Source organism: Bacillus sp. TH25, assembly GCF_016650935.1.
GTDB lineage: Bacteria > Bacillota > Bacilli > Bacillales > Bacillaceae_G > Bacillus_A > Bacillus_A mycoides.
This window is the reverse complement of the sequence record NZ_JAEKEU010000012.1, coordinates 1-86232: the sequence shown is the minus strand read 5'-3', so window position 1 is coordinate 86232 and position 86232 is coordinate 1. Positions and strand designations below refer to the sequence as shown.

Sequence of the window (86232 nt, the reverse complement as noted above, 5' to 3'; positions counted from 1 at the left end):
CTAAGCTTTTCTTTTTTATAATGATTTTATTCCATTATAGCCCTTTTTAAAGAACAACATTTTTTATCCACTCTGATTTACTCAATAGATAATGATTATATAGTTGATTTTCTATCGTCTGTTGGCTCATATAAGTAAATCCGCATTTTTCAATAATTTTATTTGATGGTACGTTGTTAATTAAAGCAATTGCATTTAAGACATCTAAAGTGGTGTTTTTAAACAAATAGTCAATCAATCCTCTAGTCGCTTTCGTAGCGTAGCCATTATTTTGATGCTCCCTTGAAATAGCATACATAATTTCTCTGTTCGGTGAAGGGAGTTCTTCTTTAATGCCCGTACAGCACCATCCAATAAATTCATTTGTATCTTTATTAAATATTCCTAGCTTTAATATATGATCATCTATGTTACATGTATTTTTCACTGCATTAAGAAATGCTTTATTTGCTGGTATTTCATCATTAATAACCCAGTCAATCCTTTGTTCTTTCGTTGATTTCCAGTCTGGTAAAAACTGTTCTATTTCCGGTTGATTCGATATTTTATAAATACTCTCCCCATCTTTGATAGTAAACTCTTGCAAGTATATATCTCCACAGTCTATTCTAAATAAATTAGTCGAACTCTCTTCTCCCATGTTAATCCCCCTTAATTACATTAAAGCGCCTTAATCTGCTTCGTAAGTTCTATAAATCGTTCATCAAGTTCTTTATATTCTTTATCGTTAGAAGTTAAAAAGCTTAATTTACCTAATACTTCTTGTCGCTCTGTTTCTAATGTTAAACGTAGCTCTTCAATATCATCTCTTGTTTTTGTAGGTTCTTTTAGCTGCTTTTGTATCGTATTATTTGAAAACACAAGTTTCGTGTTAGTTGTTTTCTCTAGAAAATATTGATCGTGAGAAACGATAACTAGTGTTCCATTATACTCCGCTAATGTATTTTCAAGCTGTTCACGTGAAGGAAGATCAAGGTGATTTGTCGGTTCATCTAAAATAAGTACATCTTTTTCATCTAAAATATAAGCCATTAACTTACATTTCACTCGTTCTCCCATGCTCATATATTCAATCGGCTCTTTCCATTGAGAAGCTTGGAACCCTAAATGTTTCATTAAATTTTGGACTTTCCCTCTTTCTTCAAATGAATCTTTTAAAAATAAATCTTCTGGCGTTTTATCAAGTGGTAAATCAAATACTTCTTGTGTTAAATAACCGATGTTTGCAGATGGTGAAATCCATATTTCTCCTTGCACAGTTTCCGTTCCCATAATCATCTTCAGTAATGTTGTTTTCCCGCTACCGTTTGGTCCAACAATCGCAATCTTCTCACCGTGCTGAATTGTAAAATTAACGTTTTCAAATAATATTTTTCCATGAAAGTCTTTTTTAAATTGCTTTACTTCTAAAAAGCGTTTTCCCACTTTTTTATTCGCTTGAATAGAGAACTCAACTGAGTACTCCTCTTTCACACGTTCTACTTTCGTTTTCTCTAGCTCTTTTTCAAGACGTTTTCGTTTTGACTTAACTTGTGCATCCGTTCGCTTCGCTTTTACACGATAAAACTCTTTAAAACCTTCTTGTTTTGTAGACTGTGCATGCGCTTTTTGTGACCATGAACTTAATTCTTTTATTTGTGATTCTACAAGTTCAATACGTTTTTGTTGTTTTTCATATTCACGCTGCTGCGTCAATCTTTTTTGCTCACGTGCTTTCATATAACTCGTATAATTACCGCTATGCTCAATTAATTTCTTATCCTCAATTGACCATATTTTTGTTGCGACAACATCTAAAAAATATCGATCATGCGATACGACGATAACTGTATCTTTCATATTTTTTATTTGTTTAATGAGAAATTCCGTACTCATCTCATCTAAATGATTTGTCGGTTCGTCTAATATTAGGACGTTAGGATTTTCGGCAAATCCTTTTGCAAGTCGAACTTTAAGCTTTTCACCACCACTTAACGTAAGAAAATCGTTCGTTGGCACGCCCCATTTCGCAAGAAGTTCTGCTTCTTTTGCAATTACATCATTACTAATAAACGTTTCTGTTTCTTGTTCAACATATGCCGTTGTCATATTCATTTGCTGCCATTCAACAGTACCTTTTGATGGCTCAATCTTCCCATTTATTAATTGAAGCAACGTTGATTTACCAGCACCATTTTTACCAATTAATCCGATAACATCTCCTTGTTTTACTGTAACATTCATTTTCTCTAACAAAGTATTTTCCATTATTTCAACATAAACATCATTTAATTTTAAAAGTTCTTTCATATTACCGATCCCTTTCATAAAGGGAGAAAAAAATCCTCCCAAAGTAATTTTGGCAGGATTAGTCATTACATTATTTATACCCAAATAAGCTATTACGCAAATCAAATAGCAATACCGTTGAATGGAATTGGGCAGACTAATCCTATTTTTTACAAATTGAAATTTATTTAATTTCAACATTTAAAAATAAGATTAGTTAATCATCGTCCACCCATCATTCCTTTCCGTCGTTAGTAACCATATTGTACCATAGTGGTATTGCATGCGTAAATATTATTATATGTACTGCAAAAAAGTTTATTTTCCCTCTTTGCACTTCATATCAATAAAACACAAACTACATTTTCATGTTCTTCTTGCTTTAGATTTCCCTATCTATAAACTTCTATATACTCCTCCTTATATAATTTTTATATAAATTTATCATGAATTATATATTATACATATTAAATTTCAGTTCTTATAATAAAGATATCATTTTTAAGGGGGATTCTACAATGGAATTTAGCAAACTAGGAAACAGTGGATTAACAGTAAGTAAGATTGCATATGGGAACTGGATAAACCATGGTGGAAAAGTAAACGAAGATACTGCAAATGATTGTGTGAAAGCCGCACTAGATGTCGGAATTACAACGTTCGATACTGCTGATGTTTATTCGGACACTATCGCTGAGGAAGTACTTGGCCGATCTTTAAAAGGTATACGCCGAGAAAGTATAGAACTATGTACAAAAGTATGTCATCCGACTGGACCTGGAAAAAATGATCGTGGATTATCGCGAAAACATATTATAGAAAATTGTAATGTATCATTAAAACGGTTGCAGACAGACTACATTGATGTCTATTATGCACATAGATTTGATACAACAACTCCCCTTGAAGAAACGATGTTAGCTTTTGCTGATCTTGTAAGACAAGGTAAAGTCCTTTACTTAGGCGTAAGTGAGTGGACATCAGAACAAATTACCCGCGGTGCAGCACTTGCACGAGAATTGAACATTCCACTCATCGCTAGCCAACCTCAATATTCGATGTTGTGGCGAGTTATTGAAACTGATGTAATACCAACATGTCAACGTGAGGGACTTGGTCAAGTTGTTTGGTCTCCCCTTGCACAAGGTATTCTCACAGGAAAATATCAACCTGGTAAACCCTTGCCGAATCAATCACGTGCTAACTCTGATGCTGGTAAACCATTTTTTCAAAAACTCGTGCAACGTTGGATGAGTGATGATGTACTCACTGCAATTCAGAAACTTAATCCCATCGCGCAAGAAACTAATCTTACCTTATCTCAACTCGCTGTTGCTTGGGTACTACAAAATCCAGCTGTTTCCTCTGCAATTATTGGCGCATCAAATCCGGAGCAAATAAGAGAAAACGTAATTGCTTCTAGTGTTAAATTACAACCTGAAATTATGGATCAAATTGATGGTGTACTAAAAGGTTTCATTGAGTACGATCCGAGTAAAACAGGTTGAATCATCAGTGACTTTAAAATAAAAATAGAAGTTTCCCTTTCCAAATTCCCACTGCCCATCCTATCAAGATGGGCTTTTACTTTTCAAATTCAAATTGTGAAGTCGCATAAACCTCTCTAACAACAGTTAAGAAGTTCTCTAACACGACAGACTTTTCATCTTGTCTCCATCCAACATATAAATTTATTTTCGGTGTATTTTCTTGAATGTCTTTATACATGACACCCGATTTTTTATAACTTTCCACCGATGATGGAACGACAGAAATCCCCATTCCTGCTGCAACTAAATTCACAATCGTTGGCATTTGGATTGCCTCTTGAACAATATTTAAACTTACTCCATGTTCCCAAAAGTAACTAATAATTAAATCATAAAAGTTAGTACCGAAATGACGAGGAAATAAAATAAATGGTTCATCAACTAATGATTTCATTGAAATGTTAGGTAACGAAACTAAAGGATGATCTTGATGCAAAACTAATTTTAAACATTCTTCAGAACAAACTTCGGAAGCTAATATTTCATTATTCTGCTTGGAACGAATAAATCCAATATGAATTTGTTTTTCATATAGCGCTTTTATTTGCTGGTCTGTTGTCATCTCACGTAATATGAGCTGAATTTTAGGATACCGTTCTCGAAATGTTTTTAATATGTCTATAACTGTTTCTGTAGAATCAACAAAACCAATGATTAAATGTCCAGTTTTCCCTTCATTCGCAAGCTGTGTTTCTTTAATGGTTCTATCTACCTGCAGTAACGTTTGCCGCGCACCTTCTAAAAATATTTTCCCCGCGTCAGTAAGTTCAACCATTCTTTTTGTTCGATGAAAAAGTTGAACTCCTAATTCTTCTTCTAATTTACGAATTTCTTGACTTAAAGGTGGTTGTGCCATCATTAGACGTTCTGCCGCACGACTAAAGTTTAATTCTTCTGCTACCGTTATGAAATATCTCATTTTTCGAATATCCATTTCAAGCCCCCTATCATTCGCAACTTATAAAGGATTCTATTTTATTATTAAAAAGCGTTTATGTATGTAGTATTTCATTTATTCTTATCGGATTCGTTTTGCTTCTCTTACGTATATAATATTTCATTCTCCAATTTTATCAATGGTACAAAACAAGGCTAAAAAACTTATCTCGAAAGTTCTTTAGCCTGAATCACTTTTTACACATTACAAAATATAATTCGTACAACGGTACCTTTACCAACTTCTGAGTGGATCTCTACACTATGTCCTAATTGTTTTGTAATTTCATAGACAAGATATAACCCCATTCCTGTTGATTCTTTAAAATCTCTACCGTTTTCTCCTGTAAAGAAAGGTTTAAATACTCTTGGTAAATCTTGCTTCGGTATCCCTACGCCACTATCAATAATTTCAAGTACGACTGTATTACCTTCCTTACATGCTTTCACTTTAATCTTTTCTCTACTACCTGATGAATATTTAATCGCATTTGATATAATTTGTCCAATTAAAAATTGTAACCATTTCGCATCACTTTCTACAGTAATACCCTTGTCAATTTCAAGCTCTGGATATACAAAATTCCGGATAAAGAAGCGTTTATGTTCATGCACGGAATCATTCACTATTTTATATAATTGTACTCTTTCTACATAAAAATCTTGTGTAAATGCTTCTAAACGCGCGACATATAATGCCATCTCTAATCCCTTTTTCAACCGATCTGTTTCCTCATTAATACTTTCAAAACGTGAATCCACTTCATCCTGTGTAATTAATTCTATTACAGATAAAGGTGTTTTCATTTGATGAATCCACTGATTCATAAAGGTTAAATGATCATTATTTTTTCTCTCTTGTAATTGCAGCTGATTTTGATAATGACGATATTGTGCATCAAGCAGATCTTGGAGAGCGGTAGATACAGCTGAAAAATCAGATTTTTGAACAGATTCATCCAAAGATTGCATCGGATTTGCTAAGCGTTCATAGAAAGAACGATGTGTAAAGTAACGAAAAACTAAATAACTTATCATAAAAAAAGCACCTAAAAACATTGCATATAATGCCGTTGTAATGTGGTTATGCCCATCAAACCAATATACGAGGAATATAGCTAGTAGTTGGATTGCTGTAAAACAAATGAGTGGTATATGATCACGTATAAACAGCTTTATCATTTTTCCATACCAGTATCCCAAGTAATATGCAACCTATATCCAACACTACGAATCGTTTCAATTGCTCCTTCAATTTGTAACGTTTTTAACTTTTTACGCACACGTGTGGTATTTACACTTAATGTATTGTCATCAACATAGGATTCACTATCCCATAATTTATTTAATAATACTTCTCTACTCACAACACGTGGATAATTTTTCATTAGCGTCTCTAATAAAATAGCTTCGTTTCTTGTTATATCAATCTCTTGATTCCTAAGTTTTAATACAAGTCTTTCGGGATATAAACTAAGACCTTGTTGCTCAACCATTCGTTCTTCTAGTTTCGGTGCATAGTCTCCATAAGCACGTCTTAAATGACTACGAATTTTCGCCATTACAACTTCATAATGAAAAGGCTTCGGAATAAAATCATCGCCACCATTTTCTAACGCCATAACTTGATCCATCGTACCTTCGCGAGCCGAAATAAATAAAATTGGACATGTGGAAACCGCACGAATTTGACGACACCAATAGTAACCGTCAAAGCTTGGTAAATTAATATCTAATAAAACTAGCTCTGGTTGTTCTTCTAAAAATATGTCTAACACATTTTGAAAATCCGATATAACAATTCCTTGGTAACCGTATTTCGCAACATAAGTTGATAATAGCTCCGCAATTTTCATATCATCTTCTACAATCATAATTTTGACCATTTCTGAACTCCTTTTTGATCCACAATATCAAATATACTTATATAAATACTACCTCTTTTCACAAAATCCGTAAAATAGAAAAAGGATACTCCTATACAAAAGTATCCTTTTTCTATTTTTTCTTATCTAATATGAAATTCACTTAGAGAAAATCCTAACTTCTCCACATATTCCCTTCCTAGTTCCATCCGCGCCGTTTTTAGTGGATCCACAACTTGGCAAATTTTCAAATTACCTGCTGCTGATAATAAAAGAGTTGCATCAGCTTTAGACATTTCTAATTCTTCATGTAAAAATGTCACCATATTACGTACAGCGCGACTAGCTGCATCATCTAACAATTTCTCTGAAGCAATTGTCATTATTTTTTCTTTTTGTATAGCCATTGGTAGTGGCCATTTCTTTTCTTTTATAATTTGAACAGTTACAGTTACCTCACCAGCAACCTCTACTCCACTAACACCAATTTCACCATCACCCATCGCAGCGTGTAAATCACCTAATGCTAAAAGAGCACCAGGAACATTTACAGGTAATAATAACGTTGTTCCTTCTTTTATCTCTTTACAATCCATATTCCCGCCATGATCATGCGGTGTGCCACATGAAATACTCTCTTCTTTCGGTGCAGTACCAATCACACCAATCATCGGATTAATTGGTATTTGTAGTTCATCCGAAAATATTACATGTTCATTTTGGATTGGAACAATTTTCACTGTATTTTCATTTAGCTCATTACCCATTACACCAAGGTTCGCACCTGTAGTTAAAACACCCTGCTCTGAAATTTCAATCTTTTCAATCATTACGACTAATATATCACCAGGTTCTGCTCCTTTAATATATACAGGGCCAGTCGCTGGATTAATTCGATTCCAATCTAGTTCTTGAAATAAGACATTTTCCGAATCAATTTGATTTTCAAAGCAGTCGTACGTCTCAAATACAATCCGACTCCCAGTGTCTACTTCTATACATGGCTCATTATTTGGTGACATTGCATATATGATATGTTCTTTATGAATACGATGCATAATACCTCTCCTTTTTCGTTTTGATCTTATATATAATAATTAGCTTTTATCCCAATTAGCTCCTTTATAAAATTAGTAGTTATTTTCAAGAAAAAAAGCACTTAGCTCATTTTGAAACATACACTCTTTACTATAACAGGTAAAGAAAGGTGGTATCACTATGCCCCTTATTCCATACAACGAAAGTGATGTTGAATTACTAGCACGTTTAATACGTGCTGAAGCTGAAGGCGAAGGTCGACAAGGCGAACAACTTGTTGGATGCGTTGTAGTAAACCGTGTATTTTGTGATTGCTTAGATTTTAAACAACTCCGTACCGTACGCGATGCTGTGTATCAAAGCCCTGGTGGATTTGAAGCGGTTCAATACGGATACTTTTATCAACGTGCTCGTGAATCGGAAAAAGAAATCGCAAGACGAGTTTTACAAGGTGAATGGCGCTGGCCAGCAAGATGGGCTCTTTGGTATTTCCGTCCAGTCGGGGCTTGTCCGCCCCAGTGGTATAATCAGCCATTTGCAGGGCAATTTAAAAGTCATTGTTTTTACGAACCAAGTGGCGATGAATGTCCAAAGATGTATTCGCGATAGTAAAGAAATATGTAACGCAAGCACTTATTTTATAAGTACTTGCGTAGTTTTTGTATCTAACTCTAGAAATCTAATAATGAGGCAAATTTTTCAACCCCGACAACATGTATAAGTAGAGGTATACGTGGACCACTTGATTGATTCATAATGAGCCTATATATAATGGTAAATAATTGTTTTTGATTTTCTTTCATTATTTTTTTATTTTCATGATGACAAATCGTATACAATTGCTCCATTAGTTTAGAATGATCGTTATTAGAACGAATTATTTTACAAACTTCTACTAGCCATTTTTTCTGCCTTTCATCTAATGTGTTATAAAATCCCGTATTTTTCTCTTGATTTACCGCAATTAATTTTCAGATTGAAAGTTTCTTATCCAATGCTCTGCACGATTACTTATCGCTACCATTTCAGGTAATCCATAGCTCCTATCTATTTTCTCTAATATATCTTGTAAAATAGATGAATCAAAATTTAATAACGGTAAAGTTCCTGCTACTTGATTAAATTTTGGATACTCTTTAAATCGGCTATCAAGTCTAGAAAGTTTAATTGCATCAAATAAATCTTCATTTTTGAGCGTTTTATTTTCATAACTGTCCTTCAGTCGTTCATACTCTGTATAATTTCGAATCACATCTTCATCAAGGCCGATATGAAAAGCTGCGCCCGGCTTATATTTTGCAAACATAAAAAGAATTACTTCTGGTAAATATACTTTTAATAAGTCGCTAGGTGTAATACTATTCCCTAAAGAACTGGACATTTTTTCATGATGCCCTTTAACTCCAATGAAATCATATGCAATGTAATGAGGAGCTTCATAATTGAATATTTTCCTTGCAATTTCTTTTGATACATTATAACTACCCGTTTCCGATGAATGATCTCTTCCGCCCGGTTCGAAAATAACATCTTCTATCATCCATCGCATCGGCCAATCGATTTTCCAATTCAGTTTCATTTTATTTGTATTTAATACCGATAATTCATTTTGATTTCCACAGTCATACCGAACTGTTTTTAATGTTTCATCAAAATGTGTAATAATTGTTGCATCTTTCCCGCACCTCTCACAATATAACGTAACTGGATAAAAGTTTTCTCTATCTTCTTCTCGGTGTACTCCTGTTTTAAAATCCATTAAAATATCATATATTTCTTTCCTTTTATACAAAGCCTCTAATATGTTTCCGTTATACCTTCCGTTTCTATATTCAGCATGTTGATAAATGAATTCTACTTCAATTCCAAATGCTTGGAGCGATTTTTCAAACTCTTTTTCAAAATGCTCTGCATACGAGTCATGACATCCATACGGATCTGGAATATCAGAGTATGGCATACCAAGATACCTTGCAAAAGATGGATCAATATTTTGGGGAACTTTTCTAAACCTGTCATAATCATCCCATGAAAAGATAAAACGAGTCTTCTTCCCTAAATTTTGAAGTGCCTTTACAACGAAATAAGTCGTTACTATTTCACGGAAGTTTCCAATATGAACAGAACCAGATGGACTAATTCCAGATGCACAGACAAAAGTTTCTTTATTTGGATGTTTTCTAATTAATTCATGTGCTACTTCATACGCCCAATGCATATGCCACTCACCTCAATTGTATTTTTTGTTTTCACATTTTCAGTTTTTATAAAACAAAAAAACTCCCCCCCCCAAGATTTTTCATCTTGAGGACGAGAGTTATTAGCTTCGCGGTACCACCTCAGTTTGTTAATACGTCACCATATTAACCTTTTCAGGTACGGCAAAATATGCTTATACCCTATCTCTATAACGGGAGAATCCGTCGCACCATCCCTAAATAAATTAGTTCCTTGCGCAGCTCCAAGTCTTTTTTCATTAAGATGTATACCGCTCTTTCTCAGCTACCAGAGCTCTCTGTACGTATTCTTTCTTAACTACTCTTCTCTTCAACGCCAAATTATATATTAGTTTTTTACATATAATAATTTATAACGTATATATTGTCAAATTTTTCTGAACCCATGTTAATCAAACATTTTTTTTACTATCTAAAAAAATATTTGATTGCTTCTAATTGTATCTTGTGACTGCACTCATCACAACAATATTTCCCCTCCGGATTTCTCTTGAATTCCCTATATTTCCCTCCCCATGGCTATACGCTATTTTCGAATTACTTGATAAGGCCCTCTTTTCTTACACTGGAAATTTTAATTTCATTTCAGTGAAAGGTTTACCTCTCTTCTTATCGAACTTTATATATAGCTTTAATGAATAGAGGTGAAACATATTGCTCAGAAATATAGAATTAGTCGTTGATGCTAAGGCGAATTTAGGGGAAGGTCCTTGCTGGGATGAGAAGAAACAATTATTATACTGGGTTGATATTATCGAGAAAAAATTATGGCTTTATAATCCTGTTAAAAAAACAAACCGAGCGATCACTCTCGACCAACAAATCGGTTGTGTTGTTCCATATACGAACGATGAAGTTTTAGTAGCAATGGAACAAGGCTTTTATTCTCTTAATCTTGACACAAAAATACTTTCACATATTTATGACCCTGAACCAGATTTATTAGAAAACCGCTTTAATGATGGAAAATGCGATCCAGCTGGCCGTTTTTGGGCTGGCACTACAGACTTATACGGCATTAATGCAGCTGGTTCCTTGTATTGCTTACATAATAATTTCACCGTAGAGAAAAAAGTTTCACATGTAAATACATCTAACGGCATCGCTTGGTCCCCTGATCATACATTTCTTTATTTCATTGATACACCTACTAAGAAAGTTGTTCGTTTTGATTATGACATACATACTGGAGAAATTCGTAATCCAAGTGATGTAATCATTTTTTCTGAAAATGACGGTCTACCTGATGGTATGACAATTGATGAAGAAGGTTGTTTATGGATTGCACATTGGGGAGGTTCAAAAGTAACTAGATGGAATCCCTCTACTGGAGAACAAGTATTAAGTATTCCAATTCCAGCGTTATATGTAACATCATGTACATTTGGAGGACCTAATTTAACAGATTTGTATGTTACAACAGCCAGAACAAGAATGACTGATGACGGATTAAAAGAGTATCCACATGCTGGTGGTATTTTTCGAATTCAAACAAATGTTAAAGGTTGTCCAGCCTACTCATTTCGCCATGAAACTATTGGAGCTGAAACACTATGAACAGAATCGATTACATAAGACAAGAAGAAAAGAAATATCACGATCTTTGCTATGAACAATATAAATTATTCAAAGCGGGATCTTGGCTATATAAACCTGTTAAAACAGTTATGGGCATGCTGAACTATTTTGAAGGACAGAAAGACCTACAAATACTTGACCTTGGCTCTGGTGTCGGTAGAAACAGTATTCCGATTGCACAAAAAATCATGAATAGTGGCGGCACTGTTACTTGTGTTGATCTACTTGATTCGGCTTTAATGAAGTTACAAGTTTATAGTAAAGAATATGGTGTATTTGAATACATAAAAACGGAACAATCAGCAATTGAAGACTACTATATTGCTCCTAATACTTATGACTACATCGTTGCAGTATCAAGTTTAGAACATGTTAGATCAATAGACGATTTTAAAAAAGTGCTTCAGACTATGAAAAATGGGACAAAGAGTGGCGGTATCAATTGTTTAATAGTTAACTCTAACATTCAAGAAATAGATTTAGAAACAGGAGAAGAATTAGATGCTTTAATTGAAATTAACCTTTCTACGGAAGAAATGATACGTACACTAAAAAGCGTTTATAACGAATGGCAAGAAGTAAAAGTTGAAATAAAAAATTTATCGTATGATATTGTACGTAACGGAAAACCCATTAAATTAAAAACGAATGTGATTACTTATGTCGTTCAAAAAATGTAGTATATGCGAGTGGGGGGCAATCTTTATTTTATCCAGTCACCACTCGCATATTTATGTAAAGTTTATTCCATTTTAATTACAATTTTCCCTCTAGTATGCTGACTTTCACTCAAAATATGAGCTTCTCTAACTCCTTTTTCATTAAACGGCACAACCTTACTAATGATTGGTTTGATTTTTTCAGCTTGGATCAAACTAGTTAATTCGTCTAATTGATTTCCACTTGGTTTTAACCATAAAAACCCTGATTTTATGCCCTTTACTTCATGAAGTGGTTCATGAACGATAGAAACTAGAACACCACCAGATTTAATAATTTGAAAACTTTTTTCTTGTACTTCTCCGCCGATTGTATCTAACACAATATCATAATCTGATAGTAACTCTTCAAATTTATCTTTTTTATAGTCAATAACGAGATCAGCCCCTAAGGACTTTAAAAACTCTTCATTTTTACTACTTGCAGTTGTTGCGACAAAAGCCCCAAATGATTTCGCGATTTGAATTGCAAAACTTCCTACTCCGCCCGCTCCAGCATGAATGAATACTCGGTCATTTTCTTTTATTTGCGCATAATCAACTAGACTTTGCCAAGCTGTAAGTCCTGCAAGAGGTATAGATGCTGCTTCTTCAAAACTAAGATTATTTGGCATGTGAGCTACTAAATCCGATTTCACTGTGATGTACTCAGCATAAGAGCCTTTTCCTATATTTTCAGGTTTCGTAAATACTTTATCCCCTATTTTGAAAGAATCCACATCTTCTCCAATTTCTTCAATTACGCCAGCGACATCTAAACCTAAAGTGATCGGAAATGAAAATCGTAACTTTTCTTGTAAGTCTCCTTTTCTAATTTTCCAATCAACAGGATTTACAGAAGTTGCATGAATATGTATTAATACCTCATTACACTTAACAACCGGTTTTGGAACTTGTCTTTCTTGTAATTCTTCAATACTGCCATATTGATCAATAACAATTGCTTTCATTTCCTCTCCTCCTTGTTGTTTATTTTAATAACAAACAATTATTTTTCAAAATCTTCCGCCTTGAATGACCATAAATATGTTTGGAGGTGATATTTATCTCTACTAATTAAGTATCATGAGTGCAAAAAGCATGTACTTAAATTTAATACAATCTAATTTAAGGCTACTAAACACCCAAAGTTATATTTTTTAAAATTATTAATGAACTTTAAATGAAACGGAGAGTGTACTATGAGTGAACAAGTTTTCAAAGTAAACGGCATTGATATATGCACAGAAAGCTTTGGCAATCCTAATAACCCAGCAATATTATTAATTATGGGAGCTACGTGTTCAATGGTTTATTGGGATGAAGAATTTTGTGAAATGTTGGCTAGTACAGGAAGATTTGTCATTCGCTATGATAACCGTGATGTTGGGCGCTCTGTTACATATGAGCCTGGGACTTCCAACTACACTGTAGCGGACATGGCTGAAGATGCAATCGGGGTACTCGATGCATATCATATTGACAAGGCACACCTTCTGGGCATGTCATTAGGAGGTATGATTGCTCAAATTGCTGCAGTCAAACACCCAGAAAAAATTTTGTCCTTAACATTACTAGCAACAAGCGTTATTGGATCTGATAACAATACTCGGGATTTGCCTCCAATGGATGAAAGAATTTTGACACATCATGCTATTGGTGCGAATTTAGATTGGACAAATAAAGGTGTTATAGCGAAATATTTAGTTACAGGATCACGTCTACTCTGTGGACCAAAGCGTATATTTGATGAAGCAAGAACTTTGAAACAAGTAAAACAAGAAATAGAACGTGCTAACAATTTATTAAGCATGTTTAATCACGCCCTCCTTACAGGTGATGATTCTTATGAAGGTATACTTAAATCATTACTAGTACCTACTTTAGTAATTCATGGTACGGACGATACAGCTCTTCCACTTGAACATGGACTCGCACTTATTGATGAAATTCCGAACTCAAAGCTATTCCCCCTTGAAGGTACAGGACACGAGAATCATCCCGATGACTGGGATGAAATTATTAAAGCAGTTTCAGAACATATATCCCATATAAGATAAGAACAACTATTAGAAGGGGCACAAATTATTTTGTCCCTTCTATTTATCCCGCTATTTGTGGGCAGTAAAACTTCCACCTCAAAATTCAGCTGAAGCAAAGAAATTAGGTGGGAGATAAACTACCCGTAAACGCCCGATTGGTTCAACTAATAATCAGTGGGGGATGAACAAAACCCCCACTGATTATAGTTTCACTTTATAAAGATTACGATACAATAACAAAAACCCATCACTGCATTCGTATGTATAGTGATGGGCTCTACCTATATTTTTCTATGCTTAAAAAAATGGACAATCTAACTGGTCAACAGATTCCCACGATTTTTTTTTTACATTTTCGGTGGATTTACTATTTTCTAGTGGTACGTGTTTAAATGGATTCATTTCAACTTTTAATAGAGATGATGGTTCTATATATAAAGAAAAAACATGGCTACTTGGCAAGGTTTTTGATACATCAATATCTCCTACTTGTTTAAATAATTGCTGGGCCGCAAAGAAAAAGAAATTAGTTGGATTAGATTGTTTATTAAGCCAAGCAATCATTTCAGGCGATACTGATTTATTAATATTAATTTTCACTCGATCACCACGTTTATATCGCCTAGATCGCATACTTCCACCAACTAACTTATCGTTAAGTTTGTAAACCCTAACTCTTTTTGCTTATGCTCTCTATATTTTGGCGAACATGTATATACTAATAACCCGCGAGCATTGGTGAATAACGGGTTATCTACAAAGATCACATTTTTCAAGCGTCCTTTTTGTTTCAAAATCATTTTTAAGCTATTTTTAATAATAACTGCGCCCCCACCATAAATAAATACATATGGATCGTCTTTCATATCATCAATTTTGTTAATAATATCCGTTGCGACACGTGCTGCTAAACCTAAAAATGCTGGCTGCGATTCCTCAACTAACAATGCATTTCTTGGGTGCTTTTCATTTAAATAAATTTGGTTAAATTCTGTAATGCTATCAATTGTTTTCGTAGGATATTTCCGATTCCATCTCGTAATAATTTGTAGTAACGTTTCTTTTACACCGTACGATAATCCTTTACTTAATTGCGGACGGAAATTTACCCCTAATGAAACAACTTCTTCCGTTGTCCCCGCGCCAATATCAAAAGACAATAAAGTTTTATCTACAAAATCAATTTCTGAAACTTGATTTTGTTCACATTCTATTTTATGTTTCACAACATTTCCTTCCTCATCATATACAATCCCCCACGTCCCAGAAGCGCCTTCAGGTAGACATTTACAAAACTCAATAGAAACATTAATCGTAACATCGCGTCCATTTGGATAATGGAATATGACCTTGTGATTACCCATATACCGTTTCGCATTTTCAGCAGCAATTTCCTGTGTAATAAGTTGCATTGGAAGAGCAACAGATAAATCATAACGAATATTAATATGACTTGAAGTTGGACTTTGACGCATAGCACTTATCGCTAAACCTGAAAGGATTGTAATAACCATCAACTCATCAGTAGATTTATTTGATTTTTTCTCCACTTCAGTACCTTTTAATTGATCTTGAATCACTTTTTCTCCAACGATGTATCGTACATTATTTAACATTAGCGATGGAGAACTAATGGTCACATCAATGTGATTCTCTAATTCTGACGATGAAACATCAACCTCATCTAACAACCCCGTAGGCTCACCTATATATAAAGAATAAATACTCGGAATAAAAATGGGTTCCTGCCCTTTCACCATTAACTTCAAACCATTATTTCCTGCATCTGCACCCGCTTTTAAAAGAATAGACATAACTACCCCCTAAATTAATCTGACATCCCTTCCAAATATATGCGAGCCCATTCTTTTACATTCAAATGTAATGTAATTTTTTCTTCATCCTTTAAACAAAATATCATAAACATTCACTTCATATGTAAAAAACATTTGACATAAAACTTTTCCAATTTTATACTATGGATGTAAAGAGTTTTTTACAAAAGTGGAGGTGCAATTATATATTGAATACTAAAAAAATTATTTTTGTAATCATAACTTTATCTTTAATCGCTATACTTGTACATGGCACATACAAATACATAACTGAAGGTTCAATTTTGGGCGGGACTATTTTCGCTGCCTCTTTAATACTTAGTAATTTAATAAATCATATTACATGGGGGGATCCAAACGGAGTATCGGAAGAAAGTCAAGATGAGATGGGACAACAAATTACCTATAAAAGCTTTAAAATTTCTTATTTTGTACTTATGTGTGTGATGTTTCTTATTTTAATATTTTCTGAAGGATTTTCATCCCTATTACTCGATGAAATAAAGAACCTACCTCTGTTTATCGCACTTTGTTCTTCATTCTTTATTTATCCTATCGTTGAACTCATTGTCGCCAAACAATATAAATAAAAAAAGTGGTTTTCTATTTACAGAAAACCACTTTTTTATGTTTAAATACCTTCTGCTATTGCTTTCAGCTTATTCACAGTCCGCCAGTTCCTTACTGTAGCTGGCGTATGTAATTTTTGAAACCGGTTCATTAGTTTAGAATTCCGAATGCTACTTTTGAATAACAAATATACAACTTTCTCATAAATATAGCATTCTTCAAGTTCACTATTGTACATAAGTAACCCCTTACTGGCTTCTTCAGAAAGTGGATTAGCTAAAAAGGCCACATGTACACTTTCTCCTTCTAATAACGAATGAGTCTCGTAAGGACACTTTTTAATAATATTAATAAATTCATCATTTGTTCTTAACATGACTGGAACATCGAAATCAAAAACATTCTTAATTTCACATTCAATTCGTTCCTTTAAAAAACTTATCTCTTCTTCTGACTCAAACACTACATTTCCACTTTGAATATATGTTTTCACTTTTTTTAAACCTATTGATTCAAAGACTTTTTTCAAATCCGCCATTTTGATTACTTTATGCCCACCTACATTAATTCCCCGTAGTAGTGCAATATAAATTGTCATATAATACTCCTCACGTATTTAAGTGCTCAACAATCGATTTGTTTTGCACCTTCATATTTCTCGGATACTGGCTTTAATTCTTCTAACATATCATGCATGGACAATATCTCAAATAAAAAAGCTTACTTCATGATTTTTCAAGAGTAAGCTTTTTAAATTATTTGGTTATCGATAAATGTAATATTAATTGTTGTCCAATCGGTCCCATTCTTCTATACCCTTTATCTTGAAACCCAACTTTTTCATATAACTTTTGTGCCGGAATATTTTTTTCATTTACAGCAAGAATTACTTCATTTTTTATTGGATAATAATATTTTACAAAGTCTTGTAATAACGCCAAGGATTTTTTAGCATATCCTTTCCCTTGTTTATTATAATTAACAGAAAAAGAAGTTAAAAGTATGGCATCCTTATTTTCTGTAAACTCCTGTACTCTATCACCTGTTTGTAATATAAATACACCGACAGGTACTCCGTTATAGTCTAAAATAACAACTACATTTTTCGTTCGATCATTTTTCGCTTTCTCCAGTAATTCACCTGGATTCGCCGTAAATTGAACTTGTTCACTTGGTAAAGTAAATGATTGTAGTATCTCTTTATACTGCTCCTTATACGGAACTAATTGTATTTCCCCTGTATGTATGTTCATGCTTAACTCTCCCATTCCTTCAAGTCATTAACTTAAACCTTGCTGTGTTTTAGAATGCACTTTTCCATCCAAAAATGTTATTTTAGCAAATGATTTTGGATCGTTTCCTTTCCAAGCAAAAATTTGCTTAATTCGTGTAGAATGTTCTTCCCCTTCTTCTATGAGTAAATCCCCTTCAAAACCGATTAAATCTTTCACTTCTAAATAAGTCATTCCTTCATTAATATTTGAGAAATGATTTATATTAATGGTCTCTTGCTTTTTATTTTCCGTTATAGTAGAAGACATAGCTGTTTTCTTCTTCACTTCTTTCTTCTGGTCACACCCTGTCATACTAAAACCTATGCATAAACTACCTAATATGAGTGCGCTTTTTTCATCATAACGGCTGTCCCTCCCCTCATTATTAAACCATATATTCCCTTGAAAATAAACTGAATATTTAATCTTGTAGAAAAACCCCGTACAATTTAGTACGGGGTTTTCACTATTTTTTCAAATGGTTATTTGACTGATCTTCTTGTTCTTTTCGTAGTTCTTGTTCTTCATCTTTTGGTAATTGTTTATCATTATCTTTAATCGGATTCGTTTCTCTATTTTCAATCATATCATTTGGAACTTGCGGCATTACTCGGCCAACAATTGCTGCTAATTCATCAAGTATGCCTTCACCAGTTTTACCTTTTTTAATTTGCTTGCCTATTTGTTTTAGTCTTTCATACGTATCAACATCTGCTACAACGACTGCATTTGCACCGTTCGGGTCATTCTTTAAACTTTCTGCAACAGAATACTTAATTGACTCAACGCGAGTTCGATCAAGTTTCGCTTTCACATCAATACCTACAACAGCATACTTCCCAACTACTACTGCTGTCGCATCGTTTACACCAGGTATACTTGCAGCTAAAGATGCCAGATGATCAGCTGCTTTTTCATTTGGCTTATTTGATTTATTTGTATACGTAACATTTTTCATCGAGACATTTTTTTGTTCTGGCTTTTCATTAGAATTGTCTTTTTTTCCAATGCTACATCCAGTAATAACGAAACAAAGCATTAACATATATATAATGATTTTCATTATTTTCACCACTTTATCATTGATGTTTAATCATAAATTTTTTCAACAGCTTGCATCTTCTTCACTTTTTCTTCTGCTCCGCTATTTGCGTTAATGAAAATTTGGTACGTATCTTTCCCTAAAGTACCAACAAACTCATAGCAAAGTACTTCATTATGCAAGTCATTTACTACTACAGCTTTACGTTCTTCCATAACTTTTACATCGGGGTTAATTTTCTTTCTCGCTTCAGCAGCGGTTAGCTTCGCACTCGGAATCGTTCGTTTTTGATGTGATGCTAAATATTCCTTTGCGGAAAAACCAACAATCGACCCATCATCTAAAGCAATTTTCATTTGGATTGCTTCTGGATAAATACGCACTCCATTTTCACTTACAACGTACGTAAACACACCGATATTATCATATTGAGAACTATCAAACAGCTCCATATTTGTAAACTTGTGATCCTTTAAAAATGTTAATCCTTTACTTCCTGCATCATTTAAACTGATTTTTTGCTCTTTAATTTCTCGGTTGTTCATTACCCAAATTGGATATCCACCTTTTCCGGTAATATCCATATAATACTCATTGTTCGTTGCTGGATCTTGAATTTTCACACTGTAGAATGATTCTTTTGCACCTTTTCCACTTTTCTCAACTTCTACTTTTTCATTCCCTTTTAAGTTTAAAAATGATTTCGCGATTTTTTCCGCTTCCTCTTTCGAAATCGCCTTTCCTTTTGCCTCAAATCCGCCTTTTTTATTCTTTTGTGCACTTGTAAAAGTCGGTCCAAAGTTTGTGGACGAGTATGATGTTACATTCTTTTCTACCGTCTTTAATCCATCGATAATTGTGTTATCTGCTGGGTCTTGGTTTGACGCAAGAGCCATTTCTACATCCATCCAGCGAAGATTATTTTTCAATACAAGATGCTGCACTTTTCTCAGTTCATCTTGTATATTTCCTGCATTTGAATATAAACCTTGTAACGTTTTATATTCTTGATCATTTAACGGATCTTTTTCTAAATCACGAACCGCTGCACGATAACTAAAATCACCGATATTCGCAAGGAACTCTTCCGTTTTATTAAATGGCATTAATGTTAAAGGTAATTGTCCTACATCAGAACGAGCCTCTGATGTTAAACGCCATACATCTACTAAAGCTGGCGATAATGAGGAACGTGAATTCATCGCCAGTGTTGTTCCAATTTTATCGTGTAATAAATCAACTTCATATGCTAAATCATGAAACGCACGCTGATAACTATTTTCCGCTCGAATTAATACTGCATTTTTCTCTTGATGCTCTTTATAGCCCCAATACCCTGTTCCGACTACACCTACTGTTAACAATACGATGATAATACCTCGTAACATGTTTCCACCTCCGCTCTATTTACAGAAAATATGCTTACCAATTTTTTTAATTTGTGGACGAGTCCAAATCCATTTACTTGTCGCAGTATCTGGGTTGAAATAATATAATGCATTCCCAGTTGGGTCCCATCCATTGATCGCATCTAATACGGCTTTTTTCGCATTTTCATTTGGCGTTAAATATATTTGTCCATCTGCTACTGCTGTAAATGCTCTCGGCTCAAAGATTACTCCTGAAACAGTATTTGGAAATGATGCACTTGTGACACGGTTTAAAATAACCGCAGCTACTGCAACTTGTCCTAAATACGGCTCACCACGGGATTCTCCGTATACAGCGTTTGCCATTAACTGAATGTCATTTTGAGAATAACCGTTTGGAACATTTGTCCCTGTACTTTTTGGCGGCTTATTTTCCTGTGTACCTCCACCACTGTTCCCTTTATTAGTTGTAGTATCTTTATTAGCGGTCGACTTATCATACTTCGTTGCCTTTACAAGCATTTGCTTCGTTTTAGCACCCGCTAAACCATCAACTGGCAATCCGAATTTTTGCTGAAAGTTTCGAAGCGCCCAATATGTACCCCATCCGAAAACACCATCAACTTTCCCCGTATAAAATCCGTTATATTTCAAACGAGTTTGCAGTTCAATGACATCTTCTCCAGATGCCCCTCTTTGAATCACTTGATTAGAAAAGGCTTCTACATTTTTGGTTTGTATACTACTTACCATTAACGATAGCCCGATAAAGACAAGCAAGATCGCTATCTTAAAAACAGCTTTTTGACGCATGTATTTCCCTCCTTAATTACGGAAATGATTTCATGGTTATGTTTTGTAAAACCCTCGCTTTTATGTAAAGAAGACAAAAAAATCCAAACTTATATGCTTGAAGAAATATGTAAACAATATACAAAAAGAATAAAAGGAGCTTATTATGAAGCGATTCTTCGTACGTACAGCATTTATATTTTTTTTAATAACAACATGTTCAAATATACATACCGACCCATCTATTGTTCACGCACAGCCACCATATGCAAAATGGGGTAAACTAGCCGTTGAAAAAACGAAAGAACAATATCCGAAAGCTGAGATTATCGATTACCTTCATATAGGTAGACAACCAAAAACTGTTCAAATAACAGTTGAAAAGTTTAAATTATGGCTACGTGAGGGTGGAAAAGAGTATGGTGTTTTTGTGGATGTAGAGTTTGATACGAAAACAGAGGAATTTTTAAAAATGTCCTTTCAGAAGACAAGTCGGTAAAACAAAAAAACCTCCGTCTTTACATACAGACAGAGGTTTCTTTATGTACTTCTTCCTTAATAAGGAGGATTATTTTTTATATGCAAAGATCGATTCCCTAACATTTTTACTAATCCGCAAATAGCTCCAATAACAACGGATATCCCTATACTATATAAAAATACTCTCCCATATCCACCTATTCTCGGATCTAAAAACGGATATGGGTACCAATTCACGAATGGCCCGCGTATTAAGCTATAGACAACATATAAAAGCGGGAAAACAAGCCAACTCGCAGCCTGTTTCCATGTAATGGTCTTCGTAGGTGGATTTATAACCCAGTCTAAAATCATCGCTAACGGCATGATGTAATGAAGCACAGTATTTACCCACGGTATCGGTGTTTGAAGTGACTCTTCTAATCCCCTTAATAACAAAAAATAAATAAGTCCTGTTGTCAGTATGTATACTGTAGCTGCGCCGCGAAGAACTCCAAACTGCTCGGAACGTCCAAATAGGGCTGTCCCCAAGCTACTAAATAGTAGAATTACCGCCACTAAAATATTACTTTCAATTGTGAAGAAACTAAAAAAGTTAACTGGATTGAACGGTTTCACTTGTGCCCTTGTAACAAATTGAGTAATAAGTGCACTAAACGCTAGAAGACTTAATAACAGTCTATAAATCGCTATCATCTTTGCACTCCTCATAAAACACCTCATTTCTCTTCTTACTTATGATCGGAATTCTCTTTTATATGCTCTATAAATAACTTTAATGGTACGAGGCCACGTTTTGGCATGTGGCTACTAATTACAGCTACGAGCTCTAACTGCGGAATGATAATAATGTATTGCCCTCCGTATCCCATAGCAAAATACATACAATACGGTATGTGAAATCTTTCGTTATTTAATACCCACCAGTGATATCCATATGCTCCGACATGTTCATACGTTTCGAATAGAGCTGTATTTGATTCTTCTAACCATTTCGATGATACAATATCATTTCCCTTCCAATATCCATTGTTCAAACATACTTTTCCTAACTTTAATAAATCTATAGATTTCATTTTCATACCGAATCCGCCAACATATATACCTTGCGGGTCTTGTTGCCACTCATACTCCGTAATGTTTAACGGCTCAAATAAATACTTTTTCGCGAACTGCTCCGTCGACATTCCAGTTGCTTCTTGAATGATGTAACTAAGTAAATGAGAAGAGCCTGAATTATAATTCATTTTCGTACCCATTTCTTCAATGAGCGGCTTTTCTAAAATGTATTGCACCCAATTGTCCGATTCCACAAAATCATTCGGGAAAACAACCCCATTTCCGAACTCTTTCCAATCTTCTCCTGTTGTCATCGTTAATAAATGATACAGCGTTAGTTCCCTCTTTTCCTCCGGCACATTGGGAATCCATGTTGTGATTTGTGCATGTATATTATTTATAAATCCTTTATCAATTGCGATACCAATTAATATTGATACGATACTTTTTGTAATCGAATTAATTTTAAATAAGTCATTTGCACAGTCTATCGTTTTATAGTACTCAGTCGTTAATTCCCCCTTTTGATAAACAAGAAATGTATTAACCTTTTTCTTTTCAAATTTATTTTGTAATTGCTCGAAATTCAAGAAATCTTCCTCCATCTAAATGGTTATGTAATATTTGTAGTTCATCTCGTTCTCTCTATTAAATCATATTTGTTATTAAAACAAAAAAATAAACTTGCCAGCATTTAATAGCTGACAAGTTTATTTTTATAATTTCGTTCGAACGTTCCAAAGCTCTGGGAAGAAGCATTGATCAAGCACTCGCTTTAAATAAGATACGCCAGAAGAGCCACCTGTTCCCATTTTATGACCAATAATTCGTTCTACCGTTTTCATATGACGGAAACGCCATTGTTGTAGCCAGTCTTCAATATCGATTAATTTCTCTGCAAGCTGATATAAATCCCAATATTTCTGCACGTCCGCATATACTTCTATCCAAGCCGCTTCTACAGTTGCATCCTCTTCGTAAGGCTGCGTAATATCACGATTTAACACATCTTTATGAATTGGGAATCCTTCTTTAACAAGCGCTTGTATCGCCACATCATACAAACTTGGTGCATGAAGTGCTTTATGAAGACGAGCATGTAATTCTGGGTCCTTTTCATAAATCTTTAATGCATGTGGTGTTTTATAACCAAGTGCATATTCAATCATTCGATATTGATACGATTGAAAACCTGAAGCCTGACCAAGTGAATCACGAAACTCAATATATTCTGATGGCGTTAATGTCGCAAGAATATCCCAAGATTGAATAATTTGCGACTGAATTTTTGATACACGTGCTAACATTTTAAAAGCTGGTGGTAATTTATCTTGTTTAATAGATTCAATTGCAGCATTCAATTCATGTAAAATTAGTTTCATCCAAAGCTCACTCGCTTGGTGGATAACGATAAATAACATTTCATCATGATGATTTGATAATCTTTGTTGACTAGATAATAAGCTATCTAGCTGTAAATACTCTCCGTACGTCATATTCTCCTTAAAATCCGTATGAATCCCTTTTTCCATAATTACCTTTTCATTTTCTTTCATATTAGCCAAACGCCCCTTTGTGTTCATTTCTACTTATATTGGTCTAATAACAGCTCGAACTGGACTCCCATCCGCATCTGTTAATGCAAGTGGTAATGCAATAAGTTCGTAATCGCCGTCTACTACGTGATCGAGTACGACATTTTCTAAAATATGAATTCCATGTTTAAATAATTGATGATGTGCTGCTAGTTCTTTATCATCTAAAGGATCAACAGATGGTACGTCCACCCCGATTAAACGAATTCCCTTTTCAGAAAGAAAGGCTGCAATATCTGCGCGTAAATGCGGGATTACATCTGGGAATTCATTTGCTTTACCATGTGAAGATGTACGTAATAACAATCGTTCTACACCTTCTAAATGAAAGTTTTCTAATTCCTTTTTCCCGATGCTTTCAAGATTAGAAACGTCAATGATTCGCGCTGGGCCAACATAAACTTGAATATCTAAATCCAACACCTTCTTACCGTCATTATCAAAATGAAAAGGTGCATCAATATGAGTACCTGTATGGATACTCATCGTTAACTTTCCGACATTTACTGAACCACTGTTTTCTTTTGACCATGAAACTTCATATGAAAAAGGTGTATCCCCTGGCCACGTCGCGATATCATTATTTAACGGTTGCGAAATATCAATCCACTGCGATGTTTTCATGCTTACGCCACAACCTCTCGCTTATTTTCAAACTTTTTATATTCTTCATTTTTCATAATTTTCTTTAAGATTTGTACAGAGTTCCATACTTCCTCATACGTATTGTATAAAGCAACAGGCGCAAGTCTAACTCCATTTGGAGCTCTAAAGTCTGGAATAACCCCATTTGCTTTTAACGCTTTACAAATACGCGCCGCCTCAGCATGTTCTAAATAAATATGCCCGCCTCGTTTTTCATCCTCTAATGGATTTCCAATTGTAAATTCAAAGCCTTTTAATTCATGTTCAATTAAATCAAGCATATATCTCGTAATATGTAATGATTTTTCACGTAACTTTTCAATACCAGCTTCTTTAAAAATTTCAAGAGAACCGATTAATGGTGCAGTACTTAATACGTGAGGTGTCCCTATTTGATAAGCTCCAGCATGGTCAGCCGCAGTTAATGAATGCTCCATATCAAATTGCTTATCTTTTCTAGAACTAAACCAACCAGATAATCCTGGGAGTCTATTAAAGTGTTTATTATTTACATAAAGGCCTGCAACACCACCAGGACCTGCATTTAAATATTTATAATTACACCATACAGCGAAATCTACATCCCACTCTTTAAAATGATGCGGAATGGAGCCGATTGAATGACATAAATCAAAACCTATATGAATACCACGTTTATGAGCTTCAGCTGTTAATCGCTTCATATCAAGAATTTGTCCACTTCTATATAGTACAGAAGGCAATAATATTAAAGCGATATCATCGGTCATCGCATGAATAATATCATCTTCAGAAAGTGTTCTTCCATCTCGGCTTTTCACTCGTACTAAATGTTCATCTGGATCTAAGCCTTTTAAACGAATTTGACTCTGAAGTGCATAAATATCTGACGGAAAAGTTAATTCATCCGCAAGAATTTTTGTTCGTATTCCTTTTGGCTCATAAAACGTCGCAATAACTTGATGTATATTCGCAGTCGTGGAACCGGTTACAATCGTTTCTTCCGGTAAAGATCCAATAAGAGGTGCTGTCAATTCACCCAATTTCTCCGAAAGGAAAAACCATGGGTGCTCACCTTCAGTCCATCCATCAATCCCAAACTCTTTCCATGAATCTAGCAAGGTAAGTAACGATTTCTCTGCTCTTTTTGAAAGCAACCCTAAAGAGTTACCATCTAAATATATTGTTCCTTCTTTTTTATAAAATTCAGATTGAAAATCTTTCAGTTCATCATGTTTATCACATTCAAGCGCATACTCATAAGTTGGTTGAAATGGTTCTTTATACATGGTGTCACCTTCTTTTAATTTTCTTTTTATTCTAACTAATTGAAATATATCACTTAAATTGATATAACGTCAATGATATTATGTCAGTTGACTTTATATACGAACTTCTTTTACAATACAATTATATTTTCAGACATTTCAGTATAAAGAGGTGATTCCTTGAAAAATTCTACTCTTTCAACAAGAAAACACCGCTCCTTAGAAACAAAAAAGAAACTATTACATTCCGGTTATACTATGTTTATAAAAAACGGATTTCAGAAAACTACAATCACGCAGATTATTAAACATGCAGAAACTGGTTATGGAACAGCATATGTATATTTTAAAAACAAAGATGCTCTCCTCGTCGTTTTGATGGAAGATGTTATGAATCGCTTTTATGATATTGCTGATCGCTCTTTCTCCCCTCAAACAAAGGCCGAAGCACGAGATATGATTCAGAATCAAGTGCGCGCTTTTTTACAGTTAGCACAAGAAGAAAGAGCTATATTACAAGTTGTTGAAGAAGCAATAAGAACCTCAAAAGAAATACGTCAAAAATGGGATGTGATTCGCGAACGCTTTGTAACACGGATTATACAAGACATTACTCATTCCCAGGAAAATGAATTAGTACGAACTGAGTTAAATAAAGAGATTGTCGCATGCGGCTGGTTCTCTATGAATGAAACGTTTCTTTGGACAATCGTGCAAAATGATAAAGAACTAGAATTAGAAGAAATTGTACACACTTTAACGGTAATGTATACGACGGGGTTATATAAATAGCACATTATAACCTCAAAAAACCGTTACTCAATATGCTTAGTAACGGTTTATTTAAAATATTTTATTAACGATACAATGATACAAAATAGCGATGTAAGTAAAAGCAACAACCCCATATTCTTATTCTCTTTTTCATCCTTCTTAACGTTTTGTATCCCCATACCGGCAAGCATAAAACCTAAAAGTAATTGTAAAAGGAGCATACTTTGCTTCGAATCATCATTCCAACTGTAAATAGAATAGCCCATTATAATAAAAGCGAGTATGAATGTGATAATTCTAATCATAAAAACACCCCCTGTTTGATTCTATTGTTTTAACCTACTCACCATTCCAACAATAAACTTATACTCAGCTCTACTTTTTCTTACTTTCTTAAAGCCCTCTTTCGTATCAAAAATAAAACATGTTTTCCGAAACCAAATCCGTACATATAAAGACTCAAAATAAATTGGTTAAATAATTCCTCGTTCCTCGAATTCAGTTCCATCTTTATTTTCGGTTTCCGTTCGAATGAACCACCTATTCCCAATTCCAATTTCAATATACTTCACATGCTAACCCCCTTCAGGAAATCTTCTTTCTAATTATTCTATTATTTCCCTGGCAAGCGCACATTCCGACAGAACGTGAGCCCATAAAGAAAAAGTAGATTACAAAAATCTACTTTTATAGCCTAAATTTTTGCATACGTTTATAAAATGTACTGCGTGGCACATCTAATAGTTTTGCAGCTAATGAAACATTTCCGTTCGTCTTTTGCAACGCTTCAATCATGCTATCACGCTGTATTTTTTCACGGAAATTTAATGTATGCTCCGTTTTATTTTCTGCTTGCAATTCAAGTTGATGTTGATTTCCCATCATTGTTTGTAATAAAAAAAAGATTTGTTTTTCGCATATTTCCCGTCCTTGCGACAAAATGTATATGCGTTCTAATACATTTAATAATTCTCGAATATTTCCGGGCCATGTATGCTGTGAAAATTGATTACAAATACTCTTTGGAAATACAACATTCCAATCCTTTCGTTCACAAAAATGTTGTATGAAGTACGGAATATCCTCTTTTCTTTCTATTAACGACGGAACATATAGCGGATAAACATGTAAACGATAATATAAATCTTGACGGAATTTCCCTTCTTCTACTAATCGTAGTAAATCTTTATGTGTCGCAGTAATAATACGAATATTTACTGGTACCTCTTTTGAACTACCAATTGGGGTTACTGTTCGTTCTTGCAAAACACGCAATAATGCCACTTGCATCTCTGGCGGTACTTCACCAATTTCATCTAAAAATATTGTTCCTCCATCTGCTTGTTCGAATTTCCCTTTATATCCTTGGCGCGCACCTGTAAACGCACCTTCAGCATAACCGAATAATTCACTTTCCATTAATTCTTTCGGTAATGAACCGCAGTTAACAGCTATAAAAGGACCATTTTTTCTTGGACTATTTTCATGAATCGCTCTCGCTACATTTTCTTTCCCTACACCTGTTTCACCACATACATATACACTAGCGTCAGTTGGTGAAACAAGCTTAATTTCTTCTAAAGTATGTTGAAATACGCTGCTTGTCCCAATAACTCCAGGGAAAGTAATTCCGTTTATAAACGGGTAAGTAGAAAATAAATTTTCTTGTTTATTTTCCTTTAAGTAAATACATTTCCCAAGCATTCTATCATTACTATATACCGGTACCTCTAATTTAGGTTTCAATCCATTGTGCATTAAATCTTCTAGTTTCATTCGTGACCAATTACATACTCGTTCACGAACCCTCTTGCTCGCAGAAACGATAACATCACGATGGTTACAAATAACAACTTGTTCATCACTGTCAATTACATCTAAAAAACGATGGATTAAATGCAGTTCATTTTGATGTACTCGAATACTACATTCACGTTCAATCGCATGCGCGATCGAAGTTACCATTCCAAGCATATATGGATGTGAAAACTCAATTGGACAGGAGAAATCTAGAACACCAATTAATTTCCCATCATCATTATGAATCGGAGAGGCCGCACAGCTCCAGCTATGAGATGCGACAGAATAATGATCTGTACCACTTATCATAATAGCTTCTTCAATCTGTAACGCTGTTCCTATCGCATTTGTACCAACAGCTGCTTCCGTCCATTTCACACCTTCAATAAAATTAATATGTTTCGCTCGTTTCAACGTTTGCTGATTCCCACTTAATGATAGAACATAACCATCTGGATCAATTAATAATGCCATCATTTGCAGTTCATCAATGGTTTTTCTCATATTTTGTATTTGAGGTATTGCTATATCAAGGTAGATTTCACTCTTTTTCTTTTGATCCTGAAAAATATCAGAAGACAAAATTTTCTGACCTTTATTCATATGAGGATTCACATTTGCTTGTTTACATCGATGCCATGACTCTGAAATTCTTTCGTTTATACGGTTCGAATCAAGGACTCCTTCATCAACAAACTTTTTCCATGTATGTAAGTAAAACGGTGAAGCTAACATTGTATCATCTCCCCTATTAATTGTTTTGGAGATTTATAAAACATACTTTTATTATAAAACTGAATAAAAGCGTTTTCAATACAACTAGAAAGATGACACAAATATGTTAATAATTTGAATATCTTAATGAACTTCTTTATTCTTTTTTAGTAGAACTATATTTTGTATAATGGACGCAAAGAAAATACATAACCAAAACCACTTTTGTGGATTGCCGTTTATAAAGAAAACTATCACCGCTATTGCAAATAAAATGGTGGATGCTAAACTAAAATATAATTTTGTTTTAATTCCCATTATTCCTCACCCCTCTATCACTTTACAGTACATACTAACTCTTCATTTTTTAACTCTAATATGTACTCCTGTAAAACATATTCTTTCCCGCCATGTTTTTCATACCAATCATGTATTCTTTTAACATGTATCTTGTCGCTTCTAATTTTTGATTCAATTTCTTTATACTGCTCATAACTATCATATTCCCATATTGCAAATACTTCAGTCGTACCATCATTATTATCTTTCATCCAGCGTCCTATTAAACGAGAACCATATTTTATTTGATTAGGTAAATTAGTATCATTGAAATGATCATTAAATATTTCTATGAATTCATTTTTTACTACATAGTATTTCCTTCTGTAAAACATACTTCTTCACCTCTTTTATGAAAAGTATCAGTAAACCTTCCCATTACTACCGTATTATAATACTTACCATCCGACAGTTTTTTATCATTTTTTAGAATACCTTCTACCTCCAAACCTAATTTTTTATAAAGTTGGATGGCTTTTTCATTTGTCTCTAACACTTGCAATGATATCTTTTTCACTTCATTTTCATCAGCCCACTGAATAGATTGTTGCAATAGACTCTTACCCATTCCATATCCCCAAAACTCTCTTAAAATACAAACACCAAACTCTACTTTATGGGATAATCTCTTCAAATTTGATCCTTCACATCTCGAAAATCCTACGATTCGGTTGTGCACTTCTACAACTAAAAAAAGATTCTTCATCTCTTCACTATCTGTTTTTATTATTTTTTGAAACCCTATCTTATCAATAAACCCCTCTCTAGCTTCTCTATCCATATTTTCAGTTTCGCCATCGATCTGAACTCTAATTTCTGATAACTGCTCAGCATCCGTTTGAACTGCAGAACGAACTGTATAAGTTAATCCATTTATATGAAACTCTTGTCCTTTTATAATCATTTCAAACTCCTTTTAAATGAGGTCTATTGACGCTATTACAATTTCTTTACCTTGTTTCTCAAATTGTTGAATCGTTTCTTTACTAGCCCCTTCATCTGTTATTATAAGGTCAATTTCTATCAGTGACTCTCCTTTTATAAAGCAGTCTATTCCAAGTTTAGTATGAGGAGCTAAACAAATATTTCTTCTAGCAATTTTACTTACTGTTTTTCCAAAATAAGCAACTTCCGGTGTCGCAGTACTTATACCATTCAATGAAATACCGCCACCTGTAGAGAAATAAAGATCAATAGAGAATCTACTTATCAATTCAGAGGCCAGTGTATCTGTCATATTTCCTGATGGTTTCACTTTTCCACCAATTAAGTACGTATCAATGTTCTTATATTCCCGTAACTTACTAGCAATTTCTAAAGCATTCGTAATAACTGTAAATGATGTTTCAGGTAAATACTTTAACATGGCATAATGAATGGAAGCCCCGCCAATAAAAACGGAATCTCCTTCTTGTATGTAGGATACAGCAACTTTCGCAATCGCATCTTCATCTATTGAACTATCACGATAACGTTTCGATGGTTCGGCAGCTAAGTTTCTCACTCGCGTAAGTTCAACTGCACCTCCGTGCGTTCTTTTTAATAAACCATCCTTCTCCATAATAGACAAATCTCTTCTTATAGAATCAATAGACATATCAAAACTTTCCGCAAGATCCTTTGCGATTACTCTTCCATCTCTCTTAAGTAACTCTAAAATTTTCTCTCTACGCTCTTCAGTGAACATGTTATCACCACCATTATTGAAGATTCAGAAATTTAATCTTTATTTTAATTATATGCATGCTTTTTCTGTATTACAATATTTTCAATTCTTATTTATTCAGCTTTATACAGTTTTTCTCCCTATTTCTATCCCATTAACTTGAAAACGAAATAAATGTATATTTGCATATTCCACAAACATACTTCCATTTACCTTCCTATTGATGTAAAATTATTCCTATGTTTTACTTTTTAATACAGAAAGGGATTACTATGAAATCTATAATTAAAGTAACTTGTACAGCATTATTATTTACAGGAATAATGGCAGGATGTAGTGGAAATACTGCACCAAAACAAGAAAAGAGTGCTTTTGAAAAGAATGCAATGCACTATGGGGAAATATTTAAAAACGAATACTATAGAGCAACTGTTGAAAATGCAAAATTCGATAAAATAGACAAAGAGTGGCGTCTCACAGCTCGCGTTACTATAAATAATGCTCGTGCTGACGGACAAACGATAGATCTTTCAGAAATAAAATATTTCATAAAAGATGAAAAAACGGGTAAAAAATACGAAGGTGAATTTATACAAAATGAAAATGCTAAAAAGGTTCCATCTGAGTTTTCTTTAACTACCGACATTGTATTTAATATGAAAACTTCTCCAAAAGATTTAAATAATATGTATTTATACATAGATAGCAAAGCTGCGCCGTTAACAGATACATATTGGAAACTTGATAATTTAGCATCTAAATAAAAAACAGTCATATAAGACTGTTTTTTGTTTGTAAAGTTATAAAGTTTACTAGTTACTTTTCTCAAGCAATACATCTTTTGCACAAATCGTCACTTCTTCAAATGGGCAATCAAATAAAACACCCAATTCGAAACCTTCATTAGTAAGATCTATTTCATGACATAACCACCAAGCACCTTCAAAATTTTCCGGAATAGAACATTTCGTTACGCCTGTAAAAGTTACTTCCAGTTTGTCAAATTCACTGAAAGTACCACTGCAATCTAAAGTAATAATTAGCGTGTCTTTTGATCTTCTCTCTACTGATTTGACTACACTGTCATGTAGTGAGTATTCATGTAGTTGAACGACATTCTGCGCGAGCTTTTCTTTTATAGCATTATAATTATCTATATAAGCTTGTTCTAAATCATTCATTCTTTTCTCATAATCTTCTGTCCAATCAAGCATAAGTTTCTTTAACTTTTCTGATGGGTATTCTGACTTAATTGTATTGTCATACATGTATGGATGTAGTGACTTAGGTAGAAACTTTAATAAATCTTCTTTCTTTTCTTCCACGTCTTCTCTCAAACTTTTCTTATAATCCATTCCTACCTTTTTGCTCTCTCGCAAAATCTCTTCCCATTCTTCTAATGTTTCTGAGAAAATTAAAAATCCAGATACTTGCATTTCTTTATACCAATCTTTATTGAAATACTTCAATGGCTTTCCTCCTAAAACATTTTAACATCCAACAAAAGCAATATATCTATTTATTATATCATTCCAATAGCTATTTTTTCTAAAGAATAAATGCAAAACTGTAAATATTCCGCCTATTATTTCTAAAACTTCAGAATATTTACAAAAATGCGAAATTGGAATACATTTTACATGTACAAGTTTTACCTGTACAAAAATCTAAACAAAAAGGGATGGTTATATGTTGAAGAAATTAGTAGCAGGGACATTAGTAGCAGGTTTTGCATTAACTGGAGGATTAGGAGTAGTAAGTGCTGCAGAAAAAGATAATACAATTAAATCATTTGACTATTTAAAAGTTGATGAAAAGAATGTTAATTCATTCACAAAATTAAGCGATCAATCAAAAAAAGACATCCAAATTACTATGGTACTACCTAAGCAAAATGAAAATGGAGATTGGTTAGCTTATGGCTTTACTAGCAGAGAAACATTGAATGCTTTTATTGAAAAGGATAAAAAGGTACTTAAAAATCAAATTAACCCTTTAGGTAGTGGTGCTGGTAGTACCGATTTTTATGAGCATCAAAATAAAGGTGGACAGTATATTTATTGGAGCAGTGGCTTTAAAAACCTACCTTCTAGCTGGAACGACAGAATTTCTTCTGTAAGTACAGCTTCACCTTCTGCAAGTTATTCAACAACGCTATGGGAACATTCTTCAACTCAAGGATATGGAAAAGGTGTCTCCTTTAGACACTCTGATTGGTATGGTCAAACTGCTAATTTAGCAGCGGATTGGAACGACATAACTTCAGCAATTGAAATCAAATAGTAACAGCGCATTTCAATTAAATAAGCGAAGAAATTTCAAAATCACTATACTCTCATCGATTAAAAAAACATGAGAGTATAGTGATTTTTCTAGTATCTTTTTATACATATTGCTATTTAAATATTATTTACTAAAAAGACCAGTCATATTAGACTGGTCTTTTTACCTTCAAGCATGCACAGCATGTCCTACTGCCTGCAATAACGCCTCATGAATCGCTTCAGATAAAGTTGGATGCGCTGCAATATAATCTCGCATTATATCAGCTGTAACTTCTGTATGAATCAGTACAGTTCCTTGTCCGATTAGTTCGGTTGCACGAGGACCGATAATAGAAATCCCTACAATTTCTTGATATTTAGGTTCCACAATAACTTTTACTTTCCCCGTTTGTTCTCCAATAATAAGCGCTTTTCCGTTCGCTGTAAATGCGAATTCTCCGATGAGGATGTCACCGTATTGCTCTCTTGCTCCTTTTTCTGTTAAACCGACACTAGCAATTTCTGGAGCTGTATAAATACAGCGAGGTACAGCATGATAGTTTACTTTCACATCTTCTCCGCTCGCGTGTAATGCCGCTGTCGTTCCTTCATGGAAGGCAACGTGAGCAAGCTGTATTCCACCAATCACATCACCCGCTGCGTAAATATGTGATCTGTTTGTTTGCATATGTTCATTCACAGAAATTCCTTTATTTGAAAATTGAATGCCTGCTTTTTCTAAAGCTAATTCTTGTACACGTGGTTTTCGACCTACAGAAACGAGAATGAATTCCGGGTTGGCTTCTTGGATACTTCCTTCATATTCAAATGAAGCCTGCTTCTTATAATTATTTAATCCTTTTAAAGCTGCTCCTGTAAATATTTTTACGCCATCATTTTCTAGTTTCTCCCTTAAAATTTGTGCGATATCTTCATCTTCACCGGGTAATAATTGCGATGCCATTTCAACAATCGTAACTTTTGTTCCAAGACGACTATAAATGCTTGCAAACTCGCAACCTATTACACCACCGCCAACGATTAATAATGATTTTGGTATATTTTCTAGGGACATTGCATGACTACTATTTAAAATCCACTTCCCATCAAATGGAGCAAAAGGTAATTCAGTTGGTTCTGATCCTGCCGCTATAATGAACTGTTCTCCATCTACTACCTCTTCTTTATCACCGTGTGTAACTCGCACACGGTGATCCGTTTCAAATTTCGCTTTACCTTGTATAACTTTTATTTTATTTTTCTTCATTAAATATTGGATTCCTTGGACGAGCTGCGTTACGATTTGTGATTTCCTCGCCTGTATTTGCTTCCAATCAATTGATATACTTCCCTCGTTAAGGGTAACTCCATAATTATTCGCTTTTCTCACAATGTCATGTACTTCCGCACTTTCTAACAATGATTTCGTAGGCATACAACCGACATTTAAACAAGTCCCGCCAAGATCAGCTTCATCAATAAGAGTGACATCTTTTCCATTTTGAGCCGCGGTAATTGCCGCTACATAACCAGCAGGTCCGCCCCCAATAACAACTAAATTACTCATTTTCTCACCTTCTCTTTATAAAAGAATTGTTACAGGCTCTTCTAAATACTCTTTAATTGTGCGTAAAAATGCAGCTGCTGGTGCACCGTCTAGTACACGATGATCGAATGTTAAACTTAAAGGTAACATACTTCCTTTTCTTAATTTTTTCCCTTTATATACAGGAACATGTTCAATTGCACCTACACCTAAAATACCAGTTTCAGGTGTATTTAATACTGGCGTAAAATATTCAATACCGAAACTACCTAAATTACTAATTGTAAATGTTGTCCCTTGCATATCATCACTACTTAAACTGCCTGCTCGTGCCTTTTGTGCCACATTTTTAATCTCTTTAGATAACTCTACTAAAGATAGATTATTAGCAAAGCCAATAGCTGGAACGACTAATCCATTTTCTAACGCTACTGCCATTCCTAAATGCACATGCTCAAATTGATGAATTGTATCATTTATATAAGCACTATTCATTTCTTTATGCTCCTGAAGTGCTAATACAACAGCACGAGAAACAAAATCTGTAATTGTTAATTTATTTTCATAGCGTTTTTGCACAACTTCAGCCATATTTTTATGTAAAGTAACTAAATCTGTAACATCTACTTTCATCGTTAATGTTAATTGCGCACTATTTTGTAAGCTTGCATGCATACGGTTCGCAATTGCTTTTCGCATACCAGTAATAGGAATGACTTTACTTTCTTCTTGTTCAAGTACTTCTGGAATTGCTACTCTTTCTTCAAGCGCCTTTAATACATCTACCTTTGTAATTCTTCCGCCAGGTCCTGTACCAATTAATGATCTAATATCGAGATTTTCAGTTTTTGCAATTTTCTTTGCTACTGGAGATATTTTAACTCTTTGCTTCGTCACATCTATCGCATATGGTTCTGGATGTTGTACCTTTTTAGGTTCTGGATTAGATGTTTTTTCTTCTACAACATGTATGTTTTCATGAACTTCTACTTTTTCGTCCGGTTTACCGATGTAGCAAATTACAGTACCCGGCGGCACTCCCTCATCTTCACTTACAGCTATATCAAGAACAGTTCCATCAGCTGGTGCTTCTATTTCAGTTTCGATTTTTTCCGAGTTAATACTAGCAATTAGTTCACCTTTTTCTACATTATCACCTGCTTTAATATTCCAGCTCGTAATAATACCTTCTTTCATCGCCATACCTAACTTCGGCATTACAACTTCTACAGCCATGTTTCTCTCTCCCTTCTCATCGTTTTATTACACATGTAATAAAGATTGGTCTCCGATCATTTCTGATACAGTTTCAATTACTTTCTCCGGCGTTGGTAAATATAACTTTTCAAGTGGTGGCGAAAACGGAACTGGTGTATGTGGTGCTGTAATTCGTTTAATAGGTGCATCTAACAAATCGAATCCTTTATCCGCTACAATTGCCGCAATATCTGTTGCGATACTACATCTTGGATTTGCTTCGTCAATAACAATCAGGCGATTCGTCTTTTCAATAGATGCTAAAATCGTATCTTCATCCAGCGGTGATAAAGAACGTGGATCGATTACTTCTACTTCGAGTCCTTTTTCCGATAATTGCTTTGCAGCTGCAAGTGCTGTATGAACTTGTTTTCCAATTGCAACGATTGTTACATCAGAACCTTCACGTTTAATATCTGCTTTTCCTAAAGGAATTGTATAGTACTCTTCTGGTACTTCGCCTTTCATATTGTAAAGTGTTTTATCTTCAAAGAAGATTACTGGGTCGTCATCTTCAATTGCCGCTAATAATAAGCCTTTTGCGTCATAAGGAGTGGAAGGAACGACAACTTTTATACCTGGAATGCTCGTAAATAACGCATATAAACTTTGTGAATGCTGTGCCGCTGCGCTAAATCCAGCACCGTGCATCGTACGTACTGTAACTGGCACTTTCGCTTTACCACCGAACATATAGCGGAACTTTGCACCTTGATTTAATACTTGATCAAGACAACTTCCGATAAAATCATTAAACATTAATTCAGCTATCGGACGTAAACCTGTTGCCGCAGCTGCCATCGCCGCTCCCATATAACCCGCTTCTGAAATTGGAGTATCTAAAATACGATTTCGGCCAAATTCTTGTACAAGTCCTTTCGTAACACCGAGTACACCGCCCCATGCTTCATCATCTTGCAAGTGATCCACTTGTGCACCGCCTGCAACATCTTCTCCGATTAAAATTACATTTTCATCACGACGCATTGATATTTTCATCGCTTCATTAATTGCCGTTGACATACTTACTGTTCTAGTCATTATTTTTCACCCTCCTCTTATTTGTAAGAAACGTATACATCTTTTAATAATTCTTCATCTTCCGGATATGGACTATTTTCACTAAATTCAATTGATTGTTGCACTGCTTCATCTACTGCCTTTTCCATATCCACAAGTTCAGATTCTGTTAATAAAGCTTCATGAATTAAATGCTTACGGAAATTCACAATCGCATCTTTTTCATTTAAATGTTCTTCTTTTTCTTCTGAAGTTTTATACGTTTGCGCTTCACCTTCGAAATGACCGTAATTACGATATGTCATACATTCAATTATTGTTGGACCACCGCCATTACGCGCACGTTCTACTGCTTCTTCCGCCGCTTTATACACTGCAAGTAAATCTTTTCCATCTACTTGAACACCTGGAATATTGTAAGCTTTCGCTCGATCTGCAATGGAATCACAACTTGACGCATATTCAAATGTTGTTGCTTCACCGTAACCGTTATTTTCTGCGATAAAAATAACTGGTAACTTCCAAATCGCTGCTAAATTAACCCCTTCATGGAATGTTCCTTCATTATTTGCTCCGTCACCGAAGAAGCAAACACTTACATCTTTCGTTCCTTTATATTTAGCTGTTAATGCTGAACCGCAAGCAAGTGGAAAACCTCCGCCTACAATCCCATTTGCACCAAGCATTCCTTTATCTAAATCGGCAATATGCATTGAACCGCCTTTTCCTTTGCATAACCCTGTCACTTTCCCAAAAAGTTCAGCCATCATACCGTTTAAATCACAGCCTTTTGCGATACAATGCCCATGTCCTCTATGCGTACTTGTAATACTGTCACTATCCGTTAAGTGGGCACATACACCAACTGCTACCGCTTCTTCACCAGCGTATAAATGAACGAAACCTGGCAGAACGCCTTGCGCGAACAATTCATGCACCTTGTCTTCAAACTTACGAATCTCTAACATTTTTTCATACATCCAACGAGCTTGTTCTTTCGTAATTTCATTCCCTTTACTTTCAGTTGTTTTTAACATGTCCAGCCCTCCTATTTTCTTGTTCATCTTTTATATTGCAAGTACTGTGCCAAATTCTAATCCCTGATTTAATAGGGTTTCTCTTTTCTTTCATAATAAAAAAGTGGACAAAATGAGACATCTGTCTCGTTTTGTCCACTTTTGTTCACCTAATTTGAGAATTATTATCTTATTCATTATCAAAACTCTTCTGTAATTTTCGAATGTAAATAATTTGACCAATGTGATATGCATTATGAGTCGTTACATTAGCTAATACTTCCCACCACTTCGCAGATACAGGAAATCCAATTACATCACTTTCAACCTTATCTTCATTTATGAGACTTTGCCATTGTAACAATTTCTCTAGTAGTTTTTCTCTTAACTCTTCAAATGTTTGATTATCTGAAAGCATAAAACTTTTGTTATTATCACCAATAGCGGGCACAGCATTAACATTTGATTCTTTGTACCTAGTTTGCCACGTCGTATTCCAATACAGTAAATGTTGTACAATTTCAGCTATACTATTACACTCTTCATTCGGTTTCCAGAAAGCTTCTCTCTCAGATAAATCCTTAACTGCATCTGAAAATGGAATATACCAACTGGGATCATTCGCATTTGCTAATAACTGATCTGCTAATACGTCTTTAACATGGAACACTTTGCTTCCCCCCATTAAAAAGATTCATTTCAAGACAATACTCACTTCTCTATATACGCTGAGTTTGCCAGATCCCCTCTTTTTAGCCTTAATCCCAAACATATGCACATAAAGAAACCGAAAGCACCTAATCCATAAGCTGTTGTATATCCACTTTCCCCGATAATCCATCCTGCAAGTCCTGGTCCAATCATTTGACCAACTGCATAGAAAACGGATATAAAACTAATTGCCATTGAGACATATTTCGGAGATACTTGCTTTGAAGCAGCAACTTGAATTAATAAAAGGATACCTCCGAGGCTGGAACCCCAAATAATTGCCGACATGATAAAGCCAATGATATGTCCAAATATAATTGGAATCATATCACCTATTACAGCTAATAAAAGTGCAATACATAACGTCTTCTTTATACCAATCCGATCCGAAATCAATCCCCAGACAGGAGCTCCTACGATTGAAAACATTCCTGCAATCGCATAAACAGTTCCCGAAATTGATGCCGAAATACCATTATTAATCATAAAACTAGTTTGATATAAATTTGGAATTAAATAAACAACACCCACAATAAAATACATCCATGCAATGATGTATAACTCTTTCGTTTTCCATAAAAACGACTTATTATTCCTTTCCCCCTCATCTTCAGTAACTTCTGGATTTTTCAAAACAATTGGGGCAACGAATACAACAATACATGTAATAACGCCAAACAAAAGCCATGAACCACGCCAACTATACTCTGGAAATGTACGTACTATAAAAGGAACAATTATTCCACTAAATAGCATGCCTATGCCGGCACCGCTTAATAACAGCCCCATTGCAGTTCCTCTTTTTTCTGGAAAACATCCTACTGTTATTGACATGAGTGGTGTATATACAAGAGCACTTCCAGCTCCAGAACATAGCATAAAAATAGCAGCTATCCAAACTGAAGGAACAAATGATAATCCTATTAAACTTATAACGACGAGCCAACTCCCTATTAATAAAACTGATTTTGCTCCAAAACGGATAGTAAGTATTCCAGATGTTCCGACTGTTAATAAATACCCTAAAAAGAGTATAGTTCCTAACATACCTGCTTGAGCTGTAGATAAATGGAGTCCTTCTTGCATAAACGGTAATATAATTCCATATGCCATACGTGCAAAACCCGTCGTTGTTATAATAAGAAACATTCCTGTTAATACAAATATCCAAAAATGACTTTCATTCCGTTCTTTCATTTAAATTCCTCCATAAAAAGTTATTTCCAATTGGATGTTGTTTGTAATTATAATGACCATTTTAATTAACAACTACCAAATGACGGAGGAGTTTACGGTATAGCGGATTATTCCTGTTTTACGTTAATAAATACGTAAAAGTTCTGATGGATTCATTCCATACTTTTTACGAAATAACTCCGAAAAATGACTGACATTATTGTATCCAACTGCAAATGCCGTTTCGGTCACATTACTATTTCCCGAACGCAGTAAATCTATCGCATGTTCCATACGTTTTTCTCGTAAATATGCAAATGTGGACATCCCAAATAATTCTTTAAACCCAATTTTTAATTTATAATCATTTAACTCTACTATTTTAGCTAATTCTAATAATGATGGGGGTGATTCCATTCGTTGAAGTAAAATTTCTTCAGCCTGTTTTATTTTATTCAAATCCTGTTTTGATAATTGACTCCTTTTATTTGCGTCACAATCATTAAGCAACACTCTCCCCAAATGTATAGAAAGCAATTCGAGCGCTTTACTTTCTAATTCTAGTTGACTAATACGATCCTTTTGGGGATGCTCTATCATTCTCTTAATAAGATTAGATGTTATAGAATCAATTGGATTTTGAAATTTTTTAAAAGATTGATTTCCTAATATAGAATGAAAATCAAGACTTTTTTCAATAGCATTATTCATCATGAAATGATTAAACAATTGTACAGGAATCCCAATCGCTAATGAATATAGAGGCGTTTCTTTTTCATATTCAAATACTACATCAAAATCATTCATAAAATATAAATAGCTATTTCCAGTCATTAATTCATACGAAGAATGACCAACTTGCACTCCTCCGAACCCTTGTAAACAAAAATTAAGCTCCACCATTGCTGCATCAGATGCAAACTGGATGCGATGGTTATTATGAAATTGATAATTTGATAACACAATTTCCATACCTGAAAATGAAGTCCATCTTCGTATTTCACCCATACCTATTGTTTTGGGCATATTCATATGTTTTTCCTCTACAACTTGTAAACCATGAAAGTATTTATGAAAAATATCATGAAAACCGTTAGTCTTCATGAAATCCACACTCCTTTTATATAAAACTAAAATTTAATTGATAATTATTTTCAATTATAACAAATATCTTTATACAATAAATAGATTTTATTCCCATAACTCGTTATGATAAAAGGAAAAGAAAGCGAGCGAACAATGAATAAAAAAATCGCGATTATTACAGGGGCATCAAGTGGATTCGGACTTTTAACGACACTTGAACTTGCGAAAAAAGACTATTTTGTCATTGCTACAATGCGAAATCTTGAAAAACAAGTAGACTTAATATCTCAAGCTACTAAACTCGACTTACAACAAAATATAAAAGTTCAACAATTAGATGTAACAGACCAAAGTTCTATACATAGCTTCCAATTATTTTTAAAAGAAATAAACAGAATAGACATTCTCATAAATAATGCAGGATATGCAAATGGGGGCTTTATCGAAGAAATCCCAGTGGAGGACTACCGTAAACAATTTGAAACAAATCTTTTTGGAGCTATATCCATCACGCAACTTGTCTTACCATATATGAGAAAGCAGAAAAGCGGAAAAATCATTAATATAAGCAGTATTAGCGGGAAAGTAGGATTCCCTGGTCTATCTCCTTACGTTTCTTCAAAATATGCATTAGAAGGCTGGAGTGAATCCCTTCGCTTAGAAGTAAAGCCTTTCGGAATAGACGTTGCCTTACTTGAACCTGGTTCTTATAACACGAACATATGGGAAGTTGGTAAACAATTAGCTGAAAACCAATCTGATACAACCTCTCCTTACAAAGAATATATGGATAAAATACAAAAGCACATAAACAATGGCAACGATACACTTGGTAATCCGATGGATGTTGCAAATAAAATCGTAGAAATTGCTGAAGCAAGGCGTACTACATTACGATACCCAATTGGGAAAGGTGTAAAATTTATGATCTTTGCGAAGAAGGTTCTTCCTTGGAGATTGTGGGAGTTTCTTGTATTGAGGAGTTTTAAGAAGATGTAAGTAACTTTATTGAAAAAATATGTAAGGGGGTGCTAATTAAATGCTAGGTTTACCCTATGGTAAAGTGTTTTTAGTTCCGTGGTCCGAAGAGTGGGAATTTGAGTTTTCAAAAGAAAAACAATTAATTGAGGAACACATTGGAAAATATATTTTAGCGATACACCATATTGGAAGTACTTCCATCCCGCATTTAAGCGCAAAACCTATTATTGATATTGCGATGGAATTAAGAGATTCCAAAAGTGGTCTAAAATGTATTACGAACCTAGAACAATTAAATTATAAATATAGAAAAGATGTATTACCCGAAAGGTATTATTTCAATAAAGGTGAGCCAAGAACTCATCAAATTCATATGTATGAACAAGGGAATCCATATTTAATAGAACAATTAAAATTCAGAGATTACTTAATAGACAATAAAACTTCTCGTATGCAGTATGAACAGTTAAAGCTTCAACTTTCAACAGCTAACCCTAATGATAAGCATAAATATGCAGAGGATAAAACAAATTTCATTAAATCCATATTGGCTAAAATAAATGATTAAATTGCGAAGACCGAACTTCGTACACATAATAAGAAACCATTCATGTATAGATGAATGGTTTCTTATTAATTAGTTATCTCATTATTTGTACCATCAATAATCATTTTATTATGCAGCAGGTGGAACGAAGTAAAATAGCATCGAAGTCATAAAAATAAATGCAAATAATCCAATTATCGAAAAAATATATTCTTTCGATTCTCTATCATACTTCCATTCCATCCATGTTCTTAGGATCCACGTAACCCCTAAATAAGTGAAAATGATAAACCAAATATTAGTGCTTTCGAATTTAAAGATGTAAATAAAACTAATTATTAAATAAACAAAAAGCAGTCCTATTTCCAATTTTTTATGTAAGCTATTTACATATTTATTATATCCCCAAAACCCGCTCTTTGGCATATTCAATTTTTTTCTTAAAAATCGATCCAAAAAGTAGCCCGCTATACAAAAAACAAAAATTATAATCCAAAATGTATAGGTTCTCAATATCATTCCTCCTATTACTTCATTGAATTGTTTAAAATAAAGTGGACTATATTAACGGTTATTGAACGAGTATTCTTGAATGATCTTCATTAAAAATGATCGATTCTGCACGTAAGAAAGGGTTTTTCATTTCTTCTCTCCCTCTTCCTTTAAATTTATACTATATTAAAGGAAGAAATATAGTATGAACCCTGTTATTATTAATGCTACAACTCCTAATAATGATATCAAAAACTCACGCGATTCCTTATCATATTTCCACTCCATATATGATTGAAATCCATATAACGTAATAAAAAATAAAAGAGGTACATAGCCCATATATATACGATTTGGAAGAAAAGTGCTTATAGCAATAACAACTATATAAGAGGAAATGATAATTCTATTTCCCCACTTATGTGTATCATTCACATATTGGTTATTCCATCCTTTTTGTTTCGGTATATTTAACTGTCTTCTCGCTATTCTTTCAAAAACCAATAAAGATAGCACCCATAAAATTAATAAGGATATTTTTGTAACGGACAGAAAACCCTCTCCTTTTTATTTTTTTACTTTAATTTTCTCCGGCTGATCACTCGGATACGTAGCATTTGTTTTGTTTTCTAGGTCCCAACTAATAATGGTCGCACTATCTCGTCCTAATTGATGATGAACGTGTTCTAAAACATTGTGAACATGTTCTTTAAGCTCTACATTATTTCCATTCATATCATTATAAAGATTTAATGGAGTTTCATAACGGCGTTCCCCACATTCCAATACCCCATCTGTCACCATTACAATTCGATTCTTTCCAGTACGTAGTTCACGAATCCCTGAAGAATAGCAAGGTACAGGTAATTCAAATGTATTTACATTACCAATCCATTCGTAAAAGTGGCGTTGATTCAATGCATATTGTCCTAATTTATGTAACTCTTCATGAAATACATAAACTAGGCAATCGCCAATAGATAGCCACCATATGTAATTTTCTTTTCTTACGCATATTAAGCAAGCAGTTTCACCTTTTACCCTTTCGCACTTTTCTTTAAATGAGAGGGATTGAAAAATCGTAAGTATATAATTTTCAACAGATCGAAATATGGTTTCAATTGATTCTTTCATAATCGCTTTTATATTTTCATATTCTTTTTGGATTGTATTTACTACTAAATCAACGCTTTCTGCACTATTATGCCCGTCTAATATAACGGCGAATTCCCAATCACCATTCGACCAAACTAATGCACCGTCTTCATTCTTTTTTGCTCCGGCACTTATATTTCCGCCGTATTTACCAAGTACAATATCACCATATTGCTTGACTGAAACTTCGTCTAAACACATTTCTCTACTTCCAACCCATGAATATTGTGTATTATTTGTTGTATGCATACTCATTCACCATATACTTTCGTATTCTTTCGCATAGTTTTTTTATTTTCTCTGAATCTCCATAGGGTGCACCAGTCCAATTTGCTATTTCAGTCGGTGACCAAAACTCTTTTGGTGTATTTGGATAACGCGGAATAATGTGCATATGCAAATGTGGTACACCATTGCCTGAAACGAAAGTGTAAATATGTTCTGCTCCTTCGCTTTCTTTAAGCGCTTTACTTACTCTACTAGTTATAAGTCCGAATGCTTTTGCCTCATTTTCAGTTAATTCAGCGAGACCAGGTACATGTCTTTTTATATCAATCATTACATAACCAAGATATGTTTCTTCTGCATCCCAATGGACATGTCCAACGTAAATGAGTTCATCTTCGTAAATAGCTCCACCTGGAACTGTAATGTTTCCTCTATGTTTTTCGCAAATAAAGCAATTTTGTTCTACTTGATTGTTAGTTGACATATCCATCACCATCCTTTTTATTTATAATATCATAAAAAAAGGAAAAACAGGATTTGTATTCCGAAAATTCTTTCTTTTAATACGGTAATTTTTTAAATAAATTTACACCTCATTCTTTCTTCAAAAATGCAATCCCAATTATGATCCCAATCACAATTCCGATTACTAAATTATTTGTAAAATACCCCTGAAATACACCGATTACAATCCCTATACCGACACCTATTGCCAAAGCATCATTTCTTTTTTTATTTTTAGCCAAAATTGCATCTCCTTTCATCATTTCTCCCTAAATTACATACATTCACTATCTCATTTGAATATTTCCAAAAAATGCCCTTTAACTTTACATATAACATTTTCCATTTTCTGTACATACTCCTTTTATAATGAAAAAATTTCAAGTAACCATTAATTATACATAGGCATTTACTATAAGAAAGATCAGTAATTTATTGAAGGAGGAACGATTCAAATGTATCCTCATTGGAATCCAAATATAAATCAACAATATGCTTACTCCCCCCATCCAGTAAGGAATACACTGCATTATGATTCGCAATACATGATGCAGCGCATCGCAAGCCTTGAAAGCCAATTAGCTAAATTAATCTCATTAATCGAAGAAAATAATCAATTAATAAAATCAATGGAACAACAGCAAAACCAAGTTTGTGCACCAGCTGGAGGTTCTGTTATTGTTCGGATGTAATTCGAATTCAAAAAACACACTTTGTAGTATAAAGTGTGTTTTTTGAATTATTTTCTTTTTGTATAAAACCCTTGCGTAATTCGGTCTAATATAATCGCAATCACGACGATAGCTAGTCCAGCTTCAAATCCCATTCCGATATTTACTTGTGTTACAGAGCGATATACATCGACGCCAAGTCCTGGCGCTCCTACAAGTGAAGCTGTTACAACCATTGATAACGAAAGCATAATACTTTGATTCACGCCAGCCATGATCGTTCCGGTTGCGAGCGGTAATTGTACTTTAAATAATTTTTGTGATGCGGTAGAGCCAAATGCATTCGCAGCTTCAATTAAATCTTCTGGAACTTGTCTAATTCCTAAGTCTGTAAATCTGATTGTCGGTGGCATAGCAAAAATAACGGAAGCAATAATGCCTGGTACGACGCCTACTCCAAAAAATGTTATCGTGGGAATGAGATAGACGAATGCCGGCATTGTTTGCATAAAATCTAATGTCGGCTTTAAAAATTTTGAGAAACGTTCATTTTGAGATGCTAAAATACCAATGGGAATTCCGATAATAATTGAAATAATAACGGACGTAAGTACGAGAGCTAATGTTTGCATCGTTTGTGCCCAGTAGTTAATATTTAAAATAAATAATAATCCGATGAGCGTAAAAATGACTAAAGATAATTTCCTCGTTGTGTACCAAATGAGGAAACATAAGATGATAATCATCACTATGGCTGGTATTATTGTTAAAAAATTAGTGAGTAAATCAACAAATCCACCGATAATATAGGAGAATCCTCGGAACAAGCCTTCAAAGTGCTCATATAAACTTGCAACAAATGAATCAACCCATTCGCCTAATGGAATGCGCGGAATATTATTCATCGTCTTTCACCTCTTCCTCAATGTTACCTGCAAGAGCTTGAATGACACTTTCACGTTTAATAATTCCTCTTAACCTTTTCTTCTCATCAATTACGGGTAACGGATATTTCATCTCCGCCATTTTTGCATACGTTTCTTCAAGTAAAGTATCTAAATACACGTGCGGAATATCGTTAAGTAATAAATCAGCAATCGGCCACTGTTTTTGTACTGCTTTACTTGCATCATCCGCAGTTAATATACCTAGAAATTCATACTTTTTGTTTACAACATATACCGTAGAAACACCTGCATTCCTCATAATTTGAAGTGCTACACGTGGTCCACGATCAATTAATAAAGTCTCCGGTCGTTTCAATATAGATTCCGCCGTAATTACTTTTCCTAAATTCACGTCCGCCACGAATTTCTCTACAAATTCATTGGCAGGACTCATCATAATTTCTTCCGGTGTTCCAATTTGGACAATTTCTCCATCTTTCATTAATGCGATACGATCACCAATTCGAAGAGCTTCATCTAAATCATGTGTAATAAATATAATTGTTTTTTCCATTTTATCTTGTAACTCTAACAATTCATCTTGCATTTCTTTTCGAATTAGTGGATCTAATGCACTAAATGACTCGTCCATTAGTAATACATCTGGATTATTCGTTAGTGCCCTTGCGATTCCAACACGCTGCTGCATACCACCACTAAGTTGGCTTGGGTAATTATCTTTATGATGATCTAGCCCTACTAACTGTAGCGATTCTAACGCCTTATTTTCTCTTTCCTCTACTGGAACTCCTTGAATTTCTAACCCGTACGCAACGTTTTGTATCACTGTACGGTGCGGAAATAAAGCGAACTTTTGAAACACCATGCTCATCTTCGTTCTTCTTACTCTTCGCAACTCTTCTTTTCCCATCGTCGCGATATCTTCACCATCTATGTATATATGCCCCGCTGTCGGTTTAATTAATTGATTTAGCATTCGAACCAATGTAGATTTCCCACTACCAGACAAACCCATAATAACGAAAATTTCTCCAGTGTATACTTCAAACGTTGCCTTTTTCACACCAACGTTCATTCCTGTCTCCTTTAAAATTTCGGATTTGCTTTTTCCTTCTTTTAATAAGGTAAGCGCTCGTTGCGGATGTTTCCCAAAAACTTTTGTTACATTTTCAACACGTACCTTTGTATTATCCATGTCACTACTCCTTTTCTACCCATCTATTTACATAGTGTTGCGATTTTACAGAGAAATATTACATAAAAATGACATATATAAGATTTCTTTAAAAATTCTTGTTTCCGTTCATAATAAGAAGGTTCACTTATAGATTAATTTATAAAAAGCAAAAGCTTCACAGGAGGTTTTGAATGCGAAAAAAATATGGATTATAAGTCTGTTACTATTTATTAGTATGATTTTCACTTCTTGTAATGCAACAAATGCAAATTCGAAAGGAAAAATTAAACTTGGTGTAACAAGTTGGAAAGAAAATATCGCAACCGCAAATATGTGGAAAGTTTTATTAGAAGAAAAAGGCTATAAAGTTGAACTCATGTATTTAGAAAAAGCTGCGATATGGACTGGCGTCGCACGTGGTGATGTTGATGCGAATCTAGAAGTATGGCTTCCTGTTACGGATAAACCATTAAATGCCCGTTACAAAGATGACTTCGTCTTAAAATCAAAATGGTATGAAGGTACCGGGCTTGGTTTAGTCGTCCCTTCTTATGTAAAAAACGTTAACAGTATTGAAGATTTAAATGCACATAAAGATGAGCTAGATAATAAAATTGTTGGGATTGAACCTGGTAGTAGCCTAATGAATTTAACGAATAAAGCAATGAAGGCATATGATATAAAATTAAAACTTGTCCAATCTTCAGAAGCTGCGATGATGAGCGAACTCAAGAAGGCATATACGAAAAAGAAACCAATCGCTGTTACGCTTTGGAATCCGCACTGGGGCTTTTCAGAATTTGACTTAAAATATTTAAAAGACCCTAAGAAAGTATATGGTGAAAAAGATGACATTTATTACTCCGTTCGCAAAGGTTTCGAAAAAGATCATCCGGATATTGTGAAATACTTTGATCAATGGAAAATGAACGATGAACAACTAGGTACTTTAATGGTCATGCTAAATAAAACGAAAGATCCGGAAGAAGCCGCACGAAAATGGATAAAAAAAAATCAAGCTTTAGTTGATGAATGGGTAAAAGAATGACAAAAACAGACTAGGGAATTCATCATATTCTCTAGCCTGTTTCATGTTATTTTTTCTCAATAACTGCATCAACAATTCCATATTCCTTCGCTTCTACTGCCGTCATAAAATAATCTCTTTCTGTATCATGAGCTACCTTTTCTACTGGTTGCCCTGTTCGATCAGATATGATTTTGTTAATATCATGTTTTAACTTTAATATTCTTTTTGCTGTAATTTCAATCTCTGTTGCTTGCCCTTTTACACCGCCGAGCGGCTGATGAATCATGATTTCACTGTTAGGGAGCGCAAATCTTTTTCCCTTTGCGCCAGCTAATAGTAAAAGCGCACCAAATGATGCCGCAAAGCCCATACAAAGTGTTTGCACATCTGGTTTAATAAGGTTCATCGTATCTAATATTGCAAATCCCGCTGTCGTTGAACCGCCCGGACTATTGATATACAGGAATATATCTTTTTCTGCATCTTCCGCTTCTAAAAATAATAATTGTGCTACTACACTGCTTGCAACTTGATCGTTAATTTCTGAACCAATCATAATAATTCGGTCTTTTAATAATCTTGAATATATATCATAGGAGCGTTCTCCTAATTTCGTTTGTTCTACTACGTAAGGAATTGCATTCATATTAAATCCCTCCATCTATTTTATGCCGCACTAAGCATACAACTGTAAGAAGAAGGTTTTTTCATACTGAATAATAACACCGGTTGTATTGATGGTAACTTAGTGAAGTCTATTGTTGGGAGAAGTTTCGTCAACAATTCAGGTTTTTCTTCACGAATAGAGGTTACAACGATTTCAACATCATCCGTGTACTCCACTATTTCAATGCCTTCTTCACTTACAGTTTTCAGCCTATTTCTACTCCTAAATAACGATGCTTTCACTGCACCTTCTGATACCGAACATACTTTAGCAATATCCGCGATACTATACTGAAAAACATCCTTCAATAATAAAATTACAGATTGTTGCACATTTAACGAAGACCATACTTTCCCTACCATTTCATGCAAATCTGCAATTTTTTCATGTGGTTCTTCAAATGTAATTTGCTGTTCTAACTTTTCTTGAACGGATTTTGATTTCATTTGATCTAACCATTGATTTCGAGCAATTTTATACAGAAGCGTTATACAAATTTTCTTCTCACTATACTTTTGAAGAACTTTGCAAATTGCTTCTTGGGCAAGGTCTTCCCCATCCCATTTATTCTTCGTCAAAAACGTACAGTATCTTTTTAACTCTGCATAATGTTCAATTAATAAATTTATATTTGAATTATTCATATCGATATGATTCTTTAAAACCTGAGTTACTTTTGTGCACAAAATAACCACTCCTTTTCAGCGCTTATTTATTAAACGATTGAACAAATAAAAAAGTTACGGGGCTTATAATAAATTTTATGTTTATGTTCATGAATACGGGTCATAAATATGTTATATAGAATTTTACATGAGGAGGAATCAATTTGCCAAAATTAACAGTTGAAGGTACCGGAACTTTCGATATTAAAGAAGGAACGAAATTAGTATTAGCACTTGAAGATAACGGTGTACACATTCTTCATCGTTGCGGTGGCAAAGCAAGATGTACAACTTGTAGAGTTGAAGTCATTGCAGGTGATTTTTGTGAGGCGACAAATGATGAAAAACAAGCTATTACGGAAAAAGGAATTGAAGACCACTTACGATTATCGTGCCAAATGCGTGTACATAAAGATATTACCGTTCGCCCTATACTTACAGTTGAAAATTCCGGTTTAGATGCTGGATCACGCCCGGCGGAGTAAAATGATGAATTTAAAACAGCTTGCAGGCGAATATGCTGCTGGCTTTGTAAGAGATGGTATGACGATTGGACTTGGTACGGGTTCAACCGTATATTGGACGATACAAAAGTTAGGTCACCGTGTACAAGAAGGGTTATCTATTCAAGCTGTACCGACATCAAAAGAAACTGAAGTATTAGCAAAACAATTATCTATTCCGCTAATCTCTTTAAATGAAATTGATATACTTGATCTCACAATTGATGGAGCAGATGAAATCAATAATGATTTACAATTAATAAAAGGTGGCGGTGGTGCATTACTTCGCGAAAAGATTGTTGCCACCTCCTCTAAAGAACTTATTATTATTGCAGATGAATCCAAACTCGTTTCACATTTAGGTACCTTTCCACTTCCTATTGAAATCATCCCCTTCTCTTGGAAGCAAACTGAAAAGAGAATTCAATCTTTAGGATGCGAAACACGTTTACGTATGAAAGATGGCGGACCATTTATAACTGATAACGGCAATTTAATTATTGATTGTATTTTTCCAAACAAAATATTGAATCCAAATGATACACATACAGAGTTAAAGATGATTACCGGTGTAGTTGAAACAGGATTATTTATCAATATGACGAGCAAAGCGATCATCGGAACAAAAAACGGTATAAAAGAATATTAAGCATTTTAAAGGCTGACTTTTGCAAGTCAGTTTTTTCTTTTATAGCATTACAGTATGATATACTATGAAAACACATTCATATCACACTAGAAAGGGCTGAACAATTTGCAATCCAAACTTATAACAGAACTTACTGATTTAGAAACTGCCTTTTACATTCGAAAAGAAGTATTCGTAAAAGAACAAGGTGTACCTCTTGAGGGTGAATTCGATACATATGACCAAATTGACGAGGCATGCAAACATATATTAGTTTATTATAATGAACTTCCTGTAGGAACTGGCCGTATACGATTCGTTGACGGAATGGGTAAACTAGAAAGAATTTGTATTTTAAAAGACTATCGCAAATACGGATTAGGCAAAGTAATCATTCAAAAGTTAGAAGAGATTGCTCGTAACAAAGAAGCAAACAAAGTTAAACTACACGGTCAAACACAAGCTGAAGGGTTTTATGAAAAATTAGGCTATCAAACTTCTTCCGACGTATTTATGGAAGATGGAATTCCACATATTCTTATGACGAAAGTGTTATCATAATAGAAAGGTTACTATATGATTCTACATTATGTATTCGTATAGTAACCTTTCTGTAGCTTATTCGTTTGAAAGTCTCTTTGATGAATATTCTAGATTAATACAAAAAGACGACGCTGAATACGTCGTCTTTTTTATAAGCAGAAAAGTTAACTCTCAAACTTCCTTTTTTTGCATCAAAGCCCATCAACTTTCATTTCATTTTGAGGTAAAGCTTACACTGTTTTCCATAAGGATAAAGCAAAAATCCAGTTTGGATCCCCATGTCCTTCATAATTCTGGACTGCTTCATACACTTTTCCCTCGTGTAAAACTCTATCTTCCTTTTTATATGCTTTCTTTGCATCCCACGCTTCATATGAAGCGCTTTCAGTTTTTGTAGTAATTGTGAACGTATCACTTTGTACGGATTCATTTCCAACTACATCCACTGCTTTCACTGCATATTTATAAGTAGTATTAGCGAGTAAATTTTTATCCATATAAGAAGTCGTATTGGATGTTGCAATTTTTTTCATTGTTCCTTCTATTTCTCTATAAATATCGTAATAGTCTACTCCAACGTTATCATCCGATGGGCTCCACATTAGATCCACACTTGACGCTGTTGTTCCCATGCTATGTAATCCTTTTGGTTGTGTTGGTGCTTCTGTATCAGGAGCTTCAACTGTTGTTTTCACTGTAAGCGCTGTACTTTCTTTCGATACATTGCCAGCTGCGTCAATTGCTTTTACAGTATAAGTGTATTCTGTGCTTGGTTGTAATTTCTTATCAATAAAATAAGTGCCTGGTACTGTGTCAATCATCTCTCCGTTACGGAAGATTTGGTACCCTTTTACTCCTACATTATCCGTAGAAACGTTCCATGTTAGTTCTATACTATTCGCTGTTACTTTTTGCGCCTGAATTCCATTTGGAATACTTGGCGCTTCTGTGTCTGGTTTCACATTATTGATGAGATTCACATCAATTACATTATAGAACGCATTTGCTGTATCAGCTACATCCCATACAGCTAAAATCACATGATATCCACTACGGTCAGTAGGTACATTGATTTTATGAGTTAAATTATTTGAAGCTGCAGAACCATCATGTTGTACAGTGCCAATTGGCTCAAAGTCTGCTCTTGTTAGTGCTTTATTTGGATTCCATCCTTTTTTTGTAATATAGTAGTGCCATTTGCTTGTTAAGTGAGGTGCTGTATACTTCCAAGTAAATGTATTTTCCCCACCAGTGATTGTATTTTTAAACCAACGATTTGCTGTTTGTTGATCTAAAATACCGCCAAATTTTCCACCTGCAGAAGCGATTTGCCCATCAACTGGGCCACCTTGTGGGAATCCTTTTGGAGCTTCTAAACTTTGTGGTTCATACATAACACTTCCGCAGTTTACATTTAGAGCACCATAAGTTGCACTACATAAAGCGGAACGGCTACCAGGCTTTTCAACAAAGCCGTGCGCGTATGCATTTTGAGGAATAAGTGTCGTGCTGATAATTCCAGCTGTTAATGCAACAGCTCCCATACTTTTTTTGTTCATTTTCAAGTTTTGTAGTTGTTTTAAAAATCGATTATTCATGTTCCTGTCCCCTTCTTGTTATACTTCGTAGTGTAATGTGGGCTTTGATGTAAAAGAATAACAAGAGTCAATCTTATTTCGTGTATGCGTAAATATGCATACACCGTCGTAAAGAAACATTTCATTTCTTGTGATATATTTCACTTACTGAATATATCATGACATAGAAATCACCTAAACGTGTGCAGAAGTTGTGCAGAAACAGTGAAATTACTACTAACACGTAAAACTACATCCTAAATTTATAAAGTAAAAGTGAGCAATAGAAATTGTAGTACTTGTAATGAAAAATTTTAGGTATATATATGGATGAATTGCACCAAGTCGTCTTGAAACCCTTCATCGTTAACTTAAAACGCATGGCAATGTGAGATCACATTATTTTAAAACAACGTGCCATCTCCATTTTCCATATATCTTTCTATCAATACTTTGAAATTACTTATCACTTGTAAACATTTCCGAATCCGTCAATATAGTTTCATAAAACTTATCATATTCTTCACAGTATTGGATTTTTAATTTTTCTATTAAACTTGTATCTGGTGAAATAATGTCAATAACGTCTGTACTTATATACAATAAATAAGTATCGTTATAAAAAGAAATATACGCTTGCTGACCACCATTAACGACATACTTGCAATACTTATATACTTCATCTTCATGTACACCTTTAATCGTAGTAAATATGATTGTACTTTCAAGATCATCAACGTCTACTTTCGTTTCTGCCCAATTCTTAATCTTCATGAACCTTCCAATTTTTGTTTTCTCATTTATTCTCTTACTTTTACCATATGTTATGTAACCGGAAATAAATGAAACATCAATTGTATCAGGACTTTTAAAAAGTTCAGTCAAAATCCCTCTTAATCCTCTCAAATTATCCTCAAATAATTCTATATCGAATCTAATTCTATTTTTCGCCTCCACTTGAAAAAATGGTGTAGCTGTCATGTCAGCAAAATTTACATCTAGTGTTTTCATTCTTTCCATTTCATCAATTCCTCGCTTCATATAACATAAAAGTGTCTATATCATTTAATATAGACACCCTTTCACATGTATAGTTTTAATAACAGCCTGTAAATTTAAAAATTTCATCAACTGCTTGCTTATACCCACCTGATTTTCGGAGAGACTCCTTCAAATTCAAAGTAGCTTCTTTACATGACGGATTATTTAATACTATTTCTACACTTTCACTTAGTTGATCCGCAGTTAATCCTTGCATTTGTAATGTAACCCCTGCTCCGAGATTCTCAACTTGCTTTGCGATTACTGGCTGATCTGCACTTTGCGGAATTACAATGAGCGGAACACCGTTATATAGTCCTTCATGTGTACTATTCATTCCACCGTGTGTAATAAATAATTTTGTATATTTGAGAAGTTCAGTTTGTGGTACATAGTTTTTCACAATGAAGTTTTTAGGGATATTACCTAAATCACTTATTTCCGTTTTGTTTCCAATAGACATAACAATTGTATGCTTACTATTCTCGAACGCCTTCATACAAAGTTTATAAAAATCAAGCGCTTCATTAAAAACAGTACCTAATGAAATGTAAATCAGGCTTTTTTCTTCAATTGAAGTGCAATCAAAACCTTCATTTTTCACTTGTGTAGAGATAGATGGACCCACAAATTTGAATGTTTCATTAAATGTATCCCCAAAAGGTTGGAACTCCTTAATTGTATACACAATAGTAAGTGAAGCTGGATTACAGAAAACTTCATACGGTGAGTTTATATCAACACCATATTTTTCTGTAATTCCATTAGTTAAGTTTTCAAAATCATTATGTATTCTATCTTGAACTTCCAGTGGGATATTTTTAGAAAGATGGTCTAACATTTGTTTAAATGATTTTTCATCTTGTGCAAAAGATGTGCATGAATTTATGGCTGGAAGATTAAGAATTTGGGCAATTAAGCGGCCACAGCCAAACATCGAATCATGAATAATATAATCAAAATGTTCACCTTCAATTTGTTCTAGAACACTAGGTATTACAATATCAGCTGTATGTAGAAGGCCGTTTATTCTTTCCTGTAAATAATTTCGACCACCGGAAAGAAATGCTTTTATAAATTTTTCATCATCAATCGTTCGTACAGTAGCACCTGTCTTCTCAATATGCTCCCTGAAAGCTTCTATTGAAAAATAAACGACCTCTTCACCGCGAGAAATCAGTTCTTCTACAACATGTAATGTTGGATTTATATGTCCTTCTGATCCAGCGTTAATGAATAAAACACGTGCCATTCAAAACACTCCTTAAATTTTTAAATTTCTATGTTGTAAAGAGTATGGATACTTTCCATACTCTTTACGGTGTTATATGTATCATTTTCCTGCTAAATTGACCTAGCAAGCCTAAAACCGAGATCATCTATATGAAATGTAGGATGACTACGACGGCGACAAGTGGCACCGCAACCTCTAGCTGCTTCAGCCCAACTACCACCACGAAAAATGCGGTATGACCCGTAGACTGTTTCATCATACAAATCATAGCACCATTCCCAAACGTTCCCTAACATATCATAAAGTCCCCATGCATTCGGCTCTTTTTTACCGACGTCATGAATTTGCCCACTTGAATTTTCATTATACCACGCTATTTTCTCAAGTGCTCCATATGTATATCCCGTCGTATTTGCTTTACATGCATATTGCCACTCTGCCTCAGACGGTAATCGATAGCCATTTGAATGTAAGTTACAACTAACCTTTTTCCCATCATCTTGTATAGAATAATACTCTGTAAACCCTGCTATTTTAGACAGTAAATTACAAAAAGCAATTGCATCATGCCATGAAATATTTACAACAGGTTTATTACCATTTTCATTACCATTTATTGCACGATTCGTAATTGCGTAATATAATTCCGCTGTTACAACATACTTTGCAAGAAGAAATGGTTTTATTTGAACTTGCCATTCTTTTTTTATTCGATCATCTCTTAATTCTACTTTTCCTGTTGGAATTTTCACCATATTAGAGTCAACCGGGCCAATGAATCTATTCAATCCTATCCCCCCATGTTACTTCTTTTTATAATCTAACTATTTATGGTATCGTGCTTCTCTAAAAATAGTCTTACTTCATTTGAAGATTTTAAAATAATAACATCTTTATCCTTACTCAATTGATTTAGCCTCTTTAAAATTGAAGGTCGTTTCGTTTTAGGATATTCCCATATCCATTTGAAAAATTGCAAGTCAAATCTTTCTTCACATCCAGCCCCCATATCCGGTCTTGTTTTATTCCGATATTGCACAATTCTTTTAAAAGCACGATAAACACAAATTGTTCTATGAATATCAAGAAAGATAATTGTATCAGCTGCGTTAATTCTTATGTCCATTGTCCCGCCATAATTCCCATCAATAATCCACTTTTCCCCTTTAACTAATTCATTTTGAACCGTTCTTTGCTCCTCTTTCGGTACACCCTCCCAATTTGGTTTCCAAAATAGTGCATCAAGGTGATGCACCTTAATATTTAATTTATTCCCTAACTGTTTTGCTAATGTAGATTTTCCTGAACCACCAGAACCTATTAATATTATTTTTTTCATAAATACCCCATGCCCATCAACTTAAGAATTTAGAACTCCCCCCAAAAATTATGAGTTTTTTGTTACAAGTTATCACAAAATTTCGTTTTTGGGGTAGTTTTATTTTCTTAGCTTGATTGCGATGAGCGGTACCCCATAAAGGCCCCTGATACATAATTGATGTTCTGCCATTTGTAGAAAACAATCCACTTATACCATTTTAACAAGAAGAAATATCTCGTCCATGTTGTAATATTGGCTTACGTTAAGCTTGTGAAAAAATCATATTCATGTATAATACAATTGATGTATGATACATTAGTTGTAGGAGGGTGACCTTTTTGAAAAGAGAAGATGCCTTAAAACTAAGAACAGATATTAAGAAAATGATTATAATAACTGGGGTTTTTGAATCTCAAAATTTGCCCAATGGACCATTTGAAAAACCTTTACCAACTTCTCAAATGATGGCGTTAGAGGAACTAGAGGTGGAAAAATTAACTGTTTGGCAACTATCCAATAAACTTAGATTAGAGACTTCAACTGTAAGTAGATTGGTAGATAAGTTAGTAAAAAAGGGGCTTATTTATCGTGAAGTAAATGAAAAAAATAGAAGAGAACTTTTTCTGCACCTCACAGAAAAAGGTCACATAACTGTTAATTGCTTAAGAGAGCAATCCATTACATTTTATCAAAGTATTCTCAATAATTTATCAGAATCAGAACAAAAAATAGTTGTGGATGGTTTTGAATTATTTATTGATTCTATTTCTAAGCCTTTTGATTAGAGTGAGGTAAATCATAACATTTGGAGGATAAAATGAGTTTGGATTTTGAACGTCCTATTATTGAATTAAAAGAGAAATTTGATGAATTAAAGAAAATTATGAAAGAAAATAATGTAGATTTATCGTCAGAAATTCATGTATTAGAAAAACGTTTAAATAAAATGCAAGATAAAATTTATTCTAATATTACACCTTTTCAACGAGTTCAAATTGCAAGGCTACGTAACCGGCCCACGACATTGGACTATATACCTTTATTGTTTACAAACTTTCTCGAACTTCATGGTGATCGATTATATGGTGATGATAAAGCAATGATAGGTGGTATTGCAAAATTTAAAGGGATGCCCGTTACGGTTATTGGTCATCAAAGAGGTAGAAATACAAAGGAAAGTATAGAAAGAAATTTTGGAATGGCACATCCAGAAGGTTATAGAAAAGCGCTAAGACTTATGAAACAAGCTGATAAATTTAATCGCCCTATTATTACATTTATTGATACAATAGGCGCCTATCCAGGGAAAGGGTCTGAAGAACGTGGAATTTCTGAAGCGATAGCTCGAAATCTATTTGAAATGGCTACACTTAAAGTGCCAATTGTTTGTATTGTAATTGGAGAGGCATCAAGTGGTGGAGCTCTTGGCATTAGTGTCGGTAACCATATCCATATGTTAGAGTATTCATGGTACTCGGTAATTTCGCCAGAAGGAGCAGCATCTATCCTATGGAAGGACGCTAAGTATGCTCCAGAAGCTGCTGAACATATGAAAATTTCAGCAAAAGATTTAAAACATTTAGGAATTATTGATGAAATCATTCCTGAAATTAAAGGTGGAGCACAAAATGATATAAAATCACAGGCAAAAATGATTGAATCTGTAATCGAATCATCTCTAAAAAAATTGATACTATTATCCTCGGAAGAGCTTATACAACAGCGATATGAAAAGTATAGACAAATAGAGAATTATAAATGAAAATATTTAAAGTCCGTATTACATTTCGGAGGATTCTCGCAAAAAAATTCTAAATATTTTGTAAGTAACCTCTTAAACTGGGATATGCTGATACTATTACTCTACAAAAGATGTGTGATCGGTATGGAAAAGGAAAATTTGTTCAAATGGAAGCATTATCAGCAAGATATTATTTTGTTAACTGTACGTTGGTACGGTACAACTTAATTTTTCGTGATTTAGTAGAAATGATGAGGAACCAGGATTATCCTACCATTATGCTAGAAATATATATGTTATATTTTCTTTTCCACTACCTTTGCACCAGAACCAAAAAATACGCTATTCTTTCTGTAGAATCATAGGAAAGGATGGCGTTTTTGTATGTATCTATCAATTTTTGACGAATTACAATTATTTGCTGAAGAATTATATGAACATCTTACCCCTTCATTTTTGGAAAATCTCGCTAGAGAGCTAGGTTTTGTAAAACGAAAACGTAAATTTTCAGGGTATGATTTAGCTACTATATGTGTCTGGATTAGTCAACGAGTAGCGAGTGATTCATTAGTCCGATTGTGTAGTCAGCTACATGCATCAACAGGAACTCTTATGAGTCCTGAAGGACTAAATAAGCGCTTTAATAAAAAGGCAGTGTTCTTTTTGAAACATATTTTCTCCACATTATTAAAAAATAAAGTTTGTGGAAAGTCAGCAATTCCAAGTGCTTCACTTACCTATTTTCAGCGAATTCGTATTTTAGATGCAACCATTTTTCACGTACCAAAACACTTGGCCAATGTATATCCTGGATCAGGTGGTTGTGCACAAACAGCGGGTATAAAAATCCAGTTAGAATATGATTTACATAGTGGTCAGTTTTTAAATTTCCAAGTGGAACCAGGGAAAAATAATGATAAAACCTTTGGAACAGAGTGTTTATCAACATTACGCCCTGGTGACCTATGTATTCGGGATTTAGGCTATTATTCACTGGATGATTTAGATCAAATGGATCAACGTGGTGTGTACTATATATCGCGACTCAAATTAAACAATAGGGTATATGTCAAAAATGAATTTCCTGAATACTTTCGAAACGGAACAATAAAAAGACAATCTCAGTACATCAAAGTTGATTTAGAGCACATCATGGATACCTTAAAACCAGGACAGTCCTATGAAATAAAAGAAGCTTATATTGGAAAGGATAAAAAACTATTTACTCGGGTGATTATGTATCGATTAAAAGAAAAACAACTTCGTGAGCGTATGAAAAAACAAGTGTACACAGAAAGTAAAAAAGGGATTACATATTCGGAAAAAAGCAAACGATTAGCTGGCATGAACCTATATGTTACCAATACACCTTGGGCGATTGCTCCGATGGAACAAATCCATAATTTTTACTCTCTCCGCTGGCAAATTGAAATCATTTTTAAAACTTGGAAATCCTTATTTCAAATTCATCATTGGCAACATATTAAACAAGAGCGATTAGAATGCCATGTTTATGGAAAACTCATTGCCATTTTTTTATGTTCTTCTACTATGTTTAAGATGCGACAATTAATTTTACAAAAGAAGAAACAAGAATTAAGTGAATATAAAGCAATTGGAATGATTCAAGATCACTTATCGAGTTTGTATCAAGCCATACAACAAAACATCCAAGAAATAACAAAGATCCTAATCAGCCTGTTCCACCTCCTACAGAAGAACGGAAGAAAATCTCATCGATATGAGAAGAAGACTGTTTTTGATATTATGGGTGTTGTTTATGAGTATAATGGGTTGAAAAAACAAAAGAAAGTTGCATAATTTAAAAAATGAAACCCGTTAGGGTTTATTTGGTATGCGTATGATTAAAAGTTTGCTTATATTTTAGGAATGCTTTGCCCCCACAAAATGAAAGTACATTTTGTTTCCATTCTTAAGTTGATGGGCATGGGGTACTATAAAATTTTAGCTTGATGGCAATGGGGTACAGTCGCATGCCCATCAACTTAAGAATTTTATAACACCCCAAATCAATAAGTCATGAGCTAACGAGCCCATGACTTTTTATATGCTATATCACAAATAATCTGGGAACACTTTACAGCCCTTTTCTTGCTCCATATCATGTCCAAAGAAAATAATCGGATTTTCTTTCCTAACAACATCTTTTAAACGTTTTATTGAAGATAAAGCTAAATCCGAATCAAATCCAGCAAACGGTACTTCATCTTCAAAGTTTTCTTTCGTATATGATGCATCAATAGTTAGCAACACTGGACCTGATTTTTCCGTCTCAATTAATAATGACTGATGCCCTGGCGTATGTCCCGGTGTATATATTAATTGCACACCTGGCACTACTTCATAATCCCCTTCAATGATTTTATAGTTTAAATTCGGCAATATACATTCTTTCAAATATTCCTCTCTGTGGAGTGCTACCTCATATTCAGCACGCTGTACAATAATTGGTGTATTTGTAAAAACGCCATTTCCTCCTGCATGATCAAAATGCAAGTGAGAACTAATGATATAAAGAAGATCTTCTGGCTCATATCCGGCACGCTTTAAAATATTTGCGATCCTATCGTTCTCATTCATTTTAGGTAAAACTTGTCCTTCAACAATTGTACCTTTAAAAAGATTCTCATTATTAAGAGCACTTTCTGGCATACCTGTATCTACTAAAATAAGTCCCTCTTCTGTCTCCAAAAGATAACACCAAACAGGTAAGTTTAGTAGTTTACCCGGTGTAAGTGTACTATTAACTGAAGAATGATCCAACATACAACGACCTGCTGGGAGGAAATAAAGCTTCTTTACTGTCATTATGTATCCACCTTTACAAATAATTTAGGGTAAAACAATACACTATAATATTTCGCTTATTAGAAATAAACTCCTTCTCACCTTTCATTATTTCAACCATTATTTTTTCAATTGTTCACAACTTTTCATTACAAATTCAGTGATATTGGAAAGCCTATGCAGGAATTCAGTCCGCCTTTAGGCATAGGATAAAAGTGTCAACTTTCCGTAGAAAAGTTAACGTCAAGTAACTCCAAAATATACAATAAAGGTTGATTTTAGAGTTACTTTTCCACATTGGAATATCTTGTCTTATTCCCCTTTTTCGGTGGATGGGCAAAAACACCCTAATTCTAGAAATTCATCAGTTTCCATAAAACCAAACTTCTTATACACTGGTCTACCCATTTTTGAAGCCCCAAGCCATATTTGTGAGATACCTAAAATCTTAACTTCATCAACTAATTTAGTTAACAGCTTTGTTGCGATTCCTTGCCCACGATAATTTTCATTAGTATACATATTTGTGATATAAGCCTTTTTTCCAGTCTTATTGGTGTAACAAGGTGGAAATTCATAAAAAATTACTGCACCACAAGCTATAGTTTCTTCATTATCTTCCACTAGCCATTGAATTAAAGTACCTTCACTTAGTTTATTTTTAAAGAAAGCATATAGTTCTCTACCAATATCTATATTAGGTTCTATCCCCTCATCAACTAATTGCTTTTTTCTTAACTCGACCAATTTATCAATATCATCGATATTTGCTTTGCGATATTTCAACTTTTCACAACTCCTTTATAAAATTACAACTGACCAGCCCCATAGCATAATTAATTCTCATCATTTTACCATTGATTCTTATTAAACTAAACTGCCATTAAGTTATTTGGGGTATTTGCTCTTCTTTGCTTGATAGCCATATGTGTACTACCACGAATAGAACGATACCTTTTATATATTTTGTTTCGTAATATTAACCCCATATTCTCTATAAAAATCTAAAATTACAGATGCATTCATACCCAAATCTAATAAATTTTCTGGAAAGTAAATTTTAGGATCCGGAACCACAATATCAGATGTTTGTAAAATGTTCTCTGCTTGGACAGCTGCTCCTAAAGCAGTAAGATGTGTCTGTCCTAACGGATCTGATATATTCACACATCGTCTATGCAATACACCAGTAGCATCATAACCTTTAAGGTGAATAACTATGTTATGTGCACTTCCCCTTCCGGGTTTATAGAGAATATTTTTCCGTAAATCGGTAAATTTTTCTCCGCTAATCATTTTCCAAATCCCTGTATTCACCAGAGAAACCAGTCCATATGTAGATATTTTACTATCAAAAGCAATACGAAAGTTAGCCGAAACAGCATGAATTGATTCTGGCAGGGTTACGTGATCAGGAGTATCCAAACGATAACATTTGGTTATATAACCGTTGGGAAAGCGGACTTTGATTGGATCAGTCATTGGATAAGCCTGTCGCATTCCCTCTCGAGCTTTGACTTCAAATGGAATCGTTAACCGGTCCATATATGCTGTTGAATTTGGTCCTGCTTTGTCTTGAAGAGAATATAGTGCGTTGATATCAACCGTAACCTCTTGAAGATCTTTTGAATACATTTTAGCAAAAAGGGCTGCTGTCCCTCCCATCCACCCTGAAGCTAATACAACAGGGGATTGGACCTCAACATTTTTTAATCGATCAATAGAACTCTTAAAACGTTCAGTCCAACGAGTAATGTCAACCAATGGAATTTTTTTTCGAACTGCAGATAGAAGTAGTCTATCTTGCGGGTCATTAACCGCATTAACAACTAATGTGAAATTATCATCCAAATTTCTTAAAGGATCATCTGTTGTGTTGTCTACAGTGACTATTTTTACTCTCTCTGATTCAAAAGGTAACGCTTTCCCTAAGGTTCTTCCTCCTAATCTAATTTCCAAATCAGGATGTCGATCATGTAAAATTTGAGCAATTTGACTACCAACAACACCATACCCACCAACAATTAATACTGTTTTCTTATTCATCTGAAACCTCCATTTTAATTAGTATGAGATTATAAGTTTAAATGATTAAAAACTTAAACCTTTTAACGTAATGCCGCTAAAAAAAGGGACAAAAGGTGTCCCTAAACTATAAATGAGTACCTAATTCTTACATTCATCTTCAACTAAAGAAACAAGTTCTTTTAAAAGATTTATTGTTTCATTAAATTCAAGACAATAATACATTTCAGTGCCTTTTTTCTGAACTCGAAGTAACCCTGATTGTTTCAATATTTTCAAATGATGAGATACAGTAGGTCTTGACATGGGAATATGCTCCGCAATTTGCGTCACATTCAAGCTATCTTTATCAATTAAAAGCGATACAATTTGCTGACGAGTTGGATCTCCCAACCCTTGAAAACATGGTCTTAAATTTTCTAAAATATGCATTACTTTATCATTACAGTTCATTTCGCTAACATTACCTTCCGTTTAAGAATTTAATCATTTAAACGTATTATAAATTACATTACTATCTAATGCAATAAAGAAGTAGCACCAATTTTAAGTATAAATATAGAAAGTTTCATAAACAGCCATTTTCGATTTTCCAGATTTGTAAGAATGGCGGGTCTTTTTTCTGTAACAATTTCCAAATCCATTCCAGCTACAACCAGGACAAACCCACGAAATTCACGAAGCCTCTATCGGATTGTATCAAAAGCTTCCAACTCAAGTGATCCTGCTTTTCTTGTTTATCCTCCTACAGAAAAACGGGCGAAAATCTCATCGATATGAGAAGAAAACAGTCTTTGATATATTAGGTGTCGTTTACAATTGTGCCATGTCTGATAATCAAGCTGCTTAATTCAAAAAAATGAAACCCGTTAGGGTTTATTTCGTATGCAAATCTTTAAATTCCCTACACGTAGCCTTTAGAAAAAAGAAACAACCTCTACTATAATTGACGTTGTATAATCTTAGCTTGATAGCGATGTGGCGGTACCCCATGGCCATCAAGCTAAGTTTGTTTGAGGAGATGTACGAGACAGGTGTGAATTTAGGGGAATCCAATATTTTCTATTCAAATATGATAGAATAGAAGTATATCCAAAACGGAGGAACAACACATGAACTCAAACACAAAACAGTTTATTTATGATATCCAGCAAAGAAAAAACAATTATATGGAAAATGTATTAAAGGCAATACAACACCCTAAAAAAGAGCAATCTGAACAGGTCATTCAAAATATAGTAGAGAAGATGGATATGATGATCAGTTTAGTTACTACTTACATGGCTATTGAATCAGAATCTATGAAAGAATTAAAAGAGCTTCAGGAAGAAATTATTCATGCACAAGCATATATTCAAAAACGAAAATTTGAAGAAACACAGAGATAAAACCCTGTGTTTTTATTTGGTCGTCTATGACGCCAATCTATTATAAATCAAATTAAGGGATTAGGTACACTTACCATATTTTGTTCACTAAAGTCATTTCCCTCCAAACAACTCATTCTATAAGACTCCTTTCTAACTTACATTCTTTCTCTCACTATATGATATAAATCCTATAAATATGCTAGAAGGATAATTCATTATATGAACGAAAATAACATTTTAAGCACTACTCTTTCTGCTTCTTCTTTTCTTTTACTATAGTGAACTACGACTAACGCACCAGCTTGAGCCAAATGTAAGGCAATGCTTCGCCCTATTCCCCTACTAGCCCCTGTTACTAATGCAACTTTCCCCTTCAATTTATTCATCTCATCATCCCCTTGTTTAAAATTCTACTTAGTTATATCACAAGATACCCTTTGAAATGTTGCTCTCTAATTTGATATCCATAAAACAAAAAGGCCGACTCATAAGTATAAGAGCCGGCCTTTTCACTTCACATATACAGTAGCTTTACATACAGGTTCCCTAACTGTTATGTACCTTGTATCAAGTATAATGGTGTATTACCCAAATAATTAGCAATTCTTTCTTCCAGCCACGTAAGTCGATTACTGTCAATATGAGAAAGCACGACATGTTTAAATTCAAAAATGCTTGAATTTAATTTAGAAGATCATTTTTCTGGTGATAAAATAAAATGAGATAAGAAAACTTAACCTACAGGTAAAGCCTAAATAAACTAAAGTTAATTCATATATTTTGCTTAGAATTCCATCATTACCTACCTTTGAACATTTCGTTGAGGCTTCTATGACTCCATTCAATGATATTCCAGCAGTACCTGTATTTTTCACCTTTAATTTTTGGTTTCTCAGCCATGATTGTACTTAGAAAAACTCTAAAAACTAGTTGAAAATCTTTTAGAATCTAACTTTCTTATAATTCTATTTGCTATTTCTTCAATATTTTCATTTAGAAAGAAATGATTACCTTTAAAAGAGTGAAAAGTACACGTTTTACTTGTGTATTGCTCCCATTTTATTACTTGATTATATGTAGTAAACTCATCATTTTCCCCATTAAATATAAGAAAATCAATATCACATGCTTGCATATTATTGTCATGAATATATGTCTCAACAATTTTAAAATCTGCTCTTAGAATTGGGAGGAAAATTCCCATTAATTCTTCTGATTGAAGTACCCCGGACGGTGTACCTCCCATTGCAATAACTTCTCTTTTAAATTGTTCGTTAGAAAGATTATGTCGGATATTTTTCATTTTACTATTTGGGTGGTTTCTACCGGACAAAACAAGAAATTCAGGCAATACGTTTTTAGAATCTTGTATTTTTCTGGCTACTTCATAGGCAATCAAACTTCCCATGCTATGCCCATATAGAATATAGGGCGAATGCTCTATCTGCTTAACTATACTAGTGTAGACATCATTTACGGCCTCTTCCATACTTTGGTACAAGCTTTCTTCAATTCTATATCCTCTACCAGCTAACTCTATTGGGACTACTTCAATATATGGATTAAAGTAATTTTTCCATTTTGCGTAACTAAACGCAGATCCCCCAGCATGTGGAAAGCAAAAAAGTTTAGTCTTCTGCATTGATTTTCTCCTTACTTTAAAATTTGTTTATATTTTGGCAAATTGTATAAATATCTTTAATTATTATATCCTGCGGAAATTCTTCCCTTGTTGCACAAGCAGATATCTTATAATTCGGCTCAATGCTATATTGTCTAAAGTAAAAGTCTTTAGGTATATTCTTATATGAGATTAAAATTCGTGACTCTTTTTTTATAGAAAATGAATTTAACGGGATATAAAGCCCTTTTCCAATCGTTTTTATATAGCTTTCTTTTAATGTCCATATATCATAAAAATAATTAATTTGTTCATCAGAATTCATACTAGATATATCATAAAATTCTTCATCTGAAAAAAACTCATTTGCTAATTTAAGAGCCTCTATTTCTGAAACTTTCTCTATATCAATCCCTACATTAGAATTAGCAGTGCCACAAACCACCCATTCTCCTGAATGTGAAATATTAAAATGAAAGTCAGAAAAGTTTTCAACAAAAGGTTTTCCATACTCATTATATATAAATCTAATTTCTTCATTACTAATTTTATACTTTTGGCAGACTAGAGATCGGATTAACAAATCTCCTATTAAAGTCCTATTAATATCACATAAATTTAATAACCGCTTCATTCGTTCTCTCTTCTCATTTGAAATCAAGTTACTAAATTGATTAAACAAATGATTTCCAATATTCTTTGGTATTTTCACAGCATGAATTTGTATGATAAATCACTTCCTTTTTAAAAGGATGGCTTCCTATGTATACGTTATAGAAATTCAATTTCATTTTCTAACTTGCATCTATTCAAGTGCAAATATAATAGAAAAGGTGCATATTAACATATCAATGAAAATATACACCTTTCCTCAGCAATATCATCAAAGCATTCGCTTCTGGTACAAAAGCTTCAGATAATTTACAGCATACTATGAACAAATCATATATGTTTCTATGTCCCTATCAAGCAATTTTTCATTAGCCCCTTAAAAAGTAATGCTCTTGATATATACATAATCTCCTACACTTGATGTGCAGTTATTGGACTGCTCTCTTTATTTACACTACTACTCACAAATAACGACTTTAATAATAACAATGTTCGTTTATAAAGTTGCCTATTTTGTGCTCTCTACTTTTCCGTTAGTGAAAGGGATGTCTCTTTTATTCCTTCTAATTCATTTAGTAGATACTTAGCTAACTTTTCAACTGCGGGGGAAGCTACTATTTCTTCGTGTGATCCAGGGACCGAATACATATTCACTCTTCCTTTTAATAAAGGCTTCCAATCCGTAAACAATTCTTTACCTTCCTCAGCACTAAAGTAAATAACTTCCCCAAAATATGGTGTTAAATCATGCTCTGCCATTAAATTCAGACATTTCCTGTGAGCATTGATAATTTGCTTCAAATTCGTAAGATTTGCATCAGGCGGGAGCACTCCTTCCACAATTAATTGCTCAACAAGCATGTCCTGTTGATGAACAAGCTCTTCTTCCTGATCCACTAACTCTATATTGATGAAATGCTCCAATATATAAGATAGCATTTCATCTTCTGTCTTGTAATCCCGTTCTGAAGGCACCTTGGTATCCAATAGTACCAACACCTCAACTTCTTCTCCCTGGTTCCGTAGCATAGTTGCGATTTCATAGGCGATGGCACCGCCCAGAGACCATCCTCCCAGACGATACGGCCCCTCTGGCTGAGCCCGCTTCATTTCCTCGATGTAGAGTTGAACTACTTCCGATAAAATTAACCCGCTCATTCCTTCTTTCTCTACGAGAGGATTCTGTAGACCATAAAATGAGCAGTGATCCTTGAGTAACCTTGCTAGCTGAATGTAACAGAGTACATTACCCATAAACGGGTGAACACAGAAAAAAGGTCTTTTCTCTGATTCTTGTAATGGAACCAGAACTGATAATGATTCTTCCATACGATGATTCTCACGGATGAGACAAGCGATTCCTTCCACTGTCGGATTCTTAATTAGTGCGGGCACCTTAATCTCTTTTCCAAATTTCTCTCTGACCTTTGAAATCAATTTGATTACAAGGAGAGAGTGACCTCCTATATTAAAGAAATCATCGTTTACATGGATATCTTCTAACTGTAGCAAATCCTGCCAGATTGTAATCAGCTGATACTCGATTTCATCCCGTGGGATGATTGGTGTAGAAAAGGTACTTTCTCTTTGAATCGTTAAGCTGTTCAGTGCCTTTCGATCAACCTTCCCATTTGTTGTAAGCGGAATCGCATCCACCTCAATAAAGTGTGCAGGAATCATATAATTCGGTACTTGCCTCTTGAGATGCTCACGCCATTCATGCATACTTCCTTCACCCACCACATAGGCAACCAATCTCTGATCTCCTGGTTGGTCCTCTCTTATCAAGACTACCGCCTCTTTCACCGATGGATGACTTTCTAAATTCGCTTCAATCTCTCCAAGCTCAATCCGGAACCCTCGAATTTTCACTTGATTATCGATTCTTCCCAGATAATCCAAATGGCCATCCGCTAAATAGCGGACTAGATCTCCCGTCCGGTATAACCGTTCCCCTTCATTAAATGGATGAGGAATAAAACGTTCTAACGTTAACTCTGGACGATTCAAGTATCCTCTCGCTAGGCCTGCTCCACCGATATAAAGTTCACCCGTAACACCAACTGGAACAGGTAACAACTTCTCATCCAATACATAGGCTTGAACATTTGGCAACGGACGCCCAATGGTTACTCTCTTACTATCTTTTTTGATACGATAGCATGTCGCATCAACCGTACATTCCGTAGGACCATATACATTATAAAAATGGATATGGTCATTCTCTACTAGTTGTTCCCACAGTGATGGCATAATCGCTTCTCCACCGACCAGTACCTTGCTTGGAACATGAACACTATCGTTTGTTTCTAACAACCCCTCATCTATGAGTAATTGGAGTAGTGAAGGTGTTATATCGAACATTTCCAACTTATTCTCCCGAATATAAGATACAAACTGTTGAGGATCACTGCGAACTTCTGTTGAAATAATATATAAACTAGAACCATACAAAAGCATTTGTAATTGTTTAACGGATGAATCAAAGGCGATTGAGGCATTTAGACCAACGCGCATGTTATCATGTGCCCGATGTGAAAAAACCTCTTTCTGTAAACCATAGGATAGATTTAATACCGAATGATGCTGCACCATAACCCCTTTTGGATTCCCGGTCGAACCTGAAGTGTAGATAACATACGCCAAGTTTTCTCCTGTTACTTTACATATTGGTGAAAGGGTGTTTTCTTTCGAAATCATTGCTTGATCTCGGTCCAAACAAACTGTTTCAACTTCTTCAGGTATCCAACCTTGTGATACTTCGTTCGTAACCAACATTTGGATTCCTGTGTCCTCCAGAATATATCGTAGGTGACTTTCTGGATACGCTGGATCCAGCGGAACATAGGCTGATCCAGCTTTCAAGATTCCCATGAGACCGACAATCATCTCAACTGAACGTTGGAAACAAAGCCCGACCAATGACTCCGTCCCAATCCCACATTTCTGAAGATAATGGGCCAATTGGTTTGCTTTCTCATTCAGCTCTCGATACGTCAACCGCTGATTTTCATCCACCACTGCCACCGCATCAGGTGTACGATCCACTTGATCTTCAAAAAGTTTGTGGATCACACTTTCACGTGGATACGCTGCTGCATTATCATTCCATTCTTCCAGTAGTTGTTTCTGTTCTATTTCCGTAACATACACCAGCTCCGACAGAGTTTGATCAACGTTCTCGATCATTTGCTTTAACACCTGGCTTAAATGACCCAGTATCCGTTCAATGGTGAGGCCATTAAACTTGCTACGATCATACTTCAACTTTAACAACAACTGGCTTTCTGGGACAACTGTCAATCCTAATGGATAATGAGTTTGCTCTACTCCTTCCAACCCACCAATTTCTAGATTTCCTGAGGACTCCTCTTTCACTGGATAGTTTTCAAACACATACAAGCTATGGAACAGCGGGGTTCCTCTAGGAACTTCACTCCATCCTTGAATCTCTGTCAAAGAAGCATATTCATATTGTCTTCTTTCTATCTCTTCCTCTTGTATCTTCTGCAACCAATCCATTATTTTTATATTATCTATCAACTGAATTCGCGTCGGTGATGTGGTAATAAAAGGACCTACAATGTTTTCAACATCAATAATCTCCGTAGGGCGTCCTGAGCTAGTTACACCATAGACAATTTCATCTTCTCCACTATACCGACTCATGAGATACGCCCACGCACCTTGAATTACTGTATTCAAAGTGAGCCTATTGCGCTTCGCCCAGTTTTGTAACGCTTGGGTTTGCTCTTCTGATAAATAAGTTACCTTCTCTGTGTAACCTTTTTCTTGCTCTTTACTTTCTAAGCCCAGCAGGGTTGGAGCTGTAAAACCTTTAAGTTTCTCTCTCCAGAATTGCTCCGCCTGCTCCTGATTCTGTTCTCTTAGCCATTGAATATATTTCTTGTATGGCGATGAATTAGGTAAATGCACGGCTTCTCCATTCATTCTCTTCTGGTACACTGTAAGCAATTCGTTAAAGACCAGTGGTAGGCTCCATCCATCCAACAGAATATGGTGATGTGTCCAAACAATTCGATATTCTTCCTCACCTTCTTGAATGACAGTCACCCGCATCAATGGCGCTTTATCAAAAAGAAAGGCTTGTTTTCGATCCAATGCCAAAAAGGCTTTTCTTTTCTCTTCTTTTTCTTCTGCAGTCAGCGTACGCCAATCTTCTACATTCACCTTAAATGGAACACTCTCATACACCACTTGTAAAGGCTCCTCAACTTCATTCCAAAGAAAAGCTGAGCGGAAAATTTCATGCCGCTGAATTATCGATTTCCACGCCTGTTCGAAAGTAGCAATATCCAATTCTCCTCTAATCATGAAACTTAATTGCACTATATACGGCGCTACATGTTCCTCCCCCTGGTCATGCAATGTATGGAAAATCATTCCTTCTTGCAAAGGCGATAGTGGATATAAATCGGTAATCGGATAATTATTTCCACGATTCATCTTGGTTAATACTTTTGTCAAACTGGCTTGGTCAAGATTAGCCATCACAAAATCTGAAACGGTCAGTGCAGATTCTCCATCCGCAGATTGAATCAATTTACTTAGTTGATGGAGCATATTCTCTGCAATACTTTGAATCGTTGATTTCGCATATTGTCCTACATTGTATACCCAAGTGAACTGAAGTTTCCCATCCGTTACCATTCCAATTACATCAATTAAATGCAATCGCTTGGAACCAGAAGCATGATCTAAGCGCTTAAATCCGTTCTCTGGAATAAGTATTGCATCGTCAGAAAACATTTGGTCAAATTGTCCAAGATAGTTAAAACTAATAGACGGTGTATGTTGAGACCCCCATTGCTCACACATTGTTGTGTTCAGATACCGCAAAATTCCATGGTCAACACCCTTATTAGGAATTTTACGCACTTGTTCTTTAACTGCTTTTAATGCTGCAATTGGCGTGTCGGCACCGGTAATATTTAGGTGAACAGGATAAATACTTGTAAACCACCCCACGGTTCTAGATAGGTCAACGTCTTCGATAATCTCTTCCCGACCATGCCCCTCCAAATCCACGGTCAGCGTCGGATGGCCTGTCCATGCTGCCATAGCCTGTACCAATGCTGTCAATAGTACTTCATTGATTTGGACACGATGAGTGCTTGAAATCTCTTTCAATAACGTACGGGTCTCTTTCTCATCCAGCACCACGGTAATCTCCTCGTTTCCTGTGTTTGCTGGAACTTCGAGGGTGGTATCCACTGGTAGCATAACCACTTCTTGTTCGGATTGCTGCTCCCAGTAATCACGCACTTCTTGCACAATCCCAGCTTCAGCGTAATGATGCAATTTCTCCGACCACGCTTTAAAGGATGTACTCTTTGTAGGTAATTGGATCATCTGATCCTTGCTCGCTTGATTATACGCCGTTTGCAGATCCTCCAGTAAAATCCGCCAAGAAACACCATCCACTGCTAAGTGGTGAATCACCCAGAATAATCGGCCGGCTCTTTTCTCACCTTCATCAAAATACACCATTCTCATTAGCGGTCCTGCGTGTAAGTGCAAGCTTGCTTGTGCAGTGTCAATCTCCGTTTGAATCACTTGATGCCATTCTGCTTGTGGCACTTCGTCTAATGAAATAACGGTCAGCGTCGATTGTTCTTCGATCCCTTCGTTCCGCTGTTTCCAAGCTCCATTCGGTAACCGTTCATATCTTAAACGCAAAGCATCATGATGGATTAGAAGGGTACTCACAGCTTTCTCCAGTAATACTATATCCAGTCGCTCTTTTGTTCTAAAAAACATGGATTGATTCCAATGGTGTGGGTTTGGATGATCTTGTGCAAAAAACCATTGCTGGATTGGTGTAAGGATCAGTTCTCCAGTTACAACTCCCTGCTCTGCTTGTACACCCCGTTCTTCATTGACTACTTGCGCCAACTCGGCAATTGTTTGGTGTTCAAACATTTGCTTTGGCGTCAATTGCAAACCTGCTTGCTTCGCACGAGAGACAATCTGAATGCTGAGAATTGAGTCTCCACCAATTTCAAAGAAGTTATCATGGATTCCCACCTTTTTAATCCCTAATACTTGCTTCCAAATGGTGGCCAGTGTTTCTTCGTTACCATTCCGCGTGGCAACACATTCACTTTCGATTTTCCTCTCCTCTGGTACAGGTAAGGCCTCACGATCAACTTTTCCGTTAGCAGTTAGTGGAATGGCTTCCATCATCACAAATCCTGAAGGAACCATATGGCTTGGTAGTTCCGCCTTGAGATAATCTCTCCACTCACCTACATTCCCGTCACCCACGACATATGCCACCAACCGTTTATCACCCGGCTGATCTTCTCGAACAATTACAACAGCCTCTTTTATGGAGACATGTGCGTTTAAAGCAGATTCAATTTCTCCGAGCTCAATTCGGAAACCACGGATTTTCACCTGTTGATCAATCCGCCCAAGATAATCCAGATTTCCATCAGGTAAGTATCTCGCTAAGTCTCCTGTCCGATATAATCGCGCTCCTGGGTCACTACTGAATGGATGAGGAATGAAACGCTCTGCAGTCAATTCGGGTCTGTTTAAATATCCACGTGCAAGTCCTGCTCCACCAATATATAGTTCGCCAGCTACGCCAATAGGCACAGGTTGTTGACAAGCGTCTAGTACATACACTTCTAAATCTGGAATCTGTTTTCCTATATTACTTCTTGAAGCATGCTGCACATCATCTTGAGTAATTGGATAATACGTAACATGAACGGTAGTTTCTGTAATTCCATACATATTAATTAACTGTGGTTCCTGCTCTCCATACCTTTGAAACCATGGTACCAAGCTGGTAGGATCGAGTGCTTCCCCACCAAATATGACATAGCGCAGATGCAAGTCTTTCTTCTCATCTTCTTGTTCACACACTTGTATCAATTGTCGAAATGCGGATGGTGTCTGATTAAGAACCGTAACCTTTTCCTTTACTAACAGTTGATAGAAATCCTTGGGCGATCGACTAATCCAGTAAGGAACAACAATCAATCTTCCGCCATGGAGTAATGCCCCCCAAATCTCCCATACCGAGAAGTCAAACGCATAAGAATGGAAAAGCGTCCAAGTATCTTTTTCATCAAACTGATACCAACATTCCGTCGATTTAAATAAACGAATCACATTTTGATGCTCTACCATAACTCCCTTCGGATTCCCTGTTGATCCCGAAGTATAGATTACATACGCCAAGTTTTCTCCTGTCACTTCACATATTGGTGAAAGGGTGCTTTCTCGCGAAATCATCGCTTTATCCCGATCCAAACAAACTGTTTTGATTTCTTCAGTTATCCAACCTTCTAATGCTTCGTTCGTGACCAATACTTGAATCCCTGTGTCCTCCAGAATATATCGTAGGCGACTTTCTGGATACGATGGATCCAATGGAACATAGGCTGCCCCAGCTTTCAAGATCCCCATGAGACCGACAATCATCTCAACTGAACGCTGGAAGCAGAGACCAACCAATGACTCGCTCCCAATTCCACATTTCTGGAGATAATGTGCCAATTGGTTTGCTTTTTCATTCAGCTCTCGATAGGTTAACTGCTGTTTTTCATCTACCACTGCCACCGCGTCAGGTGTACGATTTACTTGCTCTTCATACAGCTGATGAATCCCAAATTCCTGTGGATATGCTACAGCATTATTATTCCACTCTTCTAACTGCTTTTGCTGTAATCCTGACAGTATCGGCAACATAGCTAATGATTTATCAGGATGTTCCACGATTAAATTCAACCAGTTTCCAAAATTTTCGGCTATGGATTCAATAGTTAAACTGTCAAATAAATCAGTCCTATAAACAAAAGTAAGCAATAAGCCCTCTTCCACTTCTGCGGCAGTTAAACTTAAATCAAATTTGGCGATTGTAGCGTGGCTGTCCATTACTTCTATACTTCGTCCATGTAGTTGTGATAGCTCTTGTCCCGTATTTTGCAAAGTAAACATGGTTTGGAAAATCGGAGAATAACTTGTACTTCGTTCAGGCTGGATAACCTCCACAATTTTCTCAAACGGAACATCTTGGTACTCATATGCCTTCAATGCTTTTATCCGCACTTGAGACAACAACTCTTGAAATGCCGGTGCGCCACTTAAATCAGCTCGATAAACCAACGTGTTGACAAAGAAACCAATCAACCCTTCAATTTCTCGATAATTTCGATTCGCAATTGGGCTTCCAACAAGAATATCTGATTGTCCTGTATAACGGGCAAGGAAACTTTGATACGATGCCAATAAGGTCATGAAAAGCGTGGCCCCTTCTTGACGACTAAGTTCGTTTAATTTATCCAGTAATGAGCGTGACAACAACACATTATGAGTTAATCCATGGTGGGTTTGCACCGGAGGACGGGGACGATCCATCGGCAACATTAAGACTGGTAACTCACCAGACAGTTCTTCCTTCCAATATGCAAGCTGTTGGTTTAGTACTTCATCTATCAACCATTCTCTTTGCCACTGAGCAAAATCGGCATATTGAACTGGTAGTGGTGCAAGGTCTGCTGGTTTTTCACCAATCGCCTCCTCATAAAATGCCATCCATTCTTGGAGCAAGATTTCCATCGACCATCCATCCGAGATAATATGATGCATATTACACAGAAGAACCCATTCTTCTTCTGAAATTTTCACGATTTGTCCACGGAACAATGGCCCTTGCTCTAAGTCAAATGGGGATTCGACTTCAGTTTGAATCCATTGCTCCACTTCTCTTTCTCTCTCTTCTGGAGAAATCTTAGTTAAGTCAATTTGTGGAAGGGAACGGAAAGTATACGGTTGAATCTTCTGCACAGGATGACCGTCCACTTCATGAAATACTGTCCGCAATGATTCATGACGCTCTATCAACTGATTCCATCCCAACTCCAATGCTTCTAGTAACCAATTTCCTGTAAGACGGCATACCATCGGCATATTATAAAGTGCACTATTAGGTGTAAATTGATCGATAAACCATAAGCGCTGTTGAGCATAAGAAAGTGGAATGGCATTTCCTCGTTCCATCGGCATCAATGGTGGAATTTCTCGTTTTTTGCCTCCCTTACGTAATTGATCTAATCGCTTCGCCAGTGCCTCGACCGTTGAATATTCGAACAGTTCACGTACCGGTAATTTGATTTGAAAGACTTCTTGCAAGCGTGAGACCACTTGTGTAGCAAGTAGAGAATGACCACCAAGTTCAAAGAAAGAATCCTGAACACCTATATTTTCTATTCCTAGCACTTGACTCCACACTGAAGCGATAAGTTCTTCTAGCGGAGTTCGTGCGTGAACGGTATTTTCCGTAGATAATTTGCTAGGTATTGGCAATGCCTTTAAATCAAGTTTTCCATTCGGTGTAAGTGGTAAAAATTCCATCTCAATAAAGTTTGTTGGGACCATATAATTTGGTAAATGTGTTTGTAGATGCTCTCGCCATTCTTGGACACTTCCTTCACCAACTACATAAGCTACTAATCTCTTGTCGCCTGGATCATCCTCTCGTACCAATACAACCGCTTCTTTCACAGAAGAATGTGCCTGCAAGACTGCTTCTATTTCTCCCAATTCAATCCGGAAACCACGAATTTTCACTTGGTCATCTATACGACCATGGAACTGGAGAGCACCATCAGAAAGATAACTTGCTTTGTCTCCGGTGTAATAGAGACGTTCTCCTGACTTGAATGGATGCGAAATAAATTTTTCCTTTGTAAGGTCCGGACGATTAGCATATCCACGAGCAAGACTCTTCCCTCCAATATAGAGATCTCCAATCACACCACTTGGTACTAGCTGAAGATGAGAATCTAACACATAAACTTCTGTATTCGCAATCGGTCGACCAATCGATGGCGTACCTGTTGTCACTCCTACAGGTACATAACAATCCGTGGTAACAACGGTATTTTCCGATGGACCATACTGATTGATTACCGCAAAAGGAATATCGTTAGATGGATACTGCGTTAATTGATCCCCGCCGGTAATGATAAAACGAAGATCCGTTTTACCTGGCCAAGATAATTTCAAGAGTCTTTCCAGAATAGGCGTAGGTGCAAAACTAGCTGTTATTCGCGAATCAATGAGCCAGTCTCTTAGTGCTTCTGGATTAATTCTCAGTTCCTCTGTTGACAAGTAGAGTGCTGCACCAGCAGTTAGATACGGCCAAATCTCCTGAACAGCCGAATCAAAAGCAATCCCTGCAATCTGAGTCGCACGATCCTCTGCTGTAATACGATAAACTTCTTGATGCCAAGAAACCATATTCATTAATGAGCGATATTCAATCATGACACCCTTTGGCTTTCCTGTAGAACCAGAGGTATAGACAATGTAAGCTAAGTTCTCTGGATTTATCTGCCGTGTAGGTGCGATTACGCTTTCCACTGTTAACTCTTCTAACCTCACCATTTCGACCTGTTCGAAAAGGCCTTCTTGTCCTTCCGCCGTCACTACAAATTGAATTCCTGCATCTTCTATCATGTATTCTAACCTTGATTTTGGATACAACGGATCTAAAACGACATAAGCTCCACCAGCTTTTAATATGCCTAGTAAACTTACCATGAGCTCAGCCGACCTCGGAAGATAAACTCCCACGACTGACTCTGGAGCAACTCCTTTTCGCTGTAAAACATTTGCCAACTGATTTGCTTGTGCATCCAGTTCACCGTAAGTCCAATCTTTTGTTTGATCAACTACCGCAATCGCTTCAGGACGCTTTGCTACTTGTTCCTCAAATCTGTCGCAAATAAGACCCTGTGGGGGCATTTCCATTACAGTGTCATTCCATGTTTCTAATAACAAAGTACGCTCAGGTTCCGATAGCATGCTCAGACTATGCAACGGATTTTGCGGGTAATGGGAAACTTCGTGTAGCCATTTCTCAAAGTGCCCTGCCATCCGTTCAATAGTTGTGGCATTGAATAAATCCTTATTGTATTCAAAAGTAAAAAGTAATCCCTCTTCCGTCTCAGCTACCATTACGCTTAAATCAAACTTTGCGATTGGACTATGGCTTTCTAACATTTCAATACTTCTACCAGATAACACCGGGAACTCTTGTTTCATATTTTGCAAGATGAACATAGTCTGGAAGATTGGCGAATGACTTGTACTCCGCTCTGGTTGTACAACTTCCACAATTTTTTCAAAAGGGATATCTTGATACTCATACGCCTTCAATGCTTTTTGACGAACCTGAGACAGAACATCCTGAAATGTCGGTCTACCACTTAGATTAGCCCGATATACCAAGGTGTTGACGAAGAAACCAATAAGTCCTTCAATTTCTCTATAATTTCGATTAGCAATTGGACTTCCGACCAGAATATCTTCTTGTCCCGTATAGCGGGATAGAAAACTTTGATATGCAGCTAACAGGGTCATGAAGAGTGTAGCCCCTTCTTGACGACTAAATTCATTTAATTTGTCATGTAGCGTGCTTGGCAGAACCAGGGTGTATGTCGACCCGTGATGAGTTTGTATTGCGGGACGCGGGCGATCCATAGGAAGTTGGAGTACAGGAAGCTCCCCAGACAATTCTTCCCTCCAATATTGGAGTTGTTGATCAAGCACTTCCGCCTTCAGCCATCCTTTTTGCCACTGAGCGAAGTCGGCATATTGAACCGGTAATGGTTCAAGTTCTGCTATCTTTCCATCCGTAGCTTTCTCATAGAATGCCATCCATTCTTCAAGTAGGACTCCCATTGACCATCCATCTGAAATGATATGATGTAAAGTACAAAGGAGAATCCATTCTTCCTCTCCCACTTGCAAAATACTTGTCCTGATTAGTGGGCCCTCTGTTAAATCAAATGGCACTTCTGTTTCTTGTTGAATCAAACGTTTAACTTCTTCTTCTCGGTCTTCTGGAGAAAGCATAGTTAAATCCGTTTTCGGAATTGATCGAAAAGCATACGGTTCAATTTGCTGCACGGGCTGACCGTTCACTTCATGAAAGACCGTCCGCAATGATTCATGACGCTCTATGAGCTGATTCCATCCCTTTTCCAATGCCTCAGGTAGCCAACTCCCTGTAAGGCGGCATACCATTGGCATATTGTAAAGGGCGCTATTAGGTGTAAATTGATCGATAAACCATAAGCGCTGTTGGGCATAAGAGAGCGGAATAGTTTCCCCTCTTTCCATCGGCATTAGTGGCGGAATCTCTCGTTTTCTATCTCCTTTACGTAACTGATCTAATCGCTTTGCCAGTGACTCCACCGTTGCATACTCAAATAGTTCACGTACCGGTAATTCGATTTGAAAGATTTCTTGTAAGCGTGAAACTACTTGAGTAGCTAGCAGCGAGTGACCACCAATCTCAAAAAAAGAATCCTGAACACTTATATTTTTTATACCTAACACTTGGCCCCATACGGAAACAATGAGCTCCTCTACTGGTGTTCGTGATGAAGTAGTAATATCTTCACTTATGAACTGTGCCTCCAATTCCAATAAAGCTTTCCGATTCACCTTACCATTTGGAGTGAGTGGCATCCCTTCAACTTGGAAGAAGTATGCCGGAACCATATAATGTGGCAATTGCTTCTTAAGATATTCACGCCACTCTCCAGTATCCCCTTCACCCACTACATAAGCTACTAACTGCTTATCTCCTGGTCGATCTTCCTTCACCAACACGACAGCCTCTTTTACAGATGAGTGATCATGTAAAGCTGCTTCGATTTCTCCCAGTTCAATTCGGAATCCTCTGATTTTGACTTGGTTATCTATTCTTCCAATATACTCCAAGTTACGATCATTCATATATCTCACCAGGTCACCCGTTCGATATAATCGTTCCCCTTCCTTAAAGGGATGCGGAATAAAACGCTCAGTAGTTAACTCTGGTCGATTGAAGTAGCCACGTGCCAATCCTACTCCTCCAAGGTAAAGTTCCCCCGCCACACCAATCGGTACCACCTGTTGATGTTGATCTAACACATACAACTCTGTATTATCAATTGGACGACCAATTGGAATAAGCATAGGTTCTTTTTCTAAATCACAATTATAATAAGTCACATCCACAGTCGCTTCGGTAGGACCATACAAGTTAATTAACTTTGTTTGCTGAACATCGTAAAATACCCCCTTAAACCGGCGAGCCTGTTCAGTGTTTAGTGCTTCCCCACTAGTAAAAACCTGACTTAAAGATGAAACATTCCATTTCGAGTTAAATTGTTCCATGTAATCCAAGAAAGTGGATAACATCGACGGAACAAAGTGCATGGTGGTCACACGATATCGTTCGATATACTCCTCAATCATCCCAGGATCTTTCTCACCTCCGGGTGGAAGTAAACAAACTCGTGCTCCTACAAATGACCACCAAAATAATTCCCAGACAGAAACATCAAACGAAAACGGTGTCTTTTGTAGGATTGTATCCTCCTCAGATAAGGGATATTTTTTCTGCATCCACTGTAGGCGGTTGATGACCGAATGATGTTCAATCATTACTCCCTTCGGGTTTCCCGTCGAACCCGAAGTGTATATGATATACGCTAAGTTATTTGCTGTTACTCCACTCACTGGAGTTAAATTACTCTCTTTAGAAATCATTGCTTGATCCCGGTCTAAACAAATTGCTTCAATATCTTTAGGTAACCAGTCCTGTAGTGCCTCTTTTGTTAACAGCACTTGAATTTGTGAATTCTCTAAAATGTATCTCAGACGGTTTTCGGGATAACTTGGGTCCAGTGGGACATAAGCCCCACCTGCTTTCAAAATCCCAAAGAGACCAATAATCATATCAGGAGAACGTTCAACACATATACCGACCAATGATTCAGGTCCTATACCTCGTTTTTGTAGATAATGTGCCAATTGGTTCGATTTTTCATTGATTTCTTGATACGTTAGTTTTCCGCCTTCATAAACTACCGCCACTGCATCAGGTGTACGTGCAACTTGCTGCTCAAATAGCTCATGAATCATACACTCACGACCATAGACCACGTCAGTATCATTCCATTCTTCTAGGAGTTGTTTCTGTTCTGTGTCCGATAACATTGACAGCTTTGTATATGATTCATCTGGATGATACGCGATTTCATTTAACCAGTTCTCAAAATGTCCTGCCATACGTACAACGGTACTACTATGAAATAAATCCGTGTTGTATTCAAAAGAGACAAATAGACCTTCTTCCACTTCGTAGGCAGTTAAACTCAGATCAAATTTTGCAATAGACATATTACTTTCTACCATTTTGATACTTCTACCAGGCAGATCTAGTCGTTCTTGTTTTATATTCTGTAGTGTAAACATGGTCTGAAAGATAGGAGAATGACTCATGCTTCGTTCAGGTTGCACAGCTTCTACCACTTTTTCAAATGGTATATCTTGGTATTCGTAAGCTTTTAACGCCTTTTTCTTTGTTTGATTCAAAATCTCTCGAAAAGTAGGAGTGCCACTCAAATCTGATCGGTAAACCAACGTATTAACAAAGAAACCGATTAATCCTTCTACTCCCTTATGATTCCGATTTGCAATCGGACTTCCGACTAGAATATCTTTTTGCCCCGTATAACGAGCAAGAAAGCTCTGGTATGCAGCTATTAAAGTCATAAATAAGGTAGATCCTTCTTGTCGACTTATATCCTTTAATTGATTGAGTAATCTATTAGGAAAAATCACGTGATGCGTATCCCCAGCGTAAGTTTGCGTAACCGGTCGAGGCCGGTCCACTGGCAGTTGTAATATAGGAAGGTCCCCAGACAATTCTTCCTGCCAATACGTAAGTTGACGATTTAACACATCACCTTGCAACCACTCCTTTTGCCACTTCGCAAAGTCTGCATATTGAATGGATAGTGAACTTAATTTAGCAGGACTCCCGCCCGTTTCTTCTTCATAGAAAGCTAGTAATTCATTCATGAATATACCGATAGACCAAGCATCAGAAATAATATGATGCATCGTACACAGTAATAACCATTCATCCTTTTCTAATTGAACAAGCTGATTACGAATTAAAGGACCATTTATTAAATCAAATGGTTCTTGCGCTTCTCTGGCAATTAAACTATCTACCTCTTTTTCTTTTACTTCTAGAGGAAATTGAGAGTAATCTCTTACAGGTAATGCTCTAGGAAGGAAATCGTCAATTTGTTGTACAGGTTGTTCTCCTACTTCTTTAAAAACAGTCCGTAATGATTCATGACGTTCAATGAGTCGATTGAATCCCTTTTCTAATGCTTCAGGTATCCAATTTCCTTTTAGATTCCATACCGTTGGAATATTATATAAAGAACTGTTTGGGTTAAATCTGTCCATAAACCACAAACGTTGTTGCGCATAAGACAACGGGAGTGCTTCTTTATTCTCCTTTTTTTGCATTTGCTTCTGAAGCCATGCTCTCTTCTCAGGAGAAAGTGAACTCAGCTTTGCAAGTAAATCACTTCTCATTTTTTTACCCCTTCCTCAATCAAATTGCTCTTGAATATCTCTTGTGCTTCTTCCTCTGATAGCTCTTCTAATTGCTTAAGCAGTTCAAGTAATTCTTCATCATTACTCACTTCTGCTTCTTTTTGAATATAGTCTTGAAGACTTATATTATCCTTACTATCATTCTGCATTTCTTGATTTCTGTTATAGAGCAATTGATCAATCTGTTCTGCCAATTGCTGCACCGTATGAAACATAAATAAATCATGCAATGGTATCTCGATTCCAAAAGCCTCTTTAAGATTGGAAACAGCTTGCGTAGCAAGTAATGAATGCCCACCTATTTCAAAAAACGAATCCTGCACTCCAATATTTTCTACACCTAAAACTTGATGCCATATCGAAACGATTGTTTTTTCCGTAGGTGTACGAGGAGCAATATACCCACTCGCTACCTCTTGTCTCTCTGGTGCTGGTAAGGCCTTTCTATCAATTTTTCCATTTGGAGTAAGTGGAAATGCGTCCAAGCTGACAAAATAGGCTGGAATCATGAAATTTGGTAGCTGGGCCAGGAGATAATCACGCCACGTATGAGCATCCCCATCTCCCACAACATAGGCAACCAAACGTGGATCACCAGGATAATCTTCCCGCACCATCACAATGACTTCATTAACTAATGTATGCTTTTGTAATGTCGCTTCAATTTCTCCTAGTTCAATCCGGAACCCACGAATTTTCACCTGATGATCGATTCGGCCAAGATACTCCAAATTTCCATCCGGCAGATACCTTACTAAATCTCCAGTCCGGTATACTCGCTCTCCTTCTTTAAACGGATGCGGTATAAAACGATCTTGCGTTAAGTCAGGGCAGTTTAAGTATCCACGTGCTAATCCTGATCCACCAATGTAAAGCTCACCAACTACACCAATTGGAACCATTTTTTGTTCAGCACTCAGTACATATACTTCTGTATTGAAGACTGGTTTACCAATTGGTGGTACCCTATGCATGACACCCTTTTCTAATTCCATATATGTGGAATACGTAGTATCTTCGGACGGTCCATATAGGTTGTACACCTTCTCAATCGTACTTCTCTCGTATAAATCTTGAACAAGTGAATATGGCAATGGTTCTCCAGCCAAATTCATCACCTTTACCGAAGAAGGGATTGTTTTTGCTCGAACCAGTTCCTTCGCTGCCGATGGCACAGTATTGACCAAAGTCACACCCTTGGTAGACAACTTGTCTAGATGTAAAGCATTTTCAGCGACAATTACCTTACCACCCATCGTTAAGGGAACAAACACTTCAAAAACGGATAGATCAAAGGATAGCGAAGTTGAAGCCAACACTCCCGCTAAATCCCTTCGGGAATATGTCTGATGCGCCCAATGAATCATTGTTACTGTATTCCTGTGCTCAATCATTACTCCCTTTGGATTTCCAGTGGAACCTGAAGTATAGATAATATAGGCTAAGTTATCTCCCGTCGCTTCACTCGTACACACCGTAGTTGCTTCTTGTTCTATTTCTGCTCGATCACGATCAATACAAATCACGTCAACGGATTTAGGTATAACCATTTTTTGTTGTAACTTTTCCTGTGTCACCAGTACCTTTATTTGAGCATCCTCTAAAATGTATTGCAGTCGACTTTCCGGATACGCTGGATCAATTGGGACATATGCCCCTCCTGCCTTCATAATTCCTAAGAGGCCGACAATCATCTCGGATGAACGTGTAACGCAAATCCCAACCAATGATTCGCATACTACACCATTTTTCTGTAAGTAATGTGCCAGCTGATTCGAGCGCTCGTCCAACTCTCGATATGTTAGTTCTTCATCTTCGTACACTACTGCAATTGCTTCTGGTGTTTTTTTCACTTGTTCTTCAAACAATGTATGAATCGTTCTTTCTTGTATATCTACAACACCTGTTTCATTCCATTCCTCTAGTAGTTGCTTATATTCTACTTTCGATAACATATTCATTTCCGATAATAAATCTTTTGGATGAGATACAATTTGATATAACCAATGTTCAAAATGACTTGCCATACGCTCAATGGTGGTATCATTAAACAAATCAGTATTATATTCAAATGTTAGCGATAATCCTTCTTCCGTCTCAGAAGCAAATAAACTCAAATCAAATTTCGCAACAGTAGTATGACTTTCCATGAGTTCCATGTGTCTTTCAGATAGCTGAGGAAACTCTTGTTTCGTATTCTGTAAAGTAAACATAGTTTGAAATATTGGTGAATGACTTGTATTCCGTTCCGGTTTCACGGATTCTACCACTTTCTCAAATGGAATGTCCTGATACTCGTATGCTTTTAGTGCTTTTTTTCGTACCTGCGACAAAAGTTCTTGGAACGTCGGATTTCCACTTAAATCAGCTCGATAAACCAACGTATTTGCAAAGAAACCTATTAATCCTTCAATCTCTTTCACATTTCGATTTGCAATTGGGCTTCCAACCAAGATGTCGTCTTGTCCTGTATAACGAGAAAGGAAGCTTTGATAGGCTGCCATCAAGGTCATAAATAAAGTGCATCCTTCTTGCAGACTTAAATTTTTGAGCTTTTCCTGAAGGGAATCCTCCAACATTTGGGACTGGCTTGCACCACGATGGGTTTGAACCGCAGGTCGAGGACGATCCATCGGTAATTGTAAAACTGGTAGCTCCCCAGACAATTCTTCCTCCCAATATTGAAGATGTTGATTCAAATTCTCTTCTTTTCGCCATTCTTTTTGCCACATTACAAAGTCTGCATATTGAACAGATAACTCCTTCAGTTCCACTGGTTTTCCGCTTAGTACTCCTTCATAAAAAGCCATCCATTCTTCAAGTAAGATTCCCATTGACCATCCATCCGAAATAATATGATGCATCGTACAAAGGAGAACCCATTCTTCCTCGCCCACTTTCAATATTCGCGTTCGAATCAGAGGACCTTGTCCAAAATGAAATGGTTCCTCCGCTTCATTTTGAATGAGCCGTTTCATTTCTCTTTCCCTATCTTCCAAAGAGAGATTTGTTAAATCCGTTTGAAAGATAGGTCTGAAAGTATAAGAATGAACCTGTTGAAAAGGTTCACCCTCTTGTTCTAGAATTATCGTCCGTAATGATTCATGACGTTCCAACAAGTAATTCCATCCGGATTCCAATGCTTCAATTGACCATTTTCCTGTTAAGCGACACGCTGCATGAATATTGTACATCGCACTATTTGGCATTAATTGATTAATAAACCATAGGCGTTTCTGT

Annotated in this window: 76 protein-coding genes, 5 pseudogenes and 1 other annotated feature; of the genes and pseudogenes, 22 read left to right on the top strand and 59 right to left on the bottom strand. The window is 35.6% G+C overall.

Going from position 1 to position 86232, the window contains the following annotated elements:
* Positions 1 to 46: 46 nt before the first annotated feature.
* Together JFT89_RS12130 and abc-f are read right to left on the bottom strand one after the other, a co-directional pair.
* Positions 47 to 640, bottom strand: coding sequence for a GNAT family N-acetyltransferase (locus JFT89_RS12130; protein ID WP_016095542.1), 594 nt, complete (start codon positions 638 to 640; stop codon positions 47 to 49).
* 20 nt (positions 641 to 660) lie between these two features.
* Positions 661 to 2289, bottom strand: a complete 1629-nt coding sequence (abc-f, locus tag JFT89_RS12125; RefSeq protein WP_042889635.1) for a ribosomal protection-like ABC-F family protein — start codon at positions 2287 to 2289, stop codon at positions 661 to 663.
* Between the two features lie 497 nt (positions 2290 to 2786).
* Between abc-f and JFT89_RS12120 the strand changes: the two genes are divergently transcribed.
* On the top strand, positions 2787 to 3776 hold the full coding sequence (locus tag JFT89_RS12120; protein WP_201040061.1) for an aldo/keto reductase family protein: 990 nt from the start codon (positions 2787 to 2789) through the stop codon (positions 3774 to 3776).
* A 76-nt stretch (positions 3777 to 3852) separates the two neighbouring features.
* Here JFT89_RS12120 and JFT89_RS12115 read toward each other — a convergent pair whose 3' ends face one another.
* The 4 genes from JFT89_RS12115 to JFT89_RS12100 all read right to left on the bottom strand — a co-directional run bounded on the left by JFT89_RS12115 (position 3853) and on the right by JFT89_RS12100 (position 7677).
* The gene (locus JFT89_RS12115; protein WP_201040060.1) at positions 3853 to 4752 is read right to left on the bottom strand and encodes a LysR substrate-binding domain-containing protein; all 900 of its coding nucleotides are present in this window, start codon (positions 4750 to 4752) and stop codon (positions 3853 to 3855) included.
* A 200-nt stretch (positions 4753 to 4952) separates the two neighbouring features.
* Complete coding sequence (locus JFT89_RS12110; RefSeq protein ID WP_033707626.1) at positions 4953 to 5936, bottom strand: sensor histidine kinase; 984 nt, start codon at positions 5934 to 5936, stop codon at positions 4953 to 4955.
* Entirely contained in the window at positions 5933 to 6640 is a 708-nt protein-coding gene (locus JFT89_RS12105) for a response regulator transcription factor (RefSeq protein WP_033706823.1), read from the bottom strand. The genes JFT89_RS12110 and JFT89_RS12105 overlap by 4 nt, the downstream gene beginning before the upstream one ends.
* Before the next feature lie 122 nt (positions 6641 to 6762).
* Positions 6763 to 7677, bottom strand: a complete 915-nt coding sequence (locus JFT89_RS12100; protein ID WP_201040059.1) for an acetamidase/formamidase family protein — start codon at positions 7675 to 7677, stop codon at positions 6763 to 6765.
* Positions 7678 to 7837: 160 nt separating this feature from the next.
* Here JFT89_RS12100 and JFT89_RS12095 point away from each other — a divergent pair, with 160 nt between their 5' ends.
* Positions 7838 to 8266 carry a cell wall hydrolase gene (locus JFT89_RS12095; protein WP_002065599.1) on the top strand — a complete coding sequence of 143 codons (429 nt, stop codon included), beginning with the start codon at positions 7838 to 7840 and terminating at the stop codon, positions 8264 to 8266.
* Between the two features lie 62 nt (positions 8267 to 8328).
* On the opposite strand, the pseudogene lysS reads toward JFT89_RS12095, so the two are convergent.
* Positions 8329 to 9875: pseudogene (gene lysS / locus JFT89_RS12090) on the bottom strand (lysine--tRNA ligase).
* A gap of 85 nt (positions 9876 to 9960) precedes the next feature.
* Positions 9961 to 10217 (bottom strand) — a binding site (T-box leader).
* Between the two features lie 85 nt (positions 10218 to 10302).
* Positions 10303 to 10401, bottom strand: a pseudogene (locus JFT89_RS12085) (DUF2197 domain-containing protein); the annotation flags it as partial.
* A gap of 147 nt (positions 10402 to 10548) precedes the next feature.
* Here JFT89_RS12085 and JFT89_RS12080 point away from each other — a divergent pair.
* The gene (locus tag JFT89_RS12080; RefSeq protein WP_201040058.1) at positions 10549 to 11451 is read left to right on the top strand and encodes an SMP-30/gluconolactonase/LRE family protein; all 903 of its coding nucleotides are present in this window, start codon (positions 10549 to 10551) and stop codon (positions 11449 to 11451) included.
* Entirely contained in the window at positions 11448 to 12152 is a 705-nt protein-coding gene (locus JFT89_RS12075; protein ID WP_201040057.1) for a class I SAM-dependent methyltransferase, read from the top strand. The genes JFT89_RS12080 and JFT89_RS12075 overlap by 4 nt, the downstream gene beginning before the upstream one ends.
* 62 nt (positions 12153 to 12214) lie before the next feature.
* Here JFT89_RS12075 and JFT89_RS12070 read toward each other — a convergent pair whose 3' ends face one another.
* On the bottom strand, positions 12215 to 13141 hold the full coding sequence (locus JFT89_RS12070; protein WP_201040056.1) for an NADP-dependent oxidoreductase: 927 nt from the start codon (positions 13139 to 13141) through the stop codon (positions 12215 to 12217).
* A 231-nt stretch (positions 13142 to 13372) separates the two neighbouring features.
* Here JFT89_RS12070 and mleBCA point away from each other — a divergent pair, with 231 nt between their 5' ends.
* Positions 13373 to 14230: a BCA family alpha/beta fold macrolide esterase gene (gene mleBCA / locus JFT89_RS12065; RefSeq protein WP_201040055.1), complete on the top strand. Its 858-nt coding sequence runs from the start codon at positions 13373 to 13375 to the stop codon at positions 14228 to 14230.
* 279 nt (positions 14231 to 14509) lie between these two features.
* On the opposite strand, the gene JFT89_RS12060 is transcribed toward mleBCA, so the two are convergent.
* Together JFT89_RS12060 and JFT89_RS12055 are read right to left on the bottom strand one after the other, a co-directional pair.
* On the bottom strand, positions 14510 to 14845 hold the full coding sequence (locus JFT89_RS12060; protein ID WP_002085171.1) for a hypothetical protein: 336 nt from the start codon (positions 14843 to 14845) through the stop codon (positions 14510 to 14512).
* An 11-nt stretch (positions 14846 to 14856) separates the two neighbouring features.
* The gene (locus tag JFT89_RS12055; protein WP_002065756.1) at positions 14857 to 16026 is read right to left on the bottom strand and encodes a ParM/StbA family protein; all 1170 of its coding nucleotides are present in this window, start codon (positions 16024 to 16026) and stop codon (positions 14857 to 14859) included.
* Between the two features lie 209 nt (positions 16027 to 16235).
* On the opposite strand from JFT89_RS12055, the gene JFT89_RS12050 reads away from it, so the two are divergent.
* On the top strand, positions 16236 to 16637 hold the full coding sequence (locus JFT89_RS12050) for a hypothetical protein (RefSeq protein ID WP_002085170.1): 402 nt from the start codon (positions 16236 to 16238) through the stop codon (positions 16635 to 16637).
* A 41-nt stretch (positions 16638 to 16678) separates the two neighbouring features.
* Here the strand turns inward: JFT89_RS12050 and JFT89_RS12045 are convergent, their stop codons facing one another.
* The 6 genes from JFT89_RS12045 to sleB all read right to left on the bottom strand — a co-directional run bounded on the left by JFT89_RS12045 (position 16679) and on the right by sleB (position 21116).
* Complete coding sequence (locus JFT89_RS12045) at positions 16679 to 17215, bottom strand: DUF1697 domain-containing protein (protein WP_201040054.1); 537 nt, start codon at positions 17213 to 17215, stop codon at positions 16679 to 16681.
* A 157-nt stretch (positions 17216 to 17372) separates the two neighbouring features.
* Positions 17373 to 17870: a GNAT family N-acetyltransferase gene (locus JFT89_RS12040; protein ID WP_201040053.1), complete on the bottom strand. Its 498-nt coding sequence runs from the start codon at positions 17868 to 17870 to the stop codon at positions 17373 to 17375.
* 27 nt (positions 17871 to 17897) lie between these two features.
* Positions 17898 to 18203 (bottom strand): hypothetical protein, encoded by a 306-nt coding sequence (locus JFT89_RS12035; RefSeq protein ID WP_201040052.1) that lies wholly within the window; start codon positions 18201 to 18203, stop codon positions 17898 to 17900.
* A 154-nt stretch (positions 18204 to 18357) separates the two neighbouring features.
* Positions 18358 to 18954 (bottom strand): YhcN/YlaJ family sporulation lipoprotein, encoded by a 597-nt coding sequence (locus JFT89_RS12030; protein WP_002165673.1) that lies wholly within the window; start codon positions 18952 to 18954, stop codon positions 18358 to 18360.
* Between the two features lie 26 nt (positions 18955 to 18980).
* Entirely contained in the window at positions 18981 to 20321 is a 1341-nt protein-coding gene (ypeB, locus tag JFT89_RS12025; RefSeq protein ID WP_002065853.1) for a germination protein YpeB, read from the bottom strand.
* 15 nt (positions 20322 to 20336) lie between these two features.
* Complete coding sequence (sleB, locus tag JFT89_RS12020) at positions 20337 to 21116, bottom strand: spore cortex-lytic enzyme (protein ID WP_002013086.1); 780 nt, start codon at positions 21114 to 21116, stop codon at positions 20337 to 20339.
* A gap of 145 nt (positions 21117 to 21261) precedes the next feature.
* On the opposite strand from sleB, the gene JFT89_RS12015 reads away from it, so the two are divergent.
* Positions 21262 to 21594: a DUF3889 domain-containing protein gene (locus JFT89_RS12015; protein ID WP_002013085.1), complete on the top strand. Its 333-nt coding sequence runs from the start codon at positions 21262 to 21264 to the stop codon at positions 21592 to 21594.
* 56 nt (positions 21595 to 21650) lie between these two features.
* Here the strand turns inward: JFT89_RS12015 and JFT89_RS12010 are convergent, their stop codons facing one another.
* The 5 genes from JFT89_RS12010 to kynU all read right to left on the bottom strand — a co-directional run bounded on the left by JFT89_RS12010 (position 21651) and on the right by kynU (position 26142).
* On the bottom strand, positions 21651 to 22286 hold the full coding sequence (locus JFT89_RS12010; RefSeq protein ID WP_002136668.1) for a Pr6Pr family membrane protein: 636 nt from the start codon (positions 22284 to 22286) through the stop codon (positions 21651 to 21653).
* A 20-nt stretch (positions 22287 to 22306) separates the two neighbouring features.
* Positions 22307 to 23224: a serine hydrolase domain-containing protein gene (locus JFT89_RS12005; protein ID WP_033706885.1), complete on the bottom strand. Its 918-nt coding sequence runs from the start codon at positions 23222 to 23224 to the stop codon at positions 22307 to 22309.
* A 126-nt stretch (positions 23225 to 23350) separates the two neighbouring features.
* A complete protein-coding gene (gene kynA, locus JFT89_RS12000; RefSeq protein WP_016095556.1) occupies positions 23351 to 24190 on the bottom strand; it encodes a tryptophan 2,3-dioxygenase in 840 nt (279 codons plus the stop codon).
* A 33-nt stretch (positions 24191 to 24223) separates the two neighbouring features.
* Complete coding sequence (kynB, locus tag JFT89_RS11995; protein WP_002065849.1) at positions 24224 to 24853, bottom strand: arylformamidase; 630 nt, start codon at positions 24851 to 24853, stop codon at positions 24224 to 24226.
* 2 nt (positions 24854 to 24855) lie between these two features.
* Positions 24856 to 26142 (bottom strand): kynureninase, encoded by a 1287-nt coding sequence (gene kynU, locus JFT89_RS11990; protein ID WP_002065848.1) that lies wholly within the window; start codon positions 26140 to 26142, stop codon positions 24856 to 24858.
* A 159-nt stretch (positions 26143 to 26301) separates the two neighbouring features.
* Here kynU and JFT89_RS11985 point away from each other — a divergent pair, with 159 nt between their 5' ends.
* Positions 26302 to 26913, top strand: coding sequence for a TetR/AcrR family transcriptional regulator (locus JFT89_RS11985; RefSeq protein WP_016095559.1), 612 nt, complete (start codon positions 26302 to 26304; stop codon positions 26911 to 26913).
* A gap of 47 nt (positions 26914 to 26960) precedes the next feature.
* On the opposite strand, the gene JFT89_RS11980 is transcribed toward JFT89_RS11985, so the two are convergent.
* From JFT89_RS11980 to JFT89_RS11955, 6 genes and pseudogenes are all read right to left on the bottom strand, one after another.
* The gene (locus JFT89_RS11980; protein WP_016095560.1) at positions 26961 to 27200 is read right to left on the bottom strand and encodes a DUF3953 domain-containing protein; all 240 of its coding nucleotides are present in this window, start codon (positions 27198 to 27200) and stop codon (positions 26961 to 26963) included.
* Positions 27201 to 27221: 21 nt separating this feature from the next.
* A pseudogene (locus JFT89_RS11975) lies at positions 27222 to 27467 on the bottom strand (DUF3977 family protein).
* Between the two features lie 115 nt (positions 27468 to 27582).
* Entirely contained in the window at positions 27583 to 29430 is a 1848-nt protein-coding gene (locus JFT89_RS11970) for a sigma-54-dependent Fis family transcriptional regulator (protein WP_201040051.1), read from the bottom strand.
* A gap of 314 nt (positions 29431 to 29744) precedes the next feature.
* Complete coding sequence (locus JFT89_RS11965) at positions 29745 to 30083, bottom strand: NIPSNAP family protein (protein WP_002127705.1); 339 nt, start codon at positions 30081 to 30083, stop codon at positions 29745 to 29747.
* Positions 30056 to 30652 (bottom strand): GNAT family N-acetyltransferase, encoded by a 597-nt coding sequence (locus tag JFT89_RS11960; RefSeq protein WP_016095562.1) that lies wholly within the window; start codon positions 30650 to 30652, stop codon positions 30056 to 30058. Before JFT89_RS11960 ends, JFT89_RS11965 begins: the two co-directional genes overlap by 28 nt.
* A 12-nt stretch (positions 30653 to 30664) precedes the next feature.
* Complete coding sequence (locus JFT89_RS11955; protein ID WP_000493634.1) at positions 30665 to 31435, bottom strand: DeoR/GlpR family DNA-binding transcription regulator; 771 nt, start codon at positions 31433 to 31435, stop codon at positions 30665 to 30667.
* 251 nt (positions 31436 to 31686) lie between these two features.
* Here JFT89_RS11955 and JFT89_RS11950 point away from each other — a divergent pair, with 251 nt between their 5' ends.
* Positions 31687 to 32178 carry a hypothetical protein gene (locus JFT89_RS11950; RefSeq protein WP_016095563.1) on the top strand — a complete coding sequence of 164 codons (492 nt, stop codon included), beginning with the start codon at positions 31687 to 31689 and terminating at the stop codon, positions 32176 to 32178.
* Between the two features lie 48 nt (positions 32179 to 32226).
* On the opposite strand, the gene JFT89_RS11945 is transcribed toward JFT89_RS11950, so the two are convergent.
* Entirely contained in the window at positions 32227 to 32883 is a 657-nt protein-coding gene (locus JFT89_RS11945) for a DUF4085 family protein (RefSeq protein WP_201040050.1), read from the bottom strand.
* A 220-nt stretch (positions 32884 to 33103) separates the two neighbouring features.
* Between JFT89_RS11945 and JFT89_RS11940 the strand changes: the two genes are divergently transcribed.
* On the top strand, positions 33104 to 33697 hold the full coding sequence (locus JFT89_RS11940; RefSeq protein ID WP_002013060.1) for a hypothetical protein: 594 nt from the start codon (positions 33104 to 33106) through the stop codon (positions 33695 to 33697).
* Positions 33698 to 33865: 168 nt separating this feature from the next.
* On the opposite strand, the gene lpdA is transcribed toward JFT89_RS11940, so the two are convergent.
* From lpdA to JFT89_RS11905, 7 genes are all read right to left on the bottom strand, one after another.
* A complete protein-coding gene (lpdA, locus tag JFT89_RS11935) occupies positions 33866 to 35245 on the bottom strand; it encodes a dihydrolipoyl dehydrogenase (RefSeq protein WP_201040049.1) in 1380 nt (459 codons plus the stop codon).
* A 15-nt stretch (positions 35246 to 35260) separates the two neighbouring features.
* Positions 35261 to 36460 (bottom strand): dihydrolipoamide acetyltransferase family protein, encoded by a 1200-nt coding sequence (locus JFT89_RS11930; protein WP_016095566.1) that lies wholly within the window; start codon positions 36458 to 36460, stop codon positions 35261 to 35263.
* Positions 36461 to 36487: 27 nt separating this feature from the next.
* A complete protein-coding gene (gene acoB, locus JFT89_RS11925; RefSeq protein WP_016095567.1) occupies positions 36488 to 37522 on the bottom strand; it encodes an acetoin:2,6-dichlorophenolindophenol oxidoreductase subunit beta in 1035 nt (344 codons plus the stop codon).
* 17 nt (positions 37523 to 37539) lie between these two features.
* The gene (gene acoA, locus JFT89_RS11920) at positions 37540 to 38538 is read right to left on the bottom strand and encodes an acetoin:2,6-dichlorophenolindophenol oxidoreductase subunit alpha (protein WP_016095568.1); all 999 of its coding nucleotides are present in this window, start codon (positions 38536 to 38538) and stop codon (positions 37540 to 37542) included.
* Between the two features lie 169 nt (positions 38539 to 38707).
* Positions 38708 to 39187 carry a DinB family protein gene (locus JFT89_RS11915; protein WP_002085139.1) on the bottom strand — a complete coding sequence of 160 codons (480 nt, stop codon included), beginning with the start codon at positions 39185 to 39187 and terminating at the stop codon, positions 38708 to 38710.
* A gap of 41 nt (positions 39188 to 39228) precedes the next feature.
* The gene (locus tag JFT89_RS11910) at positions 39229 to 40425 is read right to left on the bottom strand and encodes an MFS transporter (RefSeq protein WP_201040048.1); all 1197 of its coding nucleotides are present in this window, start codon (positions 40423 to 40425) and stop codon (positions 39229 to 39231) included.
* A gap of 123 nt (positions 40426 to 40548) precedes the next feature.
* A complete protein-coding gene (locus JFT89_RS11905; protein ID WP_201040047.1) occupies positions 40549 to 41508 on the bottom strand; it encodes a helix-turn-helix domain-containing protein in 960 nt (319 codons plus the stop codon).
* Between the two features lie 135 nt (positions 41509 to 41643).
* On the opposite strand from JFT89_RS11905, the gene JFT89_RS11900 reads away from it, so the two are divergent.
* Positions 41644 to 42489 carry an oxidoreductase gene (locus JFT89_RS11900; RefSeq protein ID WP_207197311.1) on the top strand — a complete coding sequence of 282 codons (846 nt, stop codon included), beginning with the start codon at positions 41644 to 41646 and terminating at the stop codon, positions 42487 to 42489.
* Between the two features lie 40 nt (positions 42490 to 42529).
* On the top strand, positions 42530 to 43039 hold the full coding sequence (locus JFT89_RS11895; RefSeq protein ID WP_016095571.1) for a GrpB family protein: 510 nt from the start codon (positions 42530 to 42532) through the stop codon (positions 43037 to 43039).
* A gap of 108 nt (positions 43040 to 43147) precedes the next feature.
* On the opposite strand, the gene JFT89_RS11890 is transcribed toward JFT89_RS11895, so the two are convergent.
* The 5 genes from JFT89_RS11890 to JFT89_RS11870 form a co-directional block, all read right to left on the bottom strand.
* Positions 43148 to 43531 (bottom strand): DUF4181 domain-containing protein, encoded by a 384-nt coding sequence (locus JFT89_RS11890; RefSeq protein ID WP_002142055.1) that lies wholly within the window; start codon positions 43529 to 43531, stop codon positions 43148 to 43150.
* 165 nt (positions 43532 to 43696) lie between these two features.
* Complete coding sequence (locus JFT89_RS11885) at positions 43697 to 44014, bottom strand: DUF4181 domain-containing protein (protein WP_002013042.1); 318 nt, start codon at positions 44012 to 44014, stop codon at positions 43697 to 43699.
* Positions 44015 to 44077: 63 nt separating this feature from the next.
* The gene (locus JFT89_RS11880; RefSeq protein ID WP_242488396.1) at positions 44078 to 44920 is read right to left on the bottom strand and encodes a PP2C family serine/threonine-protein phosphatase; all 843 of its coding nucleotides are present in this window, start codon (positions 44918 to 44920) and stop codon (positions 44078 to 44080) included.
* Positions 44898 to 45389 (bottom strand): HIT family protein, encoded by a 492-nt coding sequence (locus JFT89_RS11875; RefSeq protein ID WP_201040045.1) that lies wholly within the window; start codon positions 45387 to 45389, stop codon positions 44898 to 44900. Before JFT89_RS11875 ends, JFT89_RS11880 begins: the two co-directional genes overlap by 23 nt.
* 97 nt (positions 45390 to 45486) lie before the next feature.
* A complete protein-coding gene (locus tag JFT89_RS11870; protein WP_201040044.1) occupies positions 45487 to 45657 on the bottom strand; it encodes a glycine zipper domain-containing protein in 171 nt (56 codons plus the stop codon).
* A 195-nt stretch (positions 45658 to 45852) separates the two neighbouring features.
* On the opposite strand from JFT89_RS11870, the gene JFT89_RS11865 reads away from it, so the two are divergent.
* Entirely contained in the window at positions 45853 to 46089 is a 237-nt protein-coding gene (locus JFT89_RS11865) for a hypothetical protein (protein ID WP_002085127.1), read from the top strand.
* A 47-nt stretch (positions 46090 to 46136) separates the two neighbouring features.
* On the opposite strand, the gene JFT89_RS11860 is transcribed toward JFT89_RS11865, so the two are convergent.
* Together JFT89_RS11860 and JFT89_RS11855 are read right to left on the bottom strand one after the other, a co-directional pair.
* Positions 46137 to 46973: an ABC transporter permease gene (locus tag JFT89_RS11860; RefSeq protein ID WP_201040043.1), complete on the bottom strand. Its 837-nt coding sequence runs from the start codon at positions 46971 to 46973 to the stop codon at positions 46137 to 46139.
* A complete protein-coding gene (locus JFT89_RS11855) occupies positions 46966 to 48171 on the bottom strand; it encodes a quaternary amine ABC transporter ATP-binding protein (protein ID WP_000370622.1) in 1206 nt (401 codons plus the stop codon). The genes JFT89_RS11860 and JFT89_RS11855 overlap by 8 nt, the downstream gene beginning before the upstream one ends.
* 217 nt (positions 48172 to 48388) lie before the next feature.
* Between JFT89_RS11855 and JFT89_RS11850 the strand changes: the two genes are divergently transcribed.
* Positions 48389 to 49201 carry a glycine betaine ABC transporter substrate-binding protein gene (locus JFT89_RS11850; RefSeq protein ID WP_201040062.1) on the top strand — a complete coding sequence of 271 codons (813 nt, stop codon included), beginning with the start codon at positions 48389 to 48391 and terminating at the stop codon, positions 49199 to 49201.
* Positions 49202 to 49247: 46 nt separating this feature from the next.
* On the opposite strand, the gene clpP is transcribed toward JFT89_RS11850, so the two are convergent.
* Both clpP and JFT89_RS11840 read right to left on the bottom strand, forming a co-directional pair.
* Entirely contained in the window at positions 49248 to 49829 is a 582-nt protein-coding gene (gene clpP / locus JFT89_RS11845) for an ATP-dependent Clp endopeptidase proteolytic subunit ClpP (protein ID WP_002147396.1), read from the bottom strand.
* Between the two features lie 20 nt (positions 49830 to 49849).
* On the bottom strand, positions 49850 to 50536 hold the full coding sequence (locus JFT89_RS11840) for an RNA polymerase subunit sigma-70 (RefSeq protein WP_033706875.1): 687 nt from the start codon (positions 50534 to 50536) through the stop codon (positions 49850 to 49852).
* Positions 50537 to 50679: 143 nt separating this feature from the next.
* Between JFT89_RS11840 and JFT89_RS11835 the strand changes: the two genes are divergently transcribed.
* From JFT89_RS11835 to JFT89_RS11825, 3 genes are all read left to right on the top strand, one after another.
* A complete protein-coding gene (locus JFT89_RS11835) occupies positions 50680 to 51000 on the top strand; it encodes a 2Fe-2S iron-sulfur cluster-binding protein (RefSeq protein ID WP_002189833.1) in 321 nt (106 codons plus the stop codon).
* Between the two features lie 4 nt (positions 51001 to 51004).
* Positions 51005 to 51667, top strand: a complete 663-nt coding sequence (rpiA, locus tag JFT89_RS11830) for a ribose 5-phosphate isomerase A (RefSeq protein WP_002085117.1) — start codon at positions 51005 to 51007, stop codon at positions 51665 to 51667.
* Between the two features lie 105 nt (positions 51668 to 51772).
* Positions 51773 to 52207 (top strand): GNAT family N-acetyltransferase, encoded by a 435-nt coding sequence (locus JFT89_RS11825; RefSeq protein WP_201040042.1) that lies wholly within the window; start codon positions 51773 to 51775, stop codon positions 52205 to 52207.
* 212 nt (positions 52208 to 52419) lie between these two features.
* Here JFT89_RS11825 and JFT89_RS11820 read toward each other — a convergent pair whose 3' ends face one another.
* The 5 genes from JFT89_RS11820 to JFT89_RS11800 form a co-directional block, all read right to left on the bottom strand.
* On the bottom strand, positions 52420 to 53787 hold the full coding sequence (locus JFT89_RS11820; RefSeq protein ID WP_201040041.1) for a lytic polysaccharide monooxygenase: 1368 nt from the start codon (positions 53785 to 53787) through the stop codon (positions 52420 to 52422).
* Positions 53788 to 54225: 438 nt separating this feature from the next.
* On the bottom strand, positions 54226 to 54786 hold the full coding sequence (locus JFT89_RS11815; protein WP_201040040.1) for a phosphatase: 561 nt from the start codon (positions 54784 to 54786) through the stop codon (positions 54226 to 54228).
* Between the two features lie 76 nt (positions 54787 to 54862).
* On the bottom strand, positions 54863 to 56059 hold the full coding sequence (locus tag JFT89_RS11810) for a macrolide family glycosyltransferase (protein WP_002065804.1): 1197 nt from the start codon (positions 56057 to 56059) through the stop codon (positions 54863 to 54865).
* 92 nt (positions 56060 to 56151) lie between these two features.
* On the bottom strand, positions 56152 to 56829 hold the full coding sequence (locus JFT89_RS11805) for a formylglycine-generating enzyme family protein (RefSeq protein WP_201040039.1): 678 nt from the start codon (positions 56827 to 56829) through the stop codon (positions 56152 to 56154).
* A 32-nt stretch (positions 56830 to 56861) separates the two neighbouring features.
* Positions 56862 to 57380, bottom strand: coding sequence for a DNA topology modulation protein (locus JFT89_RS11800; protein WP_033734054.1), 519 nt, complete (start codon positions 57378 to 57380; stop codon positions 56862 to 56864).
* Positions 57381 to 57700: 320 nt separating this feature from the next.
* Between JFT89_RS11800 and JFT89_RS11795 the strand changes: the two genes are divergently transcribed.
* From JFT89_RS11795 to JFT89_RS11780, 4 genes and pseudogenes are all read left to right on the top strand, one after another.
* The gene (locus tag JFT89_RS11795) at positions 57701 to 58147 is read left to right on the top strand and encodes a MarR family winged helix-turn-helix transcriptional regulator (RefSeq protein WP_000817662.1); all 447 of its coding nucleotides are present in this window, start codon (positions 57701 to 57703) and stop codon (positions 58145 to 58147) included.
* A 32-nt stretch (positions 58148 to 58179) separates the two neighbouring features.
* Positions 58180 to 59124, top strand: coding sequence for an acetyl-CoA carboxylase carboxyltransferase subunit alpha (locus JFT89_RS11790; RefSeq protein WP_016091897.1), 945 nt, complete (start codon positions 58180 to 58182; stop codon positions 59122 to 59124).
* A gap of 123 nt (positions 59125 to 59247) precedes the next feature.
* A pseudogene (locus tag JFT89_RS11785) lies at positions 59248 to 59366 on the top strand (IS6 family transposase); the annotation flags it as partial.
* Between the two features lie 121 nt (positions 59367 to 59487).
* Positions 59488 to 60924, top strand: a complete 1437-nt coding sequence (locus JFT89_RS11780; protein WP_201040038.1) for an IS4 family transposase — start codon at positions 59488 to 59490, stop codon at positions 60922 to 60924.
* 255 nt (positions 60925 to 61179) lie between these two features.
* On the opposite strand, the gene aiiA is transcribed toward JFT89_RS11780, so the two are convergent.
* From aiiA to JFT89_RS11760, 4 genes are all read right to left on the bottom strand, one after another.
* Positions 61180 to 61932 carry a quorum-quenching N-acyl homoserine lactonase AiiA gene (gene aiiA / locus JFT89_RS11775; RefSeq protein WP_002068951.1) on the bottom strand — a complete coding sequence of 251 codons (753 nt, stop codon included), beginning with the start codon at positions 61930 to 61932 and terminating at the stop codon, positions 61180 to 61182.
* A 291-nt stretch (positions 61933 to 62223) separates the two neighbouring features.
* A complete protein-coding gene (locus JFT89_RS11770; protein ID WP_002068950.1) occupies positions 62224 to 62697 on the bottom strand; it encodes a GNAT family N-acetyltransferase in 474 nt (157 codons plus the stop codon).
* 171 nt (positions 62698 to 62868) lie between these two features.
* Positions 62869 to 63957: a saccharopine dehydrogenase NADP-binding domain-containing protein gene (locus JFT89_RS11765; protein WP_201040037.1), complete on the bottom strand. Its 1089-nt coding sequence runs from the start codon at positions 63955 to 63957 to the stop codon at positions 62869 to 62871.
* Positions 63958 to 64077: 120 nt separating this feature from the next.
* A complete protein-coding gene (locus JFT89_RS11760) occupies positions 64078 to 64389 on the bottom strand; it encodes an ArsR/SmtB family transcription factor (protein WP_000995770.1) in 312 nt (103 codons plus the stop codon).
* A 659-nt stretch (positions 64390 to 65048) separates the two neighbouring features.
* Between JFT89_RS11760 and JFT89_RS11755 the strand changes: the two genes are divergently transcribed.
* Positions 65049 to 65324, top strand: a complete 276-nt coding sequence (locus JFT89_RS11755; RefSeq protein ID WP_002144215.1) for a hypothetical protein — start codon at positions 65049 to 65051, stop codon at positions 65322 to 65324.
* A gap of 215 nt (positions 65325 to 65539) precedes the next feature.
* On the opposite strand, the pseudogene JFT89_RS30250 reads toward JFT89_RS11755, so the two are convergent.
* From JFT89_RS30250 to JFT89_RS11730, 5 genes and pseudogenes are all read right to left on the bottom strand, one after another.
* Positions 65540 to 65692: pseudogene (locus JFT89_RS30250) on the bottom strand (SDR family NAD(P)-dependent oxidoreductase); the annotation flags it as partial.
* Between the two features lie 533 nt (positions 65693 to 66225).
* The gene (locus tag JFT89_RS11745) at positions 66226 to 66948 is read right to left on the bottom strand and encodes a thioesterase II family protein (RefSeq protein WP_002035038.1); all 723 of its coding nucleotides are present in this window, start codon (positions 66946 to 66948) and stop codon (positions 66226 to 66228) included.
* Positions 66949 to 66964: 16 nt separating this feature from the next.
* Positions 66965 to 67639 (bottom strand): 4'-phosphopantetheinyl transferase family protein, encoded by a 675-nt coding sequence (locus JFT89_RS11740; protein ID WP_042889949.1) that lies wholly within the window; start codon positions 67637 to 67639, stop codon positions 66965 to 66967.
* Positions 67640 to 68061: 422 nt separating this feature from the next.
* Positions 68062 to 82971: a non-ribosomal peptide synthase/polyketide synthase gene (locus JFT89_RS11735; protein ID WP_201040035.1), complete on the bottom strand. Its 14910-nt coding sequence runs from the start codon at positions 82969 to 82971 to the stop codon at positions 68062 to 68064.
* Positions 82968 to 86232 (bottom strand): non-ribosomal peptide synthetase (locus tag JFT89_RS11730; protein ID WP_201040034.1); only part of this gene is annotated, 3265 nt, incomplete at its 5' end. The genes JFT89_RS11735 and JFT89_RS11730, both read right to left, overlap by 4 nt.

Bases quoted from the DNA above. Each gene is read 5' to 3' on its own strand.
- JFT89_RS11970 (WP_201040051.1), bottom strand. From the start codon at position 29,430: ATGTTAGCTTCACCGTTTTACTTACATACATGGAAAAAGTTTGTTGAT.
- JFT89_RS11955 (WP_000493634.1), bottom strand. From the start codon at position 31,435: ATGTTCACTGAAGAGCGTAGAGAGAAAATTTTAGAGTTACTTAAGAGA.
- JFT89_RS11800 (WP_033734054.1), bottom strand. From the start codon at position 57,380: ATGAAAAAAATAATATTAATAGGTTCTGGTGGTTCAGGAAAATCTACA.
- JFT89_RS12095 (WP_002065599.1), top strand. From the start codon at position 7,838: ATGCCCCTTATTCCATACAACGAAAGTGATGTTGAATTACTAGCACGT.
- kynB (WP_002065849.1), bottom strand. From the start codon at position 24,853: ATGAAAACATCGCAGTGGATTGATATTTCGCAACCGTTAAATAATGAT.
- clpP (WP_002147396.1), bottom strand. From the start codon at position 49,829: ATGAATGCAATTCCTTACGTAGTAGAACAAACGAAATTAGGAGAACGC.
- JFT89_RS12130 (WP_016095542.1), bottom strand. From the start codon at position 640: ATGGGAGAAGAGAGTTCGACTAATTTATTTAGAATAGACTGTGGAGAT.
- JFT89_RS11865 (WP_002085127.1), top strand. From the start codon at position 45,853: ATGTATCCTCATTGGAATCCAAATATAAATCAACAATATGCTTACTCC.
- JFT89_RS12115 (WP_201040060.1), bottom strand. From the start codon at position 4,752: ATGGATATTCGAAAAATGAGATATTTCATAACGGTAGCAGAAGAATTA.
- aiiA (WP_002068951.1), bottom strand. From the start codon at position 61,932: ATGACAGTAAAGAAGCTTTATTTCCTCCCAGCAGGTCGTTGTATGTTG.
- JFT89_RS11965 (WP_002127705.1), bottom strand. From the start codon at position 30,083: ATGTTTTACAGAAGGAAATACTATGTAGTAAAAAATGAATTCATAGAA.
- JFT89_RS11855 (WP_000370622.1), bottom strand. From the start codon at position 48,171: ATGGATAATACAAAGGTACGTGTTGAAAATGTAACAAAAGTTTTTGGG.
- acoA (WP_016095568.1), bottom strand. From the start codon at position 38,538: ATGTTAAAAACAACTGAAAGTAAAGGGAATGAAATTACGAAAGAACAA.
- JFT89_RS11980 (WP_016095560.1), bottom strand. From the start codon at position 27,200: ATGATTAGAATTATCACATTCATACTCGCTTTTATTATAATGGGCTAT.
- JFT89_RS12070 (WP_201040056.1), bottom strand. From the start codon at position 13,141: ATGAAAGCAATTGTTATTGATCAATATGGCAGTATTGAAGAATTACAA.
- abc-f (WP_042889635.1), bottom strand. From the start codon at position 2,289: ATGAAAGAACTTTTAAAATTAAATGATGTTTATGTTGAAATAATGGAA.
- JFT89_RS11765 (WP_201040037.1), bottom strand. From the start codon at position 63,957: ATGAATAAGAAAACAGTATTAATTGTTGGTGGGTATGGTGTTGTTGGT.
- JFT89_RS12060 (WP_002085171.1), bottom strand. From the start codon at position 14,845: ATGCGATCTAGGCGATATAAACGTGGTGATCGAGTGAAAATTAATATT.
- rpiA (WP_002085117.1), top strand. From the start codon at position 51,005: ATGAATTTAAAACAGCTTGCAGGCGAATATGCTGCTGGCTTTGTAAGA.
- JFT89_RS11760 (WP_000995770.1), bottom strand. From the start codon at position 64,389: ATGAACTGTAATGATAAAGTAATGCATATTTTAGAAAATTTAAGACCA.
- JFT89_RS11900 (WP_207197311.1), top strand. From the start codon at position 41,644: ATGAATAAAAAAATCGCGATTATTACAGGGGCATCAAGTGGATTCGGA.
- JFT89_RS11860 (WP_201040043.1), bottom strand. From the start codon at position 46,973: ATGAATAATATTCCGCGCATTCCATTAGGCGAATGGGTTGATTCATTT.
- JFT89_RS12075 (WP_201040057.1), top strand. From the start codon at position 11,448: ATGAACAGAATCGATTACATAAGACAAGAAGAAAAGAAATATCACGAT.
- JFT89_RS12100 (WP_201040059.1), bottom strand. From the start codon at position 7,677: ATGCATCGTATTCATAAAGAACATATCATATATGCAATGTCACCAAAT.
- JFT89_RS11820 (WP_201040041.1), bottom strand. From the start codon at position 53,787: ATGAATAATCGATTTTTAAAACAACTACAAAACTTGAAAATGAACAAA.
- JFT89_RS12110 (WP_033707626.1), bottom strand. From the start codon at position 5,936: ATGATAAAGCTGTTTATACGTGATCATATACCACTCATTTGTTTTACA.
- JFT89_RS12030 (WP_002165673.1), bottom strand. From the start codon at position 18,954: ATGAAAATCATTATATATATGTTAATGCTTTGTTTCGTTATTACTGGA.
- JFT89_RS12120 (WP_201040061.1), top strand. From the start codon at position 2,787: ATGGAATTTAGCAAACTAGGAAACAGTGGATTAACAGTAAGTAAGATT.
- JFT89_RS11880 (WP_242488396.1), bottom strand. From the start codon at position 44,920: ATGAGTATGCATACAACAAATAATACACAATATTCATGGGTTGGAAGT.
- sleB (WP_002013086.1), bottom strand. From the start codon at position 21,116: ATGCGTCAAAAAGCTGTTTTTAAGATAGCGATCTTGCTTGTCTTTATC.
- JFT89_RS11810 (WP_002065804.1), bottom strand. From the start codon at position 56,059: ATGGCACGTGTTTTATTCATTAACGCTGGATCAGAAGGACATATAAAT.
- JFT89_RS11850 (WP_201040062.1), top strand. From the start codon at position 48,389: ATGATTTTCACTTCTTGTAATGCAACAAATGCAAATTCGAAAGGAAAA.
- JFT89_RS11790 (WP_016091897.1), top strand. From the start codon at position 58,180: ATGAGTTTGGATTTTGAACGTCCTATTATTGAATTAAAAGAGAAATTT.
- JFT89_RS11950 (WP_016095563.1), top strand. From the start codon at position 31,687: ATGAAATCTATAATTAAAGTAACTTGTACAGCATTATTATTTACAGGA.
- lpdA (WP_201040049.1), bottom strand. From the start codon at position 35,245: ATGAGTAATTTAGTTGTTATTGGGGGCGGACCTGCTGGTTATGTAGCG.
- JFT89_RS11745 (WP_002035038.1), bottom strand. From the start codon at position 66,948: ATGCAGAAGACTAAACTTTTTTGCTTTCCACATGCTGGGGGATCTGCG.
- kynU (WP_002065848.1), bottom strand. From the start codon at position 26,142: ATGTATAAAGAACCATTTCAACCAACTTATGAGTATGCGCTTGAATGT.
- JFT89_RS12010 (WP_002136668.1), bottom strand. From the start codon at position 22,286: ATGAGGAGTGCAAAGATGATAGCGATTTATAGACTGTTATTAAGTCTT.
- JFT89_RS11870 (WP_201040044.1), bottom strand. From the start codon at position 45,657: ATGAAAGGAGATGCAATTTTGGCTAAAAATAAAAAAAGAAATGATGCT.
- kynA (WP_016095556.1), bottom strand. From the start codon at position 24,190: ATGAAAGAAAATGAAAAGGTAATTATGGAAAAAGGGATTCATACGGAT.
- mleBCA (WP_201040055.1), top strand. From the start codon at position 13,373: ATGAGTGAACAAGTTTTCAAAGTAAACGGCATTGATATATGCACAGAA.
- JFT89_RS12040 (WP_201040053.1), bottom strand. From the start codon at position 17,870: ATGAACATACATACAGGGGAAATACAATTAGTTCCGTATAAGGAGCAG.
- JFT89_RS12035 (WP_201040052.1), bottom strand. From the start codon at position 18,203: ATGACAGGGTGTGACCAGAAGAAAGAAGTGAAGAAGAAAACAGCTATG.
- JFT89_RS12055 (WP_002065756.1), bottom strand. From the start codon at position 16,026: ATGTCTATTCTTTTAAAAGCGGGTGCAGATGCAGGAAATAATGGTTTG.
- JFT89_RS11875 (WP_201040045.1), bottom strand. From the start codon at position 45,389: ATGGTGATGGATATGTCAACTAACAATCAAGTAGAACAAAATTGCTTT.
- JFT89_RS11960 (WP_016095562.1), bottom strand. From the start codon at position 30,652: ATGATTATAAAAGGACAAGAGTTTCATATAAATGGATTAACTTATACA.
- JFT89_RS11895 (WP_016095571.1), top strand. From the start codon at position 42,530: ATGCTAGGTTTACCCTATGGTAAAGTGTTTTTAGTTCCGTGGTCCGAA.
- JFT89_RS11755 (WP_002144215.1), top strand. From the start codon at position 65,049: ATGAACTCAAACACAAAACAGTTTATTTATGATATCCAGCAAAGAAAA.
- JFT89_RS11780 (WP_201040038.1), top strand. From the start codon at position 59,488: ATGTATCTATCAATTTTTGACGAATTACAATTATTTGCTGAAGAATTA.
- JFT89_RS11940 (WP_002013060.1), top strand. From the start codon at position 33,104: ATGTTGAAGAAATTAGTAGCAGGGACATTAGTAGCAGGTTTTGCATTA.
- acoB (WP_016095567.1), bottom strand. From the start codon at position 37,522: ATGACTAGAACAGTAAGTATGTCAACGGCAATTAATGAAGCGATGAAA.
- JFT89_RS11815 (WP_201040040.1), bottom strand. From the start codon at position 54,786: ATGGAAAGAATGAAAACACTAGATGTAAATTTTGCTGACATGACAGCT.
- JFT89_RS12045 (WP_201040054.1), bottom strand. From the start codon at position 17,215: ATGACAATTTATATTGCACTACTACGGGGAATTAATGTAGGTGGGCAT.
- JFT89_RS11910 (WP_201040048.1), bottom strand. From the start codon at position 40,425: ATGAAAGAACGGAATGAAAGTCATTTTTGGATATTTGTATTAACAGGA.
- ypeB (WP_002065853.1), bottom strand. From the start codon at position 20,321: ATGTTACGAGGTATTATCATCGTATTGTTAACAGTAGGTGTAGTCGGA.
- JFT89_RS12015 (WP_002013085.1), top strand. From the start codon at position 21,262: ATGAAGCGATTCTTCGTACGTACAGCATTTATATTTTTTTTAATAACA.
- JFT89_RS11905 (WP_201040047.1), bottom strand. From the start codon at position 41,508: ATGAAGACTAACGGTTTTCATGATATTTTTCATAAATACTTTCATGGT.
- JFT89_RS11735 (WP_201040035.1), bottom strand. From the start codon at position 82,971: ATGAGAAGTGATTTACTTGCAAAGCTGAGTTCACTTTCTCCTGAGAAG.
- JFT89_RS11930 (WP_016095566.1), bottom strand. From the start codon at position 36,460: ATGGCTGTAGAAGTTGTAATGCCGAAGTTAGGTATGGCGATGAAAGAA.
- JFT89_RS12105 (WP_033706823.1), bottom strand. From the start codon at position 6,640: ATGGTCAAAATTATGATTGTAGAAGATGATATGAAAATTGCGGAGCTA.